Origin of the sequence: Fibrisoma limi BUZ 3 (assembly GCF_000296815.2) — a bacterium.
GTDB lineage: Bacteria > Bacteroidota > Bacteroidia > Cytophagales > Spirosomataceae > Fibrisoma > Fibrisoma limi.
This window is the reverse complement of sequence record NZ_CAIT01000006.1, coordinates 1,209,861-1,323,774: the sequence shown is the minus strand read 5'-3', so window position 1 is coordinate 1,323,774 and position 113,914 is coordinate 1,209,861. Positions and strand designations below refer to the sequence as shown.

Here is a 113,914-nt window from a genome sequence, read left to right as displayed (position 1 = left end):
CGCGAAACGGAAGAGGAAACCGGCTACCGGATTCAGTCGGTCGAGAAGGTGATGGAAGCGTACATGAGTCCCGGTTCGGTGACGGAGAAGCTGTTTTTCTACCTTGCCGAGTATTCCGCCGATACGGAGCGCCGGGGTGGGGGCGGTGTCGACGAAGAGGAGATCGATGTCATGGAAATACCTACGGCACAGGCAATGGCCATGATCGGGAGCGGAGAGATTCGGGACGGCAAGACGATTATGCTACTACAACACCTGCGGCTTCGTCAACTCACCACATCCCTCAACTGATATGCTGATCCTGATTGCTGGGCCATACCGATCGGGGACTAACGACGACCCCGCGCTGATTGCCCAAAATATGCACCAGATGGAGGAAGTAGCGCTGGCCGTTTATCGAAAAGGGCATATGCCTGTTTGTGGCGAGTGGACCGCCTTGCCATTAATCAAAACGGCGGGCTCAACGCAACTCGGCGACGCAATCTTCAACGAGCTATTTCACCCGGCTGCTGTTCGGCTGATCGACCATTGCGATGGCGTTCTGCGCGTGGGTGGCCCTTCATCGGGGGCTGATGAAATGATGCGTGAGGCCGAACGTAAAGGTAAGCTGCGGTTCTGGGCGTTGGATGAAATCACCAACCGTATACTTACAGCACCAACTGACTGAACAGGCGGGTGAGGGTCTCGTGGGCGTCGGTGCATAGACCTGGATGCACCGGCGACGTCTGCACCACCGTACTGCGAGCGGCCGTCAGCCACCGGAACCGGGCGGCAAGCGGCAGTTGGCCGATCGGCCCACCTTCGGAGCGGCCCGCGCAGATACGCACGAACGCCCCGAGCCGTTCGTGCAGTTCAGGTACGTCAAGCTCCCCTGAAAACGCCCGGAGCCGGTCTTCGGGGAGTTCATACATTGTCTGTAGAAATCCCTGCCCCGGACAGTAAACAATAATCCCGACGTTCAAAAATTCTTCGCGCTCTACGCGGGGTACGACCCGAATGACGGCGTATTCAAACAAGTGCTTTTCTGGCATGCTGCGCTTCCTTGACAAAAACTTCGGAGTGGGCGAGTCGGGTCTCTAAAAACTGAATATAAATCTGTCGCTGTTCATCGGCGGACTCAACCGATGGGTCATTGGTAAGCCATTCGTCGGGGACCAGCGACACGATTGACCGAATGACGTCCGGGGTCAGCACCGAACGAAACTCCGCATCGACAGCATCGAGTTCGGAGGCCCGGGGCAGCAGCACGTGGTCTTTGATGGGTCCAAATGGCCGCCGGGCCTGCTCTTCCCAGGGCTGACCGGAGTGGTGAAAATAGAGGGAGGCCCCGTGGTCAATGAGCCAGAGTTCCTTGTGCCAGATCAGCATGTTGGTGTTGCGGGCCGTGCGGTCCACATTCGTCACGAAGCAGTCGAGCCATACGATCTGCGACGCAAGGCGGGCATCGACGGTGTTCACAATCGGGTCGAACGTGATGGCGCCGGAGAGGTAATGCAGGGCGAGGTTCAGGCCCACGCTGGCTTTCAGGAGGTCCTGTATTTCTTCATCAGGTTCGGAGCGGCCAAAGGCGGGATCGAGTTCAGCGAATACAATCTCGGGTACCCGAAACCCCAGCGCCCGGGCCAGTTCACCAGCAATCAGTTCGGCGATGAGGGCCTTGGTTCCCTGTCCGGCTCCCCGAAACTTGAGTACGTACAGAAAATCGTCGTCGGCTTCCGCAATTGCCGGCAAAGAACCTCCCTCGCGCAGGGGCGTCACGTAGCGGATCACATGGACGGTTCGGAGTTCAGGCTGTTTATAACTCACAAGTGCGTAATCTGGAATGAAAGCTGTCGCTGGAATCGATAACGACGACTAGTCGGTCTGGTTCGAAAGTTAGCCCAATTTTTTGACAAGCGCGGTTAGTTGCTCCGGTCTCCAGTACGGTAGTGATGTCGGGTTCGAAACCCGACAGGTAAGGTTCCTCAGCACCGAATTTGCAGGGCAAATCACGTTGCTATCACTTCCCGACCGAAATCATATTGGCGAACAGGCGGTAGGCCCCCGGCACCCCGGCGGGTAACTCGCGGAAGAACACCAGACCGGTATAGATATAGTGCCCTTTACCGTATTTGGCGTAGATAAGGCTACCCTGCTTGGCTGCTTCGCCGGTGTCGTTGACGGAGAAAATCGGCTCGTAAGCCTTGTCCCAGTCCTGAGCGAAATATATTCCCCGCTCCTGAATCCAGCCTTTGAAATCGGCTTCCGTAATTTTATTGGGGCTGTTGAGCAACGGATGCTGTGGGTTGATGAAATTCATTTTGGCGTCTTCCTCCGTGACCCGTTCCCGGCCAACGCTGAACGGATAAGGACCCATCTGCGACACCTTCAGGCCATTCTGGAGAAGGCCACCCCCGCCCGCCGTTACGTACTGCACAACCATCGTTCCACCGTTTTTGACGTAGTCCATTAACTTGGGCTGGAAATTAGCCAGGTACTCACTGGTATTGTAGGCCCGAACGCCGACCACAATGGCATCGTAGACCGACAGGTCGCCGTTGAGTTCGGCGGGGCCGAGCAACGTAACGCGGCAACCCATCTGTTGCAGCGCAGCCGGTACTTCGTCGCCCGCACCTACGATGTAGCCAACGTTTTTAGCCGTTACTTTCACGTCCAGCTTCACCAGCCGGGCCTCCGCGGGGGGAAAGAGCGTCTGTGTCGGGATGTGCTGATACGCTACCAGTCGGATACCGTTGGTGAACGTACCGTTGTTCGTTGTCATAACGGCCCGTAGAGACGCAACATTTTGTGTTTCTACGGCCGTTGCCGCCGGGGAAATCTGAAACGACAGCCGTTGTTCGGCGCCTTTGTTAGCGATGGAGAACGACTGCTGTGCCGGTTGAATCCGCCAGCCCGACGGTGCGTCGAGTTTGAGGGTTCCGGATACATTGGCCCGACCGGCCCTCAACACTACCTCGGCGGTTTTGGGCGCGTTGTCGGAAAAGACGTAGACCCGTTCGGCCAGATTAGCCATGATGTTGGGTTGCACCACAAAAGGCCGGTAAATTTCGCCTTCGACCGGATCGGTGAATTTGTACACCCACGGCCGGCTGAATGTAAAGCGTTGCCCGTCGATCTCAAACGTATAACTGGCCGTGAAAGCTGGCGGGTTTTCGGGCAGACCGATCAACTGCTGGTTATCTACCTGGAACAGCCCTTTATCAATTGGTTTCTCAAGCCAGTACGGTTGCGAAATCTTCTGATTCTGAGGGATCGTAACCGTCGTTGGCAGGAGCACAACGTCGTTCGGTTTGAGGGGCAGGTTAAGCGTCGTGTCTTTGCCGGTTGAGTACCGAACCGAAAGCAACTGCACCGGCAACTCGGCCCGGTTGACTATGTTGGTCGTAATTCGGATGGTTTCGCCCGGCGTAGCAGCGTAGTCGGCGGGGTTGGTTTCGAACCAGAGTCCCAGACACTGCTGAATGAGTGATTCAACCTCCTGCCGCTTTGTTCGTACGTACAGATTCGTCGTATCCAGTTGGCTGATGGCCTGATGCAGCCGCACCAGAGCCGGTACCGATGCTGCGGGCTGATCCGGTCGGAAATCGGCGATTAACTGGTTGACCTGCGCCTGTACGGCCTGGCTGTTAGGCACTCGCTTCCAGCTAATGTCCACGCCATCGAACGGGTCTTTTTCGGCCGGGTCGCCTGCTTTCAGCAATAGATAATCCACGCGGGCACCCCGGTTGGCCGAAACCCCAAAGCCCTGACTCTTGTGCTGGCTCCGGCTCTCGGCCGCTATTTCGCCGTACGACTTGCCCAGCAACGGGTTATACAAACCCGTTTCGATACCGATCAGGTTACCGGCTTCGTCCGGTTTTTTATTGCTCAGAAACGCCCCCGGAATAAATACATTCCACATGATGCGCTTGGCCTGCCAGGGTTTGACGTACTGGAGTTGCTCCGGAAACTTGGTTGGGTCTGCCGCAATCCTGAACGCTTCTTCGGCCAGAAACCCCGAGGCACTGTGATGACCGTGACCCGCCCGCTGATCGGGTGGAAAGCGGGTGATGATCACATCCGGGCGGTATTTGCGAATGACCCAGACAACGTCGGACAGAACTTTGTCGCGGCCCCAGGTCCGGACAGCCTCGTCGGTGGACTTTGAAAACCCAAAGTCGTAAGCCCGGCTGAAGAACTGCTCGGCCCCATCAACGCGCCGGGCAGCCAGTAGTTCCTGCGTTCGGATCACACCAATGTATTCGCCCTGTTCCGGTCCAATCAGGTTCTGGCCTCCGTCGCCCCGTGTCAACGACAGGTAGCCGGTACGAACAAGCCGGTCTTTGGCCAGATACGCCAGCAGCAGTGTGTTCTCATCGTCAGGATGGGCCGCTACGTACAGGGCTGTTCCGAGTACGTTCAGCTTTTTGAGGTTGGACAGAATGTCGCCGGAGGGCGCAGGTTTGATTGGCCCAAAAGGCACTTGTGCGACTAAAGAGATAGAGACAAGCAGGCCAGCTAAGGCAGTGAATAATCGGCTGATCGAGCGCACAGTTATCAACGTTCGGGGTTAACAGTATCAGCAAAGATAACGGCTGCTGCGTTTTGTAGGGCATTAACTACAGAGAACGCACCAACCTCTGTAGACAGCGTATCGCAAATGCCCGTCTAAATCTGACGACAGGGAACACAAACGTAATTCCACCGACGGCGACATAACGTTAGCCTGCTCTATCATCTTCCTAAAAAAACGTAAATAATCCTTAAGAAAAGTCAACTTGTGCCCTTGTTTTCGTTTGGTTATGGATACCAAAATTCTATCTTTGGGCGCAATTCATATTTCTAAAACCTACTAATCGTTCGCATGAATAATAGTGTCTATCTTGTACCCATCCTGGGGATTATCGGCCTGGTGGTGATGTTCTTCAAGTATCAATGGGTGTCGCGGCAGGATGCCGGTGATGCCCGGATGCAGGAAATTGCTTCATACATTGCCAGCGGAGCCATTGCTTTTTTGAAAGCCGAATGGCGAATTCTTATCATTTTTGGCGTGGTAGTAGCCGCCTTGCTGGCCTGGTCGGGCACACTGGTTGAAAACTCCGACTGGGTAATCGGCGTTGCCTTTGCCATTGGCGCCTTTACGTCCGCCCTGGCCGGCTACATTGGCATGAACATCGCCACCAAAGCCAACGTCCGTACGGCGCAGGCCGCCCGCACCAGCCTGACCCAGGCCCTGAACGTATCGTTTACGGGTGGTTCGGTCATGGGTATCGGTGTGGCAGGACTGGCCGTGCTGGGCTTAGGAAGTCTGTTTATCCTTTTTTATACCACATACGTAACAGGTACGGGTGGTGCCTTCGGCGACGTGAATGGGCTGCCGATGGAGAAGGCACTTGAAGTACTGGCCGGTTTCTCGCTGGGTGCCGAGTCGATTGCCTTGTTTGCACGCGTGGGGGGCGGTATTTATACCAAAGCTGCCGACGTAGGCGCTGACCTGGTTGGTAAAGTTGAGGCTGGTATTCCGGAAGATGACCCGCGTAACCCGGCCACCATCGCCGACAACGTAGGCGACAACGTGGGCGACGTAGCGGGTATGGGTGCCGACCTGTTTGGTTCGTACGTGGCTACCATCCTGGCAACTATGGTACTGGGCCGCGAAATCCGCATTCCTGACAGCCAGAATATGCTGGGGCACGCACCCATCGTGCTGCCGCTGGTTATTGCGGGCCTGGGGCTGATTTTTTCGATCATCGCTACGTATTTCGTGCGCGTGAAAGACGATAGCGGCAGCGTTCAGGGGGCTTTAAACATGGGCAACTGGGGTTCGATCATCCTGACGATTGTGGCTTCGTATTTCCTGGTGACGACTATGTTACCTACCGGCACCCTCGAAATCCGTGGGGTTGAATTCGACCGGATGGATGTGTTCTACGCCATTTTCACGGGGTTGGTCGTCGGCGCACTGATGTCGACCATCACCGAATATTACACCGCTATGGGCCGGCGACCGGTGCTGTCGATCATTCGTCAGTCGGCAACGGGTGCCGCTACGAACATCATCGGCGGTTTGTCGGTGGGTATGGAATCGACCGTGCTGCCGATTCTGGTGCTGGCGGCTGGTATTTACACTTCCTACCATTTTGCGGGCTTGTATGGCGTCGCCATTTCGGCCGCGGGCATGATGGCCACGACGGCCATGCAGTTGGCCATCGACGCCTTCGGACCAATAGCCGACAATGCCGGTGGTATCGCCGAAATGAGCTACCTGCCTGAAGAGGTACGTGGCCGGACCGATATTCTCGATGCCGTGGGTAATACCACCGCAGCCACCGGTAAGGGATTTGCCATTGCTTCGGCCGCTCTGACGGCCCTGGCACTGTTTGCCGCTTTTGTCGGGATTTCGGGCATTACGGCCATCGATATTTACAAAGCCGACGTATTAGCCGGGTTATTTGTGGGGGCCATGATACCCTTCATCTTCTCGTCGCTGGCCATCGCGGCCGTTGGACGGGCGGCCATGAAAATGGTGGAAGAGGTACGTCGCCAGTTCCGCGAGATTCCGGGTATTCTGGAGGGAACAGGCAAGCCTGAATACGAGAAGTGCGTAGCCATTTCGACGCAGGCATCTATCCGCGAGATGGTGTTGCCGGGGGCGATTGCCTTATCCGTTCCGGTTATCGTAGGGTTCATCTTCGGTCCCGAGGTACTCGGTGGACTGCTGGCGGGTGTAACGGTATCGGGTGTGTTGATGGGTATCTTCCAGAACAACGCCGGTGGCGCCTGGGACAACGCCAAGAAGTCGTTTGAAAAGGGAGTGTTGATCAACGGTGAGACGTTCTACAAAAAATCGGAGCCGCACAAGGCGTCCGTAACGGGCGATACCGTCGGTGATCCATTTAAGGACACGTCGGGGCCGTCGATGAACATCCTTATCAAGCTCATGTCAATCGTGGCCCTGATCATTGCGCCGTACATCGCTGTGCCGTCGTCGGACGTTAAAAGCGGTACGGATACCCGTATTGAAGAGGTAGTGCCCCCGGCTGGTGCAGTTGAAGATTCGGAAGCTCCCGGCGACCGGTCAACAATCGACGAGCGCAGCGACGAAAACAGCGTCATGGACAGCGATAGCGCTCAATAGGTTATACTATTTAATCTAACGAGAAAAGCCAGCTCCTTTGGGCTGGCTTTTCTCGTATAACGAAGGCTGTCAGCGCGAGATGTAGGCGGAGTACAGGTTAGCCCGCCCGTAGCGTGAAGGTCGTTCATGAAGCTTCTGTGCCGACGCAAACCCCGCTTCTTCAAAGAGCCGCGACAGCGACCGGAAACTGCTGGGAAAAGGTACCCAGGGGTTCCCCTGATCGGTGTCGTACTCGATTATCAGAAAGCTGCCGGAGTCGGTAAGGTGCCGAACGGCTTTTTGTAGGAATGTGCGTTTATCGCTGACGTAATGCAGGGAGTTAGCCATCAGCAGCCCGTCAAGGGCACGGAACGGCCAGTCGTTCTGCACAAAATCAAGCCGAAGGGGGCGGATGGTCACAGGGCCGGTTTCCAGCGCTTTGGGCAAAATGGTTTCGTCAAGATCCACTGCATAAATGTGGCTCCCCGGCTGGAGAAAGCGCACCAGAGCCCTGGTGAAAAGACCGCTGCCGCACCCCAGATCAGCCCAGACTGATGCTCGGGACGTAATAAGCTGGTCGTGGCTGATGAGTTCAATCGCTTCGCTCAATTGCATAGCCTGTACGGTATAATCAGATACGTTTGTTAGTAAACAAAAAAGCCCTCCGGAAGGAGAGCTTTTTGTATCTATTAGTCTAATTACTGTGAACCTTACTTGCCCGAAACCTGGCCGCGGAGTGAACGCGGGATTTCGATGGATGCAACCGGGTTAGATCCTTGTTCCAGCATCTGGATGCCTTCTACCGGAATCTGGTTGACACGAATTGATTTACCCAGATCCAGATCTGACACGTTTACGTCGATGTAATCAGGGATTTTATCGACAGTGCCCTTTACACGCAGCTTCCGCACGCGCGTCACGAGCTTACCGCCTTTTTGCACACCCGGTGCGTTACCAACAATACGAACCGGAACGGCTACCTTAACCGGCTTATCGTCCGCTACCTGCAGGAAGTCAGCGTGCAACAGCACGTCGCTTACCGGGTGGAATTGAGTCTCCTGCAAAATGGCCCGGTACTGGTCACCTTCAATGTTCAGCGTGACTTCATACACATCGGGCGTGTACAGCAGTTCCCGGAACAGAATCATCGGAGCATAGAAATGCACCTGCTCCTGGCCACCGTACAATACGCACGGCACATTACCCTCGGCCCGAATCACCTGGGATTCCGTGCGGCCGAGATTCGCTCTTTTATACCCTACAATCTCGAGTTTTTTCATGGTAAAAATTAATTAGTGAATTAGCGAATGAGTGATGTAGTGAATGTTCCGAGCTAAGCATTCGCTAATTCGCTCATTCACTACAACACTCATTCAGTATCGAATAAACAATGAACTAATAGATTCGTGATCTCTGATGCGGCCGATGGCTTTGGCAAACAGTTCAGCCACCGACAGCACTCTGATTTTGGCGTTCGGCTGTTGCATCGGCAACGTATCCGCTACGACCAGTTCTTCCAGCACGGAGCCGGCAATGTTTTCGTGCGCTTTCCCCGACATGACCGGGTGCGTACACACCGCCCGAACGGACTTGGCTCCCTTTTCCATGATGATCTGGGCTGCCTTCGCCATCGTTCCGCCGGTGTCAATCAGGTCGTCAATCAGCACGACGTTAGCGCCTTCAACGTCCCCGATAACCTGCATTGACGCAATTTCGTTCGCTCGTTTGCGGTGTTTGTCACACAACACAATGTCGGCGTTAAAATGCTTGGCAAAGTTCCGGGCCCGGGCCGCACCTCCAACGTCCGGCGAGGCAATCACCAGGTTGTCGAGCTGCAGGCTCTTGATATAAGGTACAAAAACTGACGTTCCTTCCAGATGATCGACCGGGAAGTCGAAAAAGCCCTGAATCTGACCGGCGTGCAGGTCGATAGTCATCAACCGATCAGCCCCCGATGCCGACAGCAGATTGGCTACCAGCTTGGCGGCAATGGCAACCCGTGGCTTATCTTTCCGATCCTGCCGGGCGTATCCAAAGTAAGGAATAACAACGGTTACATAGTGCGCCGATGCCCGACGGGCCGCATCCACCATCAGCAACAGTTCCATCAGGTTGTCGCCGGGGGGGGGCGTGGATTGAATCAGGAACACGTCGCAGCCCCGAACTGATTCCTCAAAACTCGGCGACATCTCACCGTCGCTGAATCGTCGGCAAGTGTAGCCGCCTAAGTCCTTGCCATAATGATGTGCAATTTTTTCGGCTAAATAGGTGGACTGGGTGCCTGAAAAAATCTTTACCGGATTAAACGAAGCCATGTTGGCGGGTAAATTTCCCGCAAAGATACGGAAAAAACCGGTTCACGATTCACAGTTTTCGGTTTTCGGTGTGTGGTTTTCGGTGTCCGGTGTTCCCTTCTCCGAAGAATTGTCCGGCTGACATCTTTACCAAAAACCGAAAACCGAATACGGACAGCATAGCCGCCAGAACGCCGATGCCAGCACCCGCCAGCACATCGAGCGGGTAATGCGCACCGACGTAAATGCGGCTGTAAGAAACGATTAGCGCCCACAGATACGTCCATTTTAGCCAGGGGTGCTGTTTGCCCAGCAGCAACCACAGGCTTGTTGCGAGCGTGAAGGTGTTGGCCGCGTGCGACGAGGCAAAACCGTATTGCCCTCCGCACTCCAGCAGCGGATGGATCAGCGGCTGCAAGTCCGGTACGTGGCAGGGACGGAGCCGCAGGGTGAGGGGTTTCAGCAGGGCCGAGGCCGTCTGGTCGCTGATGACAACAGCCACGATCAGCGTGAGAATCAGTCCGATGGCTTGCCGACGGTATTGGTATACCAGCCAGCCGATCAGCAGTGCGTAGAACGGAAACCAGGTATTACGCTCCGTGGCCCAGACCATAATCGGATCGAGCCAGGGGGCGTAATGACCATTCAGCCACAAAAAAAGGTCGGTATCGAGTTGGTTAAGCGTTTCGCGCATGATAAGCGCAAAGGTAATACCTTACCGCTTTGGCTGAATCAGATCCCACAGATTGCCGTTTAAGCCGCTAAAACGGCCAGGGTCACATAATCTCCAACACGGTGTTGTGCTGCCTGAAAGCTTATACTGGCTTGCGTAACGGCTGCTCTGGTTACGGCTCAGATCCGGGCGTTACATGGGCACAATTAATACGTAAAGACTCTGTCGTTTTCGGCAGCTAGCTGGACCAACACGGTTGGCATAGCAAATTCAGCGGGCTTTCCCTGTAAGTCGGCGTCGGTTACGCCCCGTGCTTTGGCTGACATCCCCGAAACGTAAAACCGGCCGCCTGCTTTGACAATAGCCTCGTAATGTTCGCGGAGTTTACCCGTGCCAACTCCTTCTACCTTGTCGAGTTCAGCATTACGGAGTAAAGTGGCTGCATCGCCTGCTAGAAAGAGTGTAACGGCGTGGCCTTCGGCAAGGGCCGTTTTGGCGACCAAAAAGCCAAGAGCAGCGCGAGTAGGGTCGGTAGGCCCGCAGGTAATGTGAACGAGCATTTTCATCTTTTTAGACGTAGTTGTATTCTGTGCGAAGGAATAGTTAACTGTAAAGAGAAGAAAAAGCAGCGGTAACAGAAAAATACGCCGGTTGTTCATAGTATGGACAGTTTCAATACGTTACGTTTTGTATTACGCAAATAATGCCGATTAGCTTCTTTAACAAAGGACGTTGAGCAGGTTGAAGGCCATCTATTTACCGTAGTCCTGGCGCAGAAGAGGATAAGTATGGAAGGCTGTGCACCATAAGGCTTAAGCAATATCGCTCAAAACTACTAGTTCGGAAAGCGTGTTGATAGGGGGTTTCTCCCGTATTTTAGTAGCGAACATCCTATCAAGTACCCTGTGTTTACCGATCGATCGGTCAGCTCAAGACTGCTTTACCGTTATACAAATCAGGTCAGCTTGTGACAAGCAGGCTCTATTTCAATCGGGGTACTAGTTAGGGGCTGTTGGCAACAGATGCTTTCCTCTATCAGGATAAGCGTCATATACCAAGACTATTACTTTTCGGCCGGAATCCAAGATCTCAGTATGTTGAGTACCACTACGAACTGGCTCAATAATGAAGCCGATTCGCACTTTCAACCCGGTACAGGCAAAACAGCGCGTAGAGCGGGATGATGTGACACCTCAACTCAAGGCTTTGGCTGAATCAGATCCCACAGATTGCCGTACAGGTCGCTGAAAACGGCTACGGTTCCGTAGGATTCTTCAACGGGCCCGCGGACGATACGTACGTTATGCTCCTGAAGGCGCTGAAAATCCCGTCGGAGGTCATCGGTATGCAGAAAGAACGCCACCCGGCCCCCGGTCTGGTTACCAATCCGGCTCGTCTGATCGTCGCCAACTGCTTTAGCCAGCAGGAGGTTACAGCCGGTGTTCCCTTTCGGGGCTACGATGACCCAGCGCTTGGTGTCACTCAGGCGGGTGTCTTCCAGTACGTCGAAGTCCAAAACCCTGGTATAAAAGTCGATGGCTCTGTCGTAATCATCGACAACCAGGGTTACGTGGGCAATTCTCTGTTGCATCAAATCAGGGTTGGCCAGTTCTATTTTGTGATAAACATCCCGCATCGAAAGCTCATCGTCGCTCCTCGATTTGCTTGCAACTTACTGGGGGAGCTTAATTAAACCCCAATGTCTCGCGCACCCGGGCGATGGTCCGGCTTGCGATGGCACGGGCTTTTTCTTCGCCTGCCTGAAGCTCGGCTTCCAGGGCGTCGTTGTTGTCCATGTAGTAATTAAAGCGCTCCCGCTCAGTCGCAAACCGGTCGATGATCAACTCATACAACTCCTTTTTTGCGTGACCGTAGCCATAATTTCCCGCTTCGTATTTCCGGCGCATGTCGGCTACCTGTTCGTCGGACGCGATCAGTGAATACAATTGGAACGTAATGTCCTTGTCCGGATTCTTGGGTGCTTCGAGGGGTGTTGAATCAGATACGATTTTCTTGACCACTTTGTACAGCTCATTGGCTGGCAGGAAGATATCGACGTAGTTGTTGTACGACTTGCTCATCTTCTGACCATCAATGCCGGGAATAGTCATCAGTCGCTCATCGATGCGGGCTTCGGGCAGTACAAACACTTCTTCGCTGTACTGGTGATTAAACGAGCTGGCAATGTCGCGAGTCATTTCCAGGTGCTGCCGCTGATCCTTCCCGACCGGTACAATGTTAGCGTCGTAGAGTAGAATGTCGGCGGCCTGTAAGACCGGATAGGTAAATAAACCCGCCGAGGCTGATTGTTCGCCCAGTTTGGCAACTTTGTCTTTGTAGGAGGTGGCATTCTGGAGCATCGGAACCGGCGTGAAGCAGTCCAGATACCACGCTAATTCAGTATGCTCCGGCACCCGCGATTGCCGCCAGAACGTGTTTTTCTGCGTATCCAGCCCAAATGCCAGCCATGTTGCTGCCACGGCCCGGATGTACTCCCGGCGTGTTGGGCCGTCTTTCAGAGAGGTCAGTGAGTGGAGGTCGGCGATGAAAAGAAACGACTCGTTGTCAGGTTGTTTTGATAAGTCGATTGCGGGTTTGATTGCACCCAGGATATTGCCCAGATGAGGTCGTCCGCTGCTTTGAATACCGGTTAAGATTCGTGCCATGAAATGAAGGAGGAAAGGGAGGAGGGGGAGAAAAGGGAGGAGGGGAGGAAAGGGAATTTGACATACCCCTTGTTCCCTCTCCTCCCTTTTCTCCCCCTCCTTCTTATTATTTATTTTGCGCTTCAACCACCGCAATAGCCACCATGTTGACGATTTCGCGCTCCGATGAACCTAATTGCAACACGTGAACCGGCTTGCGGATACCGAGGAGAATAGGGCCAATGGCGTCGAAACCGGCGGCTTCTGACATCAGGTTGTAAGCAATGTTGGAGGCCGACAGATTCGGAAAAATGAGGGTGTTGGCACCGTCGTCGACCAGTTTGCTGAATGGGTGATTTTGCCGCAGCAGCTCCGTATTGAACGCCAGGTGCGCCTGAATTTCGCCGTCGACGATCATATCCGGGTGCTTCTTTTCCAGAATTTCAACGGCCCGGTTCATCTTCTGCGCGTCTTCGCCTTTGGCACTGCCGAAGTTGGAGTATGTGACCAGCGCGATGCGGGGCTTAATGTTGAACCGCTCCACGGCCCGGGCCGTCAGTTCGGTGATCTCAACTATTTCCTCGGCCGTCGGGTTGAAGTTAACCGTCGTGTCGGAGAAGAACAGCGGCCCCCGTTTGGTCAGCAGGATGTACATCCCGGCCACTTTCTGCACCCCGTGTTCCTTACCGATAATCTGGAGCGACGGCCGGATCGTGTCCGGATAACTACGCGTGAGACCCGAAATAAGCGCATCAGCCTCGCCGGTTTCGACCATCATGGCGCCGAAGTAATTCCGGAAGTACATCTGTTTGCGGGCTTCCGTCGCGTTGACACCTTTCCGCTTACGCTTGTCGAAATACATGTCGGCAAATCGCTCAATCAGCACATCCTGCTCCGGCGACCGCGGGTCGATAATAGGAATATCCCCCATATCGAGGTTGTTCTGCGTAATGATCTGCCGGATGGTATTCGTTTGACCGAGCAGAATCGGGAAGGCAATCCCCTCGTCGCGGACCTGCTGAGCGGCTTTTAACACCTTCAGGTTTTCGGCATCGGCAAACACAACCCGCTTCGGGTTCGTCTTGGCCTTATTAATGATCACCCGCGAAATCTGGTTATCCTGGCCCAGACGCCGGGCGAGTTGTTGCTCGTAGGCGTCCCAGTCGGAGATCGGTTGTTTGGCAACGCCCGAATCTATAGCGGCCTGGGCCACGGCCGGGGCTACGGTCGTCAGCAGGCGCGGGTCAACGGGTTTGGGGATAATATAGTCACGACCGAACATCAGACTATCCTGACCGTAGGCCAGGTGAACGATGTCGGGAACGGGTTTCTTGGCCAGGTCAGCCAGGGCGTGAACAGCCGCCAGCTTCATTTCTTCGTTAATCTCGGTGGCCCGAACATCCAGTGCACCCCGGAAGATGTAAGGGAAACCCAGTACGTTGTTCACCTGGTTGGGGTAGTCGGAGCGGCCGGTTGCCATGATAATATCCGGTCGGGCGGCCGTTGCATCTTCGTAGCTGATTTCGGGGGTCGGGTTGGCCATAGCGAACACAATGGGGTGTTCGGCCATCGAACGGACCATATCCTGGCTCACTACGTTCCCTTTCGACAGACCGATAAATACGTCGGCCCCGACAAAGGCTTCTTCAAGTGTTTTTAGATCGCGGGTGGTCGCAAACATCCGCTTCCGATCATCAAGATCGGTGCGGTCGGCGCGGATAACGCCTTTACTGTCGCACATGACCACATTTTCGATTCGGGCACCCAGTGCTACGTAGAGTTTCGTGCAGGAAATAGCGGAAGCTCCCGCGCCGTTCACCACGATTTTAACGTCCTCAATACGTTTATCGACCAGTTCGAGGGCGTTCAGCAGGGCGGCCGCGCTGATGATGGCCGTACCGTGCTGGTCGTCGTGCATGACCGGGATGTTGAGTTCACGCTTCAGTCGCTCCTCAATCTCGAAACATTCCGGAGCTTTGATGTCCTCCAGATTCACCCCTCCGAACGTCGGCTCCAGAATCTTGACGGTCCGGACAAATTCGTCGACGTCTTTGGTGTTGAGTTCAATATCAAATACGTCAATATCGGCGTAGATTTTAAAGAGCAGGCCCTTTCCTTCCATCACTGGCTTACCGGCTTCAGGACCGATATCGCCCAGGCCCAGTACGGCGGTTCCGTTGCTGATAACGGCCACCAGATTGCCTTTGGTCGTGTATTTGTACACGTCTTCGGGATTGGCTTCAATGGCCAGACAGGGTTCGGCCACGCCGGGGGAATAGGCCAGCGTCAGGTCGCGCTGTGTACTGTATTCCTTGGATGGAATTACCTCCAGTTTTCCAGGACGGCCTTTTGCGTGGTATTCGAGGGCGTCTTCGCGTCGGATTTTTTGCTGCATATGAAGATGGTTGATGAGTTAGGCGGCCGAAGCCGTCGTCGCCCGGCAATAATGCGTTGGGCGGTGGTTTGTTGTACAAGGGTTTTGGTGCGCGAATGTACTAAAAACAGGAAGAAGTCGCTCGATATTGAGGGTCGGCCTTTAGCACTTACTTACCGGGAGGGCGCGGTATGGCTGCTGAATGCCCTCAGAAACAGCTTGCGTATACATCAGTAAACGCTTCGGGTGAGCTACCCTACGCTTCGGTAAGGGGCAGAGTCGGCTGAGTCTGATTCGCCCCGACGTTCGTCTGGTCGTGCGATAGGTTTGTGGTGTCTTCCAAACCAGAAAACGACCAGATGAAAAAGTGGATCGCTGTTTTAATTGGGCTGCTGGTGGCTGGTGGCGCCATTGCGCTGCTGATGAGTAGCCGCCGAAAGCAGGAAGCCCAGCTCCAGCTTGCCCGCCAGCCACTCGCCACCACGGTGGCCGTTGCCCGGGTTCAGCAACGAACGTTTACCGAGCCTGTCGAGTACATTGGCAAGACCGAAGCCTGGCGCGAGGTGCAGATGACGGCCACTACCCAGGGGGTTATTCGGGAGCTGTATGCGCACCTTAACGGTCCCGTCCGTCAGGATCAGCCCATCGCGCGGGTCGATGCCGAACTGACCGAAATCGCCCTGCAGGCGGCCGAAGCGGCCTGGCGAAAGGCGCAGGTGGATCTGGTCCGGTACGAAACTCTTCACCGCGAAAATAACGTACCGGCCGTCGACCTGGAAAACGCCCGGCTGCAAGCGAGAAACGCCGAGAGTCAGTTGCTGACGCTCAAAAAACAACTGCGTGATGCCATCGTCAAATCTCCCATCGGTGGCACCGTTACGGAGAAAAACGTGGAGAAAGGAATGTTTATCAGCCCCGGTACTCCGTTGATGACCATTACGGACGTATCGGCGGTGAAGCTGGTCGTAACCGTACCGGAGGCTGATCTGGCCCAGTTCTGGCCGGGTCGGCGCGTACCCGTAACGTTCGAAGCGTACCCCAATCAATCGTTTAACGGGACCGTGCATCAGATCCGGCTGAAGGGAGGGGAGGTTGGCCGGTTTCCGGTCGAGATCAGGGTGGCTAACGGCGCGCAACGCCATCCGCTGCGGGTAGGTATGACGGCCCACGTTACGGTAACGGCCGCACAACCCACGACGGCGCTGAGCATACCACGTACCGCGCTAATCCCGCAGAGCCGCCAGCCGGCGGTGTATCTCTTTCGCAACGGACGAATAGCGCAGCGGCCGGTGAAAACGGAGCGAACCGTAGGTGAATACGTCCTCGTGGGTGAGGGGCTTCAACCAGGCGATAGCGTAGTGGTCAGCGGAACGAGCGAATTGCGTAATGGGCAGTTTGTGCAGGTTGCCCGGAATGATTTTGGGCAATCAGAAATAAATCAGAATAAAACCGGACTAACCCAACCGAAATCGCTATGAAACTGGCGCAGCTCGCCATTAACCGGCCCATTCTCATCATTGTCCTGTTTTTAGTGCTGGGTATTCTGGGCGCTTTTTCCTACACCCAGCTTCGGTATGAACTGCTGCCGGATATTTCAACGCCCTTTGTTACGGTAACTACGTTTTATCCGGGTGCATCGCCGGCCGAGGTGGAAAACGGCCTGACTAAACCCGTTGAAGACGCTGTATCGACTGCGGATCGGATCAAACGAATTACCTCCCAATCGCTGGAAAACGCATCGCTCATTCAGGTTGAGTTTCGGCAGGGCTCCGACCACGACCGGGCGTTGCAGGAAGTCCAGCGCCGGGTCAACGAGATCGTGGCTACGCTGCCTGCCGACAGTAAAACGCCCGTTGTGGCTAAATACTCGCTGTCAGATTTGCCGGTGTTGCGGATTGCGGCTACCAGTCAACTGCCGGATCAGGCGTTCGGTACGTTACTGAAAACGCAGCTTAAGCCCCGAATTGCTCAAACGCCCGGCGTCGGTCAGGTAACCTTCGTGGGATTGCCCGATACCGAAGTCCGCGTGGCACTGGACGCTGCCCGGCTTAAATCCTTGAATCTGTCCGTATTGCAAGTGGTGAACGCCATCCGGGCCTCCAACCTGAACGTGCCGGCGGGCGAGATTAAAGATACGGACGCGGCATACTCGGTGCGGGTTGTCGGTAAGACCGATGCCCTCGATCAACTGCGCAACATCGTGGTGTTCACCGACCGGTCAGGAGCTAACATCCGGCTTGGCGAAGTGGCTACCATTCAGACCGCTCGCAAGGCCATTGAAAACATCAACCGCTTCAACCGCAAGGCGACGGTGGGACTACTCGTGACAAAGCAATCCGGGGCCAACAACGTCGAGGTGAGCCAGGCCGTACGAAACCTGCTGAGCCAGTTTGAGACCGAATACAAGTCGACGGGGCTGTCGTTTGCCATCGCCCAGGATGCGTCGGAGTTTACCCTGGCCGCAGCCGAAGCCGTCAACCACGACCTGGTGCTGGCGGTGCTGCTGGTGGCTCTGGTCATGTTCGTGTTCCTGCACAGTCTGCGGTCGTCGCTGATTGTGATGGTGGCTATTCCGGCGTCGCTGTTGTCGACGTTCGTGGTCATGAACCTGCTCGGGTTCTCACTCAACCTGCTGACGTTGCTGGCCTTGTCGCTGGTGATTGGCATACTGGTCGACGACTCCATTGTGGTGCTCGAAAGCATCTACCAGCAACTGGAACGCGGGAAAGACAAACGGACTGCGGCCCTGGATGGACGTACTGACATCGGCTTTGCTGCCATTGCCATTACGTTGGTCGACGTCGTCGTGTTCGTGCCCTTGTCCATCGCGCCAGGCCTGATCGGGGATCTGATGCGGGAATTCTCGCTGGTCGTGGTGAGTTCAACCCTGTTCAGCCTGCTGGTGTCGTTCACGCTGACGCCCATGATTGCGTCCCGCTTTGGCCAGCTTGAGCATCTCAGCAACAAGACCTTGATGGGGCGTTTCGGTTTGTGGTTCGAGCGGGGGTTCGACCGGCTTGCGGCTGTCTACCAGGACGTACTGGCCTGGGCGCTTGGGCACCGGAAAACAACGGCCTTGCTGGCGGGTGGTCTGTTTGTGGCTTCACTGACGTTGCCGTCCATGGGGTTCATCGGGGCTGAATTTACGCCCCCGACCGATAAAGGCGAGGTCAGCATTACGTTGCAGTTTGCAGAAGGGCAGAAGCTGGCGCAGACCGATGCGCTGGCCCGGCAGTTTGAGCAGACGCTGTACCAGATGCCTGAAGTCCGGCGGGTGTTTACCAACGTGGGGTCCAACCCCGACAGCTTCGGGCTTACGTCGGGGAGCAACAGCGTGGAGTTCTCGGTGACGTTTTCGCCTAAAAACGAGCGGACCAAAGACCTGGTAACGCTGACGCAGGAAGTAAAACAGCGGGCGGCTCAGCTCCCCGGCGTTCGCATCAAGGCGTACCCGATTGGTATTCTGGGGGCCGATGGGTCAACACCCATCATGCTGATTGTCAGCGGAGCCGATCGCGAGAACGTACGCAGTGAAGCCACGCGGATTGCCGACGCCATGCGGGCGATACCCGGAACGGCCGATGTGCGATTCTCCGGGCAGATGCGAAAACCCGAAGTGCAGATCGACGTCGACCGGGAAAAACTGGCTCGCTACGGCCTGACAACCGAAGAGGCTGGCTCGGCCATCCGGACGGCGTTGGCCGGGTTCGATGACCTGACGATTCAGCCGAAAGACGGGAGCGGACTGGCCGGCGATCAGTCGGTAACCATGCGGATTCAATACGCGGAATCGTTCCGAAATCGCACGGAGCAACTCGGTCGGCTGTCGTTGCTGAACGCCGAGGGCCAACTGGTGGAACTCCGGCAGGTGGCCGACATCCGCGAAACGTTCAATCCGGCCGTGCTGGAACGGAAAGACCGGAACAACGCCGTCACCGTAACGGCCCAGGCAGTCGGTCGGCCCGTCGGCGACATCGGCGTCGACATTCAGCAGGCCGTTGCCAAACTAGGTATTGATCCGTCGGTACGGATCGTATACGGTGGCGATCTTGAGTTGCAGGACGATTCGTTTGGTAAGCTGGGTCTGGCCTTCGGGGCGGCTATTCTGTTCATGTACCTCATCATGGTGGCCCTCTACAACTCCTGGCTGTATCCGTTCGTGGTGTTGTTCTCGATCCCGATGGCCATTGTAGGCGCATTGTTCGCGCTGGCATTCACCATGAACTCGCTGAACATCTTCACCATTCTGGGACTCATCATGATGCTCGGACTGGTGGCCAAAAACGCGATTCTACTGGTCGATCGGGCGAATCAGAACCGGGAGCAGGGGCAACCGCTCGTCGATGCACTCCTCGAAGCGGGGCAGAACCGGCTTCGTCCGATCCTGATGACGACGCTGGCGATGGTGGTTGGTATGTTGCCCATCGCCCTGGCGACCGGGCCGGGTGCCGAATTGAAAAGCGGATTGGCCTGGGCCCTGGTAGGAGGCCTGTCGAGCTCGATGCTCCTGACGCTCGTCTTTGTGCCGACGGTGTATATGGACTTCACCCGGCTGCTGGAGTGGGTGAACCGGCGTGGGGCGAAGGGCCTGGGGCAGGGGGCTACGGGCTCGGGGGTAGGGACTAAGACCGTTTCTGCCGCGATAGTTTTGATCGTTCTCAGTACATGTACGCTGAACGCACAACCTGCCACCCCCGGCCCCCAGCCCCCTGCCCTTACCCCCCTCCCCATCGCCCCACGCCCACTATCTCTACAGCAGGCTGCTGATCTGGTGCGGGCGCAGAATGGCGACGTTCGGGTGGCAAAGATGGACATCGAGAAAGCGGATGTTCGGCTGGAAGAGGTGAAACGCTCCTGGTGGCCGACCCTGAACGGCGTTGGGCAATACACCTACAATATCAAACCGCCCGTGTTTTTCTTCCCGGCTTTTTCCATCGATCCGGCAACGGGTAGCTTTTCCATCGACGAAAACCGACTCCAGCCCGTTCAGGCGGCCTTACGTCACGGCTACTCCGGGGCCGTAAATCTGGCCATGCCCCTGGTACAGCCCGATCTGCGTATCGGCAGGAAACAGGCTGCTACGGCCCGGCAGGTTGCCAGCGAGAGTCTACGGGCCGTGACAGCCCGGCAGGTGACGGAGGTGAAAAAACAATACCTGAACGTACTGCTGGCCGAAGAACAGCGCCGACTGGCCCTCAGGGGTATTCATCGGGCGCAGGAAGCGTTGCGCGAAGCCCGAAACCTGTATCGGGTTCAACTGGCTACGGATGCCGATACGTTGCGGGCGTTCGTTGAGGTAGAGAACCAGCGACCCAATCTGTCGAAGCTCGAGCGGACGATCCGGCTGCTCAGGAATCAGCTCAGTACGTTGCTTGGACTGAAACCCGATACGGAGCTGGTACTGACCGATTCGCTGGTGTACCGACCCGATGCGGTTGCGGGCGAAGCCATAACAATAGGTCGGGCCTGGAACCAACGGCCCGAACTGCGGCAACTGGCGCTCAATCTGGAGCAAAGTCAGCAGCAGGAGCAGCTTGACCGTACCCGGCGATTACCGACGCTCTCTCTCTTCGGCCAGGTGAGCACCCAGGCGCAGTTGAACGATTTCCGGTTTCAGAACAGTCGCTGGCCGCTGGTACTGTACGCCGGGCTGCAACTAAACATTCCGCTGTTCAACTCGACGAATGCGCTGAAGATTCAGCAGGCCCGGATTGCGTACTGGCAGGGGCAGGAGCAACTACGCTACAACAAAGAGCTGGTTGCCAATGAGGTCCGTTCCAGTTTGTACGCAGTCGACGAGGCCCGGGAGCGTATTAAAACGCAGGATGGAGTGATTCGGGCGGTCGAACGGAGTTACGGGCTTTTCCAAAGCCGCTACCGGCAGGGGCTGACCCGGTTCAGCGACCTGACCGATGCCGAACTGGCCTTTCGGCAGGCCCAGAGCAACCGGCTACAGGCCGTGTATGATTATCTGGTCGCTCAGCTCGACCTGGAGCGGGCGATCGGTGTGGAATGAACCGACCAACAGCAACCCGGTCTGTTCTGTCGGTGCAAACCGGGTTGCTTCGGTAGTCATACGGGCAATGTCGTCTCGGCTAAGTCGTGTGGCGTTTTAGGTCGCCCTACGGCTGCTTCAGGCAGTTTTCTTAGGTCATGTACTATTGGCCGATCTACTTTTGGACACAATTTCACCAGTTCACTCTGTAAGTATATGAATCACTGGTTAGATCACTTCTCGCCCCAGACAGCTCGTAAAGTTGGCATTGCGCTGTTGATTTTGTCGTTTCTAACCTGGCCGATGGCCCTGGTTGTTCCCTTTGTTCCGCTGCCCGTTTCAGACGTCTTTAAAGCCGGTGCCATTGCGGCCTTCCTGATGTTTGGCGAAGTCACATTCGCGAGTTCATTGCTGCTGCTCGGTCGTAATTTTCTGAAAGAGGTGATGGCGTTCGTTAAGGTTACCGGCTCACAATCAGCTACTTTTTTTATGGGTGCCGGGTTCGTTGTCTGGTTGTTGGCTACTATCTTCGTACGACTGGCCGGGCAGTACATTTTTGTGCCGGGCGATACGGGGCTAATCGTTCTGGCGTTCGCCGGGCTGACTGTGCTGATGCCGTTGCTCCTGTATCCGTTGTACCGGTTCAAAAACGTGGACGAAGACGAGCAGGTGAAGGCAGCCGTGTTGTTTGCCCTGCCCGGTATGGTGCTGGATGCCGGAACGGTGCTGTTTTTTCAGGATGTATATCCAAACCTGTCGCCGGATGCCAGCGTCTTGTTTGCGGCCTGGCTTTTCTGGGGCTACGCCGTTGGTCTGCTGACCGGTTTTGTGCGCAAACAAGAGCTCTGGTAGCGAGTAATGAGTTGCTTAAACTGACGAAGACGCCGTGGTTTCTCCGTTTAGAAAGTGGTTTCGGGTAGTTGGTACGCCCATAATGGGCCTGCTCATCTATTTGATCGTTTACTACGTCGACCCCAAATCCTTCGAAGTGCCGCCGTACGTAGGAACGGGTGCCTGGAAAGCGTATTGCTTCGACATTTGTTCGTGCCTGATTGGTGCGTACATTCTCTCGGAGCTGAGTCTGTGGAGCACTGATCAGCTTAACCGCATTCTGCCCTGGGAAGACCGGCCGCTGCTGCGGTTCATGGTTCAACTGATCACCCTGATTATTGACAGCGTCGTTGTTATTGGCGGAATCGTGTGGGTGATTATCCTGATCGAAGAACCTGACTATCGCTTCACGGAGGCCGACTGGCTGAGCATCCGGCAAACCTTTGCGTTTGGTAGCCTGATGGCCTTGTTTATCAATGCTCTCCAAACCGGCGAGTACTTCTTTACGCGTTGGCGCACATCGATGCTGGAAGCCGAACGGCTCAAACGGGAGTCTGTCGAAGCCCGGTTTGAAGCCCTCAAAGGGCAGCTCGACCCCCATTTTCTGTTCAACAATCTGAACACACTGAGCTACATCGTCGAGGAAAATCCGCGCCGGGCGGTAGCCTTCATCGAAAGTCTGTCGCTTGTCTATCGCTACGTATTGCAGAACCGCGACAAAACGCTGGTGCCCTTACGGGACGAACTTAAACTGGCCGAAGCGTATCTGTTCCTGCTGAAAAATCGCTTTGAAGAAGGCTTACAAGTAACTATCGACGTACCGGATTGCGACCGGGACCGGCTTATCCCCCCCATGACGTTGCAACTGCTCCTGGAAAACGCCGTTAAGCACAACGTAGTGAACGAACAGCACCCTCTCCACATTACGCTGACCTGCAATGAATCAGGGGAGCTGGTGGTGCAGAATTCCCTCCACCGGCGGCAGCATGTTGAAGCCGGTACGGGTATTGGGCTCCAGAATATCCGGCATCGTTACGAACTCCTCATTAACAAACAACCCGCCGTGGTCGAGAACGGCCAGTCGTTTACGGTGCGGTTGCCCTTGATTGGAACATGAACGCGCTCATCATCGAAGACGAAATACCGGCTGCCCGCCGACTGACCCGCCTGTTGCAGGATGTTGACGACACCATTGAGGTAACGGGTATTGTGGACAGCATCAGCCAGGCCGTTGAGCGACTAGGCCGGGAAACCAACCTGGACGTAATATTCAGCGATATTCACCTGTCCGACGGGTTAAGTTTTGAGGTCTTCCGGCAGGTCGAACCGCCGTGCCCGATCATCTTCACGACGGCCTACGACGAATACGCCATCCAGGCGTTTAAGCTGAATAGCATCGACTACCTGCTGAAACCCATCGTGGCCGACGAACTGGAACAGGCCCTGCTGAAATTCCGGAAGGGACGTAGCGGTCGGGGGGGGATGCCGGTTACGCTGCCCAATATTGAGCAGTTGATCAGCACCCTGAATCAGCATCAGTCCTCGTTTCGACAGCGGTTTCTGGTGAGCTATAAGGATAGTTTTCTGCCCATTGTGGCCAATGAAGTGGCTTATTTCTACTCGGAAAACAAAGTAACCCGATTGGTGCGGCTCGATGGAAAGTGGTTTCCCCTGCCCGAAACGCTCGAAGAACTGGCCGAGCAGCTTGATCCAAAGCACTTTTTTCGGGCTAATCGGCAGTTTATCCTGAATCTGCACAGCATTCAGGCTATTCACAAACATTTTAACGGGAAGCTGAAACTGGTCTTAGCCCCCGAACCGGCCGAAGAGGTGATGGTCAGTCGCGAACGAGCCGAAGAATTCAAAGCCTGGCTGAATCAATAAGTTTCAGGTTTCAGGAAAGATCATGCCTGATTACCCTGAAACCTGAAACTGAAAACGTAAAACCGAAAACCAACTAATGTTTGGGCGTTTTCTGGGTCATCAGGCCGGCGCCCAGGGCGAATGCTCCCAGCAGTACGTGTGGCAGATACGTTTTTTTCGCAAAGCCAAACAGCCAGGGCGAGGCCGCCAACAGCGCTCCTTCGGCTACGTCTAAGGTCAGGTGCGTAGTCATCGGTAGCTTTCGAACGGCCCCGAGTTCATAGTCGGTAAAGAGCGAGGAACCGAGCGCAGCACCACCGGCCGCTAATGGGACCCACTTAGCTGCGGGTTTATCAGCAAAGCCAAACAACCAGGGAGATGCCATAAACAGACCACCGCTGACGTAGTCGAGAATACCGTGTATTTTCGTTGGGATGAATCGCATATTCATAACCTATTGAGAAGTTTATCTGGTTAGTAGGCAAAAAGCCAGCCCATCGACTGGCTTTTTGCACTGATTGACTTACGCAGGATACGACAGTTAACGTGAGTTGCCGCTGCCCGATAGCTGGCTAAGCTCGTCACGCGACACCTGTAAGTGCGTTTTAACCAGGGGATGAGCCGCTTTGGCCAGATTTTTCAAGCTCTGATCCTTAGCGCTCGATTCCACTTTCGACATCACCTGGTCGAGTTTCTCGTGGCCGTTCACCCCGCTTTGTTGAACGTACTGACGGTCAAACTCCGCCCCCGACAGTCCCTGCATTTTCGTCAGCATAGCCTGCGCTTCGGCATCGGGCGTCGTAGGCAGCGAAACGCCTTTGGCCGAGGCAATCTCTTTCAGTTTGGCCGATAACCCCGTTTGTTCATCCACTTCGGCCTGCGCCAGCTTCCGAACGTCTTCGCTGCTGGCTTTATCAACCGCAAGCTGGCTAACCTGAAGCTGCATCATTCCGCCCATAGCAACCTGCTTCATCAAGTCCTGGTCGGCCTGCGAAAGCGGAGCATTGGTGGCGTTAACGGCCGCAACCGCCTGAGCGCCCTGCTGGTTTTTTTGGTCAAATTCAGACAGGCTGTACTTACCGATGGACGTAGTGCCGCCGGAACGCATGGCACTGTTTTGCTGGGCAAACGAAACGCCGGTGACGGATAGGGCGAGCAATGCCCCGAGTGTGATTGTGCTGGTTTTCATAGCGTTGTTTTTTGCATAAAGTGTAAAATGCAGAAATGTAACTGACTATATAGACTTAGTGTTTTATTTAAGTCGTAAAAGGGCTTTTCCGCTGTAAATTTTGTTGCTGACCGGTTCCGAAAAACGCGTAACCTGAACCTGGCTGGAGCAAATGCTCTACATTGGTCGTAGTCAAGTAGAGCTTGTGGGGCCTACTCTTTTATAGGCGTTGCCGCCCGGTCGACTGCAAAAAACGCCGATTAGGCAACAAGCCGCCATTCTTTTGAGTTGAATCCGTATGCAAGCTACAAGCCAGCCACAACGCACCAAAAGCCGGGGAAACGGCCCTGATTCGTTTGAATCGCCGGATTTTTATCAAGTGGATGACCTGCTCACTGCCGAACACAAACTGGTACGGTCGTCGATGCGCACTTTTGTCAAACGCGAAATTTCGCCCATTATCGAGGAGTATGCTCAGCGGGCAGAGTTTCCGGCGCAACTGGTGCCCAAATTCGGGCAGATCGGGGCGTTTGGGCCAACCTTACCTGTTGAGTATGGTGGAGGAAATCTGGATTATATTTCCTACGGCCTGATGATGCAGGAGATCGAGCGGGGCGATTCGGGGATGCGCTCGACCGTATCGGTGCAAAGTTCGCTGGTGATGTATCCTATTTTCTGGTACGGTTCGGAGGAGCAGAAACGCCGGTTTTTGCCTCAACTGGCCAAAGGCGAGCTGATTGGCTGCTTCGGCCTGACCGAAGCTAACCACGGCTCCAATCCCGGGGGTATGGAAACGGGGTTTATCGAGCGTAGTGATTACTTTTTGCTCAACGGCTCGAAGATGTGGATCACTCACGCGCCCATCGCCGATATTGCTATCGTGTGGGCCAAAAATGAACAGGGAAAAATCCGGGGCCTGATTGTGGAGCGGGGCATGGAAGGCTTCAGCACCGCCAAAATTGAACAGAAGTGGTCGTTGCGGGCCAGCGCCACCGGTGAGTTGATTTTCCAGGACGTAAAAGTGCCGAAGGAAAACCTGCTGCCCGAAGCATTTGGGTTGAAGAGCGCTTTATCTTGCCTTGATCAGGCTCGTTACGGCATCGCCTGGGGGGCGCTCGGAGCGGCCATGGACTGTTACGAAACGGCGCGTCGCTACGCGCTGGAGCGGATTCAGTTCGATAAGCCGATTGCCTCTTACCAACTGGTGCAGAAGAAACTGGCCGAAATGCTGACCGATATTACGCTCGCTCAGCTACTGTGCTGGCGGCTCGGAACGCTCAAAAACGAAGACAAAGCTACTTCGGCGCAAATCTCAATGGCCAAACGAAACAACGTAGAGGTAGCTTTGCGGGTCGCCCGCGAAGCCCGTCAGGTACTCGGGGGCATGGGCATTACCGGCGATTACCCCATTATGCGCCATCTGATGAACCTCGAATCGGTGGTTACGTACGAAGGTACGCACGACATCCATCTGCTGATTCTGGGGCAGGATATTACCGGCATTCCGGCGTTTAAGTAGCAGATCGGTCGTCGGCTAGGTGCCAGGCTGGTTCGCCCAGGTAATGATCGCGCAGTTCGGCGGCTAGTTCCTGCATCATCGTTTGGAGCGATTCGGGACTTTCGACCGTTACGGAATCACCGTAGGAAATCAGCCAGCGGCTGAGTCCCTGCAAATACGGCGTCCGAAAATGCATCCGAACCGTATCGCCCAGGTCTTCTTCGGCGTAGAATCCGAAGTTGTAGCGGTGTTCCTGAATGAACCGGGCGGCTTTCTTGCGGAACAGCACCGTCGCTTCTTTGGGCTTCGGCTGGGTGGTGGCAATGCGGTCGAGGTATTCCTGCAGCGATAGCCGTTCCTGCCGCGTGAATCGCTGGCTGGTATTCGTTAGCTGCCGGATGCGATCCACCCGAAAATCGCGGTAATCGTGGCGGCTTCTGCAGAAAGCGATCAGATGCCAGCCCGAGCCGTAGTGATACAGGCCGAGGGGCTCCACCTGCCGCTGCGAAACAACATCGTTGTAGTTGGAATGATAATCGATCAGCAAAACGTACTGATCAACCACGGCCTGTTGGAGTTGGGTTAGCAACTCAGTAGCGTAGGGTAATTGGGTTAACGGGCCGGATACGTCGAGGTGCGGTTCCAGATCGGCAATGTGTTCCTGGTCCACCCGCTTCAGCACCGACTTGATTTTGTATAACGCCGACTCAAATTCCGCCCGCACCGACTGATCCGTCCACTTCTGAATCAGCTTAGCGCCGAACAGCAACGCGCTGACTTCGGCCTTTGTGAACATAACCGGCGGCAGGTGATAACCTTCCAGAAAATAGCCAACACCGGCTTCGGCACCGATAGGTACACCCGCTTCTTCCAGCGCCCTGACGTCGCGGTAGACGGTCCGCAGGCTTATATTAAAGCGATCGGCCAGTTCCTGCGCCCGGACAACCCGTTTGGTTTGCAGGTGAATCAGGATGGCGGTTAAGCGGTCGATGCGGTTCATGAGTCGGTTTGAGGGTTGAGTAAATAAAGGCTACCGTAGCTTTTCAACGGCTTTCTTCATGTCCTGATACTGTCGTTTCTTTTGCAGCACCCGGGGAGCGGCCACGCGCTCGCGGCAGTCGAAAATGCCGCAGCGTTCGCAGGCTTCATTAACGACCCGGAATGGAATGGCCTCGCTGGGAGTTTGCAGAAAACGAAGTTTACGTTTCAACGTGTCATTCACAGCAAAACACATAGACACGCTCATGTTCTGGCGGGCCACGGTGGGCTGATTCTGCGGCTGGAACGGATGCGCCACCGAAATAATCAGATACGTCTGCCCCGAATCAGCGTACTGGGATAGTTGCACCCGGCACAGTGCCCCCTCAAACTGCTTCTGATTTTGCAGGAACGTCAGCTCCTGCAGGCTGGTCAGAGCGACCCAGCGCCGGCAGAAATGCTCATCAACCATACCCCGGGGACCCTGCTGACGCGACAGATGCATCTCTTTGGTCAGGTCGAACCGACTCTGGCCCGCTACGTTGTTGAAGCGGTAAAAAAACAACTGATCGATGCCGAAGTGGCTGGGTAACAGGTTGCTGAGTCGATAGAAAAACTGCTCGGGTGTAGCTCCGAAGTCGGTGATAAGCTGTAAAAAAGCGTCGCTGCTCCACGTCTCCTGTCCGAATAGCTCGTTGAGCCGGGCTATCAGGGCATCCCGCTGAATCAGAATGGCACTGGCAAAATAAGAGGCCTTGTAGTTGTTCAGAATCTGCTCAAACGATTCGGCTTCCACCCACGAGTACGTCATTGGCCGACTCTTCAGAGCCAGGTACTGGAAGCCTACTTCCCGCGCCAGGGTAAAGAGCCGTTGCTGCGCTGAAAGGCCAGCGTTTAGGTAGAGGGTCCGGCTTTCCGGGCGAAAGATCGACCGTAGCAAGTCCAGATCGGGTTGGGTGAGCGGGTCAAAATAGGCCAGCCGGATGTCGTAGCGGGTTTTGAGCAGGTTCGTCAGCAGGGCTTCAGTAACGGGTTGCTGCTGGGTCGTAAATTCGGCCAGAAAGCGGTCGGCTTCGGCTTCGATGTCGGGAAAATAATTATCGTGCATCTCCTGGTACGACCGGAGCATAGCCAGGTACAGCCGCTCGACGCTCATGTTGTAGCTCAGCGCAATATCCATGAACGTCCGGATCATGGCGCTGACCTTGGCCGGGGCTTCGGCCAGCAGTTCGAGCAGATCCGATGGGTCAATGCCGAAGAGTTCGAGCGGTACTTCGGTCAGGAACTTCGAGCGCAGCAGGTCCGAAATCGGCTCGAGTTTCTTGTTGAGTTTCAATGATACCAGCGTGTCGTAATCGACCTCGATGGCGTTGGCCAGCGCCGAGATTTTGTCGGCTTTTGGGTACTTGCGTCCCTTCTCGATCTCGTTTAGGTACGACACGGACAAGCCCGACTGCTGGGCCAGTTCGCTGAGGGAGACCCCTTTGTCGAGACGGAGTTGGCGCAGTTTAAGGCCAAAAAGCAGGCGAATATGATCGGCAGGAAGGTTCACGTTTAGTGTAAGCGTTCGTCAATGAAAATGAAAGCTAACAAAAAAGCCTCGTCAGAACAAGGTTGACAAGGCTTTTGAAAAACAGTACGTCAGCGGCACAAAGGGGTTCAATCTTGGTGATGCCTCTGAAGTTCAGACGTATACACGTTTGGCTTTCGCAGAGAGGAAGGGATTCGAACCCTCGATACGCTTTAGGCGCATACACACTTTCCAGGCGTGCTCCTTCAACCACTCGGACACCTCTCTGTATAATCGGGTCACAAAAATGCAGGTTTTGGCGCAATAAAGCAACCGGAGTCCGTAGACGTGCTGTTATTCGCTCATCTCGCCACTCAGGGAAGTTGCCAGCAACGTACTGATTCGCCGGGCGTCGGATTCGCGACCCAGCAAAATCATCAGCTTCGTAATGGCGGCTTCGGTGGTAATGTCCGCACCACTCACGACCCCGATCTGATCAAGCAGTTTACTGGTCTGGTAACGGCCCTGCGTAACGCGGCCACCTTCGCACTGCGATACGTTGAAAATCATGACGCCCCGGTCGATGGCGGCTTTCAACGCATCCAGAAACCAACTATCAGTAGGGGCGTTGCCAGCACCGAACGTTTCCAGCACCACACCCCGCAGATTGGGAATACCCAGGATGGATTCGACCACCTGCTGGGTTATGCCGGGAAACAGTTTAAGGATTGTGACGTTTGGATCGATCGACGTGCGCACCGTGAGAGGCTGGCCGACCTGGAACGGCCGGATAAACGGGTAATTGTAGTCAATGCTGACGCCCGCCGTGGCCAGGTGCGGGTAATTCTCGGAATGGAACGCGTTGAACTGTACACTTTCCTGTTTAGTAGCCCGGTTGCCCCGCAGTAGCATGGAGTTGAAATAAATGCAGACCTCCGGCACAATCGGCCGACCATCCTGCTGAGCAGCCGCAATTTCGAGCGCCGTAATGAAGTTTTCGCGGGCATCGGTGCGGGCCACGCCGATAGGCAACTGCGCTCCCGTCAGAATAACGGGCTTGTTCAGCCCGCCGAGCATGAAACTCAACGCCGACGCCGTGTAGGCCATCGTGTCGGTGCCGTGCAGAATAACGAAACTGTCGTACTGATCGTAGTTTTTTTCGATAATGCGGGTCAGTTCGATCCAGACGGTGGGCTTCATGTTCGACGAATCGAGAATTTCGCCCAGGGTAATGAGCGTAATCTCAAAATCGAGCCGGTGGATCTCCGGTACGCGGTCCAGCACCTGTTCAAAATCGAACGGGACAAGTTGACCAGACTTCTGATTGTAGACCATGCCGAGGGTGCCGCCGGTATAAATAACGAGCACTGACACGCGCGGTTTATTGGGTAACGCAGGGTTTATTCGAACGGTTTTGTAGGGCATCGTCGTGAAGTGAGCCGCAAAAGTAGAGCTTTGTTGGCCACAGAGTACGCAGATTACACAGATTGTTTACTACCCCAACATTGGGGTAATAGGTCTTAAAAATAGTTTGTGTGCTTTTTCGCCCCAAACTCCTCTACTCCGGCAACAAATTGGCGTACAGGGCCGGAAGCAGCGCCTGCGCATTGGCGGTGGTGTGCCGCGCTACGTCCTCAATGTTGATTTGCATCAGGTCGGCCACGCGCTGGGCGATAATCCGGATGTAGGCGGGTTCGTTACGCTTGCCCCGGTACGGTACGGGAGCCAGATACGGACTATCGGTCTCCAGTACGATATCGTCGAGACTGATATGGGGCAGTACCTTGTCCAGACCGCCGTTCTTAAACGTAGCGACGCCACCAATGCCGAGCTTGAAGCCTAGATCAATCGCCCGTCGGGCTTCGTCGAGCGTACCGACAAAGCAGTGAAAAACGCCCGTTAGTCCCGGCAACGCCAGGTGTTCGATCACGTCGGCGGCTTCGGCGAAGGCATTACGGCCACCGTGGCTCCGATCGTTGCCGGATCGCGTATGCATCGAAACGGGCAACTGCTGTTCGGCGGCCCAGCGTAACTGCGTCCGAAAAGCCTCGAACTGCTGGTCTACAAAGGTCATGTCCCAGTAGAAATCCAGGCCAATTTCGCCGACGGCCATGAAAGCATTACGGTTCAACTGGTCTTCAACGGCCGCCAGTTCAACCTCGAACGTATTATTTACATACGTAGGGTGCAGGCCCATCATCGGCAGGCAGCGCTCGGGATAGCGTTCGGCCAGGGCCATCATGCCCGCTACGGTCTCCTGAGCGCAGTTCGGCATCCAGATCTGACTGATCTGTGCGGCCTCGGCACGTTCGAGCATCGCGTCGCGGTCCTGATCAAACTGCTCGTCGTAGATGTGGGCGTGGGTGTCAATTAATAGCATGTTGTCGGAATTTGGATGGAGGACTGTGGATGTTAGCATCTACCGTCTATTTATATCCTCTGTCTTTCCAGTTAATTCGGGTCGGGAGCCAGTAATACGCAACCGACAGCGGCCCGATTATGAGTTGATACAACTCAAACAGTACCGCATACGGCCATAACCGTCGGGCGGGCGGGTTCGTTTGATACAGGAGGTATAATCCGTAAAAAATTGTGGCTGTCTGTGCGCCAAACCGTAGCAGGTAAAGGCCAAACGCCAGCGCAGGCGCAACCAGAGCCAGCAGAAGCAGCAGCGGTCCGGCGAGGTATTGGACGTACAACGAAACCACCATCCAGAACGGAAGTGCCGACGCCCCGCGCATCCAGCGTTTGCGCTGCTGTAGCCATTCGCTAAGCGTATCGACGGGTTGCGTATAAGCCAGCACCTCGGCATCCAGCCGGTTCCGGAACCCGTAGCCCTGCTTCACGATAGCCCTGAATAACGTATAGTCCTCTGTTACCGAGAATGGCAGGGCTTCATAGCCGCCCACGGCCGAGTAAGCTGCCCGTAATACGGCCATGTTGTTGCCCATAGCCGTTACCGGAATTCCCAGACTACTGACCAGATGGGTCAGGGTCAGGTTGTACAGCCAGTCGATGGTCTGGAGGTGATGAAACGACCGATGGCCCCGTGGCAGCGTAACACCCGTAACGACCCCCAAACCGGGCTCTGCCAGTGACGACAGCATGGCCGTTGTCCACCCAGCGGGTACCTGGGTGTCGGCATCTGTAAAGAACAGATACCGGCCGCGGGCGTGATGGGCCAGTTGCGCCAGTACGTTGGCTTTACCCATCAGGCCCGCTGTTGAGGGGGCGATGGTAAAAAGCCGAAACGGCAGATGGTTATCGACGAACGTAGCGGCTACCTCGCCCGTCCGGTCGGTCGACTGGTCATTGCCGATCAGCACCTCATACGGGGCCGACGTGGCATCCTGACATGAAACAGCCCGCAACGAAGCCGTAAGTGTAGCTTCCTCGTTGCGGGCGGCAATAAGAATACTGACGACAGGTTGTTCAGAATCCTGCATAAACAGGCTGGGGGACGGCCCGGAACGAGTAACCCCGCTCGGCAAAATAGGCCAGCGTCCGGGGCAGTACGTACCGCATGGTCGGCCAGGCTTTCAGACTATCATGAAACACGACAATGGAGCCCGGTTCGGTGTATTGCAGGGTTTTTCGCAGACACACCTCGGGCGACAACGTCTGGTCAAAATCGCCGGTCAGTACGTCCCACATCACCACCGCGTGCGTATCGAGCAGCGCAGCCGCCTGGCTTTTCTTGATGCGTCCGTAGGGTGGGCGAAACAACCCGGTGTCGAAGCCGATCTGTTCCTGACACAGTTGGATATTTTCGAGATACAGCTCATCCTCGGTTTTCCAGCCATTCAGGTGGTTGAAGGTATGATTGCCGATCATGTGCCCCGCTTCGATAACGTAGTAAAAGACGTCGTGGTGTTTGCGGACGTTATCGCCGATGCAGAAAAATGTGGCCTGAGCCGCGTATTTGTCGAGCTGTTCCAGCACAAACTCCGTTACGTCGGGGATTGGGCCGTCATCAAACGTCAGGTAGATCGTTGGCTCAGTGTCATCATCGACCTTCCACCAGAACTCCGGATACACCGTACGGAGCAGGAAATTGGCTTTATGCAGAAAAAAAGACAAGGTATTTTCCGTTTACGGTCTATAGTCTGCGGTTTACTGGTTACGGTTGTCCGGGCTTCTCCAGGGCAGCCCTAAACCATATGCCGAATACCGAAAACTGGAAGACCTGGTTACGTAAGGTCCCGGCCTTTCCACCGGTACCCTTTGCCCTGGGCGGCTAGTCCGAACAGAATAACGTAGAACGGATAGATAAGCTGCGTCAGGGGTATTAGTTTGACTGATGAATTTTTTTGTAAAAAAACAAGAACCGACCGTAAAAACAAAAATTCTGGAACAACCTTACTCAGCAGGACGAAAAGCAGGGTTTGCGAACTGAATTCGCCGACCAGCCAACCGCCCAGGGCCACTACGGGAGCCGCGTTTGCCATGAAAATAAAGATGGCCAGTAAAGTCGGAAGCCAGCTTGTATAGGCCCGCCATTTACTCGCCCAGCGTTTGCGTTGCTGGTAGAAAGCCCGCAACGATTGATGAGCTTCTGTCGTCACGATGGCGTCCCGGTTTTTAACGAACCGAATACTCCCCGGAAATCGCTCGGCAACCTTGTGCATCAGAAACTCATCGTCGCCCGATGCCAGATGATCGACCCCCGAAAAACCGCCAACTTGTTCGAAAACGCGTTTCTGGTAACAAAGGTTTGCCCCATTACACATCGTTGGCCGACCGAGCGCCAGCGTACAAGCTCCCGAACCAATCAGACTCGCAAACTCGACTATTTGTAAGGACGCAAAAACGGACGAATCCGTTGCAAACGTTACGGGGCCAATCAACATCGTAGCGCCGGTTTCCTGATAAAATGCCGCCAGCGTTTCCAGCCAGCGTGGTCCAACTCGGCAGTCGCCATCGGTCGTAACGATTAGTTCGCCGTCAGCGTTGGCGATGCTTTGCGTGATGGCCCGCTTCTTGGGTGAGGCCGTTCGTTCGTTGGAGAGGGGTAGAGGATGCAGCACGAACGATGCCTGCCGGGCCCGTTCGCGGGCGATGGCGAGGGTGTCGTCCGTCGATGAATCGTCGGCAACGATCACGTCGAAGTTGCGGTACGTTTGCCGTTCCAGGTCGTCGAGGAGCAGCGGCAGGTTTTCAGCTTCGTTGCGAACGGGAATGATGACAGTTATGCGCGGGCCGGTACCTGCGGGTATCGCTGGTCGTACGTAGGGTATCCGCCACCACGTAAGCCAGAGTAGTAACGTAAATGAAGCGTATAGCAGGCTGATGGTCAGCAGTAGTATAGTCATGAGGATGCAAGTTTCAGCCGCCATACATACAGCAGACCGGCCAGAACCGGGAGCAATACGTTGGCCAGCCAGAGCGTCAGCGTGATGGTCAGCAGGAGGGATGTCGGCGTACCCGTGGGTGCAAAGACCCAGAGTGAAGCGGCTTCCCGTACGCCGAGGTCGCTGAGCAGGTTAAAAGCCGGGGTGATGGTTTTAGCCAGAAAGACCAGGCCGATTCCGGCCGCTGCCGTAGCCGCCGGAAGTACCACCCCCAGCAGCCGCATGGCCACGTAGAACTGGAGTGAAAAAACCAGGTAGCGGAGGGTAGCCGCAGCCAGGGCCAGACCGATGTCGCGGTTGCTGTATTGACCAATCACCGACCAGTACGTCGACCATCGGTTGAGCCGTGGCCACTGTACCGACCAGCGAATCAGTCGCCGGTACGTCAGGCCAAAAAGAACACCGCTCAGCGACAGACTGGAAAACAGCAGGAGGAGCCAGCGGCCAGCCGGCGTGTCACGTTCGGGTACGGTTTGCAGGTGATAACCCCAGGCCAGGGTGCCACAGACAAGCGCTACGTAGAACTGCATCCCGCCCGATACCAGCGATGCCCCAATGGCGGCCCCCCGCTTGCCCGTTCGCAGGGATAGCACCCGCCCGGCCGTATCGCCTAACTGCGCCGGTAGCACAAACCCCAGCGACAATCCGGCCAGCACGCCCTGGTATGCACCCCGGAAACTGATCGGCTCCACACGCCGGACCAGAATCTGCCACTTCAGGGCTTCAAATCCCCAGTTGACGGGGGTAAGGAGCAGCAGCCCGGCGACCCACCAGCCCGGTTGGCTGACCTGATGCCACTGGTTTCGAACGGTCGATAGATCGAAGGGTTGCCGGCGCAATACGTAGCCAATGTAGATGAGAATACCCGCAAAAACGGCTATTTTAATCCAAAAGACGATTTTTTGTGACAACAGTAGCTGCAAAACGTGGCGGAACTCGTTACTTTGCAAAAAGCCCCAACGCCCTAGTATGACTGCATCCATGCAAAATCCCGTTGCCGTAGCCGAGAAAATCATTCTGGGCGTGGACCCTGGCACGCAGGTGGCCGGGTATGGCATCATTGCCGTGCAGGCGGGCGTCATGCGGATGATGCAGTACGGCGTGGTTCAACTGAGCAAATATAGCACCTACCAGCTAAAGCTCCAGAAACTGCACGATACCATTCTGCGGCTCATCGACGAGTATAAACCCGACGAGATGGCCATTGAAGATCCCTTTTTCGGGAAGAACGTACAGGCGATGCTGAAGCTGGGCCGGGCGCAGGGCGTGGTGATGGCGGCTGCGCTCTCGCGGAACATCCCGATTGTTGAATATGCACCCCGGCGGGTGAAGCAGTCCGTTACGGGCAACGGCAATGCGTCCAAAGACCAGGTGTCGCACATGGTGGGCCATCTGCTGAAGGCTGACTTGAACCCCGCATTTTTCGACGCCACCGATGCGCTGGCGATTGCGGTGTGCCACCATTTTCACGAGAATGCCATTCCGCTCGTGTCAAGCAAGAAGAGTAAAAAAGGGGCCTGGTCGGCCTTCGTCAACGAAAACCCGAACCGGACTCTATAATACCCTTCCAAAACTCCGCTTTTACAACTGCTGGAACCGTTCAAAGGGCTGGTTCGTGCGTTGACACGGTAATTCAGCAAACCCACATAGTTTTGGCTGACATCCGTGAGGCAACGTGCTATGTTTGCCCCCATTCGGTAGTTTACCTATGCGTTTTGTTGATCGGTTGCTCCATCAGTCCGGTATTCCGCTGACTCGTCGCCAGTTCTGGCAGTATGCAGCTGTGTACTGGGGCTTCTTCGGCATCATTAGTTACTGGCAGTCCACGATGGTGTGGTGGATTACGCCCAACAGCCGGATGTACTACGTCGAATCGCTGGTGTGGCTGCTCCAACTGCTGTACTGGTGGGGCGCTACTCCGCTCATTATCTGGCTCGCCCAGCGTTATTCATTTCATAACCTGCACCGATTGGGGGGCTTGCTTAAGCCCGTGGCCGTTCATTTTTTTGCCCTGTCAGTCCTCAGCTTTATTCAGTTTGCGCTGGTGTACGTACTGACCAATCCGGCGTATCTGTACGAAAGTGGGCAAGCCATTACGATCCGGAGTATGTTGGTCGCGTTCTTTTTCAACTTCTCTAATTCGTTTGCTCAGTATCTCCTGCTGGTAGCTGGATACAGTATCATCGCTTACATTTATCGGTTTCAGGTGCTCAGCCAGCGGCACCTCCAGACCGAACTGGCTAACGAGCAGCTTAAATCGCAGTTGAGTAATGCGCAGCTCCAGGCCCTGAAAATGCAGTTGAACCCTCACTTTCTGTTCAATACGCTGCATACCATCGTGAGCCTGATGGTACGTAACCAACCGCGGCTGGCCATCGATATGGTAACGGCACTCAGTGATCTACTGCGCGGGGTGCTGGCGCATCAACACGAAAACTTCCTGTCTTTTAAGCAGGAACTGCAACTAACCCAGCAGTATCTGGCGATTCAGCAGATCCGGTTTCGGGATCGGCTGGTCATTGAATACGCTATTGAGCCAGCCGTAGAGCCTTGTCTGGTTCCCTCGCTGATTCTGCAACCACTGGTCGAAAATGCCATCACACACGGGATTGCCGACCTGACTACGGATGCCCTGATTCGCATTACGGCCCGGGAACAGGATGGGCAACTGTTCATTTCGGTCTTTGACAATGGCTGGGGAATTGTCCGTTCATCAACCCGCAAGGGTGGCGGATTGGGGCTTTCCAATACGCTGTCGCGTCTGCAACAGGCCTACGGCGATGCCGGTCAGTTGCGTTTTGACCAGCCCCATACCGGCACAACAACGGTAACGATCATGTTGCCATTAACTGTTCAGAAGCCCTTTCTTCAATCGTATGACACCGTATCGAACCCTGTTAATTGACGACGAACTATCGGCCCGTGAGGTCTTGCAGGTATACCTGCAGGCCGAACCGTCTGTTGTGGTCACCGGCGAAGCCGCCAACGGCACCGAAGCCGTCCGAATGATTCTGCAACAACGCCCTGATCTGATCTTTCTGGATATTCAGATGCCCGAACTGGACGGCTTTGACGTACTGCGCGAAATCTGGGCTTATCACAAACCTGTGGTGGTGTTCACTACGGCCTACGATCAGTATGCCCTGAAAGCCTTCGAGGTGAATGCAGTTGACTACCTGCTGAAGCCGTTCAATGACCTACGCTTCTATCAGGCTCTGGAACGCGCCAAGGAGTGGCTTCGTCGGCAAAGCCAACCCTCGGTTGATGCCTTGCTTGGCCAGTTGAATACGGTGGCAGTGCCGGCTGATTCAGCCGCCTACCTACGCCGGATGCTGGTCAAGGAGAACGGGCGGATGTTCTTTGTCGATACGGGCGAGATTCGGTACTTCGATGCCGAGGGCAACTACATTACGCTGCATACCAGCCGCAACCGCTACACGATCTACGACAGTCTGACAAACCTTGAAACGCAGCTCGATCCTCTCGATTTCGTGCGGATACACCGGTCGTATATCATCAACGTCAATTACATTAAAGAAGTGGAAACGCACTACAACGGCGACTACGTAGTCCGGCTGCAATCGGGCGAAGTGCTCAAATGGACGCGCAATTACCGCGACAATCTGAAGGCCTTTTACGGGAAAAGCCGGTAGCTTTCTGGCAGGCCGCCATCACATATCCTGCCTGTATGATAGAACCGGGCGGCAATGCAGATAAGCCGCCCGGTTCTATGGGCATTACCCGTTTTGTGGTCGAACGGGGTAGTCTTTCATAACCTTATGAATGCCTTTGGCTACGTCCTTCTCCAGACGGGCCGGGTCTGATACGTTGCCTGCAATAACTCCCCGCCAGATGAGCTGTCTGGTATGGGCGTCTGCTACGTCGACGATTAACGTACCTTCAGTATACTGAACCGTGCGGATGTTATTATTCCAGGCATAGGGCCAGTTGCCAAAGCCATACGGGTAGTATCGCCAGCCTGCCCGGAACCCAAACGGGTAATACATCGGTACCGGACTGTAGGTATTGTACGAATCGCTTTTCTTTTCCGTGTAGGTATGGAAGCCCACCAGCAGATCTGGATTCTCGGGATTCATGGTTAATCCGCGTTTCGTCAGTTCGTCGCTCAGGCTGGTCTCAATGTTCCGGGTGATCAGTCCGCTTTTGTAAACCGGATTGCTGCCAACCTGGATGTCGGGGGTGGACCAGGCAAAGGTTTTGTACTGGTTGAAGTTAATGGACTTATCGTAGTCGGTAGAAACCTGAGCCCAGGAGGTCAGGTGGCACAGGCTCATTATCCCGATGAGCAGCGCCAGGTTGAATCGTGTTTTCATACGTTTGAAGGTGAGTTAATAACCTGGTGAAAGGGCTCAGGTTGAGCTGTTATTGGAAAACGCCTGAGCCCGTCGTTCGCCTATATGCTGTGGTTGTTAGCGGGGCGCCGTATCGTTCCGTTTTCGTCCAGCTCTACGTGCCTGCGTGCTTTGCCGTTGGCAAGCTCGACCCGGTATACAGCCGAATAGGACTTGTTGAATCTGACCAGCTCCCGGTCGTCAACGACCGTCCAGCCCGGAAACCGGGCACGTAGCACCTGGGCCAGCTCATCGGGGAGCGGAGCGTGAAGAATGACCTGGCGGTAGCTGAGCAGATTCCCCGCCTTGTCGTAGTAAGCCTGGTAGTTCATGTCCTTACCGGAGGCTGCTACCTCGTAGAAATCCATAACAGCGTTGTCGCTGGGGCGATTTTGTTCAATAACCGCCCACTGTTTTCCGCGCAGGGCAACCGGTAAAGACGCAACCTGCCTTACCACCGGAGATGGAATACTGTGGCTGATCGATGTCATTACCTGTTGGGGCGTTTCTCCTTTTTTGGCCTGGAGAATGGCGATGGTTTCATTTTCAATTGAGCTTTGTGCCCACGCGGTCCCTGATGCCAGACCCACCAGCATCAGTACCCATTTTACTGTTTTCATAGCCGAGTTAATTAGAAAAGAATTAATCTGAGAAACGTATGTGCTTTTGAACCTGTCAATTGAGCCCTACGGCTACTGGATTGGCTTAGCCGGTTCGGTGGCAATGAACAGACCATCATTGCCAAATACGGCCACTACGGGTTTGCCACCCTGGGTGAAGTGAGCGTAAGAGTAGTCGCTGTTATGCGACCAACTGACAGAAGCGACCTGCCCAAATTTGGTGGTAAAGGCTCGTTTGACGGTATCGTTAGGCGCACCTCCTGACATACAGCCCGTGAGCCAAAGACCTAGTAACAGCGTTGCGGCTGCTGATTTACGTGCTTTCATCGTCGGGATTCGTTAATTGATGGAAGGGACAGAAGGAGCAGCAATAGTCGCGTGAGCCGAGAGATCGCCCTGACGTAGTAGGTATAGAGCCAGTCCACCCCCAATCGATTCGTTGTCGTTTTTATACAGCAACTGGTTCGTTGTCTTCAGCGCATGAACAAAAGCCGGATGGTCGCTGTACACCATTTCCAGGTTTCGTTTATTGATCGGAAACAGATCTGAATCGGCGTAGCGGCTGAAATAGTACAATGCATTGTATGTGAACCGATTCGGGTCAGGATTAACAATGCGGTACATCAGGATGTCGTCCCGGTTTACGATTTCAAAAGTTAGCCCGTCGACAATTCGGTAGTCTGTGCCTTGTTTGCGGAATCCCCAGGTTTTCGATGCCGGAAACTTTTCGGTAACCAGCGGTGTCACAACGCGAACGGCGCTGGTGGGAACATCGGTCCAGAGGTGTTCGCCGGACGTATTCTGAGCAAAGGCATCCGTGAGCTTACCGTGAATGAAGTCATCGGCACTCAGATACACACCGTTATTATCTAGGGTTTCCGGTGTGCTCAGGCTGGCCGTATGGCCGGTAGCGATTTGATCGGAAGTGGCTTGCGCCGATGCGCCAGCCTGCACCCCTGCTACCAGAAGCAGGGCGAGCAGAATTGGATGTTTTTTCATACGAAACAGATGTTTTAACGGAACTTCCCAATAAAAGGGGGTATTGCTGTTTCATCATGAATCAAGATTTAATATGTTGAAAATCAGTGCGTTTTGTCGGTTGAAGCTCTGCGCGTCTGATTGATGGGATAAACGTAGAGGGGTCAGATTAAATTAAGTTTTATTTTACATTAAAAATCGTTTAAAGTGTTGATATGCAACCTAATGCATTGCCAATGTCGATATAATGCGCTCCGGAAACTCGTCAAATGTCGCCGGACTGAACTACAGTGCTGAATCAGCGAGTTCATCTGTGTATGAAACAGCCCGGTGGGGCGTTCGCATAAGATTCAGCGTTGTTCAAAGAAAAGCCCCCGCTTCAACGATCCGAAAATCTGACTTTTGTGGGTGAGCGGAGTAATCGGCTCAGCATACAAAATCTGTTTGATAATCCATGTATAAAGTATGGTTAGCCGTAGCGGGTCTGGCTGGAGCCGTGTTGCCCCACGAACCGCTCACCGTTCAGTCGGACTACCAGGCTCTGGTGGCTGCTGAACGAGCTTTTGCCCAACGGGCCATTGATAAAGGAATCCGGGATGCCTTTCTGGAAAATCTCGATGAGCAATCGGTGATTTACGAAACCAACCGGTTCATTCCCGGTCGACCCGCTTACGCCCGGCTCCAGTCGGCGCCGGGCAAATTACTCTGGCGGCCCGCCTACGCCGAAATTGCGCAGTCAGGAACGCTGGGGTACACCACCGGTCCGTTCGAAATCCGTCCGCATTCAATGGATGACAAACCGGTGGCGCATGGTCAATACACGACGGTCTGGCACAAAACAGCCGATGGTAGCTGGAAAGCACTGGTCGATTTCGGCATTGTTCATGGGAAGCCCGACGTTCCAGTGCCCGACGTTCAGCCACCTGCTCGTTTTGCCGAAAAAGTGACCGCAATTGCCGATACGGCCGCTTTGGGCCGGGAGTTGTTACGGATTGAAAAAGCCTTTGCAGAAGCCGCCCGTACGAAAAGCTTGTCAGAAGCCTACCGGCAGGTGTGGCCCGCAACGGATTCGGTCCGGCTGCTGCGGGATGGGTTCACGCCCTATGTAGCGAAAGAGGCAACGACGTTAGCCGATGCGTCGAGCCAGCAGGTTGATTATGAGCCCGTTCGGGCGGTAGCAGCCTCCTCAGGCGATTATGGGTTTGTGTATGGCTATGCGACGTATCGGAACAAAAAGCAGGCGTATCTGCGCATCTGGCGCAAGCGATCGGGGCGCTGGCAGTTGGCGCAGGAGGTGCTGAATGTAAAACTAGTCGGCTAAATGCCTGGTGAGCGTTGAGTTTTACCAACTAGTCAGACAGCTAGAGAAAATAAAGTCTATTCGCGAATGGTTGTGGGCGGCCCGGCCATTTCATCAACAAAAGCTTACGCATTACAGCGATACTGTCCTTGATAGTATCGCTGTTTTGTTGCTGATCACTCAGGTATTTACCGGGCGTACCTGCCTACGGAACTAATCAATTTTCAGGGGAGGGCCAACAACCTGCATCTGGTTGTCAGCAAACAGCCTGGCTAGTTCTTCTTTGGATGGGTCACGATCCATTCCGGCCAGAGAAACAAAAAAGTCCTCGAGTTTGCCGGCGGGTTGCAGCATCACGATCATTTTGCCCCGTTCGGCAACCTGGGTCCAGGCATGGGGCACTTGGCGGGGCAGAAAAATGCTGTCTCCGGTTTTCAGGGTGTATTTTTCGTCGCCTACCTGAAAATAGTACATTCCTTCCAGTACGTAGAACACTTCGTCCTGCGCCGGGTGAACATGCAACGGGGTGCCGCGTCCCGGCGAAAGGGAAGTCTGCTCAAAAACCGCCAGCCCGCCGTCGGTATCGCTCCCCGAAATCTTCACGTCGATGATATTGACATTAACTCCTTTGAGCTTAAGGTGGCCATGCTTACGGCCTTCACTCACGTTAACTTTAAACCCTTTGCCAGGTGGCAAGGCTTTCCGTAGGCTGGAAAATGCCAGCGAAGGGGCAGACAACAGAGTGGAGATAGCTGCGATAAATCGGGTCCTTTTCATGGCATTGGCTGGTTGGTGGTTGCTTTTCCTGATTGAAATTACCAAAAGATTGCCACAAACATTGACCGAAAACTAAAACGGAAAACGGGCGTGTTTTCACGAGATACGCTTCATTCCCGGCCTACATAGACCATTGCCTATTCAGGAATAATTTCTGCCTGCTCTTTCTGCCAGACCGCTGCTTGTTTCGGCTATGGGGTTCCTGTCTGCCAGCCAGGCTATCGATCAGACCAGACCGACGCAGACGATCGACATTAGTCTTGCTGTGGCCACCGCTACGTTGGGCGAGGTGACCGTACGGGCGGGCGAAAATCCGGCTTATCGCGTGCTTCGCCCGGTCAATGACCGGCGAAAGCAGAACGATTATCGGCGGACGGATGCCTACGAAGACCGGGCCTAAAGCCAACTGGCTATCAGCATCAGTAACATGGCCAGGCCGTTTCGGGAACGTAAGGCGGTGCGAGCCGTACTGGATGCGGTTAAACAGAAAGAGTCTGGAAGTCGGCTATGGCGTCGAGAATGTCTTTAACGTATTGCGGATCGAAGCCCTGCACCGGCTCACCTACCGCGAATTGCCGGGAGCTACTACGTTTGCCGTGAAGGTATCGGCGCAGGTTGGCTTGTAATTCGGACTGGAAGGCGTACTAATGCCAACGCCCAGCCGTCGTGGCCGGGCGTTGGGTTCAAGCGTAAGAGAAGAGCGCTGAACGTTACGCGTTTTTCTTACCCTTTTTGCCTTTCAGGGCAGGCATAGCCGGTACTTTGGCGGTGTATTCCGAGATGGTTTTCTCGATACCATCCTTAAAGAAAGGAAAAATCGGATCGTTGGCCGATTGCCCCAGCGACAGGGCTTTCTGCGCCAGTGGCAGCGCTTCGGCGTATTTGCCCATCTGACCCAGAATCTGCGACTTGATGAACAGGTTCCGGAAGTTTTCCTTCTGGCTAATTGACTTGTCGATCCAGTTCAGTGCTTGGTCCAGGTTCCGGCCCTTCGAGAGGTTGTAGTTGGCGGCTGCCTGTAGCACGGCCGCGTCGTCGGGTTTCTCGGCAACGGCCTTGTCTACGTTAGCGGCTGCGTTGGCGCTGGTGTTCATGGCAATGTCGGCCGAAGCCTTCACGTTTGCCCACATGAAGTTCAGCTTGGCGGTGCTGTCGGTCAGGTCGCTGAAGTTGATCGTGAACGTTTCGATCTTCTCTGAACTGGCCGACGGTGTCAGTTTCACGCGCAGTGCATCTTCTTCCTGCTTGTAGTTCTGCTCCGTAACGGCCATGTTTTTGTTGAAAATCAGCGTCCAGTCGTTTTGCGCCGGAATCGACATGATTGCATACGTACCGGCGGGCAGCATCTGGCCGTTCACCATCAGATCCGTCGAGGTTGTAAAGGCGGTAGCCTGGTTAGCCCCCGTCCGCCATACTTTGCCGTAGGGTACAAAATCGGCGGTGAAGGGCGTACGGCCTTTCAGGCTGGGCCGTGAATATTTGACGGTGAAGTCCGTAACGCCAACGGATTGCATGATCGTAGCGCCGGGGCTCGGAGAAGGCAGCTTAATCTGGGCGGTGGCTAACTGAGCGGCCAGGCAGATCGTGGCTACACTCAAGGAAATTTTACGCATAATTGTCTATCGGGTAAAACCTTTTTAGAAATCGCCACGAAATTGCGTCTTTTTACGCAGAATCTCAACCATGCACCGTCAATTACTCCTCTCTTTACTTCGGCAGTATCAGGATAGCGAATCATATACATTGACATTGGGTGATCACGAGCGAGCCATGGTCCGGGATACGATCGACTTTGTGGAACAGCATCCCGATTGCTTTGAACGCTCGCTGGCCATCGGGCACGTAACAGGGTCGGCCTGGATCGTCAGTCCGGACGGGCAGCAGGTAGTGCTCGTGCATCATCGCAAACTGGATCGGTGGCTGCAACCGGGTGGTCATGCCGACGGTGACCCGGACGTAGCAAACGTTGCCTTGCGGGAAGCTCAGGAGGAAACCGGACTGACATCGATCCAATTAGCGAGCCCGGCTATCTATGACGTTGACATTCATTTGATTCCGGAACGAAAAAATGAGCCGGCCCACTATCACTATGATATTCGTTTTAAAATGACCGCCGATACAGCCGAATCATTTCGTCATACGCCCGAAACAAAAGATATTCGTTGGGTCATTTTGTCGGAAATAGAAGAATATACGCATGAAAAATCGGTAATTCGCATGGTAGACATGAAAAAATAGTAGAAACTATAAATATAGTAGCTATTTTTTTTGTTTATTCGTAATAAGTACAACAAAACCATAAACTTGTTATGAAACGTATGTTGCTGATCGCTGCCGCCCTGGTAGGCGTGGTGGCGATTAATACGGCTATGGCTCAGGACGAAAAACTGAAGCGAGATGTGACGTATTCAACGCATAACTATAAACACCCGAACAAAGCCGCTGTAGCCCGAAAATGGGAGAATCGAACAGCGGTGGTGGTTCCGGCCCAGGGGCCACAACGTATGGCATCGGCTGATTATAAAAACCAGCCGGTGAGCGTCATTCAGCAGGGGGGTATAGTGGTGCCGGTGGATCCCAATTCAAATTTTGCAAACTGGAATTATAAAATGCAGCGGCCTATGGGACCGGCCGTGCAGCCGCGTGTGGTGAAAAAACAGGAGCCGAAACGGCCCATTGAATTTCAGCCCGGCCCAGAGCAAACAGGTAATTAATCCGTTAGGTGTGAATTACCAGAGCCATCGGTCAATGACTGGTGGCTCTTTCTGTTTGTAATCAGGGCTGGGGCTGACGCTGCTCATCGGCGTGGGGCGGAAAGAAGGGTATGTTTGACCTAACTACCAACGCCTGCCAGATGCCCTATACCGGCCGAGGCAGGATGTCCCCTCTGTCCTATGCAGTCAGGTTTTTCCACTTCCCAGCGGTTCTGGTTTCCTATTCTTCATTATTTCGGCTGGGCCTACGCCATCTCCTGGTTGATCTGGGCGCCATATTATATGGATCTGGGTGTATCCCGCAATGATCTACCCTACGTACATCTGCTGGGAAGCCTGGGGCCGCTTCTGGCCTCCGTCGCTATGACGTTGTACCAGCGAGGGAGGCCGGGTATCCGGCAGTTTTGGGGGCGGGCTACTGGCTGGCTGGCGGTACGTTGGCTGGCCATTGGTGCGTTCTCGCCGGTTGTGGTGCTGCTCGGCGTTATCAGCAGCATTTTCCTGACCCATCAACAGGTACCGCATTGGCCGACCATGCCGGGGTCTGGCGAGTTTGCATCGTTTTCGCCCTGGGCGTTCGTGCTGGCTAACCTTCTGTTCTTCGGGTTTGGTGAGGAGGTCGGCTGGCGGGGATACGTGCTACCCCGGCTTCAGGTCCGGTATTCGGCTTTTACATCCAACCTGATCCTTACGGCTTTCTGGGCGATCTGGCACTGGCCGCTGTTTTTTAACCCGTTGGGTGGGTATGCTCACATGGATCTCGGTGCGGTAATTGGCTGGGTAGTTAGTTTAGTTACGGGAGGCATCCTCTTCACCTGGCTGTTCAATACCTCACGGGGTAATGTAGTAGCCTGTGCGCTTTTTCACGGCAGTATGGACCTGGTGTTCACCGCCGATCTGGGCCAGCCGGTCGTGAGTAGTTACACCGGCATTCTGGTCACATTATGGGGAATAGCCATCTGGTTTTTCTACGGACGAGCTACCTTATCGCCCAGCGGGAAAGTAACCCTGCCGTCGCCGGAGCAGCCGGTCGCGGCCGAAGCATAAGCGTATTGTCTGTCGTAAAAACACACTGGATCACCAGCTACTAAATTTTTCGTTTTCCTTATATCTACTGATCATACATGGGCGTTGCCTTGTAGTCAAAGCCATCGCACCATGAAGATCAACTGCTTACGATGTTTTTTTGCCGTTCTGTTGCTGATAGGGAGCTTCTCCTGCAGGCCTGCTATTGAGCCAATGGGTCCGCTGAGTAGCCCACTGAGAAAGGCTAATTACGTCTTACAAAATGTCAATGATGATTTCTATTCAGCTTACGCCGTACTTGACGATGTACCGGTAGTTACTGAGAAGGGAGGTAGGCCTGGGGGCGTGCCTTTATTTGATGGCCCGTCTAAAGCGATTTTGTATCTGCTCAATGGTCAGCCTACCAGAGACAGAAAAGCCGTTAAAGCTGTCTTTATGAAGCATCACATAAACGAAGTACTGCTCCAGGAAAAACAGGCGAATGGGCAAAAACTAGTGGTGATTAACTACGATAAACAGGAGTTGCCTGTTAACTATCAGCCTAATGGAGCAGCTAAGTCAAAAAAGTAAGCGCAATCAGTAAGCAGGTGCAGATCTCAACGTTACGTAAACGATTCAAGCGTTTTACGTTCCTCATTACGCTGTTTCTGTAAGCTCCAGCGTCTATAGCGGTCACGAATCTGACAGCAACGATTGCCGGTGTTCAGCCCGGCCGCTTTTCCGGCTGATCCGGATTCGGTAGACAACAGTCGGCGGTAGGGTAGTGGGTACCGACGAATGGCGCTGGCCGTCGGTCCTGGCGGGCACTTCGTCAGCGAAGAACGGAGCCGTTCGGGCGCCAAGCCGGTGCAGGACCTCCGTTCGTTCTTCGCCCGTCAGCTCTTCGAACCGGCCGTGTACGACAACGCTACGCCAGTGGGTAGGCGATACGACTTCATCAATCTCCAGACATACATTCGGGTTCTGCCGCATCAGCTTCGTTTTCGTGCCTTCCCGGGTATGACCGTAGATGAAGTAGCCATCGTAGAGATACGTAACCGGAACGACCAGTACGTCGTTGCCGACCGCGCAGCCCAGTCGACCGTACCACTGGTTGGTCAGCATGTGGTTAATTACTTCGTCGGACAGATGGGTTAGCATGGGGATAGGTCTTGTTGAAAGAGGTGTCGGTATACGTATTCAGAGCTTACACCGTTTGCGAAAACACCCGGCTGGTCTCTGCTACGGGGTGGTTCAGGTACCGGTCGAACGCCATGCAGATGTTACGCAGGAACGGGCGACCCTGTGGCAGTACGCGCAGGCCCGTTTCATCGTACTCGACCAGTCCATCCTGACGTAATGCTTCCAGCCGGATTGTCAGGGCAATCCAGTCATTAGCCGACCAGTCGGCCAGCGTCCAGGTGGTTTCGAAACGACACATGATGTTCAGGATATGGTAGCGGATAAACCGGTCGTCGTGGCTGAGCAGATGGCCCCGCAGGAGGGGCGATTCGCCCGACCGGACTTGCCGTAGATACCGGGCCAGTTCTTTTTCATTTTGCCCAAATGCTGTTCCAATGTCGCTGATAGCCGAAGCGCCCAGGCCAATCAGGACGTTGCTTTTAGCAGTGGTGTACCCCATAAAATTACGGTGGAGCGTGCCGGCCTGAGCCGCCCGATACAGCGAATCGTGCGGCAGAGCGAAGTGATCCATACCGATTTCGGTGTAGCCGCCCGCTTCGAGCAGCTTCCGGCCGGTTTCGTACAGCGCCCGTTTTTCGTCGGCCGTAGGCAGATCCTCATCCCGAAAACCGCGCTGACCGTTTCCCTTGATCCAGGGTACGTGGGCGTAGGAGTAGAACGAAATCCGGTCGGGCCTAAGCCGCAGGGTCTGGTGTACCGTGTGGACAATCGCCTGTTTTCGCTGAAACGGTAAGCCAAACACCAGATCATGGCTAATCGATGTGTAGCCGATCTCGCGGGCCCAGCGCGTCACCTGTTCAACGTTTTCGACGGGCTGATGGCGGTGGATAGCCTGCTGCACAACGGGGTCATAGTCCTGCACCCCGAAGCTGACCCGCCGGAAACCGAATTCATAAAGCGTTTGCAGGTGTTCATGGGTGGTGTTGTTCGGATGGCCTTCCCACCCAAAATCGGGTGCTTCGGTAGGGTCTGCCCACCGGAAGATACCAGTTAGCAGCCGACGTAGTTCATGCGGGGAGAAAAAACTGGGTGTGCCACCGCCCAGATGCAACTCGGCAATACGTGGCCGCTCGGGAAACCAGTCGCAGTACAGTTCCCATTCCGTCAGCAGCGCGTCAATGTACGGGGTTTCAACGGCGTGATTTCGGGTGATGTGCTTGTTACAGCCACAGAACGTACAGAGACTCTCGCAATAGGGCAGGTGAATGTATAGGCTGATGCCGTCGGTATAGTTGCTGTCGGCAAAGGCCGTGTTCAGGCGCTGCTGCCACCGGTGCTGATCAAAAGCGTCCGTCTTCCAGTGCGGTACGGTGGGATAACTGGTGTAGCGCGGACCAGGTACGTTGTATTTCCGGATGAGCGATTCTGGCGTTATCATGGTATAAAAGTGGTGCTTTTCTGACGCGGCTAAGCTGAGCGTAATCAGGGCCTTAGCTGAGCTTTGTCATCTCGTAGCGTGGCAGGATTGCAGACCTTGCACAGGCATTCAAAACCTGATAAATGGTTACAACCACCGCCACCGTATGTGCCCACTGCGGCTCACCCTGTCCTGATCAGTCGGTTCAAGCCGGCGAAAAAGTATTCTGCTGCGATGGTTGCCGAACCGTCTATGCCATCCTGGACGAACACCAGCTTTGCCACTATTACGATTATAATCAGACGCCGGGTACCAGCCCGCGCCAGGCTCAGTTTGCGGTGCTGGACCATCCCGATATTGCCGCTCAACTACTGACGTTCAGCAACGGAACCATCGCCCGCGTCACGTTTTACGTACCGACCATCCACTGCTCGTCCTGTTTGTATCTGCTGGAACACCTCTATCGCATCCAGCCCGGCATCACGCAGACGCGGGTTGATTTTTTAAAGAAGCAGGTTCACCTCACGTATCAGACCGACCAGTTGACGCTCCGGCAGGTAGCCGAACTGCTGACCTCACTGGGGTATGAGCCGCTCCTTAGTCTGAACGACGTCGTTCAGGCCGGGCAGAAACCATCGTACCGGTCGCTGCTGTACCGGCTGGGGGTGGCGGGGTTCTGCGCCGGGAATATTATGCTGTTCAGCTTTCCGGAGTACCTGGGGCTCGACGATTCAACCTTCAAGCAGTGGTTCGGGCGGCTCAACCTGCTGCTGGCCCTGCCGGTCGTGTTCTATTCGGCGTCGGGGTATTTTGAGTCCGTATGGCGGAGCCTGCGCAAGGGGGTCATCAACATCGACGTACCCATTCTGCTGGGTATTCTGGTAGCGTTTACCCGCAGTACGTACGAGGTGCTGGCACTGAACGGTGCCGGATACTACGACTCCGTTACGGGGTTGATTTTCTTTTTGTTGTGCGGCAAATGGTTTCAGCAGCGTACCTACGATTTCCTGTCCTTTGAGCGGGATTACAAAGCCTATTTTCCGCTGGCCGTAACGGTGGTGGGGCGTGGGGCTTGGGGCGAAGGGCGTGGAACAGGGGGTGAGGGGCGTGGGGGAGTGGGAGAAGCGTCTGCCTTTCCCCCCGCTAGCTCAGCCCACAACCCCGCGCCCCCTGCCCCCTGCCCCGTGCCCCAAGCTCATTACCCCACGCCCCCAACCCGCCACGACGAAATCGTCCCGGTTACCGACCTGCGCAAAGGCGACCGGATTCGGATTCGGCACGGCGAACTGATTCCGGCCGATGGTATCCTGTATAAAGGGACGGGGAGCATTGATTACAGCTTCGTGACAGGCGAATCGGTCCCGGAACACAAAGAAGCCGGTACGTTGCTGTATGCCGGTGGTAAGCAGGTGGGCGAGGCTATCGAACTGGAAGTTGTGCGAGGGGTGTCGCAAAGCTACCTAACCCAGCTCTGGAACAACGACGTGTTTCGGAAGGGAGCGCCGAGTCGTATGCAGACCTTCGCCGATGCCGTGGGCAAATACTTTACCATCACGGTACTAATTCTTGCCGCGCTGGTTGGTACGTTCTGGTACGTCGTCGATCCGTCGAAAGCCCTCAATGCCAGTACCGCCGTGCTGATTGTTGCCTGTCCGTGTGTGTTGTCGTTGTCGTACCCCTTCGCTCTGGGAACCGGCATGCGGCTGCTGGGTAAGCTGCGCTTTTACCTGAAAAATGTGGATGTGATCGAGCAGATGGCCGCCTGCGACACCATCGTTTTTGACAAGACCGGTACGCTGACTTCCACCGCCGGTACGGAGGCAATTGAAGATTTTGTGTTTGATCTGGATACGTTTGAGCGGTCGCTGCTCGTTTCGCTCGCGCAGCAATCGGCCCATCCGCTTAGCCGCCGGCTGGTAGCGTATCTGGGACAAACAAGACACAGAGCCGTCAGACGGTTTACCGAAACGCCAGGAAAGGGTATTGAAGGCTACGTTTGTGGTATTCGCATCCGGCTCGGCTCCCGCTCCTTTGTTGACCCGGTAGGTAGATTACCCCAGCAGGCCCCGGTAGGGGCAGCCGTGTACGTCAGTATCGACGGAACCCCGATTGGCTGTTTTCGCTTTCCGAACCAGTACCGGCCGGGCATCGCGACGCTGCTGAACGAACTGAAGCAGACGCATGATCTGTATTTACTCTCGGGCGATAGCGATACGGCGCGGGTGGAGCTGGCCGACTGGTTCGCGGACGATCACCTGGTGTTTCAATGCCGGCCACAGGAAAAGCTGGCCTTCATTCAGCAACTTCAGGCAAAAGGCCGCCGGGTGGTTATGATTGGCGACGGGCTCAACGATGCCGGTGCCCTGAAACAGGCCGACGTGGGCATTGCCGTATCGGAGGATACGATACAGTTTACGCCGTCGAGCGATGCCATTCTGGATGCATCGTCGCTTACCCGCTTGCCCGGCTTTCTGCGCTACAGCCGGTTTGCCATGCGTCTGATTCGGTTCAGCTTCTGTGTCTCGCTGCTCTACAACGGCGTCGGTTTGTGGTTTGCGTTAGCGGGTAACCTGTCGCCGGTAGTAGCCGCCATTCTGATGCCGCTCAGTTCGGCAACCATGCTGCTGATCGCTACGATTGGCATGCGGAGCTGGGCCGGCCGCCTGCTGGCCAAATAAATTGGCCCGGCAATACGTAAAACGTTGCTTTTTAATGCCAACCTGAATCATCAATCTGGCTGATAAAGATCATGGGGCCGGGGCGGAGGCTGGGGCAATTTTGCACCGCTACGTTCCGGTTTCACCATGCTTATCATCCTTACGTTTTTTGCCTGCCACTGGTATCTCTCCATTTTTACCCAGACGTTTTTCCTCCATCGCTATGCCGCCCACGGGATGTTTACCATGAGCCCCGGCTGGGAGAAATTCTTTTACGTACTGACGTTCATCGGGCAGGGGTCGTCGTTTCTGAGCCCGCGAGCCTACGGCATCATGCACCGGCTGCACCACGCCCACGCCGATACGGAACATGACCCGCACTCGCCATCGTACTCGAAAGGGTTATTCGACATGATGTGGAAGACACGCCAGTTCTACAATGACATTCTGAACAACCGCGACACGATTGCGCCGAAGTTTAAGAAAGGGGTGCCGTACTGGGCGTTTATGGAATGGTTCGGCGACCGCTGGCCGGTACGTATCGCCTGGGGAACGGCCTATACGCTGGTGTACATCGCCTACGCGCCGTCGCTGTGGTGGTTTGCCCTGCTGCCGATCCATTTCCTGATGGGCCCCATTCACGGCGCCATCATCAACTGGTACGCCCATCGCTACGGCTACGTCAACTTTGCTGTTGACGATACGGCCAGGAACCTGCTGCCGTTCGATTTCCTGATGATGGGGGAGTCGTATCACAACAACCACCATAAATTTGGGGGGCGGGCTAATTTCGGCGGTTTTCGCTGGCACGAGTTCGATCCAACCTACCCCGTTATTCGCCTGCTGAACGGCTTAGGAATTATCCGGCTGAAAGCCAATAATGATCTGAAGTATATGTAGCTGAATCGGGATGGGTGAGTGTCAGAGTAATTCACTGATAATCAATAGGGTAAATTAACGTTTTTTGTCATCCCGAGGTGCGAGGGATGGCAAAAAACGCCATTATGGCGGCTGCTTTGACAAAAAACCATCTGTGCCTTATCTTCCTTTGGGTCGCTGATTTTTGTATTTATCCCTCCGTGGTCGTCTGGCAGTTGGCGTAGATCGTCTCCAGGGTTTGGCGTAGCTGCTCAATGGCTGGTTCGGAAAGCCCCTGCAAAGCCGTGCTGCGATTCCGGGCAATGATGGGCGCAACATCCTGCAGGAGCGCGTGGCCCTGGGGCGTGATGGACCGATCTACCCGCCGACGGTCCTGCCGGCTGGTGCTTTGTACCAGTAACTCCTTCTTAACGAGCAGATCGATGATACGGGCAACCGAGGCCTGATCTTTGAACACCCGCTCGGCAATCTCCGTCTGGCCCAGCTCGGGCGATTCCTGAATAACACTCAACACTAACCACTGATCGACGGTGATGGAAATGCCCGCCCGATCAATCTGGCCTTGGGCGTATTGCCGATAGCGTTTGATCGTCTTGTCGAGCACGTAGAAAATAATATCATTCAGCATAGTGTCGCTTCGGAGGGAGTTTGGTTCGCAAGTATATTCAAACTCGCGGTAAATCGACCGCTCATCCCCGAAATAGTTCGTTCATCCGGCTTCTTGCTCAGTTCAGTCCGAATCTCCCTCTTTATTTAAATGATATATCATAGGTTTGGTGTATCGTCATTTGTATTTATGAAAAGAACGCTTTACTCAACAGGATTATTTGTTTTGCTGATGCTGCTCACCGTGGCCCTGGGCAGTGTTACATGTCAGGCACAATCAACGGCTCAGGTAAAAGGAACCGTTCGGACCGAGTCCGGGCTGCCGGTTGAATTTGCCACTGTTACCCTCCACCGCGCCGTCGATTCGGTAGTGGTCAAGGCGGAGTTTACCGATGCGGCCGGGGCGTATCTGTTCGCTCTATCGGCGCCGGGTCGGTACTACGTGGCTGCTTCGCAGGTGGGCTTTGCCAGAGCAAAAACCGCCGTGGTCGACGTAGCAACGGAGAATCAGTCCCTTCCGGCGCTGGTACTCCGGGCGAGTCAGAGTACGACCCTGAACGAAGTGAACGTGGTGGCGCAGAAACCGCTGTACGAACGGCAGGCCGACCGTACCGTCGTGAACGTAGAGGGCAGCTCGCTGGCGGCCGGTAACACGTCGCTGGATGTGCTGGCCCGGGCGCCGGGCGTAACCGTGGATAATAACGACAATCTGGCGTTACGTGGGCGGCAGAACGTACTGGTCCTCATCGACGGCAAACGCCAGCCCATGACCGGCTCCGAACTGGCCGATTACCTGCGGGCCCTACCCGCCGATCAACTGAAAAGTATTGAACTGATTACGAACCCACCCGCCAGGTACGACGCCCAGGGTACAGCCGGTATCATTGCCATCAACCTCCGCAAAGACCAGCGGCTGGGTACCAACGGGACGGTACAGGGCAGCTACGGCCGGAGCCAGTACGACAAATACACGGCGGGGATCACTCTCAACAATCGAAAGAAAGGATTGAATCTGTTCGGTTCGTATAACTACGCCAACCGCGACGGGCTGGCAATGCTCGATATTCACCGCGATTTTTTCTCGGTCGGGCCAAACCGCCAGCAGATTCTGACCGGCAGCAGTGACCAGATTAACCGAAGCCGGATGTATTTCCTGTCGCACTCCGCCCGGGCGGGTCTGGATTACACCCTTTCTAAACGGACGGTGCTGGGGTTGGTCGGGAGCTATCAGCAGAGCCGTTCGCCCGGCCAGATTGCGCAGAATCAGACCACCCTGTACGATGCGACCGGTCGGCCGACAGATGTGTACAATGCCCGTAATACGCGCAATTTCCTCTCGCCGAACGGATCGGTCAACCTGAACTTTAAACACAACTTTGCCGACTCGACCAACAGCCCCGAGCTAACAGCCGACGTCGACTACGCCCGCTACCGCACCAGCCGCCTGCAGGAGCTGCTTACGGACTACGCCCTGTCTGACCGAATCAATTCGCTCCTCGTCGGCGATCAGCAGGGCGACCTGACCATCATGTCGGCCAAGGCTGATTTTACCCGCCCGCTCGCGAAGCGCAGCCGTTTGGAGGCCGGGGTAAAAGCCAGCCGCGTGTCGTCGGACAACGACGTCGTGTTCCGCCTGACCGAAGGAGCGCTGACGATCGTCGACCCGACGCGCACCAACCGTTTCCGCTACGACGAAACCATTCTGGCGGCCTACGGCAACTGGAGCCGGGTCCTGGCGAAAACCACGCTTCAGGTTGGACTACGGGCCGAACAAACCCTGGCCGAAGGACGGCAGGCGGTAGGGGATAGTAGCTTTACGCGCCGGTACGCTCAACTCTTTCCCAGTGCGGCCATCAAGCGGACGCTGAGTAAGAATCATGAACTGAACCTGACCTTAAGCCGCCGGATTAATCGCCCATCGTACGGACAGTTGAATCCGTTCCGGATCATCATCGACCCCACTACGGCCGGTTCGGGTAACCCCAACCTTCGGCCGGAAACCAGCTACAACCTCGAACTGACGCATACGTTTAAGGGCACGTTCAGCACCGGGCTGAGCTACAGCCGCACAAGCGCACCGATCATCGGGGTTGTGCAGCCTGAAACCGACTCGACCGTATTGTCAACGGCCGTGAATCTCACGCGCCAAGACTATTTTGCCCTGACCATTACGGCTCCCGTGCAACCAGCCAAATGGTGGCAGATGTACAACAACGCCGTGTTTTACTACAGTCATTTTGTGGGGAATCTGGCCGGTACGGCGCTGGACAAAGGACGGCCGGCGTTTAACCTGAGCAGCAACCATACGTTCACGCTCAGCAAGAGCTGGTCGGCCGAACTGAACGGCAGCTTCCAGTCGGGGGAGCAATACGGCTTCCTGCGCGTACGGCCCAACGGCCAGGTGACCGCCGGGGTGCAGAAAGCCCTCTGGGATCGCAAAGGAACGCTCCGTCTGAACGTAGCGGATATCTTTTTCACGCAGAAGGTACGGGCGGTGTCGGCCTATGATAACTACGTCGAGCGCTTTTACCAGCGTCGGGATTCGCGGACGGCTACTCTATCGTTCTCGTATCGCTTTGGTAATGACAAAGTAGCCCCGACGCGCCGACGTACCAGCGGAGCAGAAGACGAAAAACGTCGGGCTGGAGGAGCATAAAAACGCTGGCAAGGCATGATTCATGCAACGACCTGACACAATCGTGTCAGGTCGTTGCGTTTCTGTAGACGTACTATCCCACAAATCGCTTTGCGATGATAAGTTTGTAAAAGCCGCCCGGCCAGTTTCAAAAGGTAATGTCGGTTGTGTTTGGGTAAGTCTGAGGTTAATCCTACTAATTTAATCGATTATTAATGGGGTAACAGCATCAATATGGCTCACTTAGGTGTTATTTTAATATAAGCTTTTGCTCCGTATTGTACCCATGCGTAACGCCCCTTATTCAGAACTGAACCCGACCCCGCACCCGTTGATTTACTTTGTAGATGATGACCCGATTGACCGGCAACTGTATCAGAAGTCGTTTCAGCGTACATTCCCGAATCATGACATCGAACTTTTCTCGAGTGGATTTGAGATGATGGCGGCTACCAGCCAGGCTACTCGTTTGCCTATGCTGATCTTTCTCGACGTGAAAATGCCGTTGATGGATGGTTTCGAAACCCTGATGAGTCTGAAAGCGGACCGGAAATGGTCGGCCGTACCCGTCATAATGCTAACCGTTAGTCGGGAGCCGCAGGAATTGAAATTGTGCTACCAATTGGGAGCCCAATCCTGGGTTACCAAACCTGAGTCGCAGGAAGCGATGGAGCAGTTGATGGGCTTAATTCTATCGTATTGGGATACAGCCGCCCGCACGCCTTATACAACCTGAATACGGGCGTGCAGTTGTTCGTTGGCGCGGGTAGAAGCAGTTCGTAAAAGAACGGTCAGCCTAGTTCGACCCGGCTATAGATACGATCCGGCAAGCGACGAATTAGACATTGTTTTATTGCCAGATGAAGTACTACGGTTTACTTAAATAAGATAAGTAAGAAAAAGGGAGTAGTTTTGTTCACTTAGTCTTGATTCGATGACTTACAACAATGTAATATTTACGGCGGATGACGATGAAGATGATCGGCTGTTGTTAAAACAGGCCTTTGATCAGCAGTCGCCGGAGTGTCAGTTGGTTTTCTTTACCGACGGCGATGAATTGTTGTCTGCCCTTATGAACCTGCCGTTCGGCGAACTCCCCCGGCTGATTATCCTTGATCTGAACATGCCCCGGATGAGTGGCTTCGAGGTGCTGAAGCGGCTGAAAGCCCACCCCCGTCTTCGAATCATACCGGTAGTGGTGATGACTACATCAAACCGGGCCGAAGACGTTGCCCTGAGCTACCAGTCGGGTTCCAGTTCATTCGTAACTAAGCCAACCAGTTATGACCGGCTGCTGGAACTGGTTAAGGTCACTCGTCAATACTGGTTCGAAACCGTAACGGTTTTTTCGGAGTTGTAACCCTGAACCGGGTTAACGCTTCGCATGAATCCTGTTTTTCCGTCACCATCCTTACCGCTGGCGGATGTGCTCAATGCCTCGCTCAACGGTGTTATTCTGCTCCAGCCGATTCTGCATACCGACGGATCGGTGGTCGATTTTACCTTTGCGTTTATTAACGAACGTGCTTTAGCGCAGCCGGGTTTGCTCAAAGGCTGGCAGGCCGGTATGACGCTTCGCCACTGGTACGCCGTAAAAGGCCGGGCTGGTCTTCTCGATCAGTACGTAGCCGTGTATCAAACCGGTCACCCCCTCTACATCTCCGACTATCAGCTCGACGAAAACGAATGGTATGAAATGACGGTGGCCCGGGTTGGCGGTCAGCTCATGATTACGTTTCACGACGTTACGCAGGCGAATCGGGCTCTACGGCAAGTGCAGCGTCAGCGCGACCTGTTGCAGGCAATGCTGGATACGTCGCCGGCGGGTATTGTCCTGTACGAAGCGATACGAAATGAAGAGGGCCGGATTATTGACTTCCGGTACGTGTTGACCAACCCTGCCAATGCCCGGGTGATTGATCGGAGTGTAGCCGAAATGACTGGTCAACCGTTGTCAGCAGTTTTACCATCAGCCTACTACGGCGATTTTTTTCAGGTGCTGGCAGAGGTCACAGAGTCGGGCGTGTCGCAGCAGTTCACGTTTCCGTTTGAGGGCGACGGTGTTCAGGGTTGGTTCGAAGCGACCTTTGTCCGCCAGGGGGATGGCGTGCTGTTCACATTTCTGGACATAACGGCGCTGAAAGAGTCCGAACAACAGCAGGAGCAGCAGGCCCGCCTGCTTCAAACGGTAATGGACGTATCACAAACCGCCATCTCGTTGTACCGGGTGGTCCGAGAGCGGTCGCCGGACGGAAACCCCGGTCCAATCCGGAATTTTCGGCTTGTGTTGAGTAACCAGCAAGCCCAGCTAAGCTGGGGCCTACCAACGGAGCAGTTTCAGCACCTGACAGCCGTAAGGCCACGGCCGGATGATTCGGGTTCCGACGTGGTGCTGGATCGCTTTATTCGCGTGGTTGAAACCGGGCGACCGGAAACCTGGGAGGCTCATTCGCCGGTAGACGATCGCTGGCACAAAGTACTGGTGGCTAAAGCCGACGATGGTGTTGTGGTCGCGTCGGTTGATATTACGGAAAGTCATCTGTATCAGCAGCGTCTCGAAGCCGCGAATGCTGCGTTGAACCGGCTGAATGAAAAACTGCAGCGGTTTTCGGCCGTGGCCAGTCACGACCTGCAGGAGCCGTTGCGAAAAGTAAAATTTTACGGCGACATGCTGTTGCATGATCACGCGCTGGTGCTGGATGATGAAGGCGTCAGTTTGCTGAAGGTCATGCGCGAAGCCGCCGAACGTATGCAGCGCCTGATTGATAATCTGCTGTTTTACGCCCGGCTCGAAGCTGGTCTGGTCAACGTAGAAGCTGTTGATTTGCAAGCGGTAGTGAGCCAGGTAGTTGACGATTTGTCGCTGAATATGCAGGGGGCTACGATTGATGTCGGGCCGTTGCCCGTAGTGAACGGAGATTGCATTCAGCTTGGTCAGTTGTTCCAGAACCTGTTCACCAATGCGTTGAAATACCGTCGGCCGGAAGTGCCGCTGCTACTTCAGGTTCGCGCCGACCGGGTTGCATCCGACCAACTTCCGCAACCACCTCCGCAGCCTATCGGATCTGCTTCGGGCGTATTCTGGCGCATTGTACTGACAGACAATGGAGTTGGGTTTGATCCTCAGTTTGCGGACCGCATCTTCCAATCCTTTCAGCGGTTGCCGGGCCGAACGAGCGGAACAGGTCTGGGGCTTGCGATCGGCAGGCAGGTAGCCGAGAACCATGGTGGCCTGCTGACGGCCACAGGGCGACCTAATCAGGGAGCTACGTTTACGCTGTATTTACCTGCTTCGGCGGAATTGGATCAAGCGGGATAAATCAGGCATCCGCCTGGGGTAGGCGGGCAATGCTGAACCAGTACTGGCGGATAATCATAACGATATCGACCAGTTCGGTGTATTTGTTGGGCTTGTTAATGACGGTCTGGGCACCAAGCTGATACGCTAGCTTAATCTGTTCCGGATCGTCGCTGCCGGTAAGAATGATAACCGGAATATCGGCCCACTGCCGGTTCATTTTAAGATTGGTGAGGATTTCGAGGCCGTGCACATGAGGCATATTCATGTCCAGCAAGATCAGGTGTGGCTTGGCACCCGGCTCGGCCATGATTTCGAGCATAACTAAGCCATTCTGAAATACCCGCACTTTACAATAGGGAATAGCTTCATGAATGGCCGCCTGAACCAAAAGCGCATCGTCCTCGTCGTCGTCGACTAAATACACTAATCTGTCGGTGGTTTGACTGAGCGTAGACGTTGAGAGCATAAGGACAATCGCAAACTTGATCAAAAGGTCAAATCTAAGCAAATTTACCTTAACTAGTCAGTAAGTAAGGTAAATTCTCGATGAGACACTCAATGCAACATTAAATTGAAGTATTCCGGTCCACATCGTCAGAAGGATTAAGAACAAAGAGCACCTGACACTGTACTGCTGCCAACTTGGCAAACAGCCTGATTCTGTGTTGGATTAGCTCTCATTCAGCATATCGGTCGCCAGCGCGTTGACGGTTGCCCATGAGAAGGGGAGCCACTCGCCGGTCGTGTCGTCAAACACCTCCGTTGCTGCTTCGCACGGGAACAGTTTGTAGTCGAACTTTGGGTAATTACTAACCATATAACCAGGGTAGTAGTACCGTTTCTGCTGATGCCGGGCGTAATCTATCTTCTGTAACATCAGGTATTTGCCCAGGCTGTGTTTGCGGTAGGCCGGGTCGTAGAAATTCATAATGCCAGCGATGCTGTGGGTACCGTTGTCAAAGATGCCTACGGCGATCAGCCGGTTGCCGTCCCGAACTTCAACGGCGTAGGTGTCGAATATGTTAATGGTGGAGCCGTTCATCAGCCAGAACTCCACTGATTCGGGGGCATCGAAATCAACAGCGCTTTTGTACCGAGCGTACAGTGTTTCGGCTTCGTCGGTCAGCACAAAGGGCTTAACGGTGACCTCAAACCGGGCGTTGCTGCGGAGCAGGCTGCGCTGTCTGGCTTTGTACTCAACGTTGGGAAGAACAATACGAAGCCAATGAACGGGACAGATGGCGTCGTTGACAACCAGGTACCGGCAGGTGAATATGTCCTGATGCATCCGAAAATAGCCCATATCGAGGCACATATCCAGCTTGTTTCCTTTCATCGGCGGGGATGATTAAGCGGCACGTAAGAAATGGCAATTTAACTCAAAAAGAGGTCTTTTTTCACCGCAAAGACGCAAAGGAATTACGCAAAGGACGCAGAGCAGGTTACTCATCTCCTTGCGCTCTTTGCGAAGTCTTTGCGGTGAAATAGATCACGCGTTGTTCAGGTACAGTAGTTTCTGGTTCCAGACCAGCGCAATCTGGGTTGCGCGCTGCCGGACCAGCTCGGCGGTTTCGCCGGTGAAATGCTCGGCCAGCGTCGCCGAAAACAACTGGAGCCAGCGCTCAAAATGTTCGGTACGCAGCGTGTGCTTCTGGTTGACCAGCAGATGCGGCCGGAAGGGGTGCCCGTTGTAAGCGTTGTTGCCGAGAATGATGTTTTCCCAGAACGCGTACATTTTGGGCAGGTGGCTCGCCCAGTCGACCTGCGCTACGTCCGTGAACACCGGCCCAATCAGCGGATCGACCCGAACTTTATCGTAAAACGAATTCACCAGCAGCCGCACGGCCTCCGGCGAATCCAATGGTTGTTTTTGCATTACCTACGCGATTTAACAGGGCCGCACAACAACGGTTAGCATACGGCCTTTACCTGCCTAACACATGGGCAGATTATAAGATTCAGCAGACAGTTACACGTACGTAAACGGATTGCCCGACGGAATATAGGACACCTTAATTCCGGGAACCTGGGGTTTCAGCCAGGTGACGAGCCATTCCATACCCGCAGCTTCGCTCATGATATGGCCCAGCAATACCAACGACAACTGCTGCCCCTGCCGACGCGCATCCCGAACGTACTCGGGCGTTTCCCACTCACTGGACTCTCCGCACAGGACAACGTCGGGTTTTGCCTCGGCAATGGCTCTGATCTGGTTACGGCCACCCGAGGCACCCGGCAATAGCAATACCCGCCGACAAACCTGGTTCGTATTCCCGATGACCCGAACCATTTTGATGTCCAGCTTCTGCTTGACGTGGCCAATGATTTGCTGGAGCGGTGTAGATGGCATCGTGAGCAACAGCGGGTTGCCGGTGTCAGAGTATTTCTCCCATTGCAACGTCGACAGCATGCCTTTGGCAATGCCATCCGGCCGGTGCGAATGCCAGTAGTCGTGAAAACGCCATACGGCAATACCGTGCTTGTTCAGCAGGTCCTGCTTGTAGCGCAGGACTTCGTTGCCTTTCAGCCAGTCGGTTTCGTCGGCGTGGTTGTAGAATGTCGGCTCGTGGACAATAATGAAGTTAGCCCCAGCCGCAGCCGCTTTCTCGATAACCTCCGCCGTAGCGAACATCGTGGACACAATGCCGGTCACGGGCTGCGATTCACTACCCGACTTTAACGTATCGACGGTTTTGGGAAAGGGCGCTCCGGGAATCGATTTGAGAATCAGGTTCATCACCTGACCAACTGTTAGGGCTGCGTTGTTCCTGGACGCTGGCTGCGCCTGGCTGAGAAACGGGGTGTTCAGGAGCGCAGACGTACCCAGCACCTGGGTCAGGCTGGTGATAAATTGTCGTCTATCCAGTGCATTATCCATAGCGTAGTGGTTGAATGTTCATTACGGTAAAGCGGCTGTCTGATCAGGCTTACCGTTCGGCAATCCGTAAAATAACGACGGTCTACCGAGCAAAGGCGCTTGCGTATTCATCCGCCTTAAAGCCCAGGACGACAATCTGGCCGTTTGATTCGATCAGCGGCCGACGAATCACAGACGGTTTGTCGAGCATAAGGGTAATGGCCTCATCGGTGCTGGTTGGCTTTTCGGGATCAGAAAGCTTTCTCCAGGTCGTTCCTGCCCGATTCACCAGATCCTCCCAGGGCTTCTGCGCAAGCCAGCGCTCGAGCGTCGGCCGATCAACGCCCTGTTTCTTGTAATCGTGAAAATGATACTCGATGCCGTGCTCGGCCAGCCACGTACGGGCTTTTTTGACGGTATCACAGTTTGGAATGGCGTATAAGGTATACATATAATGTAAGCAGACATGGCCGGATGTCTGATGTGTCTGGCCGTTTTGAAAACCGCCAAGGTAGTCGTCCGCCGTGGATTTAGGAAACCTCGCCGACGACGTAATGGGTTATTTTCGCGACTTCGCCGTTCTCATCTTAGTTCATTCGACGCTGTTCGTCCTCCGAAACGGTCCGTCGGTTACTTGCGCCTTTCACGTCGCGGTTTCCAAAATTGTAGGTGAACGTCAGCCGGGCGACACGCGTTTCGCTGTACGTAGCAAAGCGGAAGTCCATGTTCTGAAATTGTACTTTCCCGTAAAACCGTTGCGTCTGCAACAGGTCATTCCAGTTGAACCGTAGCGTTGCTCGCTTCTGCCAGAGACTTTTCTGCAAACCAACGCTTACTTGGCCAAAGGACTGCATCTGGTTCTGGCTGTAGACGTAGGGCGAGTTGTACGTAGCGTTGAGTTCGGCGGTAAGTCCATGTCCGAACACGAACGTATGGTTGCTCGTCAGGTTCGCCGACAGTCGGCTGTAGTTCAGGGGGGTACCGGCGACCTGAGCCCGGTAGGCGTTGTGGAAAACACTGGCTGCGTTTCGCGACGACCACCAGCGCGTAAACCGTAGGGGAGCGCTCAGATTCAGACTGATGTTGGTTTGCTTCGACAGGTTGATGAACGTAATCCGCGTAACGCCCGTCTGGTCGTTTTGCTCGTTGATGTCGACAATTACGTCGTGCGTCCGGTTGTAACCGACGCTGACGGTCGTTTCCTGCTTGTAGCTGTAGGCCACCTGAAACGCATCGGTGTATTGCGGTTTCAGGTAGGGATTGCCCTGCTGATATGCGTACGGGTCGAACACCCGGATAAACGGGTTCAGGTACTGGTAGTTCGGCCGATCGATTCGGCGGCTGAATGCGTACTGAAATTCGTGCTTATCGCCCACCGTTCGGGTCAGAAAGACGCTGGGAAACAGGTTGAGGTACGTTCGCTCCACGGTGCTGTTTGTCGTGAGCGAGCGCGCTTCCGTATGCGTTTGCTCCGCCCGCAGGCCAACCTGTAGTGTCCAGGCTACCCAGGTTCGTCGCCCGGTGACGTAGGCCGCGTGAATCCATTCGCGGTATTCGAACTGATTGGTCCGGCTGCTGTCCACTTGCCAGGGCACGGTTTGGCCGCGCTCGGCCAGTTTGATTTCGGCCAGCAGATCGTTGCTGAGCGTTACGTAGCTGCTCTTCCAGCCCGTTTCGAGGGTTGTTCGCTTGTCGAATGGATGGACGTAGTCCGCCTTGGCCGCCCGAATGAGTGCCTTCGAGGTGGTGTTCAGGCGTTGCAGGGACCGCGGGCCGGTTTCGGTCTGCCGCGGGTCCAGGTACCGGGTTTCAAACTGCTCGACGGGCTGGAACGTAGCGTCGGAGTAATCTACATCCACCATCAGCTCCCGGCCTTGACCGCCCCGGCGCGTTGAATCGAACTGGTGGCGGAAGTTCACGTTACCGGCCAGTCGACCGATGAACCGCTTGATGTCGTTCTCCGTCCGCTGGGTCGCTGTCAGTACGTTGGCCTGATAAATGGCACTGGTCGTCCCCCCCTGCGATTTGCCGTCGGTACGTATGCCGTTTAGCAGGAAGCCAAGTGTGGTCCTTTTGCTGAAGGCGTAGTCGGCGCCGAGCCGGTACGTATGGTTCGTGTTTTGTATCGGCCGGTAATTGTCCTGCTGAATCAAGGTAGGCTGTTCGGTGGTGGTCAGCCGCCGGTCAATGGTTGCCACCGACCAGTAGTTCCGCTGGTCGAAGGCGTAGTTCCCGAACAGGCTCCATTGGCGCGGCCGGGCGTTCAGCGTCAGGGCCGCATTGTACTTGGCGAAGCGGCCGTAGCCCGCGCCCAGGTTCAGATTACCGTTCAGCGGCTGGGCGGCTTTGTTACGTTTGAGCCGGATGTTGATAATGCCGGCGGTACCGGCTGCGTCGTAGCGGGCCGAAGGATTAGTAATGAGTTCGATGGTTTCGACGGTATTGCTGGGTGTATTCCGGAGCAGTTCCAGCACGTCGGCGGTCGACAGGTAGGTTGGTTTGCCGTCGAGCATAACCAGTACGTTCTCGCGCCCTCTCATGCTGATTCGTTCCGATTGCAGGTCCACCACGACGCCGGGCGCTTTTTCAAGTACCTCCAGCGCGGTACCCCCACTGGCTACGATGCTGTTTTCGACGTTCAGTACGGTCTTGTCAATACGTTGTTCAATGAAGGGTTTCTGCGCCCTGACCGTCACGTTGGTTAGCTGTCGCGCCTGTTCCCGAATAACCAGCGCCGGCAGTTGCTGCGCGGTCTGGCCCGCTTCGAGGGTGAATGGTGCTGAATACACGGTTTGGTACCCCAGTAAGGAAGCCGACACCCGGTACGTACCGGGCTGGATTCGCTCAAACGCATACGCTCCCCGGCTGTCGCTGATTGCTCCTTTGACAAAACGGCTGGGGTTTTCGTTGGTTGAGGGCCGGGTTGAATCGGTGGGCTGCACCAGCAATAGGGTAACGAATTCCAGCGGTTTTCCGGTTGAATCCTGTACGGTTCCGGCAACTACGCCGAAAGTGGAATGCTGGGCCAGCAAACGCCCGGAGAGTAGCAGCAATGCAATTGAAAATAGTCGGTATCTCATTCAGGTTGTCGATCAGGAACGCGATCCGGCTGTATTTGGTCGCAGGCCGCATCGCGTAGTCGGGCTAATATAGAGCTGCCTTCTGTATACACCCCGGCCTTTTGGCTTAACTGACGAATTATCTGGATGAGCTGCCTGAACTCCTGTTTCAACGACGACCGGCCTGCACACCGTTGACGGGCTTCCGTTACGTCCGCTCCTGAATTTTATCAGTCGACGGGCTGACCGGCATCATACATTGCCCACCTGATTCCCCTGACTTTTGAGGTACTAAATGCTCAGGGTATGTACATCATCTTTTTCATGATTGGTATTAGTCTGCTGATGGCACTGACGTTTCTGGGTGCCTTTCTGTGGTCGATGAAAACCGGTCAGCACGACGATCTGTATACGCCTTCGATCCGCATTCTGCTGGACGACGCTGAACCAACCACCTCTACCAATACCCCCGACAAATAGTCTGTTATCGCTATGAATGTTTCGCAGAAACCGCCCACGATTATCTCGCCTGACAGAACGCTGCTGGGACGGGAAGCCGCTCCCAACGTGGAGTATTTTGAGTATGACAACCGCATTGTCCGCAATTTTGCCATCGCCACCATCATCTGGGGATTGGTCGGGATGCTGGTCGGGGTGTTGATCGCCAGTCAGTTGTTTGCGCCGGCGGCTAACCTCGGCAACCAGTACACGACCTTCGGCCGGATTCGTCCGCTGCACACCAACGCGGTGATTTTCGCCTTCGTTGGCAACGCCATTTTCATGGGCGTGTACTACTCACTGCAACGGCTCTGCAAAGCCCGGATGTTCAGCGATCTGCTGAGTAGGATTCACTTCTGGGGCTGGCAGGCGATCATCGTTTCGGCCGCCCTGACCTTACCGCTCGGGTATACAACGTCAAAGGAATACGCTGAGCTGGAGTGGCCCATCGACATTGCCATTACGTTGATCTGGGTCGTATTCGGTGTCAATATGTTCGGGACAATCATCAAGCGTCGGGAACGGCACCTGTACGTAGCGATCTGGTTCTACATCGCCACGTTCATTACCGTAGCCGTGCTGCACCTCGTCAACTCGATGGAAATGCCAGTCAGCTTTTTGAAAAGCTATTCGATGTATGCCGGTGTTCAGGATGCCCTGGTGCAGTGGTGGTATGGCCACAACGCGGTGGCTTTCTTTCTGACGACGCCCTATCTGGGCATGATGTATTATTACCTGCCCAAGATGGCCAACCGCCCGGTGTACTCGTATAAATTATCGATTCTGCACTTCTGGGCCTTGATTTTCATCTACATCTGGGCCGGTCCGCACCACTTGCTGTATAGCTCGCTGCCGGATTGGGCGCAGTCGCTGGGGGTTGTGTTCTCGATCATGCTGATTGCGCCATCGTGGGGTGGGATGATCAACGGTTTGCTGACCCTGCGCGGTGCCTGGGATAAAGTACGCGAAGACGCCATCCTGAAGTTTATGGTCGTGGGCTTAACCGCCTACGGTATGGCTACCTTCGAAGGACCGATGCTGTCGCTGAAAAACGTGAACGCCATCGCGCACTTCACCGACTGGGTGGTGTCGCACGTACACGTTGGTGCGCTGGGCTGGAACGGCTTCCTGACGTTTGCGATTCTCTACTGGCTGATTCCGCGCATGTATCATACGCCGTTGTACTCGAAGAAGCTGCTTAATGCGCACTTCTGGATTGGTACGCTGGGCATCCTGTTCTACGCCGTTCCGATGTATATCTCCGGCTTTACGCAGGGCATGATGTGGAAAGAATTTACGCCCGACGGCGTCCTGAAATACCCGAGCTTCCTTGAAACGACGCTCCAGATTCTGCCGATGCACATGATGCGGGCGCTGGGCGGTACGCTTTATCTGCTGGGGGCAATCCTGATGGCCTATAACCTCTTCAAGACCATGGCCGTGGGTACTCTGACGGCCAACGAACCCGCCGAAGCGCCAGCCCTCGAACGTGCCTATACGCCAACCGGGCATGATACGTACTGGCACCGCTGGTTCGAACGCAAGCCGATGCCGCTGCTGCTAGGTTCGCTGGTCGTGATTCTGATCGGTTCACTGATCGAACTGGTGCCGACGTTCATGGTCGAGTCGAACGTCCCGACGATTGCTTCCGTACAACCCTACACCCCGCTGGAAGTACAGGGCCGCGACCTCTACATCCGCGAGGGCTGCGTCAACTGCCACAGCCAGTTGGTTCGGCCGTTCCGCAGCGAAACCGAACGCTACGGCGACTACTCGAAAGCCGGTGAGTTTGTCTACGATCACCCGTTCCTGTGGGGGTCGAAACGGACCGGTCCCGACCTGCACCGCGAAGGGGGGAAGTACCCGGATTCCTGGCACTACCACCACATGCGCGAACCGGGGTCCATGTCGCCGGGATCGATTATGCCGGCCTACCCGTGGCTGTTGACACAGCAACTGGATGTGTCCAATACGTCGGATAAACTACGGGCTTTGCAAAAAGTAGGCGTGCCGTACGACGATCAGACGATCACCTACGCCAACGACGACCTGAAGACGCAGGCTCAGGGCATCAGCGACCGACTGGCTAAGGAAGGCATCAAGGTGCAGTCTGACCGCGAAATCGTAGCCCTCATTGCTTACCTACAACGGCTGGGGACGGATATTAATAAACTGGAAAAATAATGCGTGGGGGCGAAGGGCATAGGGGTTGGGGCGTGGGGTAAAACCACCCTTAGCCCCCAGCCCCCAGCCCTAAGTCCCAAACCAAAAAAGCTATGTTCAAGCAATTCATTTCCAGGCTTCCCGGAGCCGACGTATACATGGTCACCTCCTTTCTGACCTTCCTTGTTTTCTTCTGCCTGGTTGGGCTGTATCTGGTGCTGGTCGATCGCAGGCACATCGACCAGGTTAGTCGCCTGCCTTTAGACGATACTATCGACGCTTAAGCTTACCACCATGAACACTATACCACGTTTACTCCTGATGGCTCCCGATACTGCCTCATCGTCTATTTGGAATCTTAAAACGGGCGAGGATCTCTTTGTAGTGTCTGTCTTACTGATCATTCTGGCCGGATGCGCCATACTGGCCGTTGCTACTTTGCATTTGTACCTGAGCGTCCGCCCTCTGATTCAGCCAGCCGATGCCGCTAAAGAGAAACGGACGTTCTGGCAAAGCCTGACCGGCCTGAAGCCGTTGAGTCAGGAGCGTGAGCTGATGATGGAACACGCGTACGATGGCATCAGCGAACTGGATAATCCCACTCCGCCCTGGTTCATGTATCTGTTTTACAGCACCATCGGCTTCGCGGCTATTTACCTGCTGGTCTTCCACGTCATCGGTACGGGCAACATCATGGAGCAGGAATACACGCAGGAGGTAGCCATCGCGGAGAAACAGCGGGAGGAGTACATCAAAAAAGTGGCCGGTTCCATCAACGAGAATACGGTGACGCTGCTGAAAGACACCAAAAGTGTTGAATCGGGTAAGGTGTTGTACGATCAGTACTGCACGGCCTGCCACGGAGCCAACGCCGAAGGTAAGGTTGGCCCGAACCTGACCGACGAGTACTGGCTGCACGGTGGTGATGTCAAAGCAGTATTTCACACGGTTACGGAGGGGGTGCCCGAGAAAGGTATGATCTCCTGGAAGAAGCAATTGAATCCGCTTCAGATTCAGCAGGTGACGAGCTACGTGCTGTCATTGCAGGGGACTAACCCCCTGGGAGCCAAAGAACCGCAGGGCGAAAAACAGACTACAGGCACTCCGGTAGCTATGCGATAACCTGGTCAACGGTTCTGGTTTGGCAGGTTGAAACCTGATCCATTAAACTTCTCAACACGAAACATATGGAATCCCACGTAGCCTCTGCTTCCCTTTCGTTCCGCGACCGCGTGCCCAACGCCGATGCCAAAGGCGGGCGACGGTGGTTGTATCCGCGACTCGCGAAGGGGCGGTTCTACCGCTGGCGTACTATCCTGGCGTGGCTGCTGCTGGCCGCTTTGTTTGCCGGGCCGTTTGTCTGGGTAGATGGGCATCCGCTGTTTCTCTTCAACGTGCTGGAGCGCAAATTCATCTTTTTCGGCGTTGCGTTCTGGCCGCAGGATTTTCATCTGGTAGCTATTGGTTTATTGACGTTCATTACGTTTGTTGCCCTGTTTACGGTCGTCTACGGCCGGGTCTGGTGTGGCTGGGCGTGCCCGCAAACGATCTTCATGGAAATGATTTTTCGTAACATCGAAGAGCTGATCGAAGGGGATTTCAAGGCCCGCCAACGGCTGGACGCAGCTCCGTGGACATCCGAAAAGATTGTAAAAAAGGCAGCTAAACACAGTGTCTTCTTCCTGATCTCGTTCGTCATCAGCAATACGTTTCTGGCGTATATCATCGGGCGGGATCAGTGGTTGACGCTCGTAACCGACGATCCGACCCAACATCTCGGCGGTCTGGCGGCAATCCTGGTTTTTACGGGGGTGTTTTACCTGGTGTTCGCCAGACTCCGGGAGATCGTCTGCACTACAATCTGTCCCTACGGTCGCCTACAGGGGGTTCTGCTCGACAGGAACTCCCTGGTCGTCGCCTACGATTACCTTCGGGGTGAGCCGCGCGGGAAGAAGCAAAGGGCAGGGGGCACGGAGCAAGGGGCAGGGAGCAGGGGGCAAGGGGCGCAGGGTAAAACCTGTAAGGTCAACCCAGTACCCCACGTTCTCAGCCCCACGCTCTCAGCCCCCAGCCCCTTGCCCCATGCTCTCAGCTCCACGCTCCCAACCCCCAGCCCGTTGCCCCACGCCCTCAGCACTACGCTCTCAGCCCCCAGCCCCCAGCCCCCTGCGCAAAGCACCCCTGCCGCGCGCGGCCATTGCGTGGACTGTAAACTCTGCGTGCAGGTCTGCCCGATGGGGATTGACATTCGAAACGGTACTCAGCTCGAATGCATCAATTGCACGGCCTGCATGGATGCCTGCGACGATGTAATGACGAAAATTGACCGGCCGACCGGCCTGATCCGTATCGATTCGGTCGCGGGTATCGAGCATCGCCAACCCGTGCGGTTCAACGGTCGAATGGCGGCCTACAGTGCCGTGCTGGCGGCTTTGGTTGGCGTACTCGTGTTTCTGCTCGTCAGCCGGGCGACGGTCGAGGTGACGGTATTGCGGGCGCCGGGGCAATTGTTTCAGCGGGAAGCCAATCGCCAGGTATCGAATCTGTACCTCATCGAGCTGGTCAATAAAACGTATCAAACGAAGCCGATTCGTTTCAGGCTCAACCATCCCGAGGCCACATTACGTTTCGTACAACCAATTATGCAGGCACCGGCCAATGAGCTAACCAAAGGCACATTTTTCATCCTGCTGCCCGAAAAAAACATCCGTCAAAACAGCACCCCGATTGAGATTGAGGTACTGTCGGGCGACAAGGTGGTAGATAAAGTCAGGACAAGTTTTCTGGGACCTGTTCAATGAGCGAAAGAGTGATCCATACTCTACCAAACATTCACTCTTTCGCTCATTCACTCATTCGCTCTTTAAACCAATGAACTGGGGAAAAAGCATAGTACTAACCTTCATCCTGTTTGCCGGCTTTATTGGCAGCATGGTGTTTCTGATGAGTCGTCAGCGGGTGGATCTCGTCCGCGACGATTACTACCAGGACGAACTGAACTTTCAGCGGCAGATCAACCGGATTAACAATGCGGCTACGTGGAACACAGATACGGCCATCACGTATCAGCCTCAATGGCAGCAGGTTATTGTTAAACTTCCGGCATCAAGCCGCAGGGGCATCGTAACGTTCTACCGCCCGGCCGACCGACGCTTGGACGTTAGCGTACCGATTGCCGATCATGCATCGAACGGGCGGGCGGTTTCAACGGCTTCGCTGGCCAAAGGCTACTGGCGCATACAGATTACGTGGTCAGACGGTGAGCAGGAATACTACGCCGAAAAAGACTTGTTCTTATGAATACCCTCTGGTGGACCGCGGCTTTCATGACTGGCCTGGCCGGTAGTCTGCACTGCGTCGGTATGTGTGGCCCGCTGGCCATGGCCTTGCCGCTGGGCCGCTTACCCCGTTGGCAACGCCCGTGGGGACTCCTGATGTACCACGCCGGTCGAATTGGGGCCTACGCCGGTTTGGGGGCCGTATTTGGTTTGTTGGGGCAGGGTTTACTACTGATCAGTCTGCAACGACCCGTTTCCATCGGGGCCGGATTGCTTTTGGTGGTCTGGGGGCTGACAGGTACAACCAGCAGCCCACTGAGCCGGTGGATGCCGCAACGGACCGGTTTGTCGTCTGCCCTAGGGCGGCTCCTTACTCAGCCTAAACCGGGTGCCTGGCTGGTCATGGGCTTTCTGAACGGCCTGCTGCCCTGTGGCTTTGTGTACGTAGCGCTGGCCGGTACGTTGGCCACCTCCCATCCACTGGCAGGAATGAGCTACATGATCAGCTTTGGCCTGGGTACATTGCCTGCCCTGCTCGGCGTTCGGGTACTGACGGCTTATCTGTCGCTGCCGCTACGTCGGCAATTCAGCCGGGTACTGCCGGTTGTTACAGTACTGCTGGGTACGTGGCTGCTGATTCGGGGCCTGGGTGTGTATCCGACAATTCAGCACGGCCCGGTTGACGATGTGAAGGAAATTCCGCTTTGTCATGGGTAGGTGAACGTGCAAGGGGTTGTTTTCGATGCCCTTTCCGCGGGCAACTGTTCAGGTGAAAAACCGGACGGTTCGCGTTTCATTTCCGCCGATTCAAACGAGCCCCGGTCCGCTTCGGCAGGCTGGGGCTTAGTTTTGGCCGAACAACCAACAACTACCATGAACATCTTTAGCAAGCTCACGTTGGTGCCGGTACTTCTGGCCGCCCAGACAGGCATAGCCCAGGATCGGTCATCACCACCCGCATCGCGACCACTGACGGTTTCCGTATTTTCAGAATCAGTCAGTCTGCCAACGTTCCGCGGTTTTCTGCGTAAACCCAATGTTGGTGTGCGCATCGGTACCGAGTTTTATTACCGCAATCGCCCCGGTTCCCAACTGATTCAAACGCTGAACGTCGGTTTCTACCACCACCGGAACGTCCACAGTGGGCTGTACCTGAACACCGAGTTCGGCTACCGGAAATTCATCGGCAACCTATACGCCGAGGGTTTTATCGGTGTAGGTGGACTTGGCCTGTCGCAGCAGCTACGCAGTTATCAGCGTACCGAAACCGGCGATTACAAACCCGCTTCCCGGTTTCTGGTTCGGGTTATGCCTTCCGTCAGTGCGGGCGTTGGCTATCGTTTCCGGCCACAGTCGGAAACACCGGTTAGTGTGTTCGCCCGGTACGAACTGTTTGGCGAGACGCCCTTCAGCAACCGGGGCGTTCCTGTGCTGCCGCATTCGGCTTTCCACATCGGCACGCGCTTTTTGGTCCACCCTTAATTCCGAACGACCTGATGAAAACAACATACGTATTTGCATCGCTGCTCGCCCTGCTCGTTGGTTGTGAGCCGCTGGACGTACCACAAAGCCCAACGGAACCCTGTTCGCCGGTTTCGTATGCGAACCATCCCCGCCACCAGACCTACCTGACCGAATTGCAACAATACCGCCAGAAATCGAACGCGCCGGGTAGTATCCTGCTGATTCAGAAGCCAGGCGAACCGCGCTGGATCGGGGCCGTCGGCAAGTCGAATCTGGAACACCAGACGGACATACAAGTCTGTGACCAGTTTCGCGTGGGTAGCATTACCAAGATGTTTGTGGCGGTGGCCGCGCTGAAGTTACAGGAGCAGGGTAAGCTGCGGTTCGATGACCGGCTGGCTACGCTGCTGCCCGGTACAGCAGATCGGATTCCCCAGGCCGATCAGATTACCCTCCGGCACCTGCTGTCGCACACCAGTGGTATCGTTGATCCGCCCAACGAAAGCATTGCCTATCAGTTGTCTATTGTCGATGATTACCAGGAGCGCTTCAGCCTGACGACCGGGCAGTTACTGACGAAGTACGTGTACGGCAAGTCGTTACACTTTGCACCCGGTAGCGGCTGGAGCTACAGCAACGCTAACTACTGGCTGCTGGGGCAGATTATCGAGCAGAAAACCGGACAGCGGCTGCATGACGTATTGGATGACTGGATTTTCAGGCCGCTGGGCATGAACGATACGTATCTGGAGGTGCGTGATGATCGCAACGTCGTCCGGGGTTACGCTGATCTCTACGGAAATGGCCGGTTATACGACGTGAGCCACTGGGATCGGGCCGACAGCGATGGAGAAGCCGACGGCGGTATTATCTCGACGGCCGCTGACCTGGCCACGTTTGCCGACGCGCTGTTCAACGGGAAGCTGCTGACCGAAAGCGCTCTGTCGGAGATGATCAAGCCCACGTTACTGCCGACCTGCCCCAACGGCGATTGCGAGTATGGTCTGGGCGTAGAGCACTGGAAAACGGGGTTGGGAACCGCCTACGGCCACAATGGTGGGTCGGTGGGTATAGAGGCCAATTTGCTGTTCTTTCCGAAAAACAAGGGGATATTTGTCCTTTATAAAAACAACGGTAACGGCTCCGACAAGAGCCTGATGGATCGTGTAATGCCATGAAAACGTCGCCTGCTTCCCTCAGACTGTATGCCGCCTTTATTCTGCTGACGGTCGTTACGGCCCTGATCGGTTCTACCCTGACGGCTCCGGCTATCCGCCTGTTCGGCGTCGATGGGGTACTGCTGGTTGCGCTAGGTGGACTGGGGATCTGGCTGGCACCCCGGACTGGGTTTGCCGATCTGCTGGATGCCCGCGTGAGCGGCTGGCAACGGTTCGGTCGTCCGCTGCTGATCGGGTTAGGGTTTGGTCTCGCCGACCTGCTGATGTACAAACTGGTGATGCACCCGCAGCCCGTTACGTCGCTGACGCCCTTCATGCAGCCGTTTCCGTACTCGATTCTGCTCTACGGATCAGGGGCGCTCTACACCGACTGCCTGTACCGGCTCATTCCAATTCCGTTGCTGATGTGGCTGATTGGGCGATTTCTGCTTCATGACCAAAAAAACGAACGGTTGTTCTGGGTACTGGCCGGGCTGACGTCGCTCGTGGAGCCCCTGGAGCAGCTTATCACCGACTCGCCGGGGCTGATCATCTACAGCTTCGGTACGGGCTACGCCATGAACTTGCTACAGGCCATTTTCTTCCGACGCTACGGTTTCCTGGCCGGGCTGTCGATCCGGCTGGGACACTATGCCCTCTGGCATGTCGGCTTTGGCTTAGCGGTAGAGCTGCGACTAGGGGTGTAAGCTGAATTTTTACGACTTGTGAACGTTGCAGGTATCAATTGAACTGAATAACCTGATTAGGCCCGGGGCGTTCCTGATGAATATCTGTGTTTTGCTGGGGGCTCGGGGGTTGCCAGCGCGATTTGCCAAACGTAGTGAAGTCCTCGTATTCTCCCAACAGTCTAAAATGGTCAAAGACAAAGGGAACACCTTCGGCTCCCAATGGTGAGTCGTTGTCGGCAACATGTAGGTGTAAATGAGGGCCTGTTGTTTGTCCGGTGAAACCAACCCTGGCAATAACAGTCCCCTTTTTTACCATTTGACCCGGTTTAACCTGAATACCCCCCGGTTTCAAGTGTTCGTAAAATACGTACCGATCCGGCGCAATTTGCAGGGAGATGTAGTTACCCGTGGCTGATTCGGCCGGATAGGCTGGATGTTTTGATAAGGTTACACTTTCGGAGAAGTCGTTCCGTACCGAACTTATAGTTCCATCGGCGACGGCCAGAACAGGCTGATCGTACCCGTACCAGTGCACAATGGAGTCCTGATCGCCGACCGTTTGCTGTCCATCTTTATTAAGTTTGATAAAATCGATAGCAAACCGCCCCGGAATTCGTTCTGTCCCATTTTTTGAATACAAGACCCGACGGTGGCCCCGCTTCCAGAACGGATTGTAAACCGCAGCCCAGGGACCACCCCGCAAAGGAGGTCCCAGGATAAGCGGGGCATGCGTTTCGGGCTTGACGACGCCCCCCTGCATCGCTCCGTTTTGCAGACCAGTTGGCGAATTGACTGCGTATGAAATCCTGTGGTTCAGTTCCGAAGGTAAGGGCTTGCCTTTCAATACCAACTCCACATAAAGTATCGCCGGCCTATCAGGCACAAGACTGATTACTTCGGACGTATCCGAACGATGGTCAGTCATACTGAGCCGGTTTCGAAGGGCATCCGGCTGGTAGACAGAGAGAACGTTGGGTGGACTAAGGACTTCAATCTTATGTAGTCGGATGGCCTGAGCGGATCGGTTGGTCAGGTGCAGTTCATAGTAAAGCGTAGTTTCCCCCTGAATACGTACCGGCGACGGCTGACAAGGTACCCGCAGCTCAAGGGAAGGGTGAGGAAATGATTCGTTGGTGATGTTCCCGCGTTGGCCTTCGCAAATAGCCGCTGCGAACAAAAGAATGGTAAAGAGTAGGGTCTGAGTCATGGTGCTTTAGGGACGAAGCCTACGCCGGGCAACTAAATTTACGTCACTTATTCCGCAGAAAAGCAGTTGGCTGGCAACATTCCTGCTACGGACACTGGCTCTTTCTGCCGGATACACCCTCCCTGATGCGGGCTATTTACCATTCAGCCCCTCTTTACAACACTTCGTACGGAATTCTGACCGACTCAACAATATCCCTATGAATGAGTGCCTTACGTAGCGCTACCTTTGAATCGTAAACAGCAAACAACACACACAACCAAACAACAAATACAATGAAAACCTTCCTGAAATCTGCGTTATTGGCCCTCATCCTGTTAGGTGCTTTTGGTGCCATCCTGTTTCTGACTGCCGAAGCGGCTAACGCCCGGCCGATGAATGATCCTGCGCTGACAAACCCGACGGCCCCGGCGGCTGTCCGGTCGATGATCTTCCCGTCTAAATCAGCAGCCGTCGTGAACGTTATCGTTGATCAACCTGCCGGTGAGCGCTCATACGTGCAGGTGCTCGACGAAGAGGGTAACGTACTGGCTACGCAGGTGACGAACCGCAAAGCGGGGGCCTACCACGTTAAATTCAACGTAGCGCAATTGCCCGCCGGTAAATTCCGGATCGTGGTGCAGAACAAAGCCAATGAAACCAAACACAACTTTGAGATTGCACAGCCGGTACCGGCAACGCGCCTGATCAGCTTGAACTAAGCCACCCGAGTCCTTCCATTCACAGGCGGCAATCCGGCAGGATTGCCGCTTTTTTTACAGTACGCTGATCAAGCCATCGTTCGTACGATTCGCAACAGATTTCCGACGCTTTAAACGCGCTGCGTGTCGTAACCGCCACGGGTTATGTAGCTTTGACGAGCCAACGTTCCGGAACGCGCACTCAGACAGCAGCGAATCCGCAGGGACGGGCTCTATTTGTTAGCCGACGCTGTATGAATTCGTTGAATGATCGAACATTACGTATCCTGGGGCCGCTGGTTCTCTGGGCGGTAGCTACGGTCTTTTTTAATATATCGACCCTGATCAGTTCGGAGATCAGCCAGTGGCGCTTCATAACCTACGGTATCTTTACGCTGTACCTGTCGTGGTTTGTCATTCGGTGGCTGGTTCTGCTGGCACAGCGTCGGTATGCCGGTCTGGAACGTACGAATCAGCGGCTTATCTGGCTGGGCGTTGTAGGGATACCCGTAACAGCCCTGCTGGTTGGTGCCAGGCTCCTGTTGACTCGTTACTACGTATTCGCAGACGCGGCTACGTGGGAGCCCGGCGATATTCCATTCATGTACGGTGTGGGGCTGTTTTATTTTACCATCATTGTATCCATCTACGAAGCCCGTTATTTTTTTCGCCACTGGCTGCAAACCAAACGACAGGCGGAGGAACTGCAGCGAACGCAGCTCGAAATTCAGTTGAGTCTGCTCCGGACGCAGGTACAGCCGCATTTTCTGTTCAACAGCCTGAACACCCTGCAGGCGCTGGTCAAAACCAATGAAAACAGCAAAGCGGTGCAGTTTATCGGCGATCTGGCACAGGTGTACCGGTACCTGCTTCAGAGCAACGAACAGCCGCTTATTTTGCTCGAAGACGAACTGGCCTTCACGCATGCTTACCTGAACCTGCTGAAAACCCGTTTTGACGAAGGCCTGCGGGTCGACGTAGGGATTGATCCGGCCTACCGGGCCTACCGGCTTCCGCCATTAACCCTGCAACTGCTGGTCGAGAATGCGGTCAAGCATAATATCGTATCGGCCAGTCGGCCGCTGACAATCTCGATTCGCAGCCACGGTAATCCGACGCTGGTCGTTCGGAATAATCTGCAACGGAAAGCGCGGGCCGACGTAGCGTCGGATAAGAAGGGCCTGCTCACGATTACCCAGAAATACCGACTGCTGGGCCACGATACGGTCCTGATCGAGGAAACACCCGATTTTTTCACCGTCGAAGTACCCCTGATTGCCCCATGACGATCCTGATTATTGAAGATGAGACCCTGGCCGCCCGGCAATTGCAGGCCATGATCCGGGACTATGACCCTGCGGTCACCATCCTGGCTACCCTCGATAGCGTTGAGGAAGCTACGGCCTGGTTCAGGCAACACGAGCCGCCCGATCTGCTGTTGGCCGATATTGAACTTGTGGATGGACAGAGCTTTGAGGTATTTGAGCGGGTTGAGGTGCGCTGCCCGGTGATTTTCACGACGGCCTACGATGAATACGCGCTCCGGGCCTTTCGGGTCAACAGCGTCGATTACCTGCTCAAACCCATCGATGAAGCGTCGTTGCGCCGAAGTCTGACCAAATTCAGCGACCTGCGCAAATTATATGGCCAACCGAACCCGGCCGCCGATCTGCGGGCGCTGGTAGCGGCTTTTCGGACGCCAACGCCCACCGACAGCGCTACGCCGACCTATACCGAACGGTTTCTGCTCAAACAGGGATCCAGGCTGATACCGGTGGAAGTAGGCGACATGGCCTATTTCTACACGGAAGACCGGCTGACGTTTGTCCGGACCTGGGATGGCCGGTCGCTGGTTGTCGATTACAAACTGGACGAACTGGTTCAGAAACTGAATCCACGCCACTTTTTCCGGGCTAATCGCCAGTTCATCATTCACGCCAGATCCGTTGACCGGGTTCATCTGCACTTCAACGGGCGATTGAAACTGGATCTGAGACCAGCTATAGCCGAAGATGTTTTTATCAGCCGCGAACGGGCTGGCGAATTCCGGTCGTGGATGGGAGATTAATGGACTATAAACGATAATTTATGGTACAAAAAGAGTTGTATAAGTTTTGCTTATGCAGCTTATAAAAAAGATTCGTTTTTCTGCGATTGGCAGCGCATATAGTTTTGAGCGTCAATAACAGAAAAGCGAATGAATTATCTTCTTGGTGTCCTTTCTCAACCGTTGATTCAGTACAGTCTGCTCATCGGGTTACCTATGCTGGGAGCGGTTGGCAATGGGCTCTTTTTTCGTCGACAAGCCAATAAAGGGGCTCGGTTTGCCACATGGCTGATTTGGCTCGGTTGGGGAGGAGCCGTAGCGGGATTAATCGGTACGGCAATGAATTCCGCCGAAGAACCGGTGGCCGGGCTGCGGGGCGATGCGCTGTCGTGGGTAATGGCTACACTTATTCTGTTCGTCAGCGGCATTGTTCACCAATTTTCGATACGCTATCTGGCCGGCGACCGGAACTATCACCTGTATTTTATCTTGCTCTCGGGCATAACCAGTTCGGCGCTGCTGATGGTGCTGGCCGATCATCTGGGCTTGCTGCTGGCAGGGTGGGGAATCAGTAACCTGCTGCTGGTCCGGCTGATGATCCATAAAACAGGCTGGCGGGCGGCTTACCAGTCCGGCTTGCTGGCATTGCAGGTTCTTTTTGTAGGCTTCTTCTTTCTGGCTATCGCGTTCGGTATCCTGACGACCACCTTCGGGACAACGTCTATTCAGGCCCTGCTACACACGGATCTGAGTACGGTCGACCCAAATGCGCTGATCTCGGCTTTGCTCATCATCACACTCGCGGCCATGACCCAGTCGGCCTTGCTGCCCTTCCACCGCTGGCTGACCAGTTCGCTTAATTCCCCAACGCCGGTGTCGGCCCTGATGCACGCGGGATTAGTCAACGGGGGCGGGTTTTTGCTCGTTCGGTTTGCACCGTTGTTTCTGGCCCAGCATGGCCTGCTATACGTACTGTTCACGGTAGGGGTAATCACGGCGGTGGTCGGAACATGCTGGAAACTGATCCAGCCGGATGTGAAACGGATGCTGGCCTGCTCTACCATGGGTCAAATGGGGTTCATGGTCATGCAGTGCGGGCTGGGGTTGTTCCCGGCGGCCGTTGCGCACCTGTGCTGGCATGGGTTGTTCAAAGCATTTCTGTTCTTAAGCGCGGGGGCCGTATTGCAGGAAAAACGCCGACCCATTGAGGAGCGGACCAGCAGCCTGACCGTCTTTCTGCTGGCCTGTCTGGGTGGCCTGTCTGGTGCGTATGGCTTCGCGCTGGTCAGTGAGAAGCCCTTTCTGGCAGGCAATACCACGGCTGTTCTGATCGGATTCGCGTTCATTGCCACGACCCAGGTGGCGCAAACCATTCTGGCCAGCGGGCGCTTGGGCAGCCGACTTATCCCAGCGGTAGGGCTAGCCTTTGTGTCGGGTTGTCTCTACGGGGCCAGTGTGCATCTCATAGAAACGTTGCTCCAGCCGCTTGGCATTTCCGGGCCTCAGCCGTTGAACAGCCTGCACCTGACAGCGCTCGGCCTGATGGGGCTGATCTGGCTGAGCATGAACCTGAAGCCGCTGGCTGCCCTGCAGGCTACGCGTTTCTGGGCGTATCTGTACGTCCTGGCGCTGAATGGTAGCCAGCCTGATCCGGCTACAACAACGCCGACCCGTACGACCTATCAATTTTAACCGACACCTGAATACATGAATGCAAAGATTATGCAGGCGCAAACCACGTTTCAGCCTACCGTACCGTTAGCCGTGGCCGTCGACCGGGCCGAGATTCGATCAAAAGTTGCCAAAGCCGCTACCCTGATTGCGCCCGTATGGCCCCTCCGGACGTTTATTGCCTGTAATCCGCTGCAGGGACTCGAATCCCTGCCGTTTGAAGAAGCCCTTGCTGATGGAGCCCGTTTCTTTCAACAGCCACCTGTGTCGCCGGAGCTGGAAGCGGTTAACCTTCAGGTAATCAAATGGAGCATGGTGTTCATGGACGACGGGCAGGCCACGATTACCATGCCGAACCGACACAAAGGCTTCTACCGGGCGTGGAAAGACCTGGCCCGTTTTGACGACCAGTTGCATCAGCATAACCGGGCTGCAAAAGCCTGGCTGAAGGCCCTGCCCGAGAAGGCTGAGGACGCTCTGTTGCTGAGCCTGGATCGGTTGAACGTACCCAAAGCAGAGCACGAATCGTTCCTGAAACAAACCCTGACGTATCTGCCCGGATGGGCGGGGTACATCAAATGGCGGGCTCAGGAACAGTCGGCTTCGCACGTAGCTAACCCGGCTACGCTGGCTGATTTTCTGGCGGTGCGGCTGGCCATTACCTGCGTGATGTGGCCGGAAGCGGGTCGGAAACCGCTGGGTTCGCAACGGCCTCAGGGTACCGTATCGCAAACCGTTGCCCGGCTCGAAAACGCCGAAACAACGTATCGGAACGCGCTGCTGGAGACGTTGATGAATTCAGCGCATCACCTCGCCAGGCCCACAAAGCGGCCCGATGCGCAACTGGTGTTCTGCATCGATGTTCGGTCGGAACCGTTTCGTCGCCGACTGGAAGCGCTGGGAGCCTACGAAACGCTGGGGTTCGCCGGGTTTTTCGGATTGCCGGTTCGGTTGCATGATTTCAGTACGGGAAAAGCCCATGATGCCTGCCCGGTTTTGCTCAAGCCCCGTCATGATATTCACGAAAAACCGGTGGCCGACCATGCCGGTCAGGTAATCCGTTTTCAACGTGGTAAGCGCATCATGACCCTGTTGAAGGGGTTTTATGAGGACCTTAAGTATAATTTTGCTACGCCGTTTGCACTGGTCGAAACGCTCGGCGCGGTCTGTGGGTTGTTGATGCTGGGCCGTACGCTGGCACCCGTGGTGAGTGCGAACGGTCGGCGGATGCTCAACGAAACGGTCCGGCCGCCGTTGCCGACGGAACCCGATGTAGAGGGCGCTCACCCGGAACACGGCATTGCACTCAATGAGCAGGCAACCTACGCCGAAACGGCCCTGCGCCTGATGGGGCTGACCCGCAACTTCGGAAAGCTGGTCGTTTTCTGTGGGCATGGGGCGGCTACCCAAAACAATCCGTATGCGTCGGCGCTCGATTGTGGGGCTTGTGGTGGTAACCACGGCGGCCCGAACGCCCGAATACTGGCTACTCTGTTGAATACCCCCCAGGTCAGGGCTCGTCTGGCAGAAAATGGCATTCGCATCCCGATCCATACGGTGTTTATGGCCGCCGAACACAATACCACCACCGACGCCGTGACGCTCTACGAAGCCGCCGATGCTGACCGGTACCACCTGCCGGTTCTGCTCCGGCTGAAACGGGACTTGGCGGCTGCGCAGGCGGCCAATAGTGCGGCCCGTTATCAGACATTCGGGCCAAGCGCTGACGGGCGCGATCCGATGCGTGAAACCCTCCGCCGAAGCAGCGACTGGGCCGAGGTTCGCCCGGAATGGGGGCTGGCACGCAATGCAGCCTTGATCGTGGGACCGCGTTGGCTTACGCAGGACCTTGATCTGGAAGGTCGTTGCTTCCTGCACTCGTATAACTGGGAGCAGGATACGGACCTGTCGTCGCTGCAAACCATCCTGACCGCACCGATGATCGTAGCGCAGTGGATCAACAGCCAGTATCTGTTCTCGACCCTCGACAATGTAGCCTACGGCAGTGGGAGTAAAATAACCCACAACGTAGCGGGCAAGCTGGGTGTGATGCAGGGCAATGCCAGCGACCTGATGCAGGGGTTGCCGTTGCAATCAGTGAACCGTACTGACGATACCCCGTACCACGAGCCCCAGCGGCTGCTCACGGTCGTTTATGCGCCCCGGCATTGTATCGACATGATCATTCAGAGCCAGGGCAAACTGCAAACCCTGTTTCTGAACGGCTGGGTAACGTTGGTAGCGATCGAACCGCTGGAAAACTGTGCTTATCGGTTGGATCGGCTGGGGGAGTGGCAACGCTGGAACCCGGATCAGTCTACACAGCCCGTGAGTGATACCTATGCCACCGGCATGACCAACACCGGTATCGTCGCGTGATTGATGACATCTTCGGCTACGCTGCCGCTGACGAGGTGCCAGAAGCCGCTTTTCTGGTGCGTAAACAGCAGAATGAGATCGGCTCCCCGGCTTTCGGCAAAGTGGATAATGCCATCCGGTACGTTGCTGTCGGCGAAAATCGTTAGTTCGTAATCGGTAATCTGTCTGGCTGCGGCAAAGTCAGCCATCCACTGCCGGATGCCATCAGTAACCCGGGAGTCGGTCGGAGTCATGACGTATACGAACTGCCGAACGCCGTCGCCGAGGTGAAACGGCCAGGCGGGGTGGGATTTTAGCACGTCATCCGTATCAATAGCGCAGACAGGGTTTTTTGGGTCGAAGGAACCTGCCTGTTCTTTAATGATAAGCACCGGGCAGTGCGCCTGTTGCATCACATGTTCGGCGTTGGAACCGAACAGCCACTCTTCCAGACCGGATGAGCCGTGCGATGCCATCACGATCAGGTCGGCGGGCTGATCGGCCAGCATACCGAAGAGCCCCTGTTCACTACGTTTCACCAGGGGGCGGATGGTAACATCCGTAAAGTCGGGGCGTTGGCAGATCGCAGCCAGTTGGGCTTCGACCTCATGTTCCCGGTCGTCGAGGTAGGCCGCAATTGCGCCCGGTGCCTCGGTCAGGACGGGGTCAACGATCGCAAAAGGCAGGTAATGAGCCAGGGTGATTTCAGCTCCGTATTGGCGAGCCAGATGTGCTGCCACCGACAGAGCGCGATTCGCGAGTTCGCTGAGATCTGTAGGAACCAGAATGCGTTTCATGACTAAATGATGGGGTTAGTGGACGAATTTTTTAGAGTAGATTCAGATTGACCAGATGCGTAAGCAACTGGCAGCAACCGTTTTTAAGGCGGGTAAATTCATCGGTCAACGTAGTCCAGAGGCCGGGCAGCGTGGCGTGTAGCCCAAACTGCGGAGCCGGGCAGGTCTGTAGCTGGCTCATGGCGCAGGTTGGGTGTTCGCACAGACGTTCGTGGCGTAATTGCTGAACCAACGCCCGCAGTTGATTCAGGTCATGGTAGTACTGTTCCGGATAATGCTGTACGCTGCGGTATGTTGAACTGCTCAGCAAGTCGGCAACCTGAACCAGCAGCAGATCAATCTCCTGTTCATACAACGAGAGGGTCACGCTCCAGGCCTGGTTAGCCGACTGGCATTGATCGACGGGAGAGTAGGGTAGTGCAGGCATATAACTAATTCTAGATAGCAGATGATTGTGTCCTAAAATTGGCAGACGGCAGGTTCGGTACTCATGAAGACCGTCAGGCCGGTGAATGATCTTAGTCAGTACGGGTGCTATTAGGGGGCACTCAGCCCGTTCCGGCCAACGGCCAGCATCTGTCGGGATGCCTGCGTCAGCGTCTGTTCATCGGTCAGACCTTCATGCCGCCATAGTTCAACCCCCCGCCGTACCAGAACAAATGCCGGGAGGTTGGCAATGTCGAAACTCCGCATTACGTCCGGATGCGTTGTTTCATCAAGTTTCAGCACCCGAACCGATCCATCGAGGTGACGTTGCAGGGCATCGGCCAACGCTGCCAGCGACTGTCGTTGCTGTCGGTCGGTACCCTCCGGTGGCATGAACACAAGCATCACCGCTGCTTTGGCCGGAACAAAAACGGGAGATGTATCGCTGGAATGCATGATTCTCGTAATCGTCGAACGCGAATCCGTCAGTTGCCGGGTTCTGGACGATCTCACCGTAAAAATCACGGGTTCCTTACGCACGGACACTGATCTTCGTCAGTTCGCCTGCTGATTATCGACGGATAATAGAAAATTCGCGTAATTTGAGGTAACCCAACCGGTATGACGTATACCGGACTAGTAACTGTATGCTCACAGAAGAGTACTCAAGCGCTGTTGCCGACCTGTTGTTTGAAAAAAGCGACGAGTTCATCGGTATCTATGATCTGGTGGCAGAACGCTTTACGCGGGTCAACCAGGCGGGGGTGCGGCTGCTGGGTTTTACGTCGGAGGAGGCCCTGTTGAACGATCCCGTCCGATCGCGGTCGCTGCGGACGAATCCCCTCGGCGACGAACACCGCAGTGGTCTGGTTGAACGCATCATGCAGATCGGCTACCATGCCGAAGAAGCCGAAATCAGCCGTCAGGATGGGCAGACATTCTGGGGACAGCTCATTATCAGCGGCTTTACGGCGCATAATCATCCCTATGCCCTGATCCGGCTGATCGATCAGGGGCGGCTCCACCGGGCTGAGCGGGAACTGGCCCATAGCATCCGGCGCAACGAAGCCATTTTTTCCTACGCCACCATCGGTATCATCGTGTGTGACACCGCCGGGCGCATCGTTTCGGCGAACCAGATGGCCGACAGACTGTTCGGTTACGAAACGGGCGAATTGGTCAACCAGACCATCGAACAACTGGTGCCTGCGAACGTGAGCCGCTACCACGAACGATTGCGGCAGTCCTTCAACGCCGAGCCGCAGGTGCGGGCCATGGGGCACAACCGCGATCTGCACGCCCAGCGTAAGGATGGATCAGTGTTTCCGGTCGAAATCAGCCTGAGTTACTTCCGGCTCGACAACGAACTGTACGTAGTAGCCTACATTGTTGATAGTACCTTCAAGAAAGAAGCTGAACGGCAACTGCTGGCCCACCGCGACCACATCGAGCGGCTCAATGCCAACCTGGAGCAGAAAGTGGCTGACCGAACCCACGCGCTGATGAACACGCTGGAGCAACTGGAGCAGTCAAAAAATGAACTGGCCAAAGCCCTGGCGGCCGAGCGGGAACTGGGCGAACTGAAGTCACGCTTCGTCTCGCTGGCGTCGCACGAGTTTCGTACCCCACTGACGGCCGTGCTGACCTCGGCTACCCTGATTGAAAAGTACACCGGGGGCGATCAGCAGGATAAGCGGCAAAAGCACCTCGATCGGATCCGAACGTCGGTAAACCACCTTAACGATATTCTGGAGGAGTTTCTGTCTGTCGGCAAGCTCGAAGAAGGGCGGATTGAAGCACGGCCTGGTATGGTTAATATCGCCCAATTGGTCGACGAAACCATTGCCAGTATGCGGGGCATGCTCAAACCCGATCAGGTTATCCAGACGGAACTCGTCGGCGATACGACAGTATGGCTCGACCCGTCGCTGCTGCGCAAAATTCTGGTCAATCTGCTATCCAATGCGATCAAGTATTCCGGACCGGGATCGGTCGTGTGGGTACGGGTGACGGGTGCCGACGGGCAGTTGACACTAGCCGTCGAAGACCAGGGCATCGGCATTTCCAAAGAAGATCAGGAGCACCTGTTCGAACGCTTTTTCCGGGCCAGAAACGTCATGAATATCGCAGGAACGGGGCTGGGTCTGCACATCGTCGGGCGATACGTCGAGCTGATGGGCGGACGGATTGAGCTACGTAGTGAACTGAACCAGGGTACAACCGTTATCATTAGCCTTCCTTATGAAAACCATCCTCTTAATTGAAGACAACGACGCCATTCGGGAAAACACCGCCGAAATACTGGAATTAACCGGCTACAGTGTTCAAACGGCCGAAAACGGTAAGGTCGGTGTAGAAAAAGCCCTGGTCCACAAGCCCGACCTGGTTATCTGCGACATCATGATGCCCGTGCTCGATGGCTACGGAGTCCTCCACATCTTCAATAAAAACCCACAACTGGCCGGAGTGCCGTTCATTTTCCTGACGGCGAAAACGGAGCGGGCCGATTTTCGAAAAGGCATGGAACTCGGGGCCGACGATTACCTGACCAAGCCCTTTGATGAATCCGAACTGCTCAGCGCGATCGAAGGGCGTCTGAATCGCTTCCAGACCATTGGACCGGCTACGTTGCGCCCTGACTATAATTTACAGCAGGAAGGACTCGATCCGTTCCTCGACGACGCCCGGCAGGTAGGAAACCTGCAAAGCCTGTCGGCCGATCGAAAGGTGCATGCCGTCCGGAAAAAGCAGTTTGTTTACACCGAGGGCGATGAACCCACCCGGCTCTTTTTTATCAAATCCGGGAAGGTTAAGACGATACGTACCAACGCCGACGGCAAGGAGTTCATCACCGGGCTCTACAACGCCGGCGACTTCTTCGGCTACCTGGCCCTGCTGGAAAACACCGAATACACCGATTCGGCCGTTACGCTCGAAGACACGGAACTGCTATACATCCCGGAAGCGGACTTTCGGCAGTTGCTGCTTGCCAATCCGGAGGTAAGCCAGCAGTTTATCAAATTGCTGGCCGGGCGGGTAGGGGAACGTGAGCAGCAGTTGCTTGGTATGGCCTACAGTTCGCTCCGGCGTCGGGTGGCCGATACGCTCCTGCGCCTGCACGAACAGCAGCCCGATGCCGTCATCCAGCTATCGCGCGACGATCTGGCCGCCATGATCGGTACGGCCACCGAATCGTTGATCCGGACATTGAGCGAGTTTAAACAGGACGGCCTGATCGAAATCATGACCACGGGCGGTATTCGGATACTCCAGCCGGATAAACTGCGCCGGGCCAACTGGTAAACCTTCGGTTGCGTAGGAGCGTACTACAACGTAATGCGCCACCAGTTGTACGCGTCGGGATACACCCGTATGGCACCCGCTTCGTCAATGTCGAGAACGTTGTAGGTAATTAGCAGCGGTATGGCCTGGGGCAGATTGATCGGTTTGGGCTGGGCGTTAGCGGGGCAGCTCGCCAGGTAACTGGCCTGAAAGCGAGAATATCCCAGTAGTTGATTGGCCAACTCGGCAGGTTTTTCGACCCGAATGCAACCGTGGCTCAGAAACCGATTTTCCCGACTGAACAGACCCCGGGCGTTGGTGTCGTGGAGGTAGATGTCGTATGGGTTGGCTACGTTGAATTTGAGCAGCCCGAGTGCATTGTCGCAGCCGGTCGATTGCCGCAGTCGGTAGGGGAAAGAAGTCGCCGGTACGGTCCAGTCCACGGTGGTCGGATCGATTACGCGGCCGCTTCCAGAGACTACCTGCATATTCAGTTGTTCCAGCAGAACCGTCGGATTTTTCCTGATTTTAGGTAGCAGTTCCCGAACCGTGATGGAGCGCGGCACATTCCAGTACGGGTACATGACCAGACTAGGGATCATGGCCGTCATCACGGGCGTTGGCGTTCGGGGTTGCCCGACAATCACCCGGCTCCAGAGCTGGGTACTGCCCCGTCGGTCGATCAGACGCAGGGTGGCCGACGGAATGTTGACGATTACCCGCTGTGCATAGTCAAACCGGTTGAGCCACCGGTACGTATTGAGGGTTTCCCGCACCTGCTCAAGCGTCAGCGAATCAGCCATGTAATCATCCACCAGACACCGCATACAATACGCTTTTAACTGCTGGTAGGCCCGGTCGTGCGATTCGAGCGAATCCAGCAGGGGGCACCAGTCGGCCCCGGCCAGAAACTGCTCCGTAAGCCGGTCAATCCGGGCGGTGTCCAGCCGCTCCGCTACACCCTGGTAGCTGATCCGTCGGGGCGAATGGCCATACACGATCTCCGTAACATAGCGGGTCAGGCAGGTTCTGTCTGGCTGGTCACACGGGATCTCTATACCGATTTCGTACGCATAGTTCCGGAGCCGATTCCAGTCGCCGGTTGTCTGGGCGTAAGCAGAAACAAAGGTGAATATGAACACAAAAAGCAGCAGATATGGGCGCATGAGCAGGAAGTGAGGCTGGTTTTGGCTGGTAAAGTTGCTGGCCTACAGCGGTTTTATGAGTGATCCGATTCAGCCGTTCGATTGATTGAATTCAGCATCCGGGCTGACTCAAATCATGGTTGAAGGCGTCCGGGCCAACCACCTTTGTCCTGTCGTTCATTTCTGTAGTCAGCGCAGCCACAACGTCTGTGCCCAATTGTCCTGCCGATTACGGTGAATTGATCTGAATGTGCTAACCACGTACCAGACCATGTACAAAATTCTGTTGCTAACCGATTTCTCTACGGCCTCACGGCATGCCCTCGCCTTTTCGCAGGCTCTGTTTGCCGACACAGCCGCCGACTTTTGTTTGCTCCATGCGTACCCTATCGAAACGGCCATGGCTCCCGGAGCTGCGTTTTTGCTGGCCGATGAGATACGGGTAGCCGAAGAAAACCTGCAACGCTTCAGGCAGGAGGCCGTTCGATCTCCGGAGCCGCCTTATCATACGTATCGCACAGTGGTTGCCCCGGGCGGACCGGTAGGAGTGGTGGAGGTGTTGATGCGTCAGGAACATTTCGATCTGGTTGTTGTGGGAGCTACGGGCACCGGGCAGAGCGAATGGCTGGGGAGCGTGGCGACAGGAGTTGTCCGACAGGCCACTACCAACGTACTGGTCGTACCTGTTTCGGCCCCGATTCGACCACTGCAACGTATCGTACTGGCTACCGATTATCGGTCTGTTAACGATGCCGAATCGTTTGCCTTCCTGAAAGAACTGGCTTCCCGCAAGTTGGCGAACGTGACTTTGCTAACCATTACCAACGGAGAAACGGAAGAAACACCGGTGTCAGTCGTAAGTGAACAGTACGTACTTCGGGCGCTTAGCGACTTACCGGTCGATCAGTACGTCATTCACGACGATGATGTGGTACAGGGTATCCAGGCGTATATCGACACGCATACGGTCGATCTGCTGGTTACACTGCCGCACCACCGCAGTCTCTTCGACGCCCTGGCTGGCCGTAGTGTCAGCCGGTCGATTGCCTACCGGCCCCGGGTACCGCTGCTGACCTTGTACGATGGGCCAGTTGATACGGCGGCCCGTATTCAGCCAACAGATGATGCCAACAAAATGCCGTTTGCTTCGTATCTCTAACCCCCCAAACCAATGAACAAAGAAAAATACCGCCAGTTGATCGATGTCCACGTGCTGCATCAGATCTGGACCAGCGAACTACAGTTGGCGCTTCAGGAAGTGGACTTTTGGGAGAAGCTGCTCGGTACGCTCAACGAAGGACTCGACCCAACGCTAACCGATGAAAAGAGCTGGCGAAACGAGCTGAGCCAACTACACCACTTCCGTCGGCTGACCACGCGTTTGCTCGACGAGATTCGGCTTATCAATGCGGAGGTGGCCGATGGCGTACGGACAAATTCGGTGCTAAACCGGGAGAACCGGCTTGATCACCAATACCTGCGGCTGGAGGTAGCGAGTTTCCTGGCTGACTTCCGAAAATTCCGGACCGAAATTAGGCACTACCTCGTTGCTCAGCCCACGTTCTGAAAAAGTCGGTGGCGGTTGCGAAAGGCAAGCAAACGCTTGAAAAGCCATCTGTCTGCCATAGTAGATTTAACTCTAAAAGTGGACTGCTACAATGTCGATGTACAAAGATTGACTGGCTTTTCTGCTGCCACTGATCTTGCTCTTATTAAGTTGATTTAATACAGCGCGAAAAACGGGTATAAACAAAGAACGCAATCATTGCAGGTATATGTCCGACGAGACAACTTGCGGAGCTCCCACCGCCTGATTACTTTCGGACATGATTCGCTTTCTGAGCCTGTTCGTGCCGTTGTTGTGGGCGGTTACGTCATTCCTGCCTCTTCCTAAGTCCTCCAGTGCTTCCCAGCCGGCGGCCAACCGGCCCCCCAACATCGTTTTTATCCTCGCCGATGACCTTGGGTATGGTGACCTGTCCTGCTTTGGCAGCACCGATCTTAAGACCCCTCACATCGACAGCCTGATTGGTGCCGGGATGCGGTTCACCAATTTTTACGCCAACAGTTCGGTCTGTTCGCCGAGCCGGGCGGCCCTGCTGACGGGGCGGTACCCCGAGCGGGTGGGCGTACCGGGCGTTATCCGCGATGAGGTGCAGGACAGTTGGGGCTATCTGGCATCGTCGGCAACATTACTGCCGACATACCTGCGCAAACAGGGTTACCATTCGGCCAATATTGGCAAGTGGCACCTGGGGCTCGAATCGCCCAATCTACCCAACGAACGGGGGTTTCAGGAGTTTTACGGATTGCTGGAGGGCATGATGGACGACTACGTCGTGAAGCTTCGCCACGGGCAGAATTTCCTCCGGCATAACGGGCAGGTAATCGATCCGCCCGGCCACGCGACCGATGTGTTTACCGATGCGGCCGTTCGCTATCTCAACGACCGTAAGGCGAAAAAAGATCCGTTCTTTCTGTATCTGGCTTATACCGCTCCACACGATCCGCTTCAGCCGCCCGTGGCTTACCTCAATCGGGTGCAGAAGCGACAGCCCGGCATTGATCCGCAGCGGGCCAAACTGGTTGCGCTGATCGAGCACCTCGACGATAACATTGGTCGGGTGCTGGCCACCTTGCGGGCCAACGGGCAACTGGCCAATACGCTCGTGGTGTTTACCAGCGACAACGGCGGCTGGGGACCCGGCAAAGCGAACAATGGCCAATTCCGGGGGGTGAAAGGGCAGTTTTACGAAGGAGGTATCCGGATTCCGACCGGGGCCATGTGGTCGGGGCACATTGAAGCCGGCAGTGAGTCGGGGGCGCTGCTTCAACTGATGGACTGGTTCCCAACCCTGTTGCAGGCCGCCGGGGCCAGCGTGCCAGACGGCATCAACGGTCTGTCGTTCCTGAACCTGATGACCGGCCGGGGCGACGCGACTTTGCCCGATCGACCGCTGTTTTTTGTCCGGCGCGAAGGACAGGACACGTACAAGGGACTACAGATTCACGCTGTTCGGCAGGGTAACTGGAAACTGCTGCAACCGACGCCTTTTGCACCGTATGAGCTGTATAATCTCGGTAGCGACCCGCGAGAAACGACAAATCTGGCTGACCAGAACAAGAAAGAGCGGGACGTACTGATCAGGCTGCTCATGGAGCACATTCGACAGGGTGGGGCCGTTCCCTGGCAGAAGCCCGAGCGGCAGTAGGTTTTCCTGAACATAATGATACATCGCCTGTTCTCTACTGAAAACATAGGGGATTAGTATGCAAAAGCTGGCAAGTGCAATGTGTCTTGCGCTGCTGACCTGGGCTTGTGGGGGCGGCAATACATCATCGAACGTTAAGTCGCCGGGGGATGAAAAATCGTCCAAAACGAAGGTGCTCGAAGCGGGTGCCGATGTGTTGCAGGATAAATCGCCCGTTCGTAAGCTGAACATCTACCTGGATGGCTTTCATTTTTACAACGGCCATTTGCAGGGCCAGATGGAAGCACATCACTATTGTTCTAAACTGAACGAGGACCTGACCCAGTGCGTAATTTATGACGGAAATGGTGATAGCGCCAAGATCATGGGCGTAGAATACATCATCTCCGAAACGCTTTTCAAAACGCTGCCTGCCGACGAGAAAAAACTATGGCACAGTCACCGGTACGAAGTGAAAAGCGGTACGCTGATTGGACCCGGCCTGCCCGGTGTAGCGGAGCACGAGCTGATGGAACAGATCGTAACGACCTACGGTAAAACCTGGCATACGTGGCACACAGATCAGGACATTGCACTTCCGTTCGGCAATCCGGCGCTGATGATGGGATTTACACGCGATGGCCTGCTGAAGCCCGAGTTAGTAAATGACCGCGACAAACGGTTTGGTATTTCCACGCGTGAAAAGCGCAGTCAACGAGCCGATATTCAGGCCCCGCCTAAACTTCCCGGTGCGGATTCGTGGGAGACCGGAGAAATTATCCAACTGCCTGCCCTGACGAATCATAAGCACGAACACGTGAATCAGAACAGTTTTAAAGGCGAAAAGCCGCAACGCTGATCAATGGTCCGTTCGGTCCGACGTACCGTGAGACCAGGAGTGGCGTAGTTTGCTTCGTTACGTCTGACCGGGGTAAGCTGGTCTTATGGGTGAGACGGCACAGAAAGTTGGGGAGTCAGCCGGTCAGACGTGTCGTCAGACCTTTCCGTGGTGCGGTCAGGTTCTCAACCTGACCTGTGTGGTTGCTACAACCGCATATGGAAACTCGGTCGAGTGCCCTTGTGTAGTTGCCTTGCTGGTAAAGACCGATGCGGTCAGACGTACCGTCAGACCGAGTACGCGAACCAAAGGTCTGACGGTACGTCTGACCGGCTTCTTTTTAGAGTAAGGAGAGTTTCTAAATCTGACCAGCCAGACTGCTACAACCGCTACATTCAACAACGCAGAAAGGTAGATAAGCGGTCATACGTACCGTCTGACCTGGGGTAACTCGGTCTGACGGTACGTATGACCGCTCCGCTTAAAACGACACTCGCAGCTCAGCGCCGACAAACCGCGGAGGTCCTGCAATAAACGTAGGGATACCAAAGGCATTTCCGGTATTGCCAGCGTCGATGATGTATTGCTGATCCAGCAGATTCTTGCCGTAGAAGCCGACCATCACCCGGGGCTTCGACCCGAATTCAACGCCCGCGTTGAGGTTTACCAGACCGTAGCCTTCCTGCACGAGGTTAGCCTGGTTTGTGTTCTCGAAAAACACCTTTGACTTGTAGGTGTAGTTCGGGCGGAAATAGATCGAAAAGCGCGATTGGACCGGAAAATTCAGGTCTGCCCCGAGCGCCACCTGGTTCATCGGGGTCAGGCGGAAACGGTTCCCGGCGAACTGCTGCTGGCGACCTTCCCGGTCGGTGTCGTTGAACTTCCCGTCGATGTACGAATAGCTGCCGTACAGCAATGAATTCCGGAATACGTTGTACCGAAGGCCGATTTCAGCGCCGATGCTGCGGGCCGACCCGGCATCGGTTGACAACGCACGCAGTTGTCCCTGCTGCAACACAATTGAGGTGGACTGAAAGTTATTCCAGTCGTAGAAATAGGCCGCCAGATCGTATTGCAGCCGGTTGGCCAGGGTAGCGCCTTTATAACCAATCTCGTAGCTCATCACTATTTCGGGGCGCAGCAGCGTCGTATCGATGGCTGATACCTGAATTACGCCCGGCCGACGCCCCCGCGAAATGCTGGCGTATGCCTTCTGATTGCCGATTTTATAGTCCAGTACCAAACGACCGACGGCCGAGAAATAATCTTTCGTAACTGAGTAGCGACCCTGCGTCGGGCGGCTCAGAATGTTCGGATAATTGTTGACCAGCAGGCCAATCAGACTTGGTACGGCAGCCGGATCGGCCTGGTAGCCACCCGTCTGGTTTTCGTACGATCCCCGAATACCGGCACTCAGGCTCAGCCGTGAGGTCAACTGGTACGTACCATCGGCAAAAATCTCGTAGGCTGTGTTTTTGCCAAAGTTGGCATACGCTTCTTCGTGGCGCGTTTTCAGGGGCGGCAGCGGGCGCGGTACCTGGGGCGGCAGCAGGGAGTTCAGCACCGCACTCGTCAGGGTCAGGTTAGGTGAGCCGTCGGGGAACACGATGGGAATCACCGGTACCGCCGGCACCGATTGGTTGATTACCGTTGTGTAAAGGGCCAGCAGGCTGCGTTCGTCCGTAATCAGAGGAACGCGCTGCGCGTTATCTTCCGAAAAAACGCTCACCCCGGCAAAGCCCGAAAAACGACCCTCGTTCTGATAATTCAGCCGGAACTCCTGACTCCACTGGCGGCTGTTGGCAAACTCCGCCAGGAACAGAGCCGGAGCCGCCGTACCATCGGCGTCGAAGTTCTCGTGCGAGTTGAACCAGCGGTAGGCCGAAATAGAGTTCAGCGTCAGCCGGTTGGTTAGCTGCTGGTTCCAGAGGAGCGTTGTGCCAAACACTTTCCGGCGCGTGAAGAGGTTGGTACCCTGCTCCAGATCGGCCGCCGTGTTCGGATCGGTGGTGCCGCCCCGTGGGGCGTATCGGCCACTTTTGAACGACGTACCGGGGTAATCGTCGTACTGATAATTGACCAGCAGATCGAGGGTTGAGCGCGTACCGGGCAGGTACCGGAGCGCCAGACGACCGGCGTACGTACCTTTTCCGTTGAGGGTACCGCCGGAGATGTTGTCGATGAAGCCGTCGCGTTGGCTGGCTACACCCGCCACCCGCACAAAGAACTTGTCTTTCACGACCGGCTGATTAATGAATCCCTGGGCGTACAGGCTGTTATAATTGCCGTACGACAGCAGAACCTCACCCGACTGATTATTACGGGCTTTGTTTTGAATCAGGTGAACGGCACCGATCTGCGCCCCCCGACCGAACAACGTACCCTGCGGACCCTTTGCCACCTCAACACGCTCCATATCGAACAACTCCACCACCGCGCCACGCGACCGCGAAATCTGGACCCCGTCCTGGAACACCGACACGCGGGCCTGGGCGCGTGAGTCGCCGTCGTCGCTCGTTACGCCCCGGATTACAAAGCCAGGGTTGTTGGGGCTCTGAAGCTGCACCTGCAAACCCGGAATGTAGTTCGAAAGTACGTCCAGTTCCTGAATTCGCTGGCGCTTCAGAAAGTTACCGTCAACGGCCGCAATGGCGATCGGTACGTCGAGGATGGATTCGGCCCGCTTCTGGGTGCTGACGATCACCTCGCTGAGTTGAGACGGATTGTCGGTCAGGGTGATGTCGAGCCGCTCGGTACCGTTGACCGTAACGGTCTGGCGGAAGGTCTGGAAGCCCACAAAACTGGCTTGCAGGCTGTGTTGACCAGACGGTACGTTACGTAGCAGATACCGGCCGCTTTCGTCGGTGGTTGTGCCCAGCCGCGAGTCGTCCAGCACAATCGTTACGCCCGGCATGGTCTCGCCCGAAGCGCTCCGGATAGTGCCGGTTATCGTGCCTGTGCTCTGTCCCCAGGCGGTAGTGAGTGTAAATATCGTAAAAACAAAAAAGAACAGGTGTCTCATGTATTGTGTTGATTATGTGTGTATTGGTTGCTTTGAAGGGGCAATGCGCTTATTTCCCTGTCGGCATTTCGGCGCGGTTGAGCCGACCACTACCGGGCGTCAGGTACAGCCCATAGCCGAAGGATTCGCCGGAGTCTGGCTTGCGGATATCGTTCACAAAGAACCAGTCGGCCTGCGCCCGCTCGGGGGTTAGGGTAAGCAGGAAGTAGCCGTGCTGCGACAAATCCACGTACTTCAGGTGCGGATTCGTTTTTGGATTGGCGAGAATGTTCTGCACAAACTGGACCTGAGCCGGTGACCGTTGCCGGATGTACTCCCCGAAGTTGGACGAGGTAATACTGGGCGATACGAACTCAGCCCCAAACGATCCTTTGCCGGTCGTGCTCTGGTAGGCAGTCGAATCCTGCGGTTTGGTCGTCAGTTCAAACGCCCACGAATTGTGAATGTCGCCGGTGATGACCACAAAATCGCGGATGTTAGCTTTGTCCAGTACGTTGACGATTCGCTGGCGTTCGGCCGGGTAACCGTCCCACATGTCGAGGTGCAGCGGCATATTCTTGGGCAAAATTCCGCCGTAGTTGATTGGCGAGAACACAACGTCGTTGCCCAGTATTTTCCAGCGGGCTTTCGACGACTGCAACCCTTTGGCCAGCCAGTCGAACTGTTCTTTACCGAGCATAGTACGGTCTTCGGCCTGGTAGTTTTCATCGACGGATTCGGCCTGCTTGTCGCGACCGGCCAGACGGCCATCAATCATGAACATTTCGGCCAGATCCCCAAATTTCAGCGACCGGTAGAGGTGCCGTTCCTGGTTCTCGCGTACCGGGAGCCATTCGTAATACGCCTGCTCTCCGGCCGACCGGCGGGTTTTCCAGTCGCCTTCCTGATCGGGCTGGTGGTTTTCGGCACCGTCGCGGTAGCTGTTGTTGGCCACTTCGTGATCGTCCCAGGTTGTGATAAAGGGATGCACGCGGTGCAGTTCACGCAGGTCCGGATCGAGCCGGTACTGGGCATAACGGGCGCGGTAATCGTCCAGAGCAACGATCTCCCTGGCCGGAATGTGTCGCCGGTTCAGCGTCGAGTCGCCGTATTTACCCCGACCGTATTCGTAGATGTAGTCGCCCAGGTGAACGATGGCGTCCAGATCCCGGCGGTTGGCGAGGTGCCGATACGCCGAAAAATACCCCGCTTCGTAGTTGCTGCAACTGACAACGGCCAGACGAAGCCGGTTGGCCTTGCCCGTGGGGGCTGTTTTGGTACGGCCCACCAGCGATTTTGCCCCGTTGCCGGCAAACTGGTAGTAATACACGTGGTTGGGTTGCAGTCCCGTAACGTCTACCTTGACCGTGAAATGACGGGCGCGGTCGGTAGTAGCGGATCCCCGCTTCACAATCCGGCGCATGGTTGAGTCTTCGGCTACCTGATACGTGACGGTGGCGGGCTGGGCAGGATTGTCGGGGGTAAGTTTGGTCCAGATGATCACGCGATTCGCTTCCGGGTCGCCTGATGCAACGCCGTAGTAGAACGGTTTGAGCCGCGAAGCGTAGAAGGTGGCCAGCTCGTTGTCGTAGGGCGTTTGGGCCGTAGCCGTCAGGGAAAGAAGTAATGCAAAGAACAGTGGAAACGCAGCGATGAAGCGCATAGCGAAGTTTTTTCGCAAAATTCGATTCAGGCTCCGACCCGTTAGCTGGATGGGCGGTTAAGCGTTTATGAAACTTTGGGTGGCCAACGTAACACCGGCTTAAAAAAGGTAAGGGCAGTATTAAACGCCGGTATTGTCGAACAATTCGGCCCGTTTTCCGGTAGTGGATAGAGCCTGATCAATCAACCGCCATGAACCTCGATACTGCAACCGTCACCGACAACCGTCACCACAACCGCTTCGAACTGACCGTAGATGGAAAACTGAACATCATCCAGTACCAGCCCATCGATGACGAAACCCTGGCGCTGCTGCACACCGAAGTGGACCCCGCGCTGGAAGGGAAGGGGGTCGGTTCGCATCTGGTGCAGGGCGCGCTGGAATACGTGGAGCGCAATAACTTCCGGATCGTACCGCTTTGCCCATTCGTATCGACCTACCTCAAACGACATCCTGATTGGAACCGGGTCGTGTCAACAACCTACAGCGTGGATGATTTTTGAGTACGTATTTCGAGCATGAAGCGAGTGGCCGAGCCGACCGGGCGATTGGTCGTTTTGGATAAGCAGAAGAGAATGTTGGGTACCCGCATCCCTTGCTCGATGAGCCTTTGAGCGATCATACAATTAAATTACCATGGCAGAAGAAGAGATTCAGACACTTGTTCGCCAGCAGGAGCAGGCCGTATGCCGTAAAGATGTTGATGCTGCCATGGCTTTCTATGCTCCGAATGTGGTATCGTTTGATGTGGTCGATACACTTCAGAAACTAGGTATCGATGCCTGTCGGAAACGACTCGAAAGCTGGTTAATACAATTTCCCGGGCCTTTCTTATATCAAGTAGAGAACCTGGTTATCGTAGCCGCTGACAGCCTGGCTTTTTGCCACTCGTTCAATCATGTAAAGGGGGGCCTGGCTACTGGAGAAAAGATTGATATGCGCTGGCGGGCTACCTTATGCTTTCGCAAACACGAAGGCCAATGGCAGATTACCCACGAACATAGTTCAGTCCCTTTTGATCCCGAAAGTGGTAAGGCTCTGCTGCTCCTGAGTGAGTAAAAGCGAGTAACTGAGACGCATGGCTTAGGTAGCTGAGCGGCAACTGTGCCGGCCAAGCTACTTGCCTTGGCGCATGGAACCTGCGGAATCAAACCTGATAAGCAGGGCACCCAACAAATGATCCTATCCGGATCACCCATTTTACTCCTTCGCCCGAACACACGAAAGCCCGATAACAGGTTGCCAGCTTAAAATGGCTGACCAATAGTCGCTTCCGTGGATCTCGACTCCTTCAGGGGACACCTTTACCGGATGCCACTGAATTTGGGAAAGACCCGCCGATTGTAAAGCCGTTTCGTGGGTAGATTTCTCAAGGTGGTAATTGGTAACGGCAATATGTGACGTAGCAGACTGGTAGAAGCGATACGTAATAGCGGCTCCTTCCTCATAACTGTCGTTTTCGCGGGTGAAGCCGTACGGAAACATACTCGCAACACTACCCCGGTAATCGGGATTGCTGTTGATGGTAATGAAACGACCCCCGGGTTTCAAATGGTTGACAATAACCCGGCTCATCTGACAGAGTTCATCGGCTGTTCGGGCGTAGTTAAGTAAGTAACTGGCACAGATAAGGTCGAATTTCTTATCGAGGTCGAGCAGCAGAACATCCTGGCAATGATAGTTGAGTCCAAGTTGCGAAGCGGCTTCGGCCTCCCGCGCGAGTTGGATCATGCCATCCGAGATGTCAACTCCTGTAACCTGGGCAGCCCCTCTATACTTGATTTGCCGGGTATAGAAACCCTCCCCGCAAGCCAGGTCAAGAACATCCAGGTCGGCCAGGTCGCCTGCCAACTCAAAGAAGGTGTGCGACTCAACATAGTTTCGCCAGGGTAATAATTTAGATGCCTGATACTCTTTTGCAATTGCGTTGTAGTCGGTTGCCATTACGTTGGTGGTTAAGCTTTAGGAAAGAGGACTTATGTATCAGTAGGTCACGACTTTATGCCGTGCCTAAATGTCAGAAATAAATTCCTCAAATCAAGCTTGACACTTAAATCAAGGCCGCTACAATTTCTGTCTTACAGTTATGGCTGATACGCAGGTAGAACTATGCGACCTATCGCTCCAGTGGGAGCATTGCTTCTGTCGACCAAAACGTCGCACTCGAAACGGCATGGCCGGTTCGCTCAACGCCAACGGGTGTTGATGGATGAGCATACTACGTTACTAAACAAAAGCAACTCCCAACCTTTACACCTTCATTGGGATGTACTGTTAAATTACATCCCAGAGATTATCAGGCATCGTTCAAAAGGGCAATTTAACAGTTCTTCTGGGTTCGTTCGCTCTTGAACACGGTGGCGGTTGGGCTGCCCGGCTTCCTAACCGGCGAGCCTCCTGTCGCCCGACAAGCTGCCCACGCAGAGCGAAAAACCATTAAATGTCCTTTTCAAAATACAGATAAATATGGACAGAGCCTTCAAAATTAATGGATGACGTAGATGTTAATCTGTAACCTTGTGAAGCGTATTCATCTAGCTTTGTCTGAATTCCTTCTTTGGACTTCTTCACGATGCGTTCTGAATCAAACGTATTTTCTGAGTGGTAAATCAGGGCTTCAACCTTGTATTCTTTCATTGTTTTACGTTTTTTTTGTCAGTACGTTTCCTCAACTCTCCCAACCGGGGCGTTTACCCTGTCAGCCGAGGTTCGGAAATGGGAGCCTGAAATTTAACCTCACGGACGCGTTGCCTGTCGACCGCAACACGCCCCGCGAACATACTTGGCGTTCCACCCAACACCAATGAGGGTCGTATGGCGCAGCGTAGCAAGCCTTTACGCCCTCATGCTGTTGGGTGCTTCACGAGATACTACGCGTGATGTTATACTGCTGACCATAACCTGAATAACCAATCTATATGAAACGCAAGATATTTAAAAAGCCGCCGACCAAACAGCAACGGCAATTAATCAGGCAGATTCAGGCGTTGCCACCGATGGATGAGAGCAGGGAACGGGTGAACTATGAACGGGTGGTGAATGAGGTGTTGGGGTAAAAGTTAACCCGCTAAAAATCAATAGTTTGATGTATATTTAAGTTGGCTATCTGTGGTTTTTTGATTAAATTTAACCGTAAACATTTACTGAAATGGCTAACGAATTAACAGACTGGACACCCCCGCAACAATTGTGCACAACTAACATTGAAGTCTTGAAATTGGCGCTCGCTCAAGCCGATAATAGACAAAAGGACCTTGAAGCAACCTCATCAAACATTACCACCCGCGTACAAAACCTGCTGACTGTTTTAGTTGGTATTGTGGTGGCGTCTATCGGCTTCTTTTTCTCTCATCTAAATGACAGTTTTCCAATAATCATCCCAACACTCGCAACCATCCTGTATAGTCTTGTGCTTAGCATCTATCTCTTCAACAAGGCATATACAGGCGAGTATATGCCACCCGCTGGCAATCCATCAAAAGTGCTTAGCGCCGATTTATTTGATGACCCTTTTGAGGATAAATTGCGGCATATATATATAAACCTCCTGTATGGCGCAAACAAGAGGTTTATTGAGAATCATGCAGAAAATCAACGCCGTTGGAAAATAGTAAAAAGAAGTATCAAGGCCGCCTTCTTTATGCCAATTATCCTAATGGCTATTTATCTCGTTGTTCTGTTTTGGGACCATCTCCAAGACTTTTTGTTTCAGGTGGGTCATTTGGGTCAATAATTCTAGGCCTAATGGTGATAACGGTTTGTTGAACCTGAACTGTGTCAGTTTGGGGATTAGGGTTTGGGTTATCCGTATTGTTGTCAATCATAAGACAAAAGGTTTGTATCTTAAAAAGCACTTCACTCCATTGTTTGTCCCCCTGCGTCCGGTCGTCGGTTTCCCTCGAACTGTAGGCTCGTGCCGACCGCATCTGTGTAAGCTCTCACGAGACATTAAGCGGGGAGCCACACTGCTGTCGCTACCAGCATGACCGACAACAGCCCTGTAAAGGGCGTAGTGAAGATTGATGCTGTCGCTACCGAAATGACTAGCGTTCGTAGTGAGCACACTTGCCGCACACGAGTTGTTGGGCTGACGTAAAGCCCGATTTGCTAGTAATTTGACCTAGTAAGTAACCAAATTGGGTTTTCATGTCACCCAACATATACAAGTACGCCAACACACTTAATGTCAATTCATTGATTATAAACAAGATCGTATTAAGCCCACTAACAAAAAGGCATATCTGCAAAGGAGTATGTTGGCGACAACTAAGCTGCTACAATCCTAACCAATAAACTGGTTTCAGGCAAGCTAACTAACTAAATGGTACCCATTAGTATAATAGTTGATACGCTACTCCCCTCGTAACTGCTTCGTGGTCTTACGGCTGCCGTCGTGGCTCCATCCCGGAGGACCGAAGAGGTAGCCGAGGGCGTTGCGGACAGAACCCGCCCGGCGCAGGTCGCGGATCATATCCGTCCACTCGTGGAAGGCAATTTTTACGGGGTTGTGTGAGTCAATGTTCTTCGTCAGGCCGTAGACCGGTCGCTCATCCTCGCGTTGGAACGTACCAAATAGCCGGTCCCAGATGATCAGAATGCCCGCGTGGTTTTTGTCCAGATAGTCCAGATTAGTGGCGTGGTGAACGCGGTGGTGCGAGGGCGTATTGAAAATAAACTCGATGGGGGCCGGCAAACGGTGAATAAACTCGGTATGAATCCAGAATTGATATAACAAACTGATGGCCTGCATCGTCATGATGGCGGCCGGGTGGAAACCGAGCAGGGGCAACCAGATCCAGAAAATGAACGAGCCGCTCAGATTGCCCGTCCAGGTCTGGCGCAGGGCCGTGCCGAGGTTGTATTTCTGCGAGGAGTGATGCACTACGTGCGAGGCCCAGAAATACCGGCTGCCGTGGCTGATCCGGTGGAACCAGTAGTAGCTGAAATCATCGGCAAAAAACAATAAAACCCAGGCCCACCACTGCGTCATATCAACGGTGAACAACCGAAACTGGTAAACAAGCGAGAACGCGCCAAACACCACAACTTTCCCCACTATACCGATGACGACATTGCCGATTCCCATAGCAAGGCTACCGGCCGTGTCGCGGGCATCGTAGTAATCCTTCTGCTGAACAGCCGTCGCAATAATTTCGGCCAGCAGTAAGATAACAAAGCCCGGAATCGCGTAATGAATGAGATCTTTCATCGGTTACCCATGATTTGTACAAAAATAACACACAAAATTACAGCTTTTACATGTTGGCCATAGCGGCAAGCTAATTCTATATGTCTGCATCAGCAAACCACTATCTTTCCAGTAAGTAACCGCTTATATTTACCCATTCATTTACGCCATTCTATGACTATACAATCAGATACCGTTCGTTATCCGGTTGGCCCCTGGATTGACAAGGGGAGCTATTCCGCCGACCTGATCCAGCAACTTGTGGAGCGCATCAATACCCTGCCTGAGGAGTACCAGACCGTAGCCGATAGCTGCTCGGACGATGAGCTGCGTCGGCAGTACCGCGACGGAAGCTGGACGGTGCAGCAACTGTTTCACCACGTAGCCGATACTCACCTGATGCATTTCATGCGCCTGAAAAATGCGCTGAGTAGCCCTGAACCGACGATAGGCGTTATGGCCGATGTGAATGCCTGGGCCGTACTGGATGAGGCCCGGACCGCACCCATTCAGGCGTCGGTTACGATGCTTCGCGGAACGCACCAGCGCATCGCGTTTCTGGCGCAGACGCTGACCCCCGACCAACTCAACATTACGTATTTCCACCCGCCCCGGCAGCGACACCTGACGCTGGCGCAGGCTTTGGACATTATCGTCTGGCACGCTGAACACCATCTGGCCCATATCCGGCTGGCGCTGAGTTTGTGAGCCGGCCGTTGCATTGTTTTGTTGCCGTACTCAATGGATGAATTAAGCAGACTGGTGTTAACAAACTTCGACCGGCACGCCCACCTGATACCGTCCCGGACCGCCGGCATGAGCGTCTGGAAATCGCCCGGCCTGACCGTTGTCGATAGTGGCCTGCCCTGCGATACGTTCAACATCGTACATGTGTACGATCAAAGCCAGTTGCGACCCACCGATCTCGAAGCCGTCAGACAGCATTTTGCCGAACGCCAGTTTCCGTTCTGTCTCTGGATTGATGAAACAAACCTGACCGAGCCAGTGCAGGCCCGGTTAGTTCAGCTTGAGCTGACACGAGCCGGGGTTGAACCGGGAATGGTACTGGATCTGGGCACGTACCGTCCGGTGGCAGATGAACGACACCGTAACGCTCGCGTCGCTGCCAATCCGCAGGAGGTGGCCGACTTTGCCGATGTTGTGGCCCGAAACTGGTCCCCGGCCGATCAGAACGTTACCGCTTACTACCAGCAGACCGCTTCGCAGTACCTGGCATCGGACAGTGGAGTTATGTTGACGATTTACTACGAGCACGACAAGCCCGTATCCGTAATCGAGCTGTTCCCCACAGACGACCAAACTATTGGGCTGTACTGCCTGGCGACGCTGGACGAATACCGTGGCCGGGGCATCGGCAGTGCCCTGATGACGTACGCGCTGAACATAGCGAAAGAAGCGGGTTATACAACGGCGATCCTACAGGCTTCAGAAGATGGAATTCGGATCTACGAACGACTGGGATTCAGGGTGACAACTACATATTTTGAGTATCAGTAGCTACGTTTAAACAGATAGATTCGGTAGGGTAGTCATAGCGAAGGGCCGCTGATACATCCGTACTAACCGAAGGATATTGTTTGACGTTTACAATTGCTTTTAGAGTGGAAAGCCGGTTGCCGGTGTCTTTCCGTGCATGCTTTCACTACCGTATGGATATCGCCTTGCATTCGACGTTACCTGAACAGACAAAGTACTACCAGGACCTGCTGGCAGCTACGGCTGCGCCTATTATTCATCTGGAGCCCATTCGCGATTCGGCCAGCCGGATCGTTGATTTCCGGTATCGCTACGTGAATAGGGCGGCTGCAGGGCTGATCGACGGGCTTTCGCCTGATGCACTGTCGGGCACGACCTGGGCAGACCGGGTGCCGGAATCTGTTCTGCCCGAATGGCTAAGCCAGTACAGCCACGTTCTGACGAGCGGCCAAACGTTTCGCCACGAGCAGGTCCTTCGCGACAACGGCAAAAGCCGCTGGATCGAGGTCGTGGTATCGCCCCTGGGCGATGGGCTGTTGCTGACTATGCAGGAGCTCAGGCAGGCTGAGCCGGCAACGCAGCGCCAGGCCGAACGACTGAAATTCGTGACCGACAGCGCCCTGACGGCTATTGCTCTGTACTCAATTGTGCGCGACCCGGTAACCAACCAAGTTGATGATCTGCGATACGAACTCATCAATGGTCGGGCTGAGCAGATGACAGGCCGAAAAGCCGAAGACCTGGTGGGCCGAACCATGCGGCAGGTGTTTCCCGGAATTGAAAAAAGCGGTATATGGGTACAGTACAAGCGATTGGCCGAAACCGGAGAAACACTACGATTTCAAAACAAGTACGTCTACGACGGCTACGATCTCTGGTATGAGGTACAGGGTGTACGTGAGGAAGACTTTGTGGTATTGTCGTTTCTGGACATCACGGAGTTAAAACGAGCGCAGGAGTTTAATCAGCAACAGGCTGAGGAGTTTCGGCAGGTACTGGACAACGCTCTGACGGCCATTTCACATTTTACGGCTGTTCGCGACGAAAACGGGCAAATCATTGATTTCATGTACCAGTCGTTCAACCGAATCTCCGAGCAGATAACCGGGCTGAAAGCCGATCAGGTTGTAGGGAAACGAATGCTTGAACTGTTTCCCGGCGTCCGCACGAGTGGGGTGTTCGATCGGTGGGTGCAACTGGTCGAAACGGGGCATACCGTCCGCTTTCAGGACTACTACCAGCATGATGGTTTTGATTTCTGGTTCGATACGCAGGCGGTTAAATGGGGCGATGGATTTATCCAGTCGTACATCGACATTTCACTTATTAAGCAGGCCGAACTGACGCAGCAAAAACAGGCTGAACTGCTGAACGCCGTGCTGAATGCCACCCTGACGTCCGTGGCCTGCTACGATGCCATACGCGATGAACGAGGGCAGATACGGGATTTTCGATTTGTGCTCGCCAACCAGAAAACGTTGAACGATCTGGAAACCACCGCCGATGAGTTGTATGGGAAACTGTTGTTGGAGGTGAATCCTGCACTGCGTGAAAGCTCTGTTTTTAACGAGTATGTTCAGGTGGTTGAAACAGGGCAGCACTGGGCGCAGGAGCGTCCGTTCCGCGGGCGGTGGTACTACGTATCGGCAGTTAAACTCGGCGATGGCATGGCCATGTCGTCGGTCGATATTACCGAAACCTACCAGTACCGTCAGCAGATTGAAGCCGCCAATGTGGAACTGAGACGCTCGAATGAAAATCTGGAGCAGTTTGCCTACGTCGCCAGCCACGACCTGCAGGAGCCTCTTCGGAAAATTACCTCATTCAGTGACGTACTAAAACAGCAGTATGCCGCTGGTCTTGGCGAACAGGGAGAAGACCTTATTAACCGGATGCAACTGGCCGCTCAGCGGATGTCGGTGCTAATTCGGGATCTGCTGGGTTATTCGCGGCTCACAACCCAGAAGGAGCCGTTTCGGCCCGTATCCCTCAATCAGGTCATTGCCAATGTGCTGAACGATCTGGAAGTGGTGATACAGGACAAACAGGCGACCATCGAATTGGTAGACTTACCCGTTGTGCTGGGCAACGAGCGGCAACTTCAGCAGTTGTTCCAGAACCTGGTGAGTAACGCGCTTAAATTCACCCGCACGGATGAGCAGGGTGTTGTCATTCGTCCGGTTATTCAATTTTCGTGTCGGCAGATTGCCGCAGCCGACCTTTCGGGTGCCGTTGCCAACCAACTCGCTCCGGTCGACGTGACGGCTGCTGCAAAACCTCGCCAGTACTGGGCCATCAGCCTGACCGACAATGGAATCGGGTTTGAACAGCAGCATGCCGAGCGGATTTTCGGAGCTTTCCAGCGGCTGCATAACCGGCAGTATTACCCCGGAACAGGCATCGGTCTGGCTATTGTCCGGAAAGTGGCGGATAACCATAACGGAGTTGTGTCGGCTGACAGTAAACCGGGGCAGGGGGCTACGTTTACAGTGTATTTGCCGGTTTGACGGAAAAGAAAAAAGCCTGCCAGTACGGCAGGCTTTTTATATAAGGCGCTGAATCGGTTTATCGGTTCATCGAAATCAGGAATTCCTCGTTGGTGCGCGTTCCTTTCATGCGCTCGAGCAGGAAATCCATTGTTTCCATGGGATTCATGTCGGCCATGTGCTTGCGCAGAATCCAGACGCGTTGCAGCGTTTCCTTATCCAGCAGCAGGTCTTCCCGACGCGTACCCGAAGCCAGTACGTCAACGGCCGGGAACACGCGCTTGTTGGCCAGACGGCGGTCAAGCTGCAATTCCATGTTGCCGGTTCCCTTAAATTCTTCGAAAATCACTTCGTCCATTTTTGATCCTGTATCGATCAGGGCCGTAGCGATGATGGTCAGCGAACCACCATTCTCCACGTTCCGGGCCGCACCGAAGAATCGCTTCGGCCGGTGTAGAGCGTTAGCGTCGACACCACCCGACAGGATTTTACCCGACGATGGCACTACGGTGTTGTAGGCCCGCGCCAGACGCGTAATCGAGTCGAGCAGAATCACTACGTCGTGGCCGCATTCAACCATTCGCTTCGCTTTTTCAAGCACCATGCTCGATACTTTCACGTGTCGCTCGGCCTGTTCGTCGAACGTTGACGAGATCACTTCCGCGTTCACGCTCCGGGCCATGTCGGTTACTTCTTCCGGCCGTTCATCGATCAGCAGAATGATCAGATAAACCTCGGGGTGGTTCTTGGTGATCGAGTTGGCGATCTCCTTCAGCAACACCGTCTTACCGGTTTTCGGCTGGGCGACAATCATGCCCCGCTGGCCCTTCCCGATTGGCGCAAACAGGTCAAGTACCCGCGATGAATAATTCTCGGGCCGGTTGCTCAGCCTAAGCTGTTCCTCAGGAAAGAGGGGAGTCAGGTATTCGAACGGAATCCGGTCACGGATCTCTTCAGTGGTTTTTCCGTTTACGGTCGACACCCGCAAGAGCGCAAAGTATTTTTCACCTTCTTTCGGTGGCCGGATCGCACCGCGCACTGTATCGCCCGTTTTCAGGCCAAACAGCTTGATCTGCGACGGGGAAACGTAGATGTCGTCCGGGCTGGCGAGGTAGTTATAATCGGCTGAGCGCAGGAATCCGTACCCGCCATCCTGCATAATTTCCAGAACGCCCTCGTTGTCGATGATGCCATCGAATTCGCGAATATGCTGGTTGTACTGCCGGCGAATCCGGTTCTGGTATTCCTGAGCTTCTCGCGATGGTTGAGCCGGTTGTGGGGCTGACGATGGAGCTGCCGTGTTTTCAGATGCATCTGGAGTATCCTGTGCGCCCTCTGGAGATTCCCCTTCGGCGGGTTGCGGCACAGCTACGTTAGCCGCATTATCTTCGCTAATAACCGTTGGCGTCAAAAACTCTTCTTCCGGCTCATGATGCAGATTCATCAGTGGTTCGTCGGCAACGGGGCGCTGTGTACGTTGCCGATGGCCAGGCCCTGACTCACCTGATCGGTCGATACGGGGCCGTTCATGGCCCGTCCGCTCATTGGTTGGCTGGGCAACGTTTCGGTTGTCGCGCTGCGTGATTTCACGCGTTCCCGCATCCCGTGATCCGGCATCCCGTGGTCCGGCATCCCGGCGCTGGCGATCGTCGCCCCGTCCGTTTTCCATCCGGTTACGTACGCGCTGCCCCGGCCCCTGCGACCGGTCCGGTCGCTGTCCACCTTCCTGACTAGCAGGGCGGTTGTCGCGCGGCTGGGGTTGTTCTTGCTGGGCTGTGAGACCCGGATCCTCGATGGGGGCTTCGTTCTTTGGTTCCGAAAAGCCGTCTTCGGGTGTTGGGGCAGGCAGCTCAGCAGCGTTTGCGTCGCGCCGGATACGATGGCGTGTCCGCTGGCTGTTGTCTCCTTCGGTCTGGCGGCCTGCCGGCTTTGCGTCCGGAGCGGCTACGTCTGCCGTTGGTTGAGCGTCTGGTGCCGGAGTAGCTGCGGGTGCATTGTCGGCAGGAGCCGTCCGGGTTTTCCGACCACGCCGGGGTGTTTCGGCTGGCTGGCTGCGTTCGGCCGGTTCAGCGCCGTTCGGCCCGACAGGCTCGGGCATAATGGCCTGCTGATCCAAAATTTTATAAATCAGTTCTTTTTTCTGGTATTTACTAGCGTCGCGAATGCCGAACTCATCGGCAATGGTCCGAAGCTCCGACAGGAGCTTCATGTCTAATTCTTCTTTATTGTACATACACTTCAGGTCAGATAACCTTTGAGGCCGACAGTGCGGCTACGTCGATAAGGGGATTGATGGATTAAGAAACGGAAGGCTCGAGGGGCGGGTCGTCTGGCAATGCATATGCCGGAAGGTAGGCCGCAAATCAGCGAGCCAAAGAAACCATGGATGGTCAACTAAGTGAAAAATAAAATGTCAAAACGTGAACAGGAGTAGTTTGGTTGATCAAACCGAACAGGCGACCCCGCGCCGAATCAGCTCTTCGCAGACGCCCGGTGGGGCTAAGCGCGGTAATCAATAAACGTTTGGAAATCGGACAATCCGCCGTGACTATGAATCGTCACAGTGGGAAGGGTACTATTCTGCCGTTGGATTCGGTCAAGGCAAAGATAGAATAATAATCCGGTTTTGTCAAGAAAACGCAATTCATTGTAAAATGTTTCCATAGTTTGTCAGAAATTTATTAAGTCAGTGGGCAGACGGACACTTCGCGAAAGCTTCTATGGGTAAACTTCGCCAACTGGCGGATACCAGGATGTACGGGAGTTTAACCGGTTGCTGGTCTGCTGACGCCAAACCTGTGTAGGCATCGAAGAGGGGCCGCCCCGTTCCATTTGGCGTTTGTTATGGTTGGTGATAAGACGACACGTACTAGCACTTCGTCGTTAAAAAACCTTAAAGCGCACAAATTTTGCAATTTTTGTACCCTTTGTTATCGTTATCAAAACCGTACGCCGGGATCATAATCGGGGCGATGCGGGAACTACTGTACCATGAATCTGGTAATTGATTGGGGCAATTCGAGCCTTAAAGTGGGCTGGTTCAATCAGTCGGCGCTGTTGCAGTCGGAACGCTATGAGTCGGTCGGCTCACTGCTGGCCGGAGTCAGCCAACGGGCATTTGACCAGGTAATCGTGTCGTCGACGAGTCGGCCGGCCGACGAAATACGGGCGGCTCTGGCCGATCTGAACCGAACGATCCTGACGCTGGACAGTGCAACGCCGGTACCGATCCGGAAAGCGTACGATACACCCAACACCCTGGGGGCCGACCGCGTGGCCGCTGCGGTGGGGGCGATGAGTCTGTTCCCGGCCTGCGATTGCCTGGTGCTTGATGTCGGTACCTGCCTGACCGCCGACCTGATTGATCGGGAGGCTGTTTTCCAGGGTGGACTGATTTCGCCGGGGCTGCATATGCGTTTGCGGGCCATGCACGAGCAGACAGCCCGCCTGCCGCTGGTCGACGTATCAGCCGGTGAACCGGTACCGCTCACAGCAAAAAATACCCGACAGGCCATGCAGAGTGGCGTTGTGAATGGGTTGACTTTTGAGATGAACGGAATCATCGAAACGTACCGGCGTGAACGACCGGGGCTGGTTGTGGTACTGTGCGGGGGTGACGCTTCCGTCTTTGAAAGTCGGCTGAAACCCCCCATCTTTGCAGTTCCGGAATTGGTGCTGATTGGATTAAATCGAATTTTAGAACATAATGTCACTATTTTACAAGCGGCTAAGCCGACTCCTGACAGGTAGCTTACTGGCCGCTGCCACCTCGCCGATGGTACTGGCGCAGGGATTAGGTAACTCACCTTACTCGGCACTGGGTCTTGGTGAGCCATATACCCAGGCCAACGTGACCAACCTGGGCATGGGTGGCCTGGGTATCAGTAATTCCAATCCATTCAATCTGAATCTTCAGAATCCGGCCCTGCTCGGCACCCGGCCTCCCTATACGCTCTTTGAGGTGGGGCTACTGGGACAGTCGAAAGCTATCAGCCAGAACATTACCAATACGCGGCAGACACAACGCGATTTTGGCGGTAACCTCGGTTATCTGGCCCTGGCGTTTCCGGCTAATTCGCGCTGGACCATGTCGCTGAGTCTGCGGCCAAGTACGTATGTGGATTACCAGACCCGCCAGTATGCGCAGGTAGAGGGCACAATTTACGAAGCCGAATACAACTACACCGGCCGGGGGGGGCTCAACAAAGCTTCGTTTGCCAGCGGGTTCAGGGTCGGTAAAAACATTTACGTGGGTGCCGAAGCATCATACCTGTTTGGTAACGTTACGAATACGTCCGATTCACGCGTATTGATCAACGATGCAGCCACGGGTATCCAGGATGTACGGATTGCCCGGATCAACCGGATCAACTATAGTGACGTGGTCTGGCGGCTGGGGGCAGCCTGGCGGCCTAAGCTTGGCACCGACTGGACGCTTAATATCGGGGCAACGCTGGACCCACGCACCCGTGCGAATGCCCGCGAGACCGACATCTATCAGCAGGTATCGCTGGCGGGTACGAACATTTCAGCGGCCGATACGCTCCGCGTCAACTCGGCCGGTAAGGCCACACTGCCGCAACAGGCCAACTTCGGTATCAGCATCGAGCGTAACAACAAACTGCTGGTGGGCGTAGACGTCGGCGTTCAGCAGTGGTCGCAGTACCGCACCATCACCGATCAACCGGCATCGTTGAACAACGGCTACACTATGTCAGCCGGGCTGGAGTATACACCCAAGTATAATTCTACCAAATATTGGGATCTGGTCAGCTACCGGGCCGGTTTCCAGTATAACCGCTTACCCTATCTGGTCGATGGTGCCCGCATCAACGACGTAAGCGGTAGCGTAGGATTGTCGCTGCCGATCGGTGCCTTTCTGGTAAACCGCATCAACATAGCCTTCATTGGCGGACAGCGGGGGGCTCTGGCCGGAACGCAGATTCGGGAACAGTACCTGCGTTTTGCTCTCGGTTTCTCGCTAACCGATCGCTGGTTCCGCAAACCCGTTATCGATTAATATGTTGGTAAACCAAACCAGCAAAACCTGTGTTTTTGGGACGTGAATACAGTCATCCATAACATACGGTATGGTGTAGCCAGGCAACTTATCCAGTTGGTTTTCCTGCTGGCTACATTGTTTTTGGCGGCCTGTGAGGAGACGAAGCAGTCGAAGAAAGTACAGCCGTACCAGGGGCCGATCGAGGAGATCAACGACGTGAAGATGCTATACAGTGAAGCGGCCATCCTGAAAGTCCGGATGACAACAGCGAAGCAGTTCCGCTATCAGAACGACGACCGCAAATATCCTAAAACGGTTAACATTGTTTTCTACGGTCCGGCCGGGGAGGAGGTCACTACGTTACGGTCCGATTCCGGCCGTTACAATAAAGCGAAAGATCTCTATACAGTCATGGGGAACGTAGTGGTCATCAACAAGCAGCAGCAAAACAAACTGATGACATCCGAACTGAACTGGAGCCCGATCAACAAGAAGGTGTTTACCGAGAAACCTGTGACCATCATCAGCCCCCTTACGGGTGAACGCCTGCAGGGAATTGGCCTGGATGCTCCGCAGGATTTCTCCCGTTACTCCATCCGAAAAACGACCGGTATCTTCAACGTCGAAGGCGGTCAGGGATTCTAGGTGATGATCAGCGTTGCTTTTTGCAGTCAGCCAAAATCGGGCTGACTGTTTTTACGTCCGTGACTTTAGTTTCGCCACCCCATTCGTTATAGATATACGTCATTAACTCGGCTACTTCGAGATCGCTGAGTTGAAGCTGGGCGGGCATGGGTCGGTTGTACGTTTTGCCGTTCACTACGATTGGCCCCTGCTGGCCGTACCGAATCAGGCAAATGACGCTGTTTTTGTTGACCAGGTAGTCGGAACCGGCAAGGGGCGGATAGAGCGCTTCCAGCCCTTTTCCATCGGCCTGGTGGCAGTTGGCGCAATACGTTTTATAAAGTAGTAGCCCTTCGGTGATATATCGCTGGCGTTTAATCTCTTCCTCGCTCTGGCAAGACATAACCATAAGCAGCAACGCGAACAACCCTAAGCCCCCAACGTATCTGCTAATTACACCGCTGTGTCCTGGCGAGCTTTGCGTCACCTTTGCGTCTTTGCGTTTTAAAAAAGACCGTGTCATGATTGAGACTCGCGTAGCAGTTTGTCCATGTCGGCCATCAGTTTATTAACGCCCTCTTCGGTAGTGCCGTCGTACACGCCCCGAATGTGTTTTTCCTTGTCAACTAGGATAAAAGCGCCACTGTGCACGACGCCCCCTGGTGCCGACTGATCTTCCTGCGCGGTAACCATATAGCTGTTCTGGCCGATTTCGTAAATGTCTTCCCGAGGACCCGTTACGAACAGCCACTGCCGGTCAGTTACGCCCAGCCCCGTCGCAAATTCTTTTAACACCGCCACCGAATCGTGTTCGGGATCGATGGTATGCGAGAGCAGCATGACATCCGGATTGCCCTTAAACTTGTCATACACCCGCTTCAACTGCGTTTTCATTTTTGGGCAGATGGTCGGGCAGGTTGTGAAGAAGAAATCGGCTACGTAAATCTTGTTGTCCAGTGCCCTGGCTGTGACCGTATCGCCGTACTGACTGACAAATTTGAAATCTGGTATGCGATGATAGACCGAATCAACCACTTCTTTTCCATCAACGGTTTTTGTGACGGCTTCCCGCTGCCCCAGAATCGGTAATTTGTCGTCCTTGTTGCTACAGCCTGTCGTAAACGCAACCAGAAGCAGCAAAAACAACCACGCGTTAAGGTTTACTAAAAAAGGCTTCTGCCTGATGAATACTGGTGTTAATTTTTGATTTGACATCATCAATTGTTTCCTTTTCCTGTTCGAGGTAGTGTAAGGCCTGCTCCGCTGGTAATCGATCGAGCGTGTCGCCGTTGTAGTGGGCCATCCAATGAACCATCAGACTGTCGGCGGTGGTCAGGTTTTTAATCAGCCGGAGCGCTTCTTCGCGCTTTTCTTCGTTCTGAATCGAAGCTGTTGCCGACTGGCCGGTCTGCTGAAGGCTGTCAAGCGCATGGACGCGAAGCTTCAGCTGCTTACGCAACTTCATCAGGTGACCAATTCTGGGCATCACTTCATTATGTACGGCGAACACTTCATCCTCTGCCTCCGTAATAGAGCTTGCCCCGGAGTCGGTACATGCCTGAAGCAGGCCGACTGTAGCCAGCAGGCTCACTGAAAGAACAACACACTTTGTCATAAATTAGATCGCACTGGCGGATTACTTAGCTACGGCCGTAGCCCGTTGTTTCAGGATTTCACGGGCATTTTTTACCGCGCTCGGAGATGGATTGCTGCCTCCAATCATCTGCGCAATTTCGTTAACGCGTTCGTCAAACGTAAGCTTGCGGATGCGGCTGACGGTCCGGTCGGCTGAGTGGTCTTTGAACACAAAATAATGAGCCGTACCCTGGCCGGCAATCTGGTGCAGGTGCGTAATGGCAATGATCTGGTGGCTGTGGGCCATGTCCCGCATCATCTGACCCATCTTGATGGCAATTTCGCCCGACACACCCGTATCAATTTCGTCGAAGATAATCGTCGGCAATGATCGCTTGCTGGCCAGGATGTATTTGATCGCCAGCATCAATCGCGAAAACTCCCCCCCGGATGCTACGTTCTTAAGCTGCTGGGGTTTGATTCCCTTGTTCGCACTGAAGAGAAACGTAATGGTATCAATGCCGGTCGGGGTGGCTTTGCCGGTTTCAGACTGGATTTTCAGCGACGCGTTGGGCATTCCCAGATCCCGAAGCAAGCCGCCAATTTCGGCTTCAATGGGTTCAAGAACGGCCAGCCGCGCGGCCGACAGCGTCTGGGCACTGACCTGCATCTGCTCCCGGGCAGCATCAGCCTGAGCCTTGGCCTCGGCCAGCTCATCGTCCAGGTTCAGCACCTTGCTGACTTTTTGCTCCAGCTCTTTCTGTACGTCAAGCAGGCCGGCTACGTCTTTTACCTGGTGCTTGGTCTGCAACTGGTAAATCAGGTTCAACCGGTCGCGGATGGTATCAGCGCGGGTATCGTCGGTATCCACACGGTCCTGTTCGGTACTGATCTCATCGGCGAGGTCGCGGAGTTCGATCAGCGTGCTCTGCGCCCGCTGCTGCAACTGATCATATTGATTCGACAGCTTGCTGATGTACGAGAGGTTACTGACGGCCCCTTTCAGGAAATTGATTACCGACTGCTCGGCATTGTCGAGGTATTCGTAGGCCAGTTGCAGCCGTTCTTTAATCTCCCCGGCGTTTTCAAGGATATTCAGTTCCTGCTCCATCGACTCCTGCTCGTCGGCCTGAAGCTGCGCTTTGGCCAGTTCTTCGTACAGAAAGTTGTTGTAGTCGAATTCCTTCCGCATGGCCGAGGCCTCTGCCTGTAGCTGATCGTAGGTAGTTCGCTTCGCTCGGTAGAACTGATAATCCGTACGGTATTGCCGAAGGAGGGCGTCGTCCTGAGCGTAGGTATCCACAATCTCCAACTGGTATTCGTTCGAGCCAAGCAGTACCGAATCGTGCTGGGAGTGAATATCCATCAACTGGCTCGTGACGCGCCGGAGGGTCTCCAGATTAACGGGGGT

The 113,914-nt window shown here is 54.9% G+C and carries 107 protein-coding genes and 1 tRNA gene (2 of these 108 only partly in view); 56 read left to right on the top strand and 52 right to left on the bottom strand.

Features of this window, described 5'->3' with window-relative positions; all coding sequences use genetic code 11:
• Both nudK and BN8_RS13505 read left to right on the top strand, forming a co-directional pair.
• On the top strand, window positions 1-291 hold the 3' end of the coding sequence (nudK, locus tag BN8_RS13510; protein ID WP_009282447.1) for a GDP-mannose pyrophosphatase NudK. Its footprint begins 306 nt before the window's first position; only the last 291 of its 597 coding nucleotides appear in the window; the start codon falls outside the window, past its left edge; the stop codon is at window positions 289-291.
• 1 nt (window position 292) lies between these two features.
• Entirely contained in the window at window positions 293-667 is a 375-nt protein-coding gene (locus BN8_RS13505; RefSeq protein WP_009282446.1) for a hypothetical protein, read from the top strand.
• Here BN8_RS13505 and BN8_RS13500 read toward each other — a convergent pair.
• From BN8_RS13500 to BN8_RS13490, 3 genes are all read right to left on the bottom strand, one after another.
• On the bottom strand, window positions 648-1,031 hold the full coding sequence (locus BN8_RS13500) for a DUF3037 domain-containing protein (RefSeq protein ID WP_009282445.1): 384 nt from the start codon (window positions 1,029-1,031) through the stop codon (window positions 648-650). The two genes, BN8_RS13505 and BN8_RS13500, sit on opposite strands and share 20 nt — an antisense overlap.
• Complete coding sequence (locus tag BN8_RS13495) at window positions 1,009-1,806, bottom strand: HipA family kinase (RefSeq protein WP_009282444.1); 798 nt, start codon at window positions 1,804-1,806, stop codon at window positions 1,009-1,011. Before BN8_RS13495 ends, BN8_RS13500 begins: the two co-directional genes overlap by 23 nt.
• 193 nt (window positions 1,807-1,999) lie before the next feature.
• Window positions 2,000-4,531 carry a PIG-L family deacetylase gene (locus tag BN8_RS13490; RefSeq protein ID WP_009282443.1) on the bottom strand — a complete coding sequence of 844 codons (2,532 nt, stop codon included), beginning with the start codon at window positions 4,529-4,531 and terminating at the stop codon, window positions 2,000-2,002.
• 312 nt (window positions 4,532-4,843) lie between these two features.
• Here BN8_RS13490 and BN8_RS13485 point away from each other — a divergent pair, with 312 nt between their 5' ends.
• A complete protein-coding gene (locus BN8_RS13485) occupies window positions 4,844-7,117 on the top strand; it encodes a sodium-translocating pyrophosphatase (protein ID WP_009282442.1) in 2,274 nt (757 codons plus the stop codon).
• 69 nt (window positions 7,118-7,186) lie between these two features.
• Here BN8_RS13485 and BN8_RS13480 read toward each other — a convergent pair whose 3' ends face one another.
• The 8 genes from BN8_RS13480 to BN8_RS13445 form a co-directional block, all read right to left on the bottom strand.
• Window positions 7,187-7,711, bottom strand: a complete 525-nt coding sequence (locus tag BN8_RS13480; protein ID WP_009282441.1) for a class I SAM-dependent methyltransferase — start codon at window positions 7,709-7,711, stop codon at window positions 7,187-7,189.
• Window positions 7,712-7,806: 95 nt separating this feature from the next.
• Complete coding sequence (locus BN8_RS13475) at window positions 7,807-8,376, bottom strand: 50S ribosomal protein L25/general stress protein Ctc (protein WP_009282440.1); 570 nt, start codon at window positions 8,374-8,376, stop codon at window positions 7,807-7,809.
• Between the two features lie 93 nt (window positions 8,377-8,469).
• On the bottom strand, window positions 8,470-9,411 hold the full coding sequence (locus tag BN8_RS13470; RefSeq protein WP_009282439.1) for a ribose-phosphate pyrophosphokinase: 942 nt from the start codon (window positions 9,409-9,411) through the stop codon (window positions 8,470-8,472).
• 49 nt (window positions 9,412-9,460) lie between these two features.
• On the bottom strand, window positions 9,461-10,084 hold the full coding sequence (locus tag BN8_RS13465) for a phosphatase PAP2 family protein (protein ID WP_009282438.1): 624 nt from the start codon (window positions 10,082-10,084) through the stop codon (window positions 9,461-9,463).
• Between the two features lie 185 nt (window positions 10,085-10,269).
• Window positions 10,270-10,722 (bottom strand): DsrE family protein, encoded by a 453-nt coding sequence (locus BN8_RS13460; protein ID WP_009282437.1) that lies wholly within the window; start codon window positions 10,720-10,722, stop codon window positions 10,270-10,272.
• Between the two features lie 539 nt (window positions 10,723-11,261).
• Window positions 11,262-11,654, bottom strand: coding sequence for a VOC family protein (locus BN8_RS13455; RefSeq protein WP_040006063.1), 393 nt, complete (start codon window positions 11,652-11,654; stop codon window positions 11,262-11,264).
• A gap of 94 nt (window positions 11,655-11,748) precedes the next feature.
• On the bottom strand, window positions 11,749-12,729 hold the full coding sequence (gene trpS, locus BN8_RS13450) for a tryptophan--tRNA ligase (protein WP_009282435.1): 981 nt from the start codon (window positions 12,727-12,729) through the stop codon (window positions 11,749-11,751).
• A gap of 106 nt (window positions 12,730-12,835) precedes the next feature.
• Window positions 12,836-15,103, bottom strand: a complete 2,268-nt coding sequence (locus tag BN8_RS13445; protein WP_009282434.1) for an NADP-dependent malic enzyme — start codon at window positions 15,101-15,103, stop codon at window positions 12,836-12,838.
• Window positions 15,104-15,441: 338 nt separating this feature from the next.
• Between BN8_RS13445 and BN8_RS13440 the strand changes: the two genes are divergently transcribed.
• The 5 genes from BN8_RS13440 (at window position 15,442) to BN8_RS13420 (ending at window position 23,792) form a co-directional block, all read left to right on the top strand.
• A complete protein-coding gene (locus BN8_RS13440) occupies window positions 15,442-16,560 on the top strand; it encodes an efflux RND transporter periplasmic adaptor subunit (protein WP_009282433.1) in 1,119 nt (372 codons plus the stop codon).
• A complete protein-coding gene (locus BN8_RS13435; protein WP_009282432.1) occupies window positions 16,557-21,098 on the top strand; it encodes an efflux RND transporter permease subunit in 4,542 nt (1,513 codons plus the stop codon). Before BN8_RS13440 ends, BN8_RS13435 begins: the two co-directional genes overlap by 4 nt.
• Before the next feature lie 195 nt (window positions 21,099-21,293).
• Window positions 21,294-21,929 (top strand): DUF5367 family protein, encoded by a 636-nt coding sequence (locus BN8_RS32480; protein WP_009282431.1) that lies wholly within the window; start codon window positions 21,294-21,296, stop codon window positions 21,927-21,929.
• A gap of 34 nt (window positions 21,930-21,963) precedes the next feature.
• Window positions 21,964-23,025: a sensor histidine kinase gene (locus tag BN8_RS31725; protein ID WP_144051658.1), complete on the top strand. Its 1,062-nt coding sequence runs from the start codon at window positions 21,964-21,966 to the stop codon at window positions 23,023-23,025.
• A complete protein-coding gene (locus BN8_RS13420) occupies window positions 23,022-23,792 on the top strand; it encodes a LytR/AlgR family response regulator transcription factor (protein WP_009282429.1) in 771 nt (256 codons plus the stop codon). Before BN8_RS31725 ends, BN8_RS13420 begins: the two co-directional genes overlap by 4 nt.
• A 73-nt stretch (window positions 23,793-23,865) precedes the next feature.
• Here the strand turns inward: BN8_RS13420 and BN8_RS13415 are convergent, their stop codons facing one another.
• Both BN8_RS13415 and BN8_RS13410 read right to left on the bottom strand, forming a co-directional pair.
• The gene (locus BN8_RS13415) at window positions 23,866-24,222 is read right to left on the bottom strand and encodes an SPW repeat domain-containing protein (protein WP_229367983.1); all 357 of its coding nucleotides are present in this window, start codon (window positions 24,220-24,222) and stop codon (window positions 23,866-23,868) included.
• Window positions 24,223-24,312: 90 nt separating this feature from the next.
• The gene (locus BN8_RS13410; protein ID WP_009282427.1) at window positions 24,313-24,960 is read right to left on the bottom strand and encodes a DUF4142 domain-containing protein; all 648 of its coding nucleotides are present in this window, start codon (window positions 24,958-24,960) and stop codon (window positions 24,313-24,315) included.
• Between the two features lie 277 nt (window positions 24,961-25,237).
• Here BN8_RS13410 and BN8_RS13405 point away from each other — a divergent pair, with 277 nt between their 5' ends.
• Window positions 25,238-26,458 carry an acyl-CoA dehydrogenase family protein gene (locus BN8_RS13405; protein WP_009282425.1) on the top strand — a complete coding sequence of 407 codons (1,221 nt, stop codon included), beginning with the start codon at window positions 25,238-25,240 and terminating at the stop codon, window positions 26,456-26,458.
• Here BN8_RS13405 and BN8_RS13400 read toward each other — a convergent pair.
• The 9 genes from BN8_RS13400 to BN8_RS13360 form a co-directional block, all read right to left on the bottom strand.
• Window positions 26,451-27,437, bottom strand: a complete 987-nt coding sequence (locus BN8_RS13400; RefSeq protein ID WP_009282424.1) for a helix-turn-helix transcriptional regulator — start codon at window positions 27,435-27,437, stop codon at window positions 26,451-26,453. The genes BN8_RS13405 and BN8_RS13400 overlap by 8 nt on opposite strands.
• Window positions 27,438-27,467: 30 nt before the next feature.
• Window positions 27,468-28,967 (bottom strand): helix-turn-helix domain-containing protein, encoded by a 1,500-nt coding sequence (locus tag BN8_RS13395; protein WP_009282423.1) that lies wholly within the window; start codon window positions 28,965-28,967, stop codon window positions 27,468-27,470.
• Between the two features lie 158 nt (window positions 28,968-29,125).
• Window positions 29,126-29,213, bottom strand: a tRNA-Ser gene (locus tag BN8_RS13390).
• A 66-nt stretch (window positions 29,214-29,279) separates the two neighbouring features.
• The gene (locus BN8_RS13385) at window positions 29,280-30,350 is read right to left on the bottom strand and encodes an asparaginase (protein ID WP_009282422.1); all 1,071 of its coding nucleotides are present in this window, start codon (window positions 30,348-30,350) and stop codon (window positions 29,280-29,282) included.
• A gap of 133 nt (window positions 30,351-30,483) precedes the next feature.
• A complete protein-coding gene (locus BN8_RS13380) occupies window positions 30,484-31,305 on the bottom strand; it encodes a TatD family hydrolase (RefSeq protein WP_040005795.1) in 822 nt (273 codons plus the stop codon).
• A 46-nt stretch (window positions 31,306-31,351) separates the two neighbouring features.
• Window positions 31,352-32,371, bottom strand: a complete 1,020-nt coding sequence (locus BN8_RS13375; protein WP_009282420.1) for a glycosyltransferase — start codon at window positions 32,369-32,371, stop codon at window positions 31,352-31,354.
• A complete protein-coding gene (locus tag BN8_RS13370) occupies window positions 32,358-33,005 on the bottom strand; it encodes a polysaccharide deacetylase family protein (protein ID WP_009282419.1) in 648 nt (215 codons plus the stop codon). Before BN8_RS13370 ends, BN8_RS13375 begins: the two co-directional genes overlap by 14 nt.
• A 110-nt stretch (window positions 33,006-33,115) precedes the next feature.
• Complete coding sequence (locus tag BN8_RS13365; RefSeq protein ID WP_040005794.1) at window positions 33,116-34,237, bottom strand: glycosyltransferase family 2 protein; 1,122 nt, start codon at window positions 34,235-34,237, stop codon at window positions 33,116-33,118.
• Window positions 34,234-35,199 (bottom strand): lysylphosphatidylglycerol synthase domain-containing protein, encoded by a 966-nt coding sequence (locus tag BN8_RS13360; RefSeq protein WP_083882497.1) that lies wholly within the window; start codon window positions 35,197-35,199, stop codon window positions 34,234-34,236. The genes BN8_RS13365 and BN8_RS13360 overlap by 4 nt, the downstream gene beginning before the upstream one ends.
• A gap of 58 nt (window positions 35,200-35,257) precedes the next feature.
• On the opposite strand from BN8_RS13360, the gene ruvC reads away from it, so the two are divergent.
• From ruvC to BN8_RS13345, 3 genes are all read left to right on the top strand, one after another.
• Window positions 35,258-35,836, top strand: a complete 579-nt coding sequence (ruvC, locus tag BN8_RS13355) for a crossover junction endodeoxyribonuclease RuvC (protein ID WP_040005793.1) — start codon at window positions 35,258-35,260, stop codon at window positions 35,834-35,836.
• 148 nt (window positions 35,837-35,984) lie between these two features.
• On the top strand, window positions 35,985-37,181 hold the full coding sequence (locus tag BN8_RS13350) for a sensor histidine kinase (protein WP_009282416.1): 1,197 nt from the start codon (window positions 35,985-35,987) through the stop codon (window positions 37,179-37,181).
• Window positions 37,153-37,929, top strand: coding sequence for a LytR/AlgR family response regulator transcription factor (locus tag BN8_RS13345; RefSeq protein WP_009282415.1), 777 nt, complete (start codon window positions 37,153-37,155; stop codon window positions 37,927-37,929). The genes BN8_RS13350 and BN8_RS13345 overlap by 29 nt, the downstream gene beginning before the upstream one ends.
• Before the next feature lie 84 nt (window positions 37,930-38,013).
• Here BN8_RS13345 and BN8_RS13340 read toward each other — a convergent pair whose 3' ends face one another.
• From BN8_RS13340 to BN8_RS13325, 4 genes are all read right to left on the bottom strand, one after another.
• Window positions 38,014-38,610, bottom strand: a complete 597-nt coding sequence (locus BN8_RS13340; protein ID WP_009282414.1) for a DUF4136 domain-containing protein — start codon at window positions 38,608-38,610, stop codon at window positions 38,014-38,016.
• A gap of 80 nt (window positions 38,611-38,690) precedes the next feature.
• Window positions 38,691-39,248, bottom strand: a complete 558-nt coding sequence (locus tag BN8_RS13335; RefSeq protein ID WP_040005792.1) for a hypothetical protein — start codon at window positions 39,246-39,248, stop codon at window positions 38,691-38,693.
• 72 nt (window positions 39,249-39,320) lie between these two features.
• Window positions 39,321-39,575 (bottom strand): hypothetical protein, encoded by a 255-nt coding sequence (locus BN8_RS13330; RefSeq protein ID WP_009282412.1) that lies wholly within the window; start codon window positions 39,573-39,575, stop codon window positions 39,321-39,323.
• 12 nt (window positions 39,576-39,587) lie between these two features.
• The gene (locus tag BN8_RS13325; protein ID WP_009282411.1) at window positions 39,588-40,247 is read right to left on the bottom strand and encodes a hypothetical protein; all 660 of its coding nucleotides are present in this window, start codon (window positions 40,245-40,247) and stop codon (window positions 39,588-39,590) included.
• A 433-nt stretch (window positions 40,248-40,680) separates the two neighbouring features.
• Between BN8_RS13325 and BN8_RS13320 the strand changes: the two genes are divergently transcribed.
• Entirely contained in the window at window positions 40,681-41,547 is an 867-nt protein-coding gene (locus tag BN8_RS13320; RefSeq protein WP_009282410.1) for a YybH family protein, read from the top strand.
• A 192-nt stretch (window positions 41,548-41,739) separates the two neighbouring features.
• Here the strand turns inward: BN8_RS13320 and BN8_RS13315 are convergent, their stop codons facing one another.
• Window positions 41,740-42,303, bottom strand: a complete 564-nt coding sequence (locus tag BN8_RS13315; RefSeq protein WP_009282409.1) for a cupin domain-containing protein — start codon at window positions 42,301-42,303, stop codon at window positions 41,740-41,742.
• A 193-nt stretch (window positions 42,304-42,496) separates the two neighbouring features.
• On the opposite strand from BN8_RS13315, the gene BN8_RS13310 reads away from it, so the two are divergent.
• Both BN8_RS13310 and BN8_RS33290 read left to right on the top strand, forming a co-directional pair.
• Window positions 42,497-42,703 carry a hypothetical protein gene (locus BN8_RS13310; protein WP_009282408.1) on the top strand — a complete coding sequence of 69 codons (207 nt, stop codon included), beginning with the start codon at window positions 42,497-42,499 and terminating at the stop codon, window positions 42,701-42,703.
• Between the two features lie 73 nt (window positions 42,704-42,776).
• Entirely contained in the window at window positions 42,777-42,929 is a 153-nt protein-coding gene (locus tag BN8_RS33290; protein ID WP_192579048.1) for a hypothetical protein, read from the top strand.
• Between the two features lie 84 nt (window positions 42,930-43,013).
• Here BN8_RS33290 and BN8_RS13305 read toward each other — a convergent pair whose 3' ends face one another.
• The gene (locus BN8_RS13305; protein ID WP_009282406.1) at window positions 43,014-43,916 is read right to left on the bottom strand and encodes a DUF2911 domain-containing protein; all 903 of its coding nucleotides are present in this window, start codon (window positions 43,914-43,916) and stop codon (window positions 43,014-43,016) included.
• A 70-nt stretch (window positions 43,917-43,986) separates the two neighbouring features.
• Between BN8_RS13305 and BN8_RS13300 the strand changes: the two genes are divergently transcribed.
• The 4 genes from BN8_RS13300 to BN8_RS13285 all read left to right on the top strand — a co-directional run bounded on the left by BN8_RS13300 (window position 43,987) and on the right by BN8_RS13285 (window position 46,613).
• A complete protein-coding gene (locus BN8_RS13300) occupies window positions 43,987-44,541 on the top strand; it encodes an NUDIX hydrolase (RefSeq protein ID WP_009282405.1) in 555 nt (184 codons plus the stop codon).
• A gap of 71 nt (window positions 44,542-44,612) precedes the next feature.
• Complete coding sequence (locus tag BN8_RS13295) at window positions 44,613-45,017, top strand: hypothetical protein (RefSeq protein WP_009282404.1); 405 nt, start codon at window positions 44,613-44,615, stop codon at window positions 45,015-45,017.
• Between the two features lie 180 nt (window positions 45,018-45,197).
• Window positions 45,198-46,064: a CPBP family intramembrane glutamic endopeptidase gene (locus tag BN8_RS13290; protein ID WP_009282403.1), complete on the top strand. Its 867-nt coding sequence runs from the start codon at window positions 45,198-45,200 to the stop codon at window positions 46,062-46,064.
• Window positions 46,065-46,175: 111 nt separating this feature from the next.
• Complete coding sequence (locus tag BN8_RS13285) at window positions 46,176-46,613, top strand: hypothetical protein (RefSeq protein ID WP_040005791.1); 438 nt, start codon at window positions 46,176-46,178, stop codon at window positions 46,611-46,613.
• 102 nt (window positions 46,614-46,715) lie between these two features.
• Here BN8_RS13285 and BN8_RS13280 read toward each other — a convergent pair whose 3' ends face one another.
• Both BN8_RS13280 and hemN read right to left on the bottom strand, forming a co-directional pair.
• Window positions 46,716-47,183, bottom strand: a complete 468-nt coding sequence (locus BN8_RS13280) for a pyridoxamine 5'-phosphate oxidase family protein (RefSeq protein WP_009282402.1) — start codon at window positions 47,181-47,183, stop codon at window positions 46,716-46,718.
• A gap of 46 nt (window positions 47,184-47,229) precedes the next feature.
• Entirely contained in the window at window positions 47,230-48,603 is a 1,374-nt protein-coding gene (hemN, locus tag BN8_RS13275; RefSeq protein ID WP_009282401.1) for an oxygen-independent coproporphyrinogen III oxidase, read from the bottom strand.
• Window positions 48,604-48,725: 122 nt separating this feature from the next.
• Between hemN and BN8_RS32475 the strand changes: the two genes are divergently transcribed.
• Together BN8_RS32475 and BN8_RS13265 are read left to right on the top strand one after the other, a co-directional pair.
• Window positions 48,726-51,260 carry a heavy metal translocating P-type ATPase gene (locus tag BN8_RS32475; RefSeq protein WP_009282400.1) on the top strand — a complete coding sequence of 845 codons (2,535 nt, stop codon included), beginning with the start codon at window positions 48,726-48,728 and terminating at the stop codon, window positions 51,258-51,260.
• Window positions 51,261-51,386: 126 nt separating this feature from the next.
• Complete coding sequence (locus BN8_RS13265; RefSeq protein ID WP_009282399.1) at window positions 51,387-52,139, top strand: acyl-CoA desaturase; 753 nt, start codon at window positions 51,387-51,389, stop codon at window positions 52,137-52,139.
• 169 nt (window positions 52,140-52,308) lie between these two features.
• Here BN8_RS13265 and BN8_RS13260 read toward each other — a convergent pair whose 3' ends face one another.
• Window positions 52,309-52,746 carry a MarR family winged helix-turn-helix transcriptional regulator gene (locus BN8_RS13260; RefSeq protein ID WP_009282398.1) on the bottom strand — a complete coding sequence of 146 codons (438 nt, stop codon included), beginning with the start codon at window positions 52,744-52,746 and terminating at the stop codon, window positions 52,309-52,311.
• 168 nt (window positions 52,747-52,914) lie between these two features.
• Between BN8_RS13260 and BN8_RS13255 the strand changes: the two genes are divergently transcribed.
• From BN8_RS13255 to BN8_RS13240, 4 genes are all read left to right on the top strand, one after another.
• Window positions 52,915-55,380, top strand: coding sequence for a TonB-dependent receptor domain-containing protein (locus tag BN8_RS13255; protein ID WP_229367978.1), 2,466 nt, complete (start codon window positions 52,915-52,917; stop codon window positions 55,378-55,380).
• A gap of 265 nt (window positions 55,381-55,645) precedes the next feature.
• Window positions 55,646-56,095, top strand: a complete 450-nt coding sequence (locus BN8_RS31720; protein ID WP_009282396.1) for a response regulator — start codon at window positions 55,646-55,648, stop codon at window positions 56,093-56,095.
• Window positions 56,096-56,293: 198 nt separating this feature from the next.
• A complete protein-coding gene (locus BN8_RS13245; RefSeq protein ID WP_009282395.1) occupies window positions 56,294-56,719 on the top strand; it encodes a response regulator in 426 nt (141 codons plus the stop codon).
• Window positions 56,720-56,743: 24 nt separating this feature from the next.
• Complete coding sequence (locus BN8_RS13240) at window positions 56,744-58,678, top strand: sensor histidine kinase (protein ID WP_009282394.1); 1,935 nt, start codon at window positions 56,744-56,746, stop codon at window positions 58,676-58,678.
• A gap of 1 nt (window position 58,679) precedes the next feature.
• Here the strand turns inward: BN8_RS13240 and BN8_RS13235 are convergent, their stop codons facing one another.
• From BN8_RS13235 to BN8_RS13210, 6 genes are all read right to left on the bottom strand, one after another.
• Complete coding sequence (locus BN8_RS13235; protein WP_009282393.1) at window positions 58,680-59,126, bottom strand: response regulator; 447 nt, start codon at window positions 59,124-59,126, stop codon at window positions 58,680-58,682.
• A gap of 204 nt (window positions 59,127-59,330) precedes the next feature.
• Window positions 59,331-59,996: an arginine-tRNA-protein transferase gene (locus BN8_RS13230; protein WP_009282392.1), complete on the bottom strand. Its 666-nt coding sequence runs from the start codon at window positions 59,994-59,996 to the stop codon at window positions 59,331-59,333.
• A gap of 153 nt (window positions 59,997-60,149) precedes the next feature.
• Window positions 60,150-60,536 (bottom strand): group III truncated hemoglobin, encoded by a 387-nt coding sequence (locus tag BN8_RS13225; protein ID WP_009282391.1) that lies wholly within the window; start codon window positions 60,534-60,536, stop codon window positions 60,150-60,152.
• 93 nt (window positions 60,537-60,629) lie between these two features.
• Window positions 60,630-61,538, bottom strand: coding sequence for a Nif3-like dinuclear metal center hexameric protein (locus tag BN8_RS13220; protein ID WP_009282390.1), 909 nt, complete (start codon window positions 61,536-61,538; stop codon window positions 60,630-60,632).
• A gap of 82 nt (window positions 61,539-61,620) precedes the next feature.
• Window positions 61,621-61,968, bottom strand: coding sequence for an ArsC family reductase (locus BN8_RS13215; protein WP_009282389.1), 348 nt, complete (start codon window positions 61,966-61,968; stop codon window positions 61,621-61,623).
• A gap of 136 nt (window positions 61,969-62,104) precedes the next feature.
• Complete coding sequence (locus tag BN8_RS13210) at window positions 62,105-64,597, bottom strand: TonB dependent receptor (RefSeq protein ID WP_009282388.1); 2,493 nt, start codon at window positions 64,595-64,597, stop codon at window positions 62,105-62,107.
• A 285-nt stretch (window positions 64,598-64,882) separates the two neighbouring features.
• Here BN8_RS13210 and ccoS point away from each other — a divergent pair, with 285 nt between their 5' ends.
• From ccoS to BN8_RS13165, 10 genes are all read left to right on the top strand, one after another.
• Window positions 64,883-65,056, top strand: a complete 174-nt coding sequence (gene ccoS / locus BN8_RS13205) for a cbb3-type cytochrome oxidase assembly protein CcoS (RefSeq protein WP_009282387.1) — start codon at window positions 64,883-64,885, stop codon at window positions 65,054-65,056.
• Window positions 65,057-65,068: 12 nt separating this feature from the next.
• A complete protein-coding gene (ccoN, locus tag BN8_RS13200; protein WP_009282386.1) occupies window positions 65,069-67,258 on the top strand; it encodes a cytochrome-c oxidase, cbb3-type subunit I in 2,190 nt (729 codons plus the stop codon).
• 92 nt (window positions 67,259-67,350) lie between these two features.
• A complete protein-coding gene (locus tag BN8_RS33285) occupies window positions 67,351-67,521 on the top strand; it encodes a hypothetical protein (protein WP_009282385.1) in 171 nt (56 codons plus the stop codon).
• A 10-nt stretch (window positions 67,522-67,531) separates the two neighbouring features.
• Complete coding sequence (locus BN8_RS13195; RefSeq protein WP_009282384.1) at window positions 67,532-68,359, top strand: cbb3-type cytochrome c oxidase N-terminal domain-containing protein; 828 nt, start codon at window positions 67,532-67,534, stop codon at window positions 68,357-68,359.
• Window positions 68,360-68,424: 65 nt separating this feature from the next.
• A complete protein-coding gene (locus BN8_RS33595; RefSeq protein ID WP_009282383.1) occupies window positions 68,425-70,038 on the top strand; it encodes a 4Fe-4S dicluster domain-containing protein in 1,614 nt (537 codons plus the stop codon).
• Window positions 70,039-70,108: 70 nt separating this feature from the next.
• Complete coding sequence (locus BN8_RS13185; protein WP_009282382.1) at window positions 70,109-70,537, top strand: FixH family protein; 429 nt, start codon at window positions 70,109-70,111, stop codon at window positions 70,535-70,537.
• Window positions 70,534-71,232 (top strand): sulfite exporter TauE/SafE family protein, encoded by a 699-nt coding sequence (locus BN8_RS13180; RefSeq protein ID WP_009282381.1) that lies wholly within the window; start codon window positions 70,534-70,536, stop codon window positions 71,230-71,232. Before BN8_RS13185 ends, BN8_RS13180 begins: the two co-directional genes overlap by 4 nt.
• A gap of 156 nt (window positions 71,233-71,388) precedes the next feature.
• Window positions 71,389-71,997: a hypothetical protein gene (locus BN8_RS13175; RefSeq protein WP_009282380.1), complete on the top strand. Its 609-nt coding sequence runs from the start codon at window positions 71,389-71,391 to the stop codon at window positions 71,995-71,997.
• 14 nt (window positions 71,998-72,011) lie between these two features.
• A complete protein-coding gene (locus BN8_RS13170; RefSeq protein ID WP_009282379.1) occupies window positions 72,012-73,157 on the top strand; it encodes a serine hydrolase domain-containing protein in 1,146 nt (381 codons plus the stop codon).
• Window positions 73,154-73,843 (top strand): hypothetical protein, encoded by a 690-nt coding sequence (locus BN8_RS13165; protein ID WP_009282378.1) that lies wholly within the window; start codon window positions 73,154-73,156, stop codon window positions 73,841-73,843. The genes BN8_RS13170 and BN8_RS13165 overlap by 4 nt, the downstream gene beginning before the upstream one ends.
• A gap of 34 nt (window positions 73,844-73,877) precedes the next feature.
• Here BN8_RS13165 and BN8_RS13160 read toward each other — a convergent pair whose 3' ends face one another.
• Entirely contained in the window at window positions 73,878-75,032 is a 1,155-nt protein-coding gene (locus BN8_RS13160) for a M23 family metallopeptidase (protein WP_009282377.1), read from the bottom strand.
• A 275-nt stretch (window positions 75,033-75,307) separates the two neighbouring features.
• Between BN8_RS13160 and BN8_RS13155 the strand changes: the two genes are divergently transcribed.
• From BN8_RS13155 to BN8_RS13135, 5 genes are all read left to right on the top strand, one after another.
• Complete coding sequence (locus BN8_RS13155) at window positions 75,308-75,733, top strand: hypothetical protein (RefSeq protein WP_009282376.1); 426 nt, start codon at window positions 75,308-75,310, stop codon at window positions 75,731-75,733.
• 233 nt (window positions 75,734-75,966) lie between these two features.
• Window positions 75,967-76,998 (top strand): sensor histidine kinase, encoded by a 1,032-nt coding sequence (locus tag BN8_RS13150; protein WP_009282375.1) that lies wholly within the window; start codon window positions 75,967-75,969, stop codon window positions 76,996-76,998.
• Window positions 76,995-77,780: a LytR/AlgR family response regulator transcription factor gene (locus BN8_RS13145; protein WP_009282374.1), complete on the top strand. Its 786-nt coding sequence runs from the start codon at window positions 76,995-76,997 to the stop codon at window positions 77,778-77,780. The genes BN8_RS13150 and BN8_RS13145 overlap by 4 nt, the downstream gene beginning before the upstream one ends.
• Window positions 77,781-77,909: 129 nt before the next feature.
• On the top strand, window positions 77,910-79,451 hold the full coding sequence (locus tag BN8_RS13140; RefSeq protein ID WP_040005790.1) for a proton-conducting transporter transmembrane domain-containing protein: 1,542 nt from the start codon (window positions 77,910-77,912) through the stop codon (window positions 79,449-79,451).
• 15 nt (window positions 79,452-79,466) lie between these two features.
• Window positions 79,467-81,809 (top strand): DUF2309 domain-containing protein, encoded by a 2,343-nt coding sequence (locus tag BN8_RS13135; protein WP_009282372.1) that lies wholly within the window; start codon window positions 79,467-79,469, stop codon window positions 81,807-81,809.
• On the opposite strand, the gene BN8_RS13130 is transcribed toward BN8_RS13135, so the two are convergent.
• The 3 genes from BN8_RS13130 to BN8_RS13120 all read right to left on the bottom strand — a co-directional run bounded on the left by BN8_RS13130 (window position 81,770) and on the right by BN8_RS13120 (window position 83,524).
• Entirely contained in the window at window positions 81,770-82,585 is an 816-nt protein-coding gene (locus BN8_RS13130; RefSeq protein WP_009282371.1) for a universal stress protein, read from the bottom strand. The two genes, BN8_RS13135 and BN8_RS13130, sit on opposite strands and share 40 nt — an antisense overlap.
• A 31-nt stretch (window positions 82,586-82,616) precedes the next feature.
• Window positions 82,617-83,012: a hypothetical protein gene (locus BN8_RS13125; protein ID WP_009282370.1), complete on the bottom strand. Its 396-nt coding sequence runs from the start codon at window positions 83,010-83,012 to the stop codon at window positions 82,617-82,619.
• Window positions 83,013-83,122: 110 nt separating this feature from the next.
• A complete protein-coding gene (locus tag BN8_RS13120; protein ID WP_229367968.1) occupies window positions 83,123-83,524 on the bottom strand; it encodes a thioredoxin family protein in 402 nt (133 codons plus the stop codon).
• 134 nt (window positions 83,525-83,658) lie between these two features.
• Between BN8_RS13120 and BN8_RS13115 the strand changes: the two genes are divergently transcribed.
• Entirely contained in the window at window positions 83,659-85,275 is a 1,617-nt protein-coding gene (locus BN8_RS13115; RefSeq protein ID WP_009282368.1) for a sensor histidine kinase, read from the top strand.
• Window positions 85,253-86,314 (top strand): response regulator, encoded by a 1,062-nt coding sequence (locus BN8_RS13110; protein ID WP_009282367.1) that lies wholly within the window; start codon window positions 85,253-85,255, stop codon window positions 86,312-86,314. Before BN8_RS13115 ends, BN8_RS13110 begins: the two co-directional genes overlap by 23 nt.
• Window positions 86,315-86,337: 23 nt before the next feature.
• Here the strand turns inward: BN8_RS13110 and BN8_RS13105 are convergent, their stop codons facing one another.
• Window positions 86,338-87,459 carry a L,D-transpeptidase family protein gene (locus BN8_RS13105; protein WP_009282366.1) on the bottom strand — a complete coding sequence of 374 codons (1,122 nt, stop codon included), beginning with the start codon at window positions 87,457-87,459 and terminating at the stop codon, window positions 86,338-86,340.
• 250 nt (window positions 87,460-87,709) lie between these two features.
• Here BN8_RS13105 and BN8_RS13100 point away from each other — a divergent pair, with 250 nt between their 5' ends.
• The 4 genes from BN8_RS13100 to BN8_RS13085 all read left to right on the top strand — a co-directional run bounded on the left by BN8_RS13100 (window position 87,710) and on the right by BN8_RS13085 (window position 91,488).
• Window positions 87,710-88,597, top strand: coding sequence for a universal stress protein (locus BN8_RS13100; protein WP_040005788.1), 888 nt, complete (start codon window positions 87,710-87,712; stop codon window positions 88,595-88,597).
• 12 nt (window positions 88,598-88,609) lie between these two features.
• Complete coding sequence (locus BN8_RS13095; RefSeq protein ID WP_009282364.1) at window positions 88,610-89,005, top strand: hypothetical protein; 396 nt, start codon at window positions 88,610-88,612, stop codon at window positions 89,003-89,005.
• 259 nt (window positions 89,006-89,264) lie between these two features.
• On the top strand, window positions 89,265-90,650 hold the full coding sequence (locus BN8_RS13090) for a sulfatase family protein (RefSeq protein ID WP_009282363.1): 1,386 nt from the start codon (window positions 89,265-89,267) through the stop codon (window positions 90,648-90,650).
• 58 nt (window positions 90,651-90,708) lie between these two features.
• A complete protein-coding gene (locus BN8_RS13085) occupies window positions 90,709-91,488 on the top strand; it encodes an OBAP family protein (protein WP_009282362.1) in 780 nt (259 codons plus the stop codon).
• A gap of 460 nt (window positions 91,489-91,948) precedes the next feature.
• On the opposite strand, the gene BN8_RS13080 is transcribed toward BN8_RS13085, so the two are convergent.
• Window positions 91,949-94,489 (bottom strand): TonB-dependent receptor, encoded by a 2,541-nt coding sequence (locus tag BN8_RS13080; protein WP_009282361.1) that lies wholly within the window; start codon window positions 94,487-94,489, stop codon window positions 91,949-91,951.
• A gap of 49 nt (window positions 94,490-94,538) precedes the next feature.
• A complete protein-coding gene (locus BN8_RS13075) occupies window positions 94,539-96,131 on the bottom strand; it encodes an alkaline phosphatase D family protein (RefSeq protein ID WP_009282360.1) in 1,593 nt (530 codons plus the stop codon).
• Window positions 96,132-96,322: 191 nt separating this feature from the next.
• Here BN8_RS13075 and BN8_RS13070 point away from each other — a divergent pair, with 191 nt between their 5' ends.
• Both BN8_RS13070 and BN8_RS13065 read left to right on the top strand, forming a co-directional pair.
• Complete coding sequence (locus BN8_RS13070) at window positions 96,323-96,634, top strand: GNAT family N-acetyltransferase (RefSeq protein WP_009282359.1); 312 nt, start codon at window positions 96,323-96,325, stop codon at window positions 96,632-96,634.
• Between the two features lie 133 nt (window positions 96,635-96,767).
• Window positions 96,768-97,190, top strand: coding sequence for a YybH family protein (locus tag BN8_RS13065; RefSeq protein WP_009282357.1), 423 nt, complete (start codon window positions 96,768-96,770; stop codon window positions 97,188-97,190).
• 141 nt (window positions 97,191-97,331) lie between these two features.
• Here BN8_RS13065 and BN8_RS13060 read toward each other — a convergent pair whose 3' ends face one another.
• Both BN8_RS13060 and BN8_RS13055 read right to left on the bottom strand, forming a co-directional pair.
• Window positions 97,332-98,075 carry a class I SAM-dependent methyltransferase gene (locus BN8_RS13060; RefSeq protein WP_009282356.1) on the bottom strand — a complete coding sequence of 248 codons (744 nt, stop codon included), beginning with the start codon at window positions 98,073-98,075 and terminating at the stop codon, window positions 97,332-97,334.
• Window positions 98,076-98,567: 492 nt separating this feature from the next.
• Entirely contained in the window at window positions 98,568-98,768 is a 201-nt protein-coding gene (locus BN8_RS13055) for a hypothetical protein (protein WP_009282355.1), read from the bottom strand.
• 281 nt (window positions 98,769-99,049) lie between these two features.
• Here BN8_RS13055 and BN8_RS33280 point away from each other — a divergent pair, with 281 nt between their 5' ends.
• Both BN8_RS33280 and BN8_RS13050 read left to right on the top strand, forming a co-directional pair.
• Window positions 99,050-99,187, top strand: coding sequence for a hypothetical protein (locus tag BN8_RS33280; RefSeq protein WP_009282354.1), 138 nt, complete (start codon window positions 99,050-99,052; stop codon window positions 99,185-99,187).
• A 92-nt stretch (window positions 99,188-99,279) separates the two neighbouring features.
• Window positions 99,280-99,864 (top strand): hypothetical protein, encoded by a 585-nt coding sequence (locus BN8_RS13050; protein WP_040005787.1) that lies wholly within the window; start codon window positions 99,280-99,282, stop codon window positions 99,862-99,864.
• A gap of 618 nt (window positions 99,865-100,482) precedes the next feature.
• Here the strand turns inward: BN8_RS13050 and BN8_RS13045 are convergent.
• Window positions 100,483-101,340 (bottom strand): sterol desaturase family protein, encoded by an 858-nt coding sequence (locus BN8_RS13045; protein WP_009282353.1) that lies wholly within the window; start codon window positions 101,338-101,340, stop codon window positions 100,483-100,485.
• 153 nt (window positions 101,341-101,493) lie between these two features.
• Between BN8_RS13045 and BN8_RS13040 the strand changes: the two genes are divergently transcribed.
• The 3 genes from BN8_RS13040 to BN8_RS31715 all read left to right on the top strand — a co-directional run bounded on the left by BN8_RS13040 (window position 101,494) and on the right by BN8_RS31715 (window position 105,323).
• Window positions 101,494-102,027, top strand: coding sequence for a DinB family protein (locus BN8_RS13040; protein ID WP_009282352.1), 534 nt, complete (start codon window positions 101,494-101,496; stop codon window positions 102,025-102,027).
• A gap of 33 nt (window positions 102,028-102,060) precedes the next feature.
• Window positions 102,061-102,837: a GNAT family N-acetyltransferase gene (locus BN8_RS13035; RefSeq protein ID WP_009282351.1), complete on the top strand. Its 777-nt coding sequence runs from the start codon at window positions 102,061-102,063 to the stop codon at window positions 102,835-102,837.
• A gap of 152 nt (window positions 102,838-102,989) precedes the next feature.
• Window positions 102,990-105,323 carry a PAS domain-containing sensor histidine kinase gene (locus tag BN8_RS31715; RefSeq protein WP_009282350.1) on the top strand — a complete coding sequence of 778 codons (2,334 nt, stop codon included), beginning with the start codon at window positions 102,990-102,992 and terminating at the stop codon, window positions 105,321-105,323.
• Between the two features lie 58 nt (window positions 105,324-105,381).
• Here the strand turns inward: BN8_RS31715 and rho are convergent, their stop codons facing one another.
• Window positions 105,382-107,535 carry a transcription termination factor Rho gene (gene rho / locus BN8_RS13025; protein WP_009282349.1) on the bottom strand — a complete coding sequence of 718 codons (2,154 nt, stop codon included), beginning with the start codon at window positions 107,533-107,535 and terminating at the stop codon, window positions 105,382-105,384.
• A gap of 758 nt (window positions 107,536-108,293) precedes the next feature.
• On the opposite strand from rho, the gene BN8_RS13020 reads away from it, so the two are divergent.
• Genes BN8_RS13020 through lptC form a run of 3 tightly spaced genes read left to right on the top strand, consistent with a single transcriptional unit; the run spans window position 108,294 to window position 110,949 of the window.
• Window positions 108,294-109,052, top strand: coding sequence for a type III pantothenate kinase (locus tag BN8_RS13020; RefSeq protein WP_009282348.1), 759 nt, complete (start codon window positions 108,294-108,296; stop codon window positions 109,050-109,052).
• The gene (gene bamG, locus BN8_RS13015; protein ID WP_009282347.1) at window positions 109,009-110,322 is read left to right on the top strand and encodes a BamG family beta-barrel-assembly machinery protein; all 1,314 of its coding nucleotides are present in this window, start codon (window positions 109,009-109,011) and stop codon (window positions 110,320-110,322) included. The genes BN8_RS13020 and bamG overlap by 44 nt, the downstream gene beginning before the upstream one ends.
• Before the next feature lie 42 nt (window positions 110,323-110,364).
• Complete coding sequence (lptC, locus tag BN8_RS13010; protein WP_009282346.1) at window positions 110,365-110,949, top strand: LPS export ABC transporter periplasmic protein LptC; 585 nt, start codon at window positions 110,365-110,367, stop codon at window positions 110,947-110,949.
• A 7-nt stretch (window positions 110,950-110,956) separates the two neighbouring features.
• Here lptC and BN8_RS13005 read toward each other — a convergent pair whose 3' ends face one another.
• The 4 genes from BN8_RS13005 to recN form a co-directional block, all read right to left on the bottom strand.
• Window positions 110,957-111,331, bottom strand: a complete 375-nt coding sequence (locus tag BN8_RS13005) for a c-type cytochrome (RefSeq protein WP_310589790.1) — start codon at window positions 111,329-111,331, stop codon at window positions 110,957-110,959.
• Between the two features lie 116 nt (window positions 111,332-111,447).
• A complete protein-coding gene (locus BN8_RS13000; RefSeq protein ID WP_009282344.1) occupies window positions 111,448-112,146 on the bottom strand; it encodes an SCO family protein in 699 nt (232 codons plus the stop codon).
• Window positions 112,082-112,543: a prefoldin domain-containing protein gene (locus tag BN8_RS12995; protein ID WP_009282343.1), complete on the bottom strand. Its 462-nt coding sequence runs from the start codon at window positions 112,541-112,543 to the stop codon at window positions 112,082-112,084. The genes BN8_RS13000 and BN8_RS12995 overlap by 65 nt, the downstream gene beginning before the upstream one ends.
• Before the next feature lie 21 nt (window positions 112,544-112,564).
• A protein-coding gene (recN, locus tag BN8_RS12990; RefSeq protein ID WP_009282342.1) for a DNA repair protein RecN crosses the window boundary here: on the bottom strand, window positions 112,565-113,914 show its 3' portion. 324 nt of this gene lie beyond the right edge of the window; 1,350 of the gene's 1,674 nt are visible here — the last part of the coding sequence; its start codon lies off the right edge, out of view; its stop codon occupies window positions 112,565-112,567.

What these genes read in the sequence shown, in the direction of transcription:
- BN8_RS13505 (WP_009282446.1), top strand. Translation starts at nt 293, where the DNA reads ATGCTGATCCTGATTGCTGGGCCATACCGATCGGGGACTAACGACGAC.
- BN8_RS13500 (WP_009282445.1), bottom strand. Translation starts at nt 1,031, where the DNA reads ATGCCAGAAAAGCACTTGTTTGAATACGCCGTCATTCGGGTCGTACCC.
- BN8_RS13485 (WP_009282442.1), top strand. Translation starts at nt 4,844, where the DNA reads ATGAATAATAGTGTCTATCTTGTACCCATCCTGGGGATTATCGGCCTG.
- BN8_RS13480 (WP_009282441.1), bottom strand. Translation starts at nt 7,711, where the DNA reads ATGCAATTGAGCGAAGCGATTGAACTCATCAGCCACGACCAGCTTATT.
- BN8_RS13475 (WP_009282440.1), bottom strand. Translation starts at nt 8,376, where the DNA reads ATGAAAAAACTCGAGATTGTAGGGTATAAAAGAGCGAATCTCGGCCGC.
- BN8_RS13470 (WP_009282439.1), bottom strand. Translation starts at nt 9,411, where the DNA reads ATGGCTTCGTTTAATCCGGTAAAGATTTTTTCAGGCACCCAGTCCACC.
- BN8_RS13465 (WP_009282438.1), bottom strand. Translation starts at nt 10,084, where the DNA reads ATGCGCGAAACGCTTAACCAACTCGATACCGACCTTTTTTTGTGGCTG.
- BN8_RS13460 (WP_009282437.1), bottom strand. Translation starts at nt 10,722, where the DNA reads ATGAACAACCGGCGTATTTTTCTGTTACCGCTGCTTTTTCTTCTCTTT.
- BN8_RS13455 (WP_040006063.1), bottom strand. Translation starts at nt 11,654, where the DNA reads ATGCAACAGAGAATTGCCCACGTAACCCTGGTTGTCGATGATTACGAC.
- trpS (WP_009282435.1), bottom strand. Translation starts at nt 12,729, where the DNA reads ATGGCACGAATCTTAACCGGTATTCAAAGCAGCGGACGACCTCATCTG.
- BN8_RS13445 (WP_009282434.1), bottom strand. Translation starts at nt 15,103, where the DNA reads ATGCAGCAAAAAATCCGACGCGAAGACGCCCTCGAATACCACGCAAAA.
- BN8_RS13440 (WP_009282433.1), top strand. Translation starts at nt 15,442, where the DNA reads ATGAAAAAGTGGATCGCTGTTTTAATTGGGCTGCTGGTGGCTGGTGGC.
- BN8_RS13435 (WP_009282432.1), top strand. Translation starts at nt 16,557, where the DNA reads ATGAAACTGGCGCAGCTCGCCATTAACCGGCCCATTCTCATCATTGTC.
- BN8_RS32480 (WP_009282431.1), top strand. Translation starts at nt 21,294, where the DNA reads ATGAATCACTGGTTAGATCACTTCTCGCCCCAGACAGCTCGTAAAGTT.
- BN8_RS13420 (WP_009282429.1), top strand. Translation starts at nt 23,022, where the DNA reads ATGAACGCGCTCATCATCGAAGACGAAATACCGGCTGCCCGCCGACTG.
- BN8_RS13415 (WP_229367983.1), bottom strand. Translation starts at nt 24,222, where the DNA reads ATGAATATGCGATTCATCCCAACGAAAATACACGGTATTCTCGACTAC.
- BN8_RS13410 (WP_009282427.1), bottom strand. Translation starts at nt 24,960, where the DNA reads ATGAAAACCAGCACAATCACACTCGGGGCATTGCTCGCCCTATCCGTC.
- BN8_RS13405 (WP_009282425.1), top strand. Translation starts at nt 25,238, where the DNA reads ATGCAAGCTACAAGCCAGCCACAACGCACCAAAAGCCGGGGAAACGGC.
- BN8_RS13400 (WP_009282424.1), bottom strand. Translation starts at nt 27,437, where the DNA reads ATGAACCGCATCGACCGCTTAACCGCCATCCTGATTCACCTGCAAACC.
- BN8_RS13385 (WP_009282422.1), bottom strand. Translation starts at nt 30,350, where the DNA reads ATGCCCTACAAAACCGTTCGAATAAACCCTGCGTTACCCAATAAACCG.
- BN8_RS13380 (WP_040005795.1), bottom strand. Translation starts at nt 31,305, where the DNA reads ATGCTATTAATTGACACCCACGCCCACATCTACGACGAGCAGTTTGAT.
- BN8_RS13375 (WP_009282420.1), bottom strand. Translation starts at nt 32,371, where the DNA reads ATGCAGGATTCTGAACAACCTGTCGTCAGTATTCTTATTGCCGCCCGC.
- BN8_RS13365 (WP_040005794.1), bottom strand. Translation starts at nt 34,237, where the DNA reads ATGACTATACTACTGCTGACCATCAGCCTGCTATACGCTTCATTTACG.
- ruvC (WP_040005793.1), top strand. Translation starts at nt 35,258, where the DNA reads ATGCAAAATCCCGTTGCCGTAGCCGAGAAAATCATTCTGGGCGTGGAC.
- BN8_RS13350 (WP_009282416.1), top strand. Translation starts at nt 35,985, where the DNA reads ATGCGTTTTGTTGATCGGTTGCTCCATCAGTCCGGTATTCCGCTGACT.
- BN8_RS13345 (WP_009282415.1), top strand. Translation starts at nt 37,153, where the DNA reads ATGACACCGTATCGAACCCTGTTAATTGACGACGAACTATCGGCCCGT.
- BN8_RS13340 (WP_009282414.1), bottom strand. Translation starts at nt 38,610, where the DNA reads ATGAAAACACGATTCAACCTGGCGCTGCTCATCGGGATAATGAGCCTG.
- BN8_RS13335 (WP_040005792.1), bottom strand. Translation starts at nt 39,248, where the DNA reads ATGAAAACAGTAAAATGGGTACTGATGCTGGTGGGTCTGGCATCAGGG.
- BN8_RS13330 (WP_009282412.1), bottom strand. Translation starts at nt 39,575, where the DNA reads ATGAAAGCACGTAAATCAGCAGCCGCAACGCTGTTACTAGGTCTTTGG.
- BN8_RS13325 (WP_009282411.1), bottom strand. Translation starts at nt 40,247, where the DNA reads ATGAAAAAACATCCAATTCTGCTCGCCCTGCTTCTGGTAGCAGGGGTG.
- BN8_RS13320 (WP_009282410.1), top strand. Translation starts at nt 40,681, where the DNA reads ATGTATAAAGTATGGTTAGCCGTAGCGGGTCTGGCTGGAGCCGTGTTG.
- BN8_RS13315 (WP_009282409.1), bottom strand. Translation starts at nt 42,303, where the DNA reads ATGAAAAGGACCCGATTTATCGCAGCTATCTCCACTCTGTTGTCTGCC.
- BN8_RS13310 (WP_009282408.1), top strand. Translation starts at nt 42,497, where the DNA reads ATGGGGTTCCTGTCTGCCAGCCAGGCTATCGATCAGACCAGACCGACG.
- BN8_RS33290 (WP_192579048.1), top strand. Translation starts at nt 42,777, where the DNA reads ATGCGGTTAAACAGAAAGAGTCTGGAAGTCGGCTATGGCGTCGAGAAT.
- BN8_RS13305 (WP_009282406.1), bottom strand. Translation starts at nt 43,916, where the DNA reads ATGCGTAAAATTTCCTTGAGTGTAGCCACGATCTGCCTGGCCGCTCAG.
- BN8_RS13300 (WP_009282405.1), top strand. Translation starts at nt 43,987, where the DNA reads ATGCACCGTCAATTACTCCTCTCTTTACTTCGGCAGTATCAGGATAGC.
- BN8_RS13295 (WP_009282404.1), top strand. Translation starts at nt 44,613, where the DNA reads ATGAAACGTATGTTGCTGATCGCTGCCGCCCTGGTAGGCGTGGTGGCG.
- BN8_RS13290 (WP_009282403.1), top strand. Translation starts at nt 45,198, where the DNA reads ATGCAGTCAGGTTTTTCCACTTCCCAGCGGTTCTGGTTTCCTATTCTT.
- BN8_RS13285 (WP_040005791.1), top strand. Translation starts at nt 46,176, where the DNA reads ATGAAGATCAACTGCTTACGATGTTTTTTTGCCGTTCTGTTGCTGATA.
- BN8_RS13280 (WP_009282402.1), bottom strand. Translation starts at nt 47,183, where the DNA reads ATGCTAACCCATCTGTCCGACGAAGTAATTAACCACATGCTGACCAAC.
- hemN (WP_009282401.1), bottom strand. Translation starts at nt 48,603, where the DNA reads ATGATAACGCCAGAATCGCTCATCCGGAAATACAACGTACCTGGTCCG.
- BN8_RS32475 (WP_009282400.1), top strand. Translation starts at nt 48,726, where the DNA reads ATGGTTACAACCACCGCCACCGTATGTGCCCACTGCGGCTCACCCTGT.
- BN8_RS13265 (WP_009282399.1), top strand. Translation starts at nt 51,387, where the DNA reads ATGCTTATCATCCTTACGTTTTTTGCCTGCCACTGGTATCTCTCCATT.
- BN8_RS13260 (WP_009282398.1), bottom strand. Translation starts at nt 52,746, where the DNA reads ATGCTGAATGATATTATTTTCTACGTGCTCGACAAGACGATCAAACGC.
- BN8_RS13255 (WP_229367978.1), top strand. Translation starts at nt 52,915, where the DNA reads ATGAAAAGAACGCTTTACTCAACAGGATTATTTGTTTTGCTGATGCTG.
- BN8_RS31720 (WP_009282396.1), top strand. Translation starts at nt 55,646, where the DNA reads ATGCGTAACGCCCCTTATTCAGAACTGAACCCGACCCCGCACCCGTTG.
- BN8_RS13245 (WP_009282395.1), top strand. Translation starts at nt 56,294, where the DNA reads ATGACTTACAACAATGTAATATTTACGGCGGATGACGATGAAGATGAT.
- BN8_RS13240 (WP_009282394.1), top strand. Translation starts at nt 56,744, where the DNA reads ATGAATCCTGTTTTTCCGTCACCATCCTTACCGCTGGCGGATGTGCTC.
- BN8_RS13235 (WP_009282393.1), bottom strand. Translation starts at nt 59,126, where the DNA reads ATGCTCTCAACGTCTACGCTCAGTCAAACCACCGACAGATTAGTGTAT.
- BN8_RS13230 (WP_009282392.1), bottom strand. Translation starts at nt 59,996, where the DNA reads ATGAAAGGAAACAAGCTGGATATGTGCCTCGATATGGGCTATTTTCGG.
- BN8_RS13225 (WP_009282391.1), bottom strand. Translation starts at nt 60,536, where the DNA reads ATGCAAAAACAACCATTGGATTCGCCGGAGGCCGTGCGGCTGCTGGTG.
- BN8_RS13220 (WP_009282390.1), bottom strand. Translation starts at nt 61,538, where the DNA reads ATGGATAATGCACTGGATAGACGACAATTTATCACCAGCCTGACCCAG.
- BN8_RS13215 (WP_009282389.1), bottom strand. Translation starts at nt 61,968, where the DNA reads ATGTATACCTTATACGCCATTCCAAACTGTGATACCGTCAAAAAAGCC.
- BN8_RS13210 (WP_009282388.1), bottom strand. Translation starts at nt 64,597, where the DNA reads ATGAGATACCGACTATTTTCAATTGCATTGCTGCTACTCTCCGGGCGT.
- ccoS (WP_009282387.1), top strand. Translation starts at nt 64,883, where the DNA reads ATGTACATCATCTTTTTCATGATTGGTATTAGTCTGCTGATGGCACTG.
- ccoN (WP_009282386.1), top strand. Translation starts at nt 65,069, where the DNA reads ATGAATGTTTCGCAGAAACCGCCCACGATTATCTCGCCTGACAGAACG.
- BN8_RS33285 (WP_009282385.1), top strand. Translation starts at nt 67,351, where the DNA reads ATGTTCAAGCAATTCATTTCCAGGCTTCCCGGAGCCGACGTATACATG.
- BN8_RS13195 (WP_009282384.1), top strand. Translation starts at nt 67,532, where the DNA reads ATGAACACTATACCACGTTTACTCCTGATGGCTCCCGATACTGCCTCA.
- BN8_RS33595 (WP_009282383.1), top strand. Translation starts at nt 68,425, where the DNA reads ATGGAATCCCACGTAGCCTCTGCTTCCCTTTCGTTCCGCGACCGCGTG.
- BN8_RS13185 (WP_009282382.1), top strand. Translation starts at nt 70,109, where the DNA reads ATGAACTGGGGAAAAAGCATAGTACTAACCTTCATCCTGTTTGCCGGC.
- BN8_RS13180 (WP_009282381.1), top strand. Translation starts at nt 70,534, where the DNA reads ATGAATACCCTCTGGTGGACCGCGGCTTTCATGACTGGCCTGGCCGGT.
- BN8_RS13175 (WP_009282380.1), top strand. Translation starts at nt 71,389, where the DNA reads ATGAACATCTTTAGCAAGCTCACGTTGGTGCCGGTACTTCTGGCCGCC.
- BN8_RS13170 (WP_009282379.1), top strand. Translation starts at nt 72,012, where the DNA reads ATGAAAACAACATACGTATTTGCATCGCTGCTCGCCCTGCTCGTTGGT.
- BN8_RS13165 (WP_009282378.1), top strand. Translation starts at nt 73,154, where the DNA reads ATGAAAACGTCGCCTGCTTCCCTCAGACTGTATGCCGCCTTTATTCTG.
- BN8_RS13160 (WP_009282377.1), bottom strand. Translation starts at nt 75,032, where the DNA reads ATGACTCAGACCCTACTCTTTACCATTCTTTTGTTCGCAGCGGCTATT.
- BN8_RS13155 (WP_009282376.1), top strand. Translation starts at nt 75,308, where the DNA reads ATGAAAACCTTCCTGAAATCTGCGTTATTGGCCCTCATCCTGTTAGGT.
- BN8_RS13150 (WP_009282375.1), top strand. Translation starts at nt 75,967, where the DNA reads ATGAATTCGTTGAATGATCGAACATTACGTATCCTGGGGCCGCTGGTT.
- BN8_RS13145 (WP_009282374.1), top strand. Translation starts at nt 76,995, where the DNA reads ATGACGATCCTGATTATTGAAGATGAGACCCTGGCCGCCCGGCAATTG.
- BN8_RS13140 (WP_040005790.1), top strand. Translation starts at nt 77,910, where the DNA reads ATGAATTATCTTCTTGGTGTCCTTTCTCAACCGTTGATTCAGTACAGT.
- BN8_RS13135 (WP_009282372.1), top strand. Translation starts at nt 79,467, where the DNA reads ATGAATGCAAAGATTATGCAGGCGCAAACCACGTTTCAGCCTACCGTA.
- BN8_RS13130 (WP_009282371.1), bottom strand. Translation starts at nt 82,585, where the DNA reads ATGAAACGCATTCTGGTTCCTACAGATCTCAGCGAACTCGCGAATCGC.
- BN8_RS13125 (WP_009282370.1), bottom strand. Translation starts at nt 83,012, where the DNA reads ATGCCTGCACTACCCTACTCTCCCGTCGATCAATGCCAGTCGGCTAAC.
- BN8_RS13115 (WP_009282368.1), top strand. Translation starts at nt 83,659, where the DNA reads ATGCTCACAGAAGAGTACTCAAGCGCTGTTGCCGACCTGTTGTTTGAA.
- BN8_RS13110 (WP_009282367.1), top strand. Translation starts at nt 85,253, where the DNA reads ATGAAAACCATCCTCTTAATTGAAGACAACGACGCCATTCGGGAAAAC.
- BN8_RS13105 (WP_009282366.1), bottom strand. Translation starts at nt 87,459, where the DNA reads ATGCGCCCATATCTGCTGCTTTTTGTGTTCATATTCACCTTTGTTTCT.
- BN8_RS13100 (WP_040005788.1), top strand. Translation starts at nt 87,710, where the DNA reads ATGTACAAAATTCTGTTGCTAACCGATTTCTCTACGGCCTCACGGCAT.
- BN8_RS13095 (WP_009282364.1), top strand. Translation starts at nt 88,610, where the DNA reads ATGAACAAAGAAAAATACCGCCAGTTGATCGATGTCCACGTGCTGCAT.
- BN8_RS13090 (WP_009282363.1), top strand. Translation starts at nt 89,265, where the DNA reads ATGATTCGCTTTCTGAGCCTGTTCGTGCCGTTGTTGTGGGCGGTTACG.
- BN8_RS13085 (WP_009282362.1), top strand. Translation starts at nt 90,709, where the DNA reads ATGCAAAAGCTGGCAAGTGCAATGTGTCTTGCGCTGCTGACCTGGGCT.
- BN8_RS13080 (WP_009282361.1), bottom strand. Translation starts at nt 94,489, where the DNA reads ATGAGACACCTGTTCTTTTTTGTTTTTACGATATTTACACTCACTACC.
- BN8_RS13075 (WP_009282360.1), bottom strand. Translation starts at nt 96,131, where the DNA reads ATGCGCTTCATCGCTGCGTTTCCACTGTTCTTTGCATTACTTCTTTCC.
- BN8_RS13070 (WP_009282359.1), top strand. Translation starts at nt 96,323, where the DNA reads ATGAACCTCGATACTGCAACCGTCACCGACAACCGTCACCACAACCGC.
- BN8_RS13065 (WP_009282357.1), top strand. Translation starts at nt 96,768, where the DNA reads ATGGCAGAAGAAGAGATTCAGACACTTGTTCGCCAGCAGGAGCAGGCC.
- BN8_RS13060 (WP_009282356.1), bottom strand. Translation starts at nt 98,075, where the DNA reads ATGGCAACCGACTACAACGCAATTGCAAAAGAGTATCAGGCATCTAAA.
- BN8_RS13055 (WP_009282355.1), bottom strand. Translation starts at nt 98,768, where the DNA reads ATGAAAGAATACAAGGTTGAAGCCCTGATTTACCACTCAGAAAATACG.
- BN8_RS33280 (WP_009282354.1), top strand. Translation starts at nt 99,050, where the DNA reads ATGAAACGCAAGATATTTAAAAAGCCGCCGACCAAACAGCAACGGCAA.
- BN8_RS13050 (WP_040005787.1), top strand. Translation starts at nt 99,280, where the DNA reads ATGGCTAACGAATTAACAGACTGGACACCCCCGCAACAATTGTGCACA.
- BN8_RS13045 (WP_009282353.1), bottom strand. Translation starts at nt 101,340, where the DNA reads ATGAAAGATCTCATTCATTACGCGATTCCGGGCTTTGTTATCTTACTG.
- BN8_RS13040 (WP_009282352.1), top strand. Translation starts at nt 101,494, where the DNA reads ATGACTATACAATCAGATACCGTTCGTTATCCGGTTGGCCCCTGGATT.
- BN8_RS13035 (WP_009282351.1), top strand. Translation starts at nt 102,061, where the DNA reads ATGGATGAATTAAGCAGACTGGTGTTAACAAACTTCGACCGGCACGCC.
- BN8_RS31715 (WP_009282350.1), top strand. Translation starts at nt 102,990, where the DNA reads ATGGATATCGCCTTGCATTCGACGTTACCTGAACAGACAAAGTACTAC.
- rho (WP_009282349.1), bottom strand. Translation starts at nt 107,535, where the DNA reads ATGTACAATAAAGAAGAATTAGACATGAAGCTCCTGTCGGAGCTTCGG.
- BN8_RS13020 (WP_009282348.1), top strand. Translation starts at nt 108,294, where the DNA reads ATGAATCTGGTAATTGATTGGGGCAATTCGAGCCTTAAAGTGGGCTGG.
- bamG (WP_009282347.1), top strand. Translation starts at nt 109,009, where the DNA reads ATGTCACTATTTTACAAGCGGCTAAGCCGACTCCTGACAGGTAGCTTA.
- BN8_RS13005 (WP_310589790.1), bottom strand. Translation starts at nt 111,331, where the DNA reads ATGTCTTGCCAGAGCGAGGAAGAGATTAAACGCCAGCGATATATCACC.
- BN8_RS13000 (WP_009282344.1), bottom strand. Translation starts at nt 112,146, where the DNA reads ATGATGTCAAATCAAAAATTAACACCAGTATTCATCAGGCAGAAGCCT.
- BN8_RS12995 (WP_009282343.1), bottom strand. Translation starts at nt 112,543, where the DNA reads ATGACAAAGTGTGTTGTTCTTTCAGTGAGCCTGCTGGCTACAGTCGGC.